Here is an 81,708-nt window from a genome sequence, read left to right as displayed (position 1 = left end):
GGCCGAGGCCTTCGCCGCGGCGCTGGAGCGCTGGCCACAGACCGGCGTGCCCGACAAGCCGGAAGCATGGCTGCTGGCCGTGGCGCGCCGGCGGCGCGTCGACGCGGTGCGCCGTCGGCTGACCAGCGAGGCGAGCCGCGACCATCTCAAGCTGATGGCCGAGGAGATGGAGGCGAGCATGGAAGACGAAGACCTTCCCGACGAACGTCTCAGGCTGATGTTTGCCTGTGCGCATCCGGCGATCGAAGCCAGCGTGCGGGCGCCGCTGATCCTGCAGACCATTCTGGGTTTCGACGCGGCGACGATCGCCTCGGCCTTCCTGGTTTCGCCGGCGACGATGGGCCAGCGTCTGGTGCGCGCCAAGAGCCGCATCCGCGAGATCGGCATTCCGTTCCGCGTGCCGGATCGCGCCGAACTCGGCGAGCGGCTGGGAACGGTGCTGGAAGCGATCTACGCGGCTTTCGCCGAAGGCTGGACCGACCCGGCAGGGACCGAGACGAGAGCGCGCAATCTGGCGACCGAAGGCATCTGGCTCGGGCGGCTGGTGGCATCGCTGATGCCGGACGAACCGGAAGCGCTCGGCCTGCTGGCGCTGATGCTGTTTGCCGAGGCGCGCCGCCCGGCGCGGCGCGATGCGGCTGGAGATTATGTGCCGCTCGCCGGCCAGGATTGCCGTCTTTGGGATCACGCGCTGATCGACGAAGCCGAGGCGCTGCTGGGCCACGCCGCCACCATGGGCGTCATCGGCCGCTACCAGCTCGAAGCGGCGGTACAATCGGTGCATGCGACGCGGCGACGGACCGGCCAAACCGATTGGGCGGCGATCCGTAACTTCTACGATGCGCTGTCGGCGATATCAGGCTCGCCGGTGATTTCGATCAACCGCGCCGTGGCGATTGCCGAGGCCGAAGGGGCGGCGGCAGGACTGGCGGCGCTCTACGTGCTGGGCGACGACAAGCGGCTCAACGACTATCAGCCCTATTGGGCCGCTCGCGCCGGCCTGCTGGCCAGGCTCGGCAATGCGGCGCAAGCGGTCGAAGCCTATGACCGGGCGATCGGCCTTGAACGCGACCCCGCCGTGCGCCGCTTCCTGCAGGCGAAACGGGCGATCCTGCGAAATTGAAGCGTCCGTTCAGGCCGGCCACATTTCATGCGTGGTGTTGAGCCGTTTCATCAGCGGATGCGCGCGCAGCGCCGACCATAAGCGTTCGATGTTCGGCCAGTCGGCTCGCGCCTTGTCCATATCGGGGTGCCAGGCCACCAGCATGACGAGGTAGATGTCGGCCAGCGACATCGCGTCGCCGACCAGCCAGCCGCGCCCCTCGAGGGCTGCATCGACAATGGCGAAGCCGCGGTCCATCTCGGCAATGGCTGCCTGCTTGACGGCTTTCTTGCCGTCGGCATCGGTGGTGTAGCGATGGGCATAGTAGAGGCGCAGGATGGCGGGGTAGAGCACCGATGACATGAACGCCATCCAGCGCAGGAAACCGGCGCGATCCGGCGATCCGGCGGCCGGCGCCAGACCCGCCTCCGGATGGCGCTCGGCAAGCAGGATGCAGATCGCCGCCGATTCGGTTATCGATTGACCGTTGGGCAAGGTCAGCACCGGAACCTGGTTCAACGGGCTGATGTCGAGGAAAGCCGGGTCCGGCGGATCCTTCTTCGGCACATCGATCTGGTCGAATTGCGCGTTTGCCAGCGCCAATGCGGCCTCGACGACAAAACCGCCGCTGCCTGGGCGCGTGTAAAGCTTGTACATGTGATTCTCCCCCTGCCCGCGCGAAGCAGGCCGGGGCGATTTGACCCTGAAGCCGCCTCCCGCTCAAGCCGGTGGCGGACGCCACGGCCGGGTTTTCTGCGGTCCAGCCATGAGACTTCCGATGTCGGAGGGACAGCACCCCCGATGCCCGGCAGGGCAGAGGGGGGTGCGAAGGATCGCCGCCTATCCAGTTAAGACGTTAAGCCCCCAGCCCGTCGAACAGGATCGTCGACAGATAGCGCTCGGCGAAGGACGGGATGATCACCACCAGGTTCTTGCCCTTGTTCTCCGGCCGCGACCCGACGGCGATGGCGGCCTGCAGGGCAGCGCCCGACGAGATGCCGACCGGCACGCCTTCAAGGCGGGCGACGAGGCGGGCGTTGGCGACCGAATCCTCGTTGGAGACCTTGACGATCTCGTCATAGATCGAGGTGTCGAGGATCTTGGGCGCAAAGCCGGCGCCGATGCCTTGGATCTTGTGCGGGCCGGGCTGGCCGCCCGACAGCACCGGCGAGGCCTCCGGCTCGACGGCGACGACATGCACCGAGGGCTTGCGTTGCTTCAGCACCTGGCCGACGCCGGTGATCGTGCCGCCGGTACCGATGCCGGCGACGAAGATGTCGACCCCGCCATCGGTGTCGTTCCAGATCTCCTCGGCGGTGGTGCGGCGGTGGATCTCCGGGTTGGCCGGGTTTTCGAACTGCTGCGGGATGACGGCGTCAGGCAGGGTGGCGGCCAATTCGTCGGCCTTGGCGATGGCGCCCTTCATGCCTTTCGGCCCTTCCGTCAGCACCAGTTCGGCGCCGAGCAGCGCCAGCATCTTGCGGCGCTCCACCGACATGGTTTCGGGCATGGTCAGGATCAGCTTGTAGCCCTTGGCGGCGGCGGCGAAGGCGAGCGCGATGCCGGTATTCCCCGAGGTCGGCTCGATCAGCGTCGTCTTGCCGGGTTTGATCCGGCCCGACGCTTCCAGCGCCTCGATCATGGAAACGCCGATGCGGTCCTTGACCGAGGCGATCGGATTGAAGAATTCGAGCTTGGCAAGAAGGTTGGCAACGACGCCCTTCTCCTTGGCGAACTTGTCGAGCCGCACCAGCGGCGTGTCGCCGATCGTCTCGGTGATCGAGTTGTAGACACGGCCGCGGCCGGGCACGCGCGCGGAAGGCTTGTTCATTGGTTTCGCTCCCAAATCAGATCAGGCAATTGGCGTCGGCGGACAGAATAGGGCTTTCGCCCGCGCAAGATAGGCTGCCGGCCGAAAATATCGAGTGGGCCGCTTGCTGAAAACGCTTGTCCCCTCAAGCCGCATTTTCCGGATGGACCGATCGGCGGAATGGATGGGCCTGAACCGATCTACTGACGTGCGGCAATGGCAGCGGCCGCGCCCACCATGAAGCCGGCGGCGGTGCGGTTCAGCGCCTTCAGCGCGCGTGGCGATTTCAGGAACCAGCGCGCCTTGGCGGCCAGCGCAAGATATGGCACCAGCACCACGAAGAGCACAATGACGGTGAGCGCGACCAGGATGCCGTAGTCGGCGAGCGTGATGGTCTTCAGGTCGACGATGGTCGGCGTGATGGCGAGGTAGAAGATCATCGTTTTCGGGTTGCCCAGCGTGACGGCGAGGCCGGCAAGGAAGCTCGATACCAGGCCGCCCTTGCCTTTCCTGGCCTCGACAGTCTCGGGCGTGATCCCGGCCGTCCAGAAACGCCAGCCGAGGAAGGCGAGATAGGAGACGCCCAGCCATTTGATGGCGAGAAACACCATGCCGAAGCTTTGCGCGACAAAGGCAAGGCCGAGCACCACCGCGGTGAGATAAATGAGGTCGCCGAGCATCAGGCCGAACGACATCGCCAGCGATGAGCGGAAGCCGGATCCGAGCGCCCGCGCCACAAGCGCGGTGACGCCGGGCCCGGGAATGGCGGCGGCGATGCCCAGCGCAGCACTATAGGCAAGGAAGCCGGCGAGGGTCATGACGGTCGCACCTCGTGAAACGACTCTGATGCCATGAAAGCCTGCAACGGCAAAACGGATTCGATTGCGCCAAGCAGGGCATGAAAGCCGGTCATCCTCGCCTGAAAGCGAGAGATGGTTCACTTACGCCCCGAAGGCGGTCGGCTATCTCGCATGGCTCCGAACGGCAGGAGCACCCATGTTAGCCAAAAGACTTCACATCCAGCTCATGAAGTGGATGCCCAACAACTATTCCGAAGCACGCGGTCACGTCCACGAGCTGGAATGGTATCTGTGGTTCGAGGGGCGTCAGGCTTTCAGCCTGTTCGACAAGGGCGATAGCGATGTCGTTCCGCAGACTGGATATTTTACCGACAGCCGGAACCCTGGCGCCTACCCCGTTCGTCCGATGATCTATCCGCTGGTCGTCAACAACCGCTTCAAGGTGCGGCTGGTGGCGATCGAGCGTGACGGACCGCAAAAGATAGACCCCGACGACACCGCCAAAGGCGAATTCTACATCGACCTCGACACCAAATATCCGCCGGTCTCGGACTGGCGCATCATTGCTGCCGATCCGCGCAATACCGACCTCAACGTGGAAGCATCGTTCCAGCTGCAATGGCTGGACTATGTCGATACCGCCGAGATTGCCGAGGATGGCCCGCCACGCATCATCGACAAGTCCAACTATCCCTATCCCTGGGGCGCCAATGTGATGGTGTTCGAGCACTGGCTCGGGCTTGGCCGCAAGGCGCCGCTCAAACTCATCGACCCGAACCGCGCATCGCGCCGCGAATACTGGATGATCAATGGCAATGCGGCCCGGCGCATGGTGCAGGACCTCTATCGCTTCAACGTCAACCAGCTTGGCGTCGCCAACGACACCATCAGCAGTGTTTACGTGCCGAAGCTCAATGCCGGCCACGTCACGGTGACGCTTTACGAACACGATTTCAGCGACGGCCGCTTCGCGCAAGGGGCGAAGAAGTCCTTCGGCTCGGTCGGCCTCTTCAATCTCAGGGATACCGGTTTCGATGACCGCGTCTCATCGGCCGAGGTGATCCATACCTATCCCAAGGTGATCCATCGGGACGTGCATTAGGGCCGGATTGCGCTGTTCGCCGGCTCAGGATGGGCCATCGACATGGGTGATGCGCCAGATGGTGCCGTTGCCATCCTCGGTGACGATAAGCGCGCCGTCCCTGGCCACCGCGACGCCGACCGGCCGGCCCCAGACGGCGTCGTCGGAGAGGACGAAGCCGGTGATGAAATCCTGGTACTCGCCGGTCGGCTTGCCGTGGCTGAATCTCAGCCGCACCACCTTGTAGCCGGTCCTCATACCACGGTTCCAGGAGCCGTGCAGGGCGACGAAGGCGTCACCCTTGTACTCTGCCGGGAAATTGCCGCCGCCATAGAAGGCGATGTTGAGCGGCGCCGAATGCGCCTGCATCAGCACGTCGGGCACGGTGACCGAGCCGGCGAGGTCTGGGCGCGCGCCCTCGTGACGCGGGTCCTCGTTGGCGCCGATATAATACCAGGGCCAGCCATAGAAGGCGCCGTCCTTGACTGAGGTGGCATATTCGAACGGCACATCGTCGCCGAGACCGTCGCGCTCGTTGACGACACACCACAGCGCGCCGGTGGCCGGTTGCACGGTCATGCCCGAACAATTGCGCAGGCCGGTGGCGAGGATGCGGCCATTCTTGCCGTCGGGGCCGAAGGCCAGCACGTCGGCACGGCCATCCTCGGAACCCCAGGTGGCGCCGAGTGGCTGTGATTTTGCCCAGGCGTCAAGGCCGCTATTCGGTGCCTTCCCCATGCCCTCCGCGACGTTAGAACCGGAGCCGACCGAGAGATACAGCGTCTTCCCGTCCGGCGAGAAGGCGATATCGCGGGTCCAGTGGCCGCCGGTAGGGATGTCGGAGACAATCGTCTCCGGTTCGCCGGAGGCTTTAAGGTCGCCGTCGCGATAGGCGTAGCGGACCACGCTGTCGTTGTTGGCGACGTAGACCCATTGCGGCTTGTCGCCAGGCGGGTAGAAGGCGATGCCATAGGGCTGGTTGAGATTGTCGGCAAAAATGCCCTCTTCGGCCGGCTTCGCGCTACCCTTGGCCAGCCGATAGACGCGTATCTGGTTGGCGTCGCTGTCGGCGACGAACAGGTCGCCGTTCGGCGCCACGCGCACGACCCGCGGATTGGAAATGCCGGAAGCAACCAGTTCGGCCGAAAACCCAGGCGGCAGGACGGGCTTCGCGCCCTCGGGCCGATCGCCAAGGCCAGCGCTGTTGGAGGCGGATTCGGTGATGTTGGGCTTTTGCAGATCATCCGGCTTGATCAGCCGGCGCACACCTGGCTTGTCGGCCTTCCAGTCGCCGAAAGCGTCCTTGCCGGTCAGCAGCGGTTGATCGGCCTCCTGGGCGAAGGTGCTGGTGGCCAGAAGCAGGGCAAGGCCTGCCAAGCCGGCAATCCGGATCATGCTGTTCTCCTCGAACTCGCGCCGGTCGGCGCGTCATGCACAAGGGAGATATTGTGCAGCCGCCGCAAAAGAGAAGCGTGCGCGCGCGCAGATTCGACGAGAGAACCGCTCAACTTTCCTCTTCGACGTCCAGATCGTCGTCGAGACGCTTTTCCAATGCGACGAGATCTTCCGGCAGCGGCAAGCCCATGGCGCGCATTTCGCGCAGTTTTTCGCGCAGCTGCTCCTGGATTTCGTGCTCGTCCTCCGGCTGGTTGACCATTTCTTCGAGCAGCATGCTGATCTGGGCCTTGAACGATTCAAGCGCCATTCTGCGCCCTCCTTTACGGTGATCCCGGCTTCGGAATTATCTTAACATCCGGGTAATCAATTGGGCCGTGTAGTCGACCATCGGCACGATGCGGGCATAATTCAGCCTGGTCGGGCCGATGACGCCGAGCGCGCCGACGACGCGGGCGTCCTTGTCGCGGTAAGGCGCCACGACCAGCGACGAGCCGGAGAGCGAGAACAGCTTGTTTTCCGAGCCGATGAAGATCCGCACGCCGGGGCCGTCCTCGGCGAGGTCGAGCAGCTGGATCAGCCCGTCCTGCGTCTCCAGATCCTCGAACAGGTGGCGCAGCAATTCGATATCGGCCTGGGCGGTGACGTTTTCGAGCAAATTGGCGCGGCCTCGCACGATAAGGCGCGCCGGCAGGCCGCTATCGGCGCCGGCCCACACCGCCAGGCCTTTCTCGACCAGATCCTGCGACAGCGTGTCCAGCGCTGCCCTGGTCTCGTCCTTGATGCGGGCGATCTCGATGCGCGCCTCGGCGAGCGTGCGGCCCCTGATATGGGCGTTGAGGAAGTTGGAGGCCTCGTGCAGCTGCGAGACGGTGATGCCGGCCGGCAGGTCGACGACGCGGTTCTCGACATCGCCATTCTGCGACACCATCACCGCCAGCGCCTTGGTCGGCTCGAGCTGGATGAACTCGATGTGCTTCAGCGCCACCTCGTTCTTGGTGGCGAGCACCAGGCCGGCGCCGCGCGACATGCCCGACAGCATCTGGCTGGCCTCGGTCAGCATGTGTTCCAGCGTCGCGCCCGAGCCGGAGGCGCGCACCTGCGCCTCGATGACCCGGCGTTCCTCGTCGGAGAGATCGCCAAGCTCCATGAAGGCATCGACGAAGAAGCGCAGGCCGGTCTGGGTCGGCAGGCGCCCGGCCGAGATGTGCGGGGCATAGATCAGGCCGAGATGCTCGAGGTCGCTCATCACGTTGCGGATGGTCGCCGGCGACAGCGACGACGGCAGGATGCGCGACAGGCTGCGCGATCCCACAGGCTCACCGTCCTTCAGATAGGATTCGACGATGCGCCGGAAAATGTCGCGCGAACGCATGTCGAGCGATTGCAGCGCGGGCGCCAGCAGACTGGGTTCGGTGACTGCCTTGGTCATTCGAGCCAAAAACCTCCGGCTCAAGGATATAGACTTCCATCGCCCCCGCGCAACCCGGCGTCTGTGCCAGATCGCCCGGCCTTTTCCTTTGCGCCATGGGCTGCATGCGTCTACAAGCCGCCGACGCAACCGTAAAAGAACAGAAAGAGGCCTCGATGCGCCCTTCCAAACGCCAAGCCGACGAAATGCGCGCCATCTCCTTCGAGCGCGGCGTCTCCAAACACGCGGAAGGCTCGTGCCTGGTGAAATTCGGCGACACGCATGTGTTGTGCACGGCGAGCCTGGAGGAAAAGGTGCCGGGCTGGATGCGCAATTCCGGCAAGGGCTGGGTGACGGCCGAATACGGCATGCTGCCGCGTTCGACCGGCGAGCGCATGCGCCGTGAAGCCTCGGCCGGCAAGCAAGGCGGCCGCACGCTGGAAATCCAGCGGCTGATCGGCCGCTCCTTGCGCGCCGTTGTCGACCTGCAGGCGCTGGGCGAACAGCAGATCACCGTCGACTGCGACGTCATCCAGGCCGATGGCGGCACCCGCACGGCCTCGATCACCGGCGGCTGGGTGGCGCTTTACGATTGCCTGCGCTGGATGGAAGCGCGGCAGATGGCCAGCGTTGCCAAGGTGCTGAAAGACCATGTCGCGGCAATTTCCTGCGGCATCCATGACGGCCAGCCGGTCATCGACCTCGACTACATCGAGGATTCATCTGCCGGCACCGACGCCAATTTCGTCATGACCGGCAAGGGCGGCATCGTCGAGATCCAGGGCACCGCCGAGGGCGAGCCGTTCTCGGAAGGGCAGTTCGCGGAGCTGATGGGCCTGGCAAAGAAGGGCATTCAGCGGCTGGTGAGCTTGCAGCAGATGGCTGTGGCCTGATTGAATTTAACGTGATGACGTCGGCGATCCTTCACACCCCCCTCTGGCCTGCCGGCCATCTCCCCCGCAAGGGGGGAGATCAGAGGTCGCTACCGTTTTCGCCAACCATCAACGTTGAGACGCCGCCAGCGGAACTGCCAATCTCCCCCCTTGCGGGGGAGATGCCCGGCAGGGCAGAGGGGGGCGCCTGATGCAACCCTCCGCTATTCTTGAGTCAGCGCTTTACGTCACGGATCTCGCCGCTGCCGAAGCCTTCTACTCCAACGTCCTCGGCCTCCCTCTCCTCGGCAAGGTCGACGGCCGCCATCTCTTCTTCCGCTGCGGCCCGGGCGTACTGCTCATCTTCAACGCCGAAGCCACCAAAATCCCGCCGGCACCGGATGCGCGGCTGAAAGTGCCGCCGCATGGCACGGTCGGCGAGGGCCATCTCTGCTTTGCCGCAAGTGCGGATGAACTCGCACAGAGGAAGGCGCAACTTGAGGCGAAAAACATCGCCATCGAAAGCGAATTCGAATGGCCGCAGGGCGGGCGTTCGATCTACATACGCGACCCCTCGGGCAATTCGATCGAATTCGCCGAGCCAAGGATCTGGGGCCTTTGATGCATTCTCTCGATGAAAAGAAGATCGTCGTTGCCAGCCACAATGAAGGCAAGCTGCGCGAATTCGCCGATTTGATGGGTCCGTTCGGCTTCGAGGCGAAGTCGGCCAAGGACTACGGCCTGCCGGAACCGGAGGAGACCGGCACCACCTTCGAGGAAAACGCCTACATCAAGGCCTTCGCCGCGGCTAAGGCGACCGGCCTGCCGGCGCTGTCGGACGATTCGGGCCTGTGCGTCGACGCGCTCGACGGCGCCCCCGGCGTCTACACCGCCAATTGGGCCGAAGCTCCCGATGGCAGCCGCGACTTCGGGATGGCCATGCAGCGCACCGAAGTGGCCTTGCAGGAGGTCGGCGCCGCCAAGCCAGCGCAGCGCAAGGGGCGGTTCGTCGCCGTCATCTGCCTGGCCTTCCCCAATGGCGAGGCTGAATATTATCGCGGCGAAGCTGAGGGAACGCTGGTGTGGCCGCCGCGCGGCGAACTGGGCTTCGGCTACGACCCGGTGTTTTTGCCCGACGGTTTCGACAAGACGTTCGGCGAGATGAGCGCTGAGGAAAAACACGGCTGGAAGCCCGGTCAGCCGACGGCGCTGTCGCACCGCGCCCGCGCCTTCCAGAAATTCGCCCGCGCCAGGTTAGGCTCAGCTTAATGTCGCTGGACCGCAGCCCGGGCTTCGGGGTCTACATCCATTGGCCGTTCTGCGCGGCCAAATGCCCGTATTGCGACTTCAACAGCCATGTCCGTCACCAGCCGGTCGACCAGGAGCGCTTTGCCCGCGCCTTCGAGAACGAGCTGAAGACCATGAGCGAGCGGACCGGGCCGCGCGAAGTGACCAGTATCTTTCTCGGCGGCGGCACACCGTCGCTGATGCAGCCGCAGACGGTGGCGGCGGTGCTGGACGCCGTGGCGAAGAACTGGACGGTGCCCGACGGCATCGAGGTGACGCTGGAAGCCAATCCGTCCTCGGTCGAGGCCGAGCGATTTCGCGGCTACCGCGCCGCCGGCGTCAACCGTGTGTCGCTCGGCGTGCAGGCGCTGAACGACAAGGATCTGCGCTTCCTCGGCCGGCTGCACAATGTCGACGAGGCGCTGCATGCAATTGGCCTGGCACGGGACATATTCCCAAGACTTTCCTTCGACCTGATCTACGCCCGCCCCGGCCAGACGCTGGACGACTGGCAGGCGGAGCTCGAACAGGCGATCGGCCATGCCGCCGACCATCTGTCGCTCTACCAGCTGACCATCGAAGAAGGCACGCCGTTCCATGCCCTTCATGCGGCGAACAAATTCATCATCCCCGATAATGACCGGGCCGCCGATCTCTATGCGCTGACGCAGGAGATCACCGCAGCGCATGGCCTGCCGGCCTATGAGATTTCCAACCACGCCAGGCCGGGCGCCGAGAGCCGGCACAATCTGACCTATTGGCGCTATGGCGAATATGTCGGCGTCGGACCGGGCGCGCATGGCCGCTTTATCGAGAACGGCCACCGCACCGTGACGATCGCCGAGCGGATGCCGGAGACCTGGGCCAATCTGGTGGAGGCCAGGGGCCATGGCGTCACCGGCGGCGAGATCCTGACGCGCTCCGAAGAGGCCGACGAGTTCCTGCTGATGGGGCTGAGGTTGGCCGAAGGCATCGACCTTTCCCGCTACGAGGCGTTTTCCGGGCGCGGCCTGTCGAGCGCCCGGCTGACCGTGCTGCAGGATGAGGGGCTGGTGGCGCCGATCGGCAATGCCAGGCTACGCGCCACGCCAGCCGGCATGATCGTGCTCGATGCCGTGGTGGCGGATTTGGCGCGGTGAGCCCACAGGGCAAATGGCCGGGCTGTTGGACGATTTATCGGCTTGAGCAAGGATGTTAGAAAGTCGACTTGTTGAACCGCTGGCGTGCCAGCGCCGCATCCGAGGTGACTCCTGCGATGACGTTCCTGATCCACGAGACCTTGATGACATTGAACACGGATGATGTGTTCGAGTTTGGATTGACCGAAATCTTGAGATCTCCAGAGCAAGACGACCTCTTTGAGGCTCAGGCGATTTTCATCAGGAACGCAACGGTCACATCGAAACTAAAATTGACCCACTTGAGCGAATTCAGCGTTGTCCTCAGTTTCATAACATATATTGGAAATAAGCTTCGCGGAATCGCCAAGGATGAGTTGCTCGAGTTTGATCTGAATGGACTCACATTTGATCAGTACATCCCTCTCAGCAAAAATCTGCGTAAGATCTGGGATGAGTAGTCGGTGAAGAACGTCCTGTTCGTCTGCAGCCAGAACCGCTTGCGCAGCCCGACCGCCGAGCAGGTGTTCTCCAAACGTAGGGATATCGAGGTCGAGTCGGCCGGCACCAATCACGATGCAGACACGCCGCTGACGCATGAGCTGGTCGCCTGGGCCGACATCGTCTTCGTGATGGAAAAGGCGCACCGCACCAAGCTGCAGAAGAAATTCAAGGAGAGCCTGAAGAAGGCCCGCGTCATCTGCCTCGACATCCCGGATGATTACGGATTCATGGATCCGGAGTTGGTGCGATTGCTGGAGGTGAGGGTGACGCGATACCTGGGCTGACTGATGTGGTTGGGGCGTTCCACGCCCGCGTTCGCCATCCTCGGACTTCACCCGAGGATTCATGCCGCGAGGTTAAGGCGATGCAGCGGTTCAGAATTCTGCGCCGCTGCATCCTTCGGCAGAGGTCACGGAATGGATCATAGGGTCTGCGCCGCGTCACTTCGCTCCTTGCTTCGCCCTAGGATGACGATGTTGCACCGATCGACAAACTAAGCGTCGTGCTTGAAGCGGCGCTTGCCGCGGTGTTTCTCGGCATGCGCCTCTCCGGTCCGGGCCGGCTTGGCGTCGCTCTTGTCCCGGCGGACGCTGTTCTGGTCGTTCATCGGATGCGGCGGCGCGCCTTCGCGGGCGCTCTTCGTTTCAAGACGGGTGATGAAGATATCGAAACGATTGGGCATCGTACGGTCAGTGCTCCGTCGTGCTGTCCGGTTTGTTGTCCGAAAGCCTGACATTCGTCGGCAAGGCGGTGGCCGCCCGACTGGCCAGGCCGGTGTCGCTTTCGGCGAGCGCACGCTTGCCCTTTCGCGCAGTGAAGCGCTTGCGCTCGGCATAATAGGGCTCGAAAACGTCCTGCAATTCCAGGCTGTCCATCCTGTCCTCCTCCTCAAGAGACTCAGGTATTCAATCCGCCAGCCACGCTTTCGTTCCCCACTGTGGCAAAGACATGGCCGCCGGGTTACATCGGCGTCAGGTTTGGCTCGACGTTCGGGAGTTTTGCAACCCGGCGCGCGCCGTGCCAAACAGGGCGAAATGGAGAGACCCCGGTGACCGGCGAGAAGCGCAGCTATGTGATCGGGCAGACCGAGATCGCGGTCCGGTCGCTGGCGCCGGCGCTGTATCTGGTGGCGACGCCGATCGGCAACCTCTCCGACATCACGCTGCGCGCCTTGGAAACGCTGGCTGCCGCCGACATAGTCGCCTGCGAGGACACCCGCGTCTCACGCGTGCTGCTCGACCGATACGGCATCCGCAGGCGCACAACCGCCTATCACGAACACAATGCCGGCGAGGCGGGACCGAAGCTGATCGCAGCACTCGAGGCCGGGCAGAGCGTGGCGCTGATTTCGGATGCCGGCACGCCGCTGATCTCCGACCCAGGCTACCGGCTGGTCGGCGAAGCGCTGGAGCGCGGCCTGCGCGTGGTGCCGATCCCCGGCCCATCGGCGCCGCTGGCGGCGCTGACGGCGTCGGGCCTGCCGTCCGACGCCTTCCTGTTTGCCGGGTTTCTGCCGGTGAAATCTGGGCAGCGGCTGACAAAGCTCGAAACGTTCAGGGCGGTGCCGGCAACGCTGATCTTCTTCGAGTCGCCGCGTCGGCTGGCCGAAACGCTGGTCGCCATGGTCGAGGCGTTGGGCGGCGCGCGCAAGGCCGCCATCGGCCGCGAGCTGACCAAGACTTTCGAAGAGATGCGGACGGGAACGCTGCAGGCGCTGGCCGACCACTATGCGGCGGCCGATACGCCGAAGGGCGAGATCGTCATCTGCGTCGGGCCCGCCGAGATCAAGCCCGACCAACCCGCCGACATCGACAGGCTGCTGCTGTCGCTGGCCGCCGAAATGCCGGCGTCCAAGGCGGCGGCGGAGGCGGCGAAGATGACCGGCGGGCAGAAGCAGGCGCTTTACCGGCGGCTGCTGGAACTCAGGAATGCGGGTGGAGAAGGCGAAGGTGGCTGAGCGCCCGGCCGCCAGCCGCCAAAAAGCCTATCGGCGCGGCCATCGCGGCGAGTGGCTGGCGGCGGCGGCGCTGATGCTGAAAGGTTATCGCATCCTCGCCCGCCGGCATCGCACCCGCTTCGGCGAGATCGACCTGATCGCCAGGCGCGGCGACCTGGTGCTGTTCGTCGAGGTCAAGGCGCGGCGCACGCTGATGGAAGCGATGGAGGCGATCGGCCACGAATCGGAGCGCCGCATCGAGGGCGCGGCCGACATCTGGCTGTCGCGCCAACCGGACTACGGCAGATTGTCGATGCGCTTCGACATGATCGCGGTGCTGCCCTGGCGCTGGCCGGTGCATGTCGAGAACGCGTTTTTTGGGAGGAGTTAGCGGCCTTTACCCTCCCCCTTGCGGGGAGGGTCGGTGAGCAAGCGACGCGACGCGTCGTTGGCGAAACGGGGCGGGGGTGTGGCGCCCCCACCCCGATCCGCTTTGCGGATCGACCCTCCCCACCACAAGGGGGAGGGTAAAGCTCACCCCCAAATGAAAAGCGCCACCAACCCAACCGCTCCCACCACCAGGCGCCACCAGCCGAACAGCGAATAGCCGTTGCGCGAGACGTAATCGAGCAGGAAGCGCACGACGATCAGCGCGGTAACAAAGGCGGCGACGAAGCCGATGGCGATGATCGGCAGGTCGGCGCTGCTCAGCACGTTGCGGTTCTTGAACAGATCGAAGGCGAAGGCGCCGACCATGGTCGGGATGGCGAGGAAGAAGGAGAATTCCGCCGCCGCGCGCTTGTCGACGCCCAGCAGCAGCGCGCCGACGATGGTCGAACCGGAGCGCGACGTCCCGGGGATCAGCGACAGGCACTGGAACAGGCCGATCTGCAGGTAAAGCCTTGTCGGGAAGCGCTCGACATCGCGGTAGACCGGCTGCAGCTTCATGCGGTCGACGACCAAGAGCACGACGCCGCCGACGATCAGCATGATGCAGATCAGCCTTGGCGATTCGAACAGCACCGTCTTGATGAAATCATGCGCCAGCGCGCCGATGATGGCGGCCGGCAGGAAGGCAATCAGGATGCCGAGGACGAAATGCCGCGTCAGCCGGTCATGCGGCAGGTCGAGCAGCATCTGCCACAGACGGCGGAAATAGACGCTGAGGATCGCCAGGATGGCGCCGAGCTGAATCAGGATCTCAAAAGCCTTGCCGGTGGAATGGAAGCCGAGGAAATGGCCGGCGAGCAGGATATGGCCGGTCGAGGAGACCGGGATGAACTCGGTCAGCCCCTCCAGCAGGCCGAGCAGCAGGGCTTCGACGATGGTGTGGCTATCCATGGCAACCTCGGCATTCAAGGGACGGAAGGAAACGGCTGGCAAAAGGGCTTGCTTGTCACGGCGCGGAAGTCCCCCTATAGGTCGCAGCACCGTGACGGCCGCATGACGGGCCGCCAAGACTTACCGGTGCGGACGGCGATTCGCCAGTGCGCCTTAATATCGCGGAATCATGCTGACGCTTTTCCATCACCCGATGTTCGCCACCTGCCGCTTCGTGCGCCTCGCCTTCGGCGAGTATGGCGAGGAGCTGGCGCTGATCGAGGAAAAACCGTGGACGCGGCGCAAGGAGTTTTTGGCGCTGAACCCGGCCGGCACCTTGCCTATCCTGCTGGCCGAAGGCGACGTGCCGATCGTCGGCGCCATGGTGATCGCTGAATATCTCGACGAAACACGTGGTGTCCTGAAGCGCGACAAGCGCCTGTTTGCGGAAGACCCGATGCAGCGCGCCGAAATCCGCCGCCTGACCGACTGGTATCTCAACAAGGCCGAGAGCGAAGTGACCCGGCATCTGGTGCGCGAGCGCGTGCTGAAGCCGGTGATGCCGGAAACGGCGGGCGGCGGTTCCCCCGATTCGGCGGCGATCCGCGCGGCGCGCGCCAACATTCGCCAGCACATGAAGTACACCAACTGGCTGGCCGGCACCCGTCATTGGCTGGCCGGCAGCAAGGTCACCTATGCCGACCTGGCGGCGGCCGCGACGCTGTCGGTGCTGGATTATCTCGGCGAGATCGATTGGCGCGAGCATGCCGCGGCGCGCGAATGGTACACGCGGGTGAAATCGCGGCCGTCGTTCCGGCCGCTGCTCACCGACCGAGTGCGCGGCCTGTCGCCGGTGTCGCATTATGCGGACCTCGACTTCTAGAAGCCAAACCCTGCGCGCGCTGATCGACGCCGAGGCGCGGCGCGCCGGCTTCGATGCGGTTGCCGTCACCACGCCCGATGCGATCCCGCTGGCGCCGGCCAGATTGGCCGAATTCATCGCCGATGGTTTTCACGGTTCGATGGCGTGGATTGCGGAGACGCTCCAACGCCGCAGCGAGCCTTCGACGCTGTGGCCCGAGGTGCGCTCGATCATCGTGCTGGCAATGAATTACGGCCCCGACCACGATCCGCGTGCGCTGCAGGCAAGGCGCGATCTCGGCGCGATCTCGGTCTATGCGCAAAACCGCGACTATCACGAGGTGATGAAGGGCCGGCTGAAGGAGATCGCCGGCAAGATCGTCGCGCGGGCCGGCGGCGACGTGAAGGTTTTCGTCGATACGGCGCCCGTGATGGAAAAGCCGCTGGCTGAGGCCGCCGGGCTCGGCTGGCAAGGCAAGCACACCAATCTGGTCAGCCGCGAGCACGGCTCCTGGCTGTTTCTCGGCACCATCTTCACCACGGCGGAGCTCACGCCCGATGCGACCGAGGTAGACCATTGCGGTTCCTGCCGCGCCTGTCTCGACGCCTGCCCGACCGATGCCTTTCCGGCGCCCTATCGGCTCGATGCCAGGCGCTGCATCTCCTACCTGACCATCGAGAACAAGGGGCCGATCCCGCAAGAATTCCGCGAAAAGATCGGCAACCGCATCTATGGCTGCGACGATTGTCTCGCCGCCTGCCCGTGGAACAAGTTCGCCCGCGCCGCCTCGGAGGCCAAGCTCGCCGCGCGCGATGAACTGCGCGAACCGCCGCTGGCGGAACTGTTGCAGCTGGACGACACGGCGTTCCGGACCTTTTTCTCCGGCTCGCCGATCAAGCGCATCGGCCGCGACCGCTTTGTCCGCAACGTGCTGACCGCCGCCGGCAATTCCGGCGATGTTTCGCTGGCCGGCCCGGTGCGCGATCTGCTTGGCGATGCCTCGCCGCTGGTGCGCGGCGCGGCGATCTGGGCGCTGGCGCGGCTGGTGACGGCCGCCGAATTCAACGGGCAGGCGGCGGTCTACTTGAAAACCGAAACCGACACTACAGTGCAGGACGAATGGCTGTCCGCATTGCCAATCGAGGCGCATGCATGAGCGAAAAACAGGTTTTTATCTTCGGCGCCGGCTATTCGGGCAAAGCCTTTGCACGGGCCAATGCGGAGGCGATTACGATCTTCGGCACCACGCGCTCATCGGAAAAATTCGACGCGCTGCGGCAGGTCGGCATCGCGCCGCTGCTGTTCGACGGCGCCCTGACCCCTGAAATCGGCGATGCGCTGGAAAAGACCACCCATCTCGTCGTCTCGGTGGCACCGGAGGAGGCCGGCGACCCTGTGCTTCTCGCCGCGCGCAAGGCGATCGAGGCGATGCCGGCGCTTCGCTGGATCGGCTATCTCTCGACCGTCGGCGTCTATGGCAATTATGACGGTGCCTGGGTCGATGAAACGGCCGAATGCCGGCCGGTGTCGAAACGCTCGTCGATGCGAGTGGCGGCCGAGCGGGGCTGGCTGCAGCTTGGACTCGAGACCGGCAAGCCGGTGGCCATCCTGCGGCTTTCCGGCATTTACGGGCCGGGTCGCAACGCGCTGGTCAATCTGGAAAACGGCACGGCCAGGCGGCTGGTCAAGCCCGACCAGGTGTTCAACCGCATCCATTGCGACGACATCGCCGGCGCGCTCTGGCACCTCATCGGTGGCAATAGAGGCGGCATTTTCAACATCACCGATGACGAGCCGGCGCCGCCGCAGGATGTCGTCACCTATGCCGCTTCGCTGATGGGCGTCGAGCCGCCGCCGGAGATTCCTTTCGAGACCGCCCAACTTTCGCCCATGGCGCGGTCCTTCTATGGCGAGAACAAGCGCGTCGCCAACGCCGCGATCAAGGCAGCGGGCTACCGGTTCCGCTATCCGGACTACCGCCAGGCGTTCGATCGGATGTGGGCCGACGGCAGCTGGCGCGACGGCGAGCCGCGCAGCCCGATGAAGGTAGATAATCGAAACGCGAGCCCGAGGGTGATATGATTCGATTGTGTTGCGGACTTTTGCAGTGGGGTTCATGACGATTTCGATGCGATCCTTGACCGGCAGACGGCCGTTCCTGACGGCGGCGCTGGCGATCGTGGCGCTGGCCGGGCTGGTGGCGGGCGCAATCACGGCCGAGCCACGGGCAAAAGACCTGTTCGGCGCCAAGAAGCTGCCGGCGGTGGCTGCGGCGCAATCCTTCGGCTTCTATTCAAAGGGCTGCTTCACCGGCGGCGTCGCCATTCCGATGGACGGCCAGAACTGGGAGGTGATGCGTCCCTCGCGCAACCGGCGCTGGGGTCATCCAACGATGATTGCGCTGATCGAGAAGCTGTCGCGCGATGCCGCCGCCGACGGCTGGCCGGGGCTTCTGATCGGCGACATTTCGCAGCCGCGCGGCGGCCCGATGCTGACCGGGCACGCCTCGCACCAGATCGGCCTCGACGCCGACATCTGGCTGACGCCGATGCCCGACCGCAAGCTTACGACCCAGGAGCGCGAAAACATCAGCGCCACGCTGATGGTCGACGACAAGACGCATCTGGTGAAGGACAGGCTGTGGAAGCCGATACATACCAAGCTGTTGAAGCGCGCCGCGAGCTATCCGGAAGTCGAGCGCATCCTGGTCAATCCAGGCATCAAGAAGAAGCTGTGCGACACCGTCACCGGCGACCGTACCTGGCTGAGAAAAATCCGGCCGTTCTGGGGCCATGACTATCATTTCCACATCCGCATCGGCTGCCAGCCGGGTTCGCCCAACTGCAAGGGACAGGAAGCGACGCCCGACGATGACGGCTGCGGCAAGCCGCTGGCCTGGTGGTTTACCGAGGAGCCGTGGCGCCCCAACAAGAACCCGGACGCGCCCAAGGCGCGCGACCTGATGACGATGGCGAACCTGCCGAAACAATGCCAGTTCGTGCTCGACCAGCCCGACGCGGACTCGGCGGAAGCCGTCACCTATCGCGGCGGCGGCGTGCCGATCGCCGCCAGGGCGCCGGAACCCGACGCGCCTCCGCCTATTGCGGGCAATGCGGGCGGCTTGCCTGGCGCAGCCAACGCCTTCACCGCCACGCCGGAGATCGGCATTCCCCTGCCGAGGCGACGGCCGCCGGCAAACGTCGGACAGTGATGGCGAACTGACGCTTTCCCTTTCCGGGGCCATGCGCTAGTCAATCGATTGAACACCGGGCGATTGAACACCGGGCGATTGAACACCGGGCGATTGAAAAACCGGGCGATTGAAACGGTCGCAACGGCGCCGCAAAGGGGACGAGCAAGAGCATGTCAGGCGACGACGACACCGCGTTGCGGTTTCCAGTGCTGATCGGCGACGTCGGCGGCACCAATGCGCGCTTTTCGATCGTGCTCGACGCAAATTCGGAAGCCGGTGAGCCGCATATCGTGCAAACCGCCAATTTCGCCACCATAGACGAGGCGATCCAGGCGGCGGTGCTCGACCGGTCGTCCATCCGGCCGAATTCGGCAGTGCTGGCGATCGCCGGACCAGTCGATGGCGACGAGATCCCGCTTACCAACTGTCCCTGGGTGGTGAAGCCGAAGCAGATGTTTGCCAATCTGGGCCTGGGCGACATCGTCGTGCTCAACGATTTCGAGGCGCAGGCGCTGGCCGTCGTGGCGCTCGGCGAAGAGCATATGGAAAAGATCGGCGGCGGCACGCCGGAGGAGAATGCCGGACGCGTCGTGCTCGGCCCCGGCACCGGCCTCGGCGTCGCCGGGTTGGTTCATGCCCTCCACCACTGGATCCCGGTGCCTGGCGAAGGCGGCCATATGGATATCGGTCCGCGGACGCCGCGCGATTTCGAGGTGTTCCCGCATATCGAAAAGCTGGACGGCCGCATTTCGGGCGAGCAGATCCTGTGCGGGCGCGGTCTGGTCAATGTCTACCGGGCGGTCGCCAAGGCCGACGGCAAGCCGGCGCCGTTCACCACGCCGGCCGAAATCACCGGGGCGGCGCTGGCCAAGACCGACCCGGTTGCCGAGGAAGCGCTGGCGCTGTTCGTCACCTGCCTCGGCCGCACCGCCGGCGACCTCGCGCTGGTGTTCATGAGCCGCGGCGGCGTGTTTTTGACCGGCGGCATCGCGCAAAAGATCGTTCCGGCACTGAAGGAAGGCAGTTTCCGTGCCGCCTTCGAGGACAAAGCGCCGCACAGCGCGCTGATGGCCTCGATGCCGGTCTATGTCATCACCCACCCGCTGGCAGCGCTTCTGGGCCTTGCCGCCTATGCCCGCAACCCGTCGCTGTTCGGCGTCCAGACCGCGGGGCGGCGCTGGCGCACGTAATCCATTTCGTCCCGAACATGGGTCTGTTCCTGGAAATGGCTGCCGCTTTCGTGACCCTGACCTCGAGCCGCGACGAAGTTTCGCCATAGGCAAGCCGTAGCCGGGGCGCTAAGAGGGGGCCGAATTCCAGCCTGGCATCCCTAGATGCCGGTTGATTTCAGATCGAATCGACCTGAAATCATCCGGCTCTAAATCAAAGAGATAGAGCATGATGTCGTCCGAAAACCGCTTCACACTTCTCGGCATCATGCTCTAGCAAACCACGAAGCGCCCGCGATTTGACCGCTCAAAGTCCACTCAAACTGAAAGTCCAGCCAGCTGAGGTCACTGCGGTGCTGCGCCGCATCCTGGCCGAAAACGGTAGTGAATATCGCTGGACCTATGTCGTTGCCGTCGGCTGCCTGCTGATTGTTTCCGCCACCACCGCCTTCACGGCGTGGATCATGGCCCCGATGATCAACGAGATCTTCTACGAACGACGCGGCGACATGATCGTCTGGATCTGCGCCGGGTTCATGGCCGCCTCCGTGCTGCGCGGCTTCGCCGGTTACGGCCAGGCGGTCGCGTTGGCCAAGATCGGCAACAATCTGGTCGCCCGCTACCAGAAGCGCAGCTTCGACCATCTGATGAAGCTCGGCGTCGACTTCTTCAACGATACGCGTTCCGGTCGGCTGGCGGCACAGGTCAACGAGAATGTCGGCGGCGTTCGCGATCTGCTGTCGCTGACGCTGACCTCCATCAGCCGCGACGCAGTCTCGCTGATCGCCCTCGTCGGCGTCATGATCTACCAGGATCCGGTGTTGTCGCTCAGCTCGCTGCTGATCGGGCCGCCGCTGATCTGGGCCGTCGTCTACATCACCCGCCGATTGCGGCGCATCAACCGGGAATCGGTGCTGATCAACTCGCGGCTGAACGGGTCCGTACAGGAGGCCACGCAAGGCATCGCCATCGTCAAGGCCTTCACCCTGGAAGCCGAGCTGGCGCGCCGGATCGGCATCATGGCCGATACGGCCGAGCAGCGTAACAACAAGATCGCCCGGGTCGCGGAGCGGCTGTCGCCGATTTCCGAGATTTTGGGCGGTCTCGCCATTACCTCCGTCCTTGCCTATTCCGGCTACCGGGCGCTGGTGCTCGGACAACCACCAGGCGCTGTGTTTTCCTTCATCACCGCGCTGATCATGGCCTACGATCCGGCACGGCGCCTGGCTCGTACGCAGGTCGGTATGGAACGTGCCCTGGTCAACGCCCGGATGATTTACGAGCTGCTCGACCTGGAGCCTAAACAGGGCGATGCGCCCGACGCGGTCGAAGCCAGGATCACCACCGGCGAGGTTCGCTTCGACAATGTGACGTTCGGCTACAGCGCCGACATGCCGGTGATCAGGAACCTGAGTTTCACCGCCGCGGCCGGCAAGGTTACGGCGGTGGTCGGGGCCTCGGGTGCCGGCAAGACGACGCTCGTGGCGCTGCTGCAGCGCTTCTACGATGTCGACAAGGGTTCGATCGAGATCGATGGCCAGGACATTTCCAAAGTCACCAAGCACTCGCTGCGCGGCTCGATCGCCTATGTCTCGCAGGCGCCCTATCTGTTCGAAGGCAGCATACGCGACAACATCCGTTTTGGCCGACTTTCGGCGACCGACGCCGAGATCGAGCGGGCGGCGGTGCTGGCGGCGGCCGACGAGTTCATCCGTCAGCAGCCGCAGGGCTACGACACGCCCGTCGGCGAGGGCGGCTCGACCCTTTCCGGCGGCCAGCGCCAGCGCGTCTCGATTGCGCGGGCGATCGTGCGCAACGCGCCGATCCTTTTGCTCGACGAAGCGACCTCGGCGCTCGACAACGAGGCCGAGGCGCGCGTCCAGGAGGCCCTGACCCACGTGATGGAAGGGCGCACCACCATCGTGATAGCGCATCGCCTGTCGACGGTCGTCAACGCCGACCACATTATCGTGCTTGAAGAGGGGCGCCTGGTCGAGGAAGGCACCCATGCCGCACTGATGGCCGATCCAAACAGTGTCTACGCCCGCTTCCACCGCATTCAAGGCAAGAACGGACTGGGGCTTGTCGACGACTCGAAGCCCGTCCAAACTCCGGTCCGGCGCAGCCGCGCCAAGAAGGCGGTGGGGAGAACAGCATGAGCGAATCCAGCGAAATGGGCCTGGTGGTGGTGGGGGCGGCCGGCCGCATGGGCCAGACGCTGATCCGCGCCATCCATTCGATCCCCGGCGCCCGCGTCGTCGGCGCGGTCGAACGAACCGGATCGCCCTATCTCGGCAGGGATGCGGGCGAGCTTGCCGGCATCGGCATCATCAATGTGACGATCGGCGACGATCCGCTGCCGGTGTTCGCCAAGGCCGACGGCGTGCTCGATTTCACCATGCCGGCAGCCACCGTCGAATTCGCAGGCTATGCCGCGCAGGCACGCATTGCCCATGTCATCGGCACCACCGGCTGCTCGGCGGAAGACGACGCCAGGATCGAGGCCGCGGCGCGCCACGCGACGATCGTCAAATCCGGCAATATGAGCCTCGGCGTCAATCTTCTGGCGGTGCTGGTCGGGCAGGCCGCGCGCGCGCTCGGTCCAGAGGATTTCGACATCGAGATCCTCGAAATGCATCACAAGCACAAGGTCGACGCGCCCTCGGGCACCGCCTTGCTGCTCGGCGAAGCGGCGGCGGCGGGACGCGGCATTTCCCTTGCCGGCAACGATGTGCGGTCACGCGACGGCCATACCGGCGTGCGCAAGCCAGGAACGATCGGCTTTGCCAGCTTGCGCGGTGGCTCGGTGGTCGGCGACCACAGCGTCATCCTGGCCGGGACCGGCGAGCGCATCACGCTGTCGCACCATGCCGAGGACCGCGCCATCTTTGCCCGCGGCGCGGTCAAGGCCGCGCTCTGGGCGCGCGGTAAAAAGCCCGGACTTTATTCCATGCGGGACGTGCTCGGCTTGAGCTAAACCATCCATAATTTTGAAGGAGCAAACATGTCGGGAACTCTCGTGCTCGTGCGCCACGGCCAGAGCGAATGGAACCTGAAGAACCTGTTCACCGGCTGGCGCGATGTCGACCTTACCGAGCAGGGCCACAAGGAGGCCAAGGAAGCCGGCCAGAAGCTCAAGGCACGCGGCTTGAAATTCGACATTGCCTTCACCTCGGCGCTGATCCGGGCGCAGAAGACCTGCCAGCACATTCTCGACGCGGTCGGCCAGAGCGATTTGAAGACGATCCGCGACCAGGCGCTGAACGAGCGCGACTATGGCGATCTCTCCGGCCTCAACAAGGACGACGCGCGCCAGAAGTGGGGCGAGGAGCAGGTGCACATCTGGCGCCGCTCCTACGACGTGCCGCCGCCCGGCGGCGAAAGCCTGAAGGACACCGGCGCCCGCGTCTGGCCCTATTACCTGCACGACATGCAGTCGCATGTTCTGAAAGGCGGCACCGTGCTGGTCGCCGCGCATGGCAATTCGCTGCGCGCGCTGATCATGGCGCTGGACGGCAAGAGCGGCGAGGAGATCGTCAAGCTCGAGCTCGGCACCGGCGTGCCGGTGATCTACAAGCTCAACGCCGATTCCACCGTGGCGTCGAAGGACGTGCTGGAGGGGTGAGGTTTTCGGCCAGCGCATTCGCCAAGTCGGCGCTGCCCCTCATTGCCCTGCCGGGCAGTTCTCCCGGTATAGTGACGGGGAGAAAGGGCTGGCCGCAGCCTCGGCGCTCTTCTTGTGACGCAGGTGACCGGCGAAAATCATCGATGAGAGCGCCCCTCTCCCCGTCACTGTACGGGGAGAGGATGCCGGCAGGCAGGTGAGGGGCGGCGCTGACCCCCGGGAAACTAAGCCGGCAGGCAGAGGCCCTCGAAAAAGCGCGTTGACACATATCGTTTGCCCGCTTACATGAGCCCGCACCAGCCCAGATGGCGGAATTGGTAGACGCGCACGGTTCAGGTCCGTGTTCCGCAAGGAGTGGAGGTTCGAGTCCTCTTCTGGGCACCAAATTCCCGTTTCGGATAAGTCCGAAATGATTTAGACGCGAAGCAAAAAAGCCCGGTTCCCGGGCTTTTTTGCTGATGGATGACAGATTGTCCAGCGGAGGGTCAATGCGGCGGGCGAACCGCTTTCATTGCTTCTTCTTCGAGTGTCTGGAGCTTCTCCCGAATCTCCTCCGGCTCGGCATGCTCCAAGCCGACGACATCGTTTCTGGTCTCATTCAGCGAAACGATAATCTCATCAAGCTTGGCGTGAATGGCGGCCGTGTCGCGGTAACCCTGGATCAGCACAACGCCGGTGATCACGATGGCCGCTACCGACAATGCGTAGGTGACCACATTCGTCAGGCCGAATGGCACCAACGCAGTACAGAGCAGCATGGCTACAAGAAGGACATAGAAGCCCGGTGGCCGGGATAGAAAGTCGCCCATCACAAAGAGAAAGCGGTTCATATCCAGGCCGCGGTCAAAAATGCCACGAGTGCGGTGACGGCTACGCAAATTGGAATTGCCGCGAGTAAGGCAGCTTCCAGGACCCAAGTTTCCTTGTCGCTAAACATCAGACATCCTCCCGTTCAGAAAACGGCCGCCCATAGAGCCTTCACAGCGCAGCCAAAGAACTGGATGATCATCTTGCCGTCGTCGGCGCCATAGGCTTCNCCTGATCGGAGCGGCGGGCTCGCGCGTTACTCGATGATCTGCACGACCTTGCGCGTGTCGGGATCGACGAGAACCGCGTGATCTCCGACAACCGTATACTTGTAGCGGACATCCGGAACGTCGATTGCGTGGAGCTCGACAGTGTCGGGAAGTGCCGTGCCGACGTTGAGTTCGACGCCGAGCAAACTGACTGAGGCCAGCTTCTGCTTATGGATATATTCGCGAACGACCGTCTGTTGTTCGGGCTTGAGAACAATAACATCCTCGGCAAACGAGGTGCCGATGCCCGCCATAAGGACGAGGGCGCCGGCGGCGCTGACGAAATACCTGGTCATGGGAATTTCCTTTTCATAGGTCAGTTTGAAGGCGTGGATACGAGCAGATCAGCCGCCACTCGCAGGGGCTGGGGCAGGTGCCGCAGGCTTTGCAGGTGCAGCCGGAGCTTCCACCTTTGGCGCTTCAACCTTGACGTTGATATCCTTGCCGCCGTCGCCGCGGATGTTGATGACGCCGGTAAAAATAAGCAACACTACGACCGCAATAAGTGCAAGAACAACAGCAATCGCAGTGCCGCCGCCACCCCCAGAATTAACAACAGTTGGGCCGTCTGCCATGTGTTCCTCTCCTGTTTTATTTAGTTGCATTTGGGAAACGCCTGCCCCGCTTGAACGTTCCGCCTCGGGACTTGGGTCTTAGCTGATATCCGACTTTGGTCTGGTTCGCCGCGGACTGAAGTCACAGGAACAATCTGGCTGATCTCAAGTTCGGTCCCTCGGCGAACAGGCGTGGTGCCGTCGCCGGATTACGCGAGGAGAAAACCATGAAAATCCACTTTGCAAGTGCCGCTGCAGGCTTGTTGCTTTTGGCTGGGGTCGGCGCCGCCGCAGCTCAGGATGTCGTCATCACACCGGAGCAGGATACGGTCGTCCGCGAATACGTGAAAAAGCAGCCGCTGGCTTCGGTGAAGATCCCGGGCGTGGAGCTGAACGTCGGCAGTGCCTTGCCTGATACGGTCGAGCTGCACGAAGTTCCCAACGTCAAATACCGCTACGTCGTGGTCGACAACCGCACCGTCCTGGTCGATCCCAGCACCCGGAAAATTGTGAAGGTCTACGACTGATCGAATAGCTGCCGCCCGCCGCCGGCCATGGCGGCGGGCAGCGGATTTCACATTGCGCTCCAGGATGATCGAAGATGATCGATGACGTCGAGACATCGCCAGCCCTTGATACCCGCTTGGGTTCTCTCAGGGCGAGAATGCGCGATGCGCGCATAACAGAGGCCGACATGAAGACCTTTCAGAAAGTCGCATCCATCATGGTTGGCGGCAGTGGCCGCATCAGTGGCGATGACCTGATTGCAGCGTCGTTCGTCCTCGAGGACCAGCCGGAAGGCTTGTGAGGCGGAGTACTCACGTGTGCAGGCTCCCGCAACGCTGATCCCAAGTGTTCTGGTGCTGAACACATTCCTGCTACGGGCCGGCGTCGAAGGCGTGCCCGCTGGCGAGGTCGCGTCGTGCTCAAGCATCGTCCAGAACACCATGTCGCCGCATGTGACGATACTCGGCCATGCTAGCCGATGCGGGCGCCATAGAAAATCACCGCGGCCGGCAGAACCGGGCAGGCCGGTCCAGAGCGTCGCCACGCCTATGGTCAGAAATGTCACCGAGGCCAGTTTGGTGCAGATCGGATGATGGTAGCGAGCGATCGCCATATCGACCGTACGGGCGCCGGCCTGGGAAGGACCCACCAGCGCGCCGAGGCCGACCGCCGCGCCCAGCGTGGTCGGCGCGCTGTTTGCCCTGCAACGCAGGGCTATGGGCGTGCTCGCACAAGTTAGCTCCAGCTTGAGGCACGGCGTGAAGTCTCGGTCTTTGCCCGCGATGGCGAGGTACGAAGTCAAAAGCGGTCAATGTGATTAGCGATCTACAGTCGATTTCAGCCGCCTTCGGATGATAGCGCCGCAATCACGAGATTTGTCGATAATAATCGATATTAGGCTGTATTCGCGACTATTCGATCGCTCTTCCATAGTGGGCGATAGATAAAATTGGAAATGACATCCCAGATCTGAGGAGATCAAGGCCTTGGGGCCGGCATCAGCATGATTGAACCGCAGCCACCGCAAGTTGACAGTGATCATCAGGCGGATCTGGTTTGGTAGGAAGTCTTAATATGTCTCGCCTAAGGTCCAACTTTGACTTGGGAGCGTGACGTTCGACAGACATATCTCCGCAGGTTACATTTCCCAGTCAGACAGCGCTCCGCACTCGAATGGATGTCTCTGAATGCCGGGCCTCACGCCTTCACGACCGCACCCGAGAACCTTGGGATGGATGGGCACGACAGCGCTCGCCATGGGTGGCAGCAATCAAAGCCTGTTTCTGATTGCCGCCCTTTTTGTCGGCCAGGGGAATATTCCCGGGCAAGGAAGCGCCGCGGTTCCTTTGCTCGTTGTTGGTCTGCTTCTAAGCTGGGCCGCCGCACCGGCGTGGACCGAATTGGTTCTCATGTGGCCAAACCGCGTCGGCGGTATCTCCGCAGCGTGCGCCGAAGCCTTCCGACCTTACAGTCCCGTTCTCTCGGCTCTGACGGGCACCTGCTATTGGTGGGGTTGGGTGCCGACCTGCGGACTGACAGCGGTTCTTTCAGCGTCTGCAATCCAGCAATGGTACCTGCCGGGCCTCCCCGTGGAGGCGGTCGCCTGCGGGCTTATCGCATTCTTTACGGCGGTCAACCTGTGTGGAATCAAGTGGGTGGTCCAACTGGCGATCCCGATCGCCACGGCCTCCGCGACGCTTGCGTTTCTCTCATCCCTCGTCCCGGTCATCAGTGGCTCGGTCGACTGGCGGCAGGCGACGGATTTTGCCCTGACCAGCCCGTTTACCGGCCTGTTCGGCGACATCACGTCGGTGATGGCGGGACTGTACCTGATCGGGTTTGCCGCACCGGCATTTGAGGCTGCAGCCTGCCATGTTGGCGAAACCATCGATCCCAACCGCAACATTCCTCTGGCGATGTGGGCCAGCGCCGCAATGGCCGGCGTCTATTTCCTGGTCCTGCCGGTTGTCTGGCTGGGTGTGCTCGGGCCGGAGCCGCTCGGCACCGACCTCGCCATAGCTCTTGGGCCTACCTTTGCGCCCTTGTTGGGGAGTTTCGGCAAGGCGGCCGCCATCTGGCTCATCATGCTGAACATGTTCCATGGAACGTTGCAGCCATTGGCAGGCGCCGCGCGGACCCTTGCGCAGCTGAGCGAAGACGGCCTGCTGCCGAGCTTCCTGGCCAGGCGCACCTCAACAGATTGTCCCTGGGCGGCAACGCTGCTCACAGCTGCCGCGGCAATCGGCTTCATGCTGTGCGGGTATCCGCTCTGGATGATCGCCGCGGCCAATTTCACGTACCTGATCAGCATCTGCATGCCAAACATCGCAGTCTGGCTCTTGCGCCGTGACAGTCCCGAAGCCGAGCGACCCTTCCGGGCTCCCAGGGGAACGATCATCCTTGGCGTAGGCGCGGCTGCAATATGGCTGTTGACTGCCATACTGGGATTTCAGCAATTTGGCCTTCCTACCGTCCTGTTCGGTCTGGCTTTGGCATATTCGGGTGCTGCGCTCTACGCCTGGCGCACGATGGAGGATCGATACGCACTCGGTCTACCCTTGCTGCCACATACGCTTCACCTGAAGCTTACCGGAGCCATGCTTTTTGTGCTCGTGCTTGACGGTGCCGGCTATTTCCTGGCGATCGGCAGCGTTCCCCAAGGCGACACTTCATTGGTCGCCGCGCTGGAGGACATTTTTGTCGTTGTCGCGCTGCTGACCATCAGCGTTGGCCTGATCTTGCCGGGAATGATCACCCATTCGGCAACCGAGGTGAGCAACGCGGCAAAGCGTCTGACATCCGGAACGCTGAAGGATTTCTCTCTTGCCATGGTCGCCCTGGGGCGGGGAGACCTCGCTGCGGCGCACGCCTCCGTGAACATCATGCCGGTTACCGTAAACTCTCGTGACGAACTTGGAGAGATGGCCGAAAGCTTCAACCTGCTCCAGGACAAGGTGAGGGAAGCCGCCCACGGCCTGGACGACGCGCGCGAGAACATGAACGTAGCGCGCAGCGAACTGATGGCACGGCACGAGGAAATCGCGCATCTCGCGCACCACGATCCGCTTACCGGCCTGGCGAACCGAGCCGCGCTTGCAGCACACCTGGCCACGACGCTCGAGCGTGCAAAAGCAACGCACGCCAGCTTTGCCGTCTTCAGCATCGACCTTGACCATTTTAAAGAGGCGAACGACGTTTTCGGGCACGCCGCCGGCGACGATCTGCTTTGCACCATCTCCCGGCGTCTCCAAACTGCGGCGCCTGAGGCCTTTATCGCGCGCATGGGCGGCGACGAATTCACGGTTGTCCTGGCCATGGATGACCGGTCCGCGAGTGCCAAGGACGTTGCGGACCGTCTGTTCGAATCGGCGGCAGGCAAATTCGAGATCCGGGGCCAGCACATTTCGATCGGGGTGAGCATCGGGGCGGCGATCTATCCGAAAGACGGAGAGAATGCAGCGGCGCTGATGGCAAATGCCGACGCAGCGCTCTACCGGGCCAAGGCGGACGGCCGTCGAATGGTGCAATTCTTCGATCCTGAGATGGATAAGCGGCTAAGAGAGCGCTACGCCTTGCAGCGAGATTTGCGCTCTGCGGTCGGCCATGGCGAACTTGTGCTTCATTACCAGCCGCAAGCCAGGATAGACGGCGAAATCTTCGGTTTCGAGGCACTCGCCCGATGGCACCATCCAAAACATGGGCTCATCTCCCCAAACGCGTTTGTCTCGCTTGCCGAACAGGATGGCACGATCGTTGAGATAGGTGAATGGACGCTCAGGCAGGCGTGCAGAGACGCGGCCTCCTGGCCCTCACCGCTGCAGATCGCCGTCAACCTCTCTCCCGTGCAGTTCCGTTTCGGGGACCTGGTAGGCCTCGTTCATTCTATCCTCTACGAGACCGGCCTTGCTCCGGGGCGGCTGGAACTGGAAATCACGGAAGGGGTTCTCATCCGCGACCGGGCAACCGCCTTGTCGGTTTTGCGGAGGTTGAAGGCGTTGGGCGTCAGGGTCTCGATGGATGATTTTGGCACCGGGTATGCCTCGCTGTCCTCGCTGCAGGCGTTTCCATTCGACAAGATCAAGATCGATCGCAGTTTTGTTTCGGGTGTCGGTTCGAATGTCCAATCGGCCGCCATCGTGCGCACGATACTCAGCCTGGGGAATGCGCTGGCCTTGCCTGTCATCGCGGAGGGTGTCGAAACAGAGGACGAGCGTGCCTTCCTGATGAGGGAAGGATGTCCCGAAATCCAAGGATATCTGGTGGGGCGCCCGCATCCGATAGCGCTCTACAAAGATGTGACGAATGGGCTTTCGCCGGGATCTGCCTTCGGGGAGCCCGAGGATACCACCGCACCCCAGGCGCTTGGCGTAACGCGATAGCCGCGGCGCCGTTCGTCGGCGCGCTGCTCCTGCAACACACCGGTGAGCGAGGACTGCCGACGGTACTGCTCGGGCTCGCCCTTACAAAGGTCGCACTGGTCGGCGCGCTGTTTGCCTTGCAGCGCGGGGCCATGCGAAGCATCCGAACCAGATGGCGCGGGAGCCACCTCCCCTTCCGGCCAGTCCTCCAACAAACCACTTCAAACCCGGCCGTCTCGGCGCTACGTTCTATCTATGGCCCCACCCACCCAGCCGATCACCGTCACCCGCCGCGACCAGATGTTTCCTATCCTGGGCGACGCCGATATCGAGCGCACGCGCCGGTTCGGCGAGGCGAGTTCCTATGCCGCCGGCGAGCATATCGTCACCGCCGGCACCGTGGCGCCGGGGCTGATCGTCATCCTGTCGGGCACGGTCGATATCACCCAGGATGTCAGGCCCGGCCGGCGCGAGACCATCGTCACTCATGGTCCCGGCAATTTCATCGGCGAGCTGGCGCAGCTTTCCAGCCGGCCGTCGCTGGTCAATGCGGAGGCGGCCGAGCCGGTCGAGGCCTTCGTCATCCCCTCGCAGCGGCTGCGCGACCTGATGGTGCAGGAGGCAAGCCTTGGCGAGCGGATCATGCGGGCGCTGATCCTGCGCCGCGTCGGGCTTCTGGAAAGCGGCTCGAGCGGGCCGGTCGTCATCGGCCCGGCCGGCAATGGCGACACGCTGCGGCTGCAGGGATTTCTGCGCCGCAGCGGCCAGCCGCACCGCGCGCTCGATTCCGACAGCGACCCGTGCGCCAAGACGCTGATTGAGCATTTTCATGTCGACCCGCACCATCTGCCGATCGTGCTCTGCCCCAACGGCAAGCTGATGCACAATCCCGGCGAAACCGAACTTGCCCGCTGCATCGGCCTGCTGCGGCCGATCGATCCCGACATGGTCTATGACGTCGCCATTGTCGGCGCCGGACCGGCGGGGCTGGCGGCCGCGGTCTATGCGGCATCCGAAGGGCTGTCGACCATCGTGCTCGATTGCCGCGCCTTCGGCGGCCAGGCCGGCGCCTCCGCGCGCATAGAGAACTATCTGGGTTTCCCCACCGGCATTTCCGGCATGGCGCTGATGGCGCGCGCCTACAACCAGGCGCAGAAATTCGGCGTCGAAATAGTCATCCCCGACGAGGCCAAGCTGCTCGGTGCAGCAGGCGAGGGCTACACGCTTACCGTCGGCGACGGTGAAAGCCTGCGCGCACGCACGGTGGTGATCGCCAGCGGCGCGCGCTACCGCCGCCTCGACGTCGCCAAGCTGGCCGAGTTCGAGGGCACGTCGGTGCATTACTGGGCCTCGCCGATCGAGGCGCGGCTATGCACAGGGCAAGAAGTGGCACTGGTCGGCGCCGGCAATTCGGCGGGGCAGGCGGCGGTCTATCTCGCCAGCCAGGTTCGCAAGGTGACGATGCTGGCGCGCCGCGGCGGCCTCAGGGAAACCATGTCGCGCTATCTGGTCGAGCGTATCGAGGCGCAACCCAACATCGAGGTGCTTGGCGAGACCGAGATCGAGGCGCTGGAAGGCGAAGGCGGCAATCTCACCCAGTTGCGCTGGCGCAACCCCGGCGGCGTCGAGATGCGGCCGATCCAGCATCTCTTCCTGTTCATCGGCGCCGACCCCAACACCGATTGGCTGGCTGGGTGCGATATCGCGCTCGACGCCAGGGGTTTCGTGCGCACCGGCGCCGACATAGGGGCGGGCCAGATGGAGACCAGCCGCAGCGGCGTGTTCGCCATCGGCGACGTGCGCTCCGGCTCGGTCAAGCGGGTCGCCGCCGCCGTCGGCGAAGGCGCCCAGGTGGTGGCTGCCTTGCACGCCTATCTCGCGCGACCCAACGCAGCAGCGCCCGAACTGGCCAGGAGAGCATAATGGATGAATGCAAACACACGCGCGACATCAAGACGGTGACGCCGAGCGCGCTCGGCTGCGAGGAGTGCCTGAAGAGCGGCTCCATGTGGGTGCATCTCAGGCTCTGCCGTACCTGCGGCCATGTCGGCTGCTGCGACGACTCGCCCAACCGCCACGCCACCAAGCATTTCCACGCCACCAAGCATCCGGTCATCGAAGGCTACGACCCGCCGGAAGGCTGGGCCTGGTGCTTTGTCGACGAGGCGTTCATCGACCTGGAAGGCGACGTGACGCCGCAGAACGGCCCGATCCCGAAGTTTTTCTGAGGCGGCCGTTCCCGGGCAGGCAAGCCGACGGCCGTGCCGCTATTTCACCGAGCCCGTAACCGTGCGGTCGAGGGCGTCGGAACTGTGGTCGTTGCCGGCAAGAGCGGCAATGATCAGAAGGCTGGCGACGACCGGGACAAACAGGATGGCCACGCGGGCCTGCACATAAAAAATGGCGCGCCATTCGCTGCGCTTTTCCGGGTTGTTGTCCATCACACTCACTCTCGCCATGCCTCCCCGGGGCGGGACATAGCGGCGAAGAGTTAAGCAAAAGCTGCTGAATGTGTTAACGCGCGGCGGATTGGGATTTAATCTCGACGGTCAGCGCCGCCCCTCATTGTCATCGGTACGCATCCGGTACGCCTACCCCCGCAACGCCTGCTCCAGATCGGCGATCAGATCATCGCCATCCTCTATCCCCGCCGACAACCGCACCAGCGAATCCGAAATGCCGATCGCGGCGCGCTTTTCGGCCGGGATCGAGCCGTGCGTCATCAGCGCCGGGTGTTCGATCAGGCTTTCGACGCCGCCAAGGCTTTCAGCCAGCGTGAACAGTTGCGTCCGTTCGAGGAAGCGTTTGGTGCCGGCGAGGTCGCGGTCGAGGTCCACCGAGATCATGCCGCCGAAGGCATGCATCTGCTGGACGGCGATGGCGTGCTGCGGATGGCTGGCCAGGCCGGGATGGACGACGCGGCGCACATCTTTTCGCGCCTCCAGCCACTGCGCAATCTTCAGGCCGTTCGTGGAATGCCGCTCCATCCTGAGCGCCAGTGTCTTGATGCCGCGCAGCGCGAGAAAACTGTCGAAGGGACCGGAGATGGCGCCGATGGCGTTCTGCAGGAATTTCAGCTGGGCCGTCAAATCCTTGTTGTCGCCGACGATGGCGACGCCGCCGACCATGTCGGAATGGCCGTTGAGATATTTCGTCGTCGAATGGACGACGATGTCGATGCCGAGTTCAAGCGGCCGCTGGATGTAGGGGCTGCAGAACGTGTTGTCGGCGACCGTCAATACGCCCTTGCGCCTGGCGAGTGCCGCAACGCCTTCGAGGTCGACGATACGCAGCAGCGGATTGGTCGGAGTTTCGACCCAGAGCAGTTTTGTCTCCGGGCGAATCGCTGCTTCCACCGCCGCCAGATCGGTGAAGTCCACAAAACTCACCTGCAGATTGGCCGAGCGCTTGCGCACCCGCTCCATCAGCCGGAACGAGCCGCCATAGATGTCGTCGGTTGCAACGATATGGGCGCCGCTGTCGAGCAGCTCGAGCACGGTCGAGATCGCCGCCAGGCCGGACGCGAATGCAAAGGCGGCCGAGCCGCTTTCGAGATCGGCCACCGCGCGCTCGAAGGCGAAGCGGGTCGGGTTCTGGCTGCGGGCGTACTCAAACCCCTTGTGTACGCCGGGCGACTGCTGGCCATAGGTCGAGGTCGCGTAGATCGGCACCATCACCGCGCCGGTCAGCGGGTCATGGCTCTGGCCGCCATGGATGGTGCGCGTGGAAAAAGCCAGGCGGTTCTTGCCCGATGGGGATGTTTCAGCAGTCATCGTGCGCGCCTCAAATGGTTGATCAGGTCGATACGGGTTATCAGGCCAACGAACTCGTCGCCATCGAAGATGATGGCGACCTCGTTGCGGTCGAACACCGGCAGCAGCGCATCCAGCGTCTGGCTGGCCTGCAGCGTGTGCAGATTGGAGGTCATGGCGGTGCGCACCGGGGCGTTGAAGCGGTCCCAGCGGCCGTCATAGGGGCCGTCGACCTTGGCCAATATATCGCCCTCATCGATAATGCCGACCAGCTTGCCATTGTCCAGCACCGGCAGCTGCGAGACATCGGAGCGGCGCATGCGGCCATAGGCGTTGAGCAGGCTTTCGTCGGGGCCGACATAAACGGTGTCGCCGGTGCGGTGCGAGCGCATGACGAGGTCGCGCAGATCGCCATGCTGTTCCTGTTCGGCCAGCCCCTGCTCGGCCAGCCAGAAATCGTCGAACACCTTGGACAGATATTTGTTGCCGCTGTCGCAGACGAAGGTGACGACGCGTTTTGCTGTCGTCTGCTCGCGGCAATAGCGAAGCGCGGCCGACAGCAGCGTGCCGGAAGACGAGCCGGCGAGAATGCCTTCCTTCGAAAGCAGGTCCCGCACGGCCAGCATGCTCTGCTTGTCGGGGATGGAATAGGCTTTCCTGACCAGCGACAGATCGGCATTGGGCGGCACGAAATCCTCGCCGATGCCTTCGACGGTCCAGCTGCCGGCCTCTTCCATCTTGCCGGTCTTGATCAGCGGCGCCAGCACCGATCCGACGGGATCGGCCAGCACCATTTCGGTCTTCGGCGATGTTCTGGCGAAATAGCGGCCAAGCCCGGTCAGCGTGCCGCCGGAGCCGACGCCGACGACCACGGCGTCGAGGTCGCCATCGAGCTGGGCAAGGATTTCCGGTCCGGTGGTGGTCTCATGCGCCTCGGGGTTGGCCGGGTTGGCGAACTGGTTGGCGTAGAAGGCGCCGGGCGTTTCCGATGCGATCTTCTCGGCCATGTCCTGGTAATATTCGGCATGGCCCTTGCCGACATCGGAGCGCGTCATGCGCACTTCGGCGCCGAGCGCGCGCAGATGCTGGATCTTTTCGCGCGACATCTTGTCGGGCACGACGAGGATGATGCGGTAGCCCTTGGGGATGCCGACCTGGGCGAGGCCGAGACCGGTATTCCCGGCGGTCGCCTCGACGATGGTGCCGCCGCGCTTCAGCTTGCCTTCCTTCTCGGCCGCGGCAATCATCGACAGCGCAATGCGGTCCTTGATCGAGCCGCCGGGATTCTGGCTTTCGAGCTTGATGAACAGCCGGCACTTGCCGGTGTCGAATTTGGTCAGTTCGACCACCGGCGTCTGGCCGATGAGGTCGAGCACCGAGGCGTAGGGCGGACGCAGGCGGGATAACGCGCAGTCCGAACTGCCTGGCGCAGCTTTTCCGTGCTCGCTCATATCGATGTGCTCCCTTGAACAAGCGACCGCCTCGGGGGCAGAGCGGCAGCGTAGCTTCTTTTCCGGCCGTTTGCAGTCGGAAAGAAGGTAGATCGTGCCAATCAACCGGCGAGAGAGGGAATGGAATTCCAGTTTGAGGCCGGCTTTGGACTCAAGCCCAACACCCTCCGTAGCGATCCTTCCCACTCCCTCTGAGGGGGGTGCTATCCCGCCGACGTCAACAGCTTTACCCCAGCAGCTGCTTGCTCAGCCGCGCGCACTGGACTCGGATATCGGGGATGGCGTCGATCTCGAAGAAGGTGCCGCGGGTCAGCGGCCCGACGGCGAGGATCTTGGCCGATGCGGTGCCGTCGCCGGCGATGATTTCGCATTTGGCTGTGACATCGAGACCAAGCCGCAGCGGGTCGGGCCGCGCCAGGCCGCGGTCGACCAGCGAGCGCACGACGCTGTTCGACGTCGTCGAGATATCGCGGGCGATGCCGGTGCAATCATAGATGCGCGCGACCTGCAGCGTTTCCAGCGCCTTTGTGTGGCGAGACTGGATGCCGACGGTGAATCCATCGCCGGCCTCGATGCCGACGACACGGCCGGCGACCGGGCGGATGCGGCCGGTGCGCACCGCTTCGGTGACGCGGGCATGCACCTCGGGCGCCAGCCGATGGCGATGGATGTCCCACCAGGCCTTGGTGTGCTCGACGAAGCGGCGTTTGGCCGAGGACGGCCAGTTCTGCCAGATCTTCTGATTGAAGGGTCGCAGCCCATCGACGACGTCGCGCCAGTCGATGCCGGCCTTCTGGTTTTCGCGGATCAGATCGCGGAACCACCCGACGAAATAGGAGAGCTGCGTGCCGAGCGGAATGTCGGCGACGTCGAGCTTGATCGGGTTGCCCTTGCGGTGCGGCGACGGCAGCAGCCCGCGCCGCGATACGGCGACGATCTCGCCGCGATGGCCGCGCTGCTCGAGCGACAGGAAGGCATCGACCATGCTGAGCCCGGTGCCCAGCACCAGCACGCGGGCTTCAGGATCGAGCGCGGTGTCGGCCTCGGTGCCCATGCGGATGGCGTGCCCCTGGCCGGCGCCGGGCTGCTCGTCATGGCCGGTGGCAAGCACCGCCAGATGCGCGACGACGCTGGTGCCGTTGGCCAGCACCACTTCGACGCCGGACGATGTCGGCGAGATCGACAGGCTTTCCTCGCGAATCAGCCTGAGACGGCCGGTTTCCTTTTCGCGCGCTTCGAGCTCGTCGAGCACTTCCTTGAGGTAGCGGGCATAGACGCTGCGGGGTGCATAGAACGGTGTCTGCGGCGTCTGTTCCTGGCTTATCAGGCCGCGCCCCTGCAACCAGCGCCAGAAATTCAGGGGATCGTCGGCATAGGCGCTCATCCCCGCGGCGCTGACATTCAGCACGTGCGCCGATAAGAGCGTCGAATAGGCGATGCCCTGGCCGAAATGCGGACGCTTTTCGATCAGCGTGACGCGAAGGTCCGGGTTGGGCGACTTCAGCAGATGCGCGGCAAGCACGACGCCGCTGGCGCCGCCGCCGACGATGATGATGGAGCTGGGGATGATCGAATTGGCGCGCGCGACGCTCATGCGAGCACGCTCAGGATCAGGCGGGGACCTTTTGCGCCGGCGCAAGCTCGTCCCCTGCGACCGGAAGGTCGTCGAGGACGATGTCGCGCATCTCGGCCAGCGTGCGCTGGTCGAGCACCTCGGCGATCGCCTGCCGGACCTCGAGCATCAGATGTCGGACTTGGCATGTCGCCTCATTGCAGTCTTCACAGCGCTGATACTGGGTGCGGCTGGCGCAGGGGATGGGCGCCAGCGGTCCGTCGAGCACGCGCACGACATGGCCGACCTTGATCTCGTCGGCCGGGCGCGCCAGGCGATAGCCGCCATCCTTGCCCTTGCGGCTCTGAACGAAACCGGCATTGCGCAATTCGCCCAGAATGGCGTCGAGGAATTTCTTCGGAATGTTGTTGCCGCTGGCGATGTCGCCGACAAAGGCGAGCTGTCCCACCGGCAGTTGCGCCAGATGGACCAGCGCCTTGAGGCCGTACTTGCCTTTTTTGGTGAGCATAGACCGAATGTTTCTCTGTCAGGCGATGGCCCAGAACCATCGGTTGCGAAACGCCTGACGTGCCTCCCCGCCGCGTGCAAGCTGCTTCGACACATAAATTCTACTGACATGATATACAAGCCGAGAAACCTTGATTTTGCTTCGTTTTCACGCCGCAGGGGCCACTTTAGCAAGGCTTTGTGCCGTTACGGTCACAGCCAGCCGCGAGCGATTGCAGCGATGAACGGCGGCTCCTGCTCCCAATGTCGATAAGATTACTATACTTACCCTCGAACACGCGGAACGTGTTTTCAAATCAACCGTCTTTTACAGCATGGATTTGCGCCATTTGGGGCTTTGCCGGGAATTTTGGGTCGCAGCCCGCGGATCGGCGAACATGACTCCCGACAACTCGGGCGCCGCCCTGCGCCCGATATCAGGACGCCGCCTTGCCGCTCTGAGACCGGGCGGCCTTGGCGGCCACCGGCACGCCGCTTGACCGCAGCATCCAGCGGTGGCCGTCGCTGCGGAAGTCGGTGAGGCTCAACGGCTCGACATCGATCCTGCGGCAGGCCGCAAGCGGCGCGCCGAGCACCAAATCAGGCCTCTTCCGTAGCGAGGGTTGGCAGGACCACCAACTCTTCAGCACCTTTGGGGCGCCGTTTGCGTTTGTGCACGGTCCGACACGGGCCGGTCACCGCGCCCGCATCAGCCGTTGGTTTTTTTCTAACAAGTGCTTTTTGCTTGGAACGATTTAACTCTACAAGAATGATAGAATTAGCTGACTATGAACAGGCATCCGGTTTTTCTCATTTTTCATGGAGCCTTTCATGTCCAGCATTTCGCGACGCATTGTCCTCCTGTCGTCGGCAGCTTTGGCGGGTGCGGCCTTCCTCGGCCCGGCCCAGGCGCAGGACCTCAACATCACCATTGGCTACCAAACGGTGGTCGAACCTTCGAAAGTAGCACAGGCCGACGGCGCCTATGAAAAGGCGACCAAGGCAACGATCGACTGGCGTAAGTTCGATTCCGGTGCCGATGTCATCGCCGCCGTCGCATCCGGTTCGGTCGATATCGGCTATGTCGGCTCGAGTCCGCTGGCCGCGGCCGCCAGCCGCGAACTGCCGATCCAGACCATCTTTGTCGTCGGCCTGATCGGCCAGTCCGAAGCGCTGGTCGCCCGCAATGGATCCGGCATCGAGAAGATCGCCGACCTCGCCGGCAAGAAGGTGGCGGTGCCGTTCGTGTCGACCACGCATTACAGCCTGCTTGCCGCGCTGAAGCACGAAAACGTCGACCCGAAGTCGGTCGAAATCCTTAATCTCAGGCCACCGGAAATAGCCGCCGCCTTCGCTCGCGGCGACATAGACGCGGCCTATGTCTGGGATCCGGCGCTCGGCCAGATCAAGACGACAGGCAAGGTGGTGCTGGATTCCTCGCAGGTTGCCGCCTGGGGCGCGCCGACCTTCGACGCCTGGATCGTGCGCACCGACTTCGCCGAAAAGAACCCGGACGCCGTGCGCGATTTCGTCAAGGTGACCGGCGAATCCTATGCCCAGTTCCTGGCCAAGCCCGAGGCATGGTCGGTTTCGTCGCCGGAAGCGGCCAAGATCGCCAAGATCACCGGTGCCAAACTGGAAGAGGTGCCGCAGCTCCTCAAGGGTTACGTCTTCCCGACATTGGAAGAGCAGGCTTCCGACAAATTCCTCGGCGGCGGCACGGTCAAGGCGATCGAGGCAGCTTCGGCCTTCCTCAAGGAGCAGGGCAAGATCGACGCCGTGCTGCCCGACTATTCGAAATACGTGTCGTCGAAATACGTGACCGAGGCTCTGGCCTCGAACTGATCTTCAGTTTTACGCAATTCCGGACGGAAAACCGCTTTACACTTTTCCTGGAATTGCCCTGAACACGCGCGGTTTCTTCTTCCCTGACGCCGCGTGCTGCCTGTCCCGGATCCGCTTAACGAGGGCCGGGGCAGGCTGATTTTCTTCCGGAGCCCCTTTTCATGCCGCATCTCGTACTCGACCCGCATCTCGTACTCGACAAGGTCTCGGTTCACTATGACGGCCAGGCAGCGCCGGCGGTCGACCGGGTTTCCATCGATGTCGCCAAGGGCGATTTCGTCGTGCTGGTCGGCCGCTCCGGCTGCGGCAAGACTTCGCTGCTCAATGTCGCCGCCGGCCTGGTCGAGCCCGCGCGCGGGGTCGCCACGATCGGCGGCCGGCCGATCACCGGCCCAGGCTCCGACCGGGCGGTCGTGTTCCAGAACGATGCGCTGTTTCCCTGGCTGACGGCCCGTGAAAACGTCGCCTTTGCGCTCAGGCTGCGCGGCGTGCCGCAAGCCGAGCGGGCGCGCCGCGCCGACCAGTTGCTGGCGCTGGTCAAGCTTAACGGCGTCGGCGACAAACGCATCTGGGAATTGTCCGGCGGCATGCGCCAGCGCGTCGGCCTCGCCCGAGCGCTCGCGGCCGAGCCTGAATTCCTGCTGCTCGACGAACCGCTCGGCGCACTCGATGCGCTGACGCGCGAGCGCATGCAGACGACGCTGCTCGACCTGTGGACCGCAAGCCGGGTCGGCGTGCTGATGGTCACGCACGGCATCGAGGAGGCGCTGGTGCTGGCCACAAGCATCGTCGTTTTGGCGCCCGGACCGGGCCGCGTGGTGCGGACATTCGAGACCAGTTTCAGCCGGCGCTATGCCGCAGGCGAGCCGATCCGCGCCATCAAGACCGATCCGGCCTTTGCCGCGGCGCGCGGCGAGCTGACCGATGCGATCTTCGAAGGAGAGGCGGCATGAGCGTCACCTCCTACAGCGAGCGGCCGGCCGCCGGGACCGGTGAGGCCGATGCCATTTCGGTGCCGTGGTCGCGGCCGGTGCGGAAGCGGCGCGGGGTTTCCTCGCGGGCGATCAGCGCCGTCACCATCCTGGCCGTGCTGGCGGCATGGGCGCTGTCTGCGCGCCTGCAACTGGTGTCGCCGGTGTTCCTGCCGTCGCCCGCCGCCGTGTGGACCAAGTTCATTCTCGTCGCGGGCGAAGGCTTCGTCGACGCCACGCTGCTTCAGCATATCGTCGCCAGCCTCGGCCGCGTGTTCGCGGCGCTGCTCGCGGCCATCGTCATCGGCGTTCCGGTTGGGCTGGCTATCGGCATTTCGACGGTCGGGCGCGGCATCTTCGATCCCTTGCTCGAATTTTTGCGGCCCATCCCGCCGCTCGCCTATCTGCCGCTGGTCATCATCTGGTTCGGCATCGGCGAGCCGTCAAAGATCCTGGTGATTGCCATTGCCATGCTGGCGCCGGTGGCGCTGTCGACGGCCTCGGGCGTGCGCGGTGTCTCAAAGGAGCGCATCGATGCGGCCCGTTCGCTTGGTGCGACGCAGCGCCAAGTGGTGCGCCATGTCATCCTGCCCAGCGCGCTGCCGTCGATCCTCACCGGCCTGCGCATCGCGCTCGGCGCCGGCTGGTCGACGCTGGTTGCAGCCGAGCTGGTGGCGGCAACGCGCGGCCTCGGCTTCATGATCCAGTCGGCCGCCCAGTTCCTGGTCACCGATGTCGTGGTGATGGGAATAGTGGTGATCGCGACAATAGCCTTCGTGCTGGAATTCATCATCCGCCGGATCGAGCGTCAGCTGGTTCCGTGGGCGGGAAAGGAATGACAACAAGTTTCTGCCGGTTTGACCGGCTGCTTCCCTTCGCAGCACGGCGACCGCCGATCCGGAACAGAAGGAGTGATGTCATGACCCCGTCCACCGCGGTGCTGTTCGCCCATCTCGACAACTGGCTGCTCGCCTGGCGAAAGAACTCGTCGTCACAGCCGCAACCGAAATCGCCGGCCCCGGTGCAACTCGACGCCGAACGCGACCGCCTGCCGCCACGCGACGAGGGATTTTACTGGGCCTGGCAGTATTGGTCGCAGTGAGGGTGATGGTGATTAGCGCCAGCCTTCGCGATTTCGTCATCCTAGGGCGAAGCAAGGAGCGAAGCGACGCGGCGCAGACCCTAGGATCCATGCCGAGACGCTGATGCTACGCTCCAGGGGAGCAACAAACCGGGCGCCTACCACCCGGTTCCGCGAAACAGCTCAAACCACTCCGGATTGGCCTTCTCTATCAGTTCGATCTTCCACTGTCTCGGCCATCGCTTCAGCGACTTCTCGCGTTGAATGGCATCGGTGATGTCGAAGAATTCCTCATACCAGACCAGCCGTTGAACACCGTAGCGGCTGGTGAAGCCTGCGCCCTGGCCGGATTTGTGTTCAGGCATGCGGCGGGCGAGATCGTTGGTGACGCCGATGTAGATCGTGCCGCGTTTTTGGCTTGCAGTCATGTAGACGTAGCCGGTCATGGTTTCAGGGTATCGAGCCTCGGTCCGCGCACAAGCGACATTCTGATCCGTTCCACTCTACGGCAAACGCCACGGCATGGATCCTAGGGTCTGCGCCGCGTCGCTTCGCTCCTTGCTTCGCCCTAGGATGACGAGCGCTGGTTCTGAAGAAAATATTTCCACGTCAAGCAGCCAACTCGCAAAATCGTTTCTCTACTAAATTTATAGACCTACCTAGCCTTGTCTCTCATCCACGGCAGGGAGCCCTTCCCGGCGCCGGTTCGCAGCGAAGGAAGAGGGATCATGTTCAGCCTGACCAGACGCGTTTTCGGCCTTGGCCTTTTGGCGGCGGGCATTGCTGCCTCGCTCAGTGCCTCGGCGCAGGAGTTGAAGCAGCTCAACATCGGCTATCAGAAGACCGGCCTGCCGGTCATCGCCCGGCAGCAGCAGGTGATCGAGAAGGCGCTGAGCGACAAGGGTGTCGCGGTGAAATGGGTCGAATTCACCGCCGGCCCGCCGCTGGTCGAGGCGCTCAATGTCGGCGCCATCGATGTCGGCTGGACCGGCGACGCACCGCCAATCTTCGGCCAGTCGGCCGGCGCCAACATCGTCTATGCGGCGGCACTGCCGGCCAATGGCGACGGCGAAGCGATCTTCGTCAAGCCGGCATCGCCGATCCAGTCGCTCGCCGACCTCAAGGGAAAGCGCATCGGCGTGGGCAAAGGCACCAGCGCGCACAATCTGCTGGTCGCGGCACTCGAAAAAGCAAACATCCCCTTCGACCAGATCACCCCGGTCTATCTCAGCCCGGCCGATGCTGCGGCGGCTTTCGCCAGCGACCAGATCGATGCCTGGGCGGTCTGGGATCCGTTCTACGCCATCGCCGAGACACGCTACCAGCCGCGCGTGCTGGCGCGCTCCAGCGAGGTGCTGAAGGTGAACACCTATTTCCTCGCCAACAAGGATTTCGCCAAGGCGCATCCGGAGACGATCGCCACGACGATATCGGCGCTCGGCGTGGCGGCGAAATGGGCGGACGCGAACCGCGACAAGGTTGCCGCGGCGCTGCATGAGGTGACCGGCGTGCCGCTCGATGCACAGACGATCGCGGCCAACCGCACCAAATTCGGCATCTTCCCGATCACCGACGAGATCATCGCCGGCCAGCAGGCGACAGCCGATCGCTTCTACAAGCTCAAGCTGATCCCGAACGCGGTGCGCATCTCCGACGCCGTGTGGACCGCACCGGGCAATTGAACTTTCTTGTGTGGCGCCGGGCGGAAAACGCCCGGCGCCTTTGCCGTTTCAAGCTTCAGGGATTTCGCCATGACCGCTTCATCAAGCCCGCAAGCCGGCCCGCTCGATTTCTTCTGGTTCATCCCGACGCATGGCGACGGCTCCTATCTCGGCTCCGAACAGCAGCAGCGGCCGCCGGAGTTCGCTTACTTCAAGGAGATCGCACAGGCCGTCGACCGGCTCGGCTTTCCCGGCGTGCTTTTGCCGACCGGGCAGAATTGCGAGGATTCCTGGATCACCGCCTCCGGCCTTGCAGCGCTGACGGAAAAGCTCAAATTCCTGGTGGCGCTACGGCCCGGCGTGACGTTGCCCACCTTCGCGGCGCGCCAGACGGCGGCGCTCGACCGGCTGAGCAATGGCCGCCTGCTGCTCAATGTCGTGGTCGGCGGCAACCCGACCGAGCTTGCCGGCGATGGCGTGTTCCTGCCGCATGACGAGCGCTATGCGCAGGCGCAAGAGTTCCTGACCATCTGGCGCGCCCTGGTGTCGGGCGAGAGCGTCAACTTCAACGGCAAATATTACCGCGTCGACAATGGCCGCCTTGACCTTCTGCCGCAACAGGAGCGGCCGCCGCTCTATTTCGGCGGCTCGTCCGATGCCGGCCAGGAGCTCGCCGCCGATCTCGTCGATATGTACCTGACCTGGGGCGAGCCGCCGGCGCAGGTGGCGGAAAAACTCAGCGCGGCGCGCAAAAAGGCTGAACGGCGCGGCCGCAAACTGCGTTTCGGCATCAGGCTTCATTTCATCGTGCGCGAGACCGAGGAAGAGGCCTGGCGCGCCGCCGACCGGCTGATCAGCCACGTCACCGATGCCCAGATCGAAAATGCCCAGGCCCGCTTCACCAGGGAGATGGACTCTGTGGGACAGCGGCGCATGGCCGAACTGCATGGCGGCCGCCGCGACAGGCTGGTGGTTTCGCCCAATCTGTGGGCCGGCGTCGGCCTGGTGCGCGGCGGCGCCGGCACAGCTTTGGTCGGCTCGCCCGAGCAGATCGTCGAGCGCATCCGCGAGTATCAGGCGATCGGCATCGACACCATCATCGGCTCCGGCTACCCGCATCTCGAGGAAGCCTACCGCGTCGCCGAGCTTCTGTTCCCGCGTCTCGGCCTGGGCACCAGGCGGGCACGGGCGCATGAGAACATCGCCAATGAATTCGCCGTCGGCTTCCACGGCGCCAACCGCCTTCAGGCGTCGTCATGAGCCTGGCTCAACGGGTCAAACAGAACGGCATCGGCTGGCTGCTGCCGGCGTTGGTCATAATTGGCTGGGAAGCCGCCAGCCGCGCCGGCGTGATGCCCGCCAATGTGCTGCCGGCGCCGAGCGCGGTGGCCGAGGCCTTCTGGCGGCTGACGCTGTCGGGCGAGCTGATACAGAACATCGGCGTCAGCACGCTGCGCGCGCTGGCCGGCTTTGCCATCGGCGGCTCGATCGGCTTTGCACTCGGCCTTGCCAACGGGCTGTCGGCGCTCAGCCGCGGCCTGACCGACACGACGCTGCAGATGATCCGCAACATCCCGCATCTGGCGCTGATCCCGCTGGTCATCCTGTGGTTCGGCATCGACGAGGAAGCAAAACTGTTCCTGGTGGCGCTCGGCGTGTTCTTCCCGATCTACGTCAACACGCTGCTCGGCATCCAGAGCGTCGACCCGCATCTGGTCGAGATGGGCCGGGTCTACGGCATGGACCGCCGCGCGTTGTTTTTTCAGGTGATCCTGCCCGGCGCGCTGCCGGCGATCTTCGTCGGCCTACGCTATGCCTTAGGCATCATGTGGCTGACGCTGATCGTTGCCGAAACCATCTCGGCCAGTTCCGGCCTCGGCTACATGGCCATGCAGGCACGCGAATTCCTGCTGATCGATGTGGTCGTGCTGTCGATCCTGATCTATGCGCTGCTCGGCAAGCTTGCCGACAGCTTCGCCCGCCTGCTCGAGCGGCTGTCGCTCGGCTGGCATCCCGCCTTCCAGAACGCCTGAGGGTTCGATGCCAACCGCCAGCCTGACCGCCATCCGTTCCTTCGTCGCCGCGCCGGAACCGTCACGGCCGGAGGAGGCCGTCGAAAGGCAGCGCGCCTTTGCCTTCAAGGGCGTGGAAAAGCGCTTTGGCGACAAGGTCGTGCTCGACGGCATCGATCTCGATGTGCCCGTCGGACAGTTTGTGGCCGTCATCGGCAAGAGCGGCTGCGGCAAGAGTACGCTGTTGCGGCTGCTGGCCGGGCTCGATCGGCCAACCGCTGGATCCCTTACATTCGGGCCGGAGGCGAAGGCCGGCGCCGGGGAAGAGAGCCGCTTCATGTTCCAGGAGCCGCGGCTGTTGCCCTGGGCCAGCGTGGTGAAAAACGTCGAGGTCGGGCTGACCGGGCTTGCCACCGGTGCGGAAGCCAGGCGGCGCGCGCTCGCCATCCTGGGTGAAGTCGGCCTCGCCGACCGCGCCGACGAATGGCCCTCGGTGCTGTCGGGCGGCCAGAAGCAGCGCGTGGCGCTGGCGCGTGCACTGATCGGACAGCCAAAGATTCTGGCGCTCGACGAGCCGCTCGGCGCACTCGATGCGCTGACCCGCATCGAAATGCAGCAGCTTCTGGAACGCATCTGGCTGGAGCAAAAATTCACCGCCGTGCTGGTCACGCATGACGTCGCCGAGGCGGTTGCGCTCGCCGACCGGGTGGTGGTGATCGACGAGGGCCGCATCGCGCTCGATCTCGACGTGTCGGTGGCGCGGCCGCGCCGGCGCGGTTCGGTCGAGCTTGCCAGGCTGGAGGGCAGGATTCTGGATCAGCTGTTCGGGTAGAGCCTATCGCGGGCAGGGCATTCTATCCGAACCGGATAGATAGGTAACAGAATGGACCGGCAATATGGGGTGGCTGTTTTCTTGCTCGCCGGGTTGGCCCTGTTTGCGACTGCGGGTTTGACCAGCGCCTACCCCCACTCCGTCACCGCTTCGCGGCGCCACCTCTCCCCCCTCCGGAGGGAGAGGAAGGGAGCCAGGCCGCATAAGTTCGCGCCCCTGCAAGGCTCGCGCCTTTCCTCTCCCCCGTCGATCGGGGGAGAGGTGTCGAGCGAAGCTCGACGGAGTGGGGGNAGGCTCGCGCCTTTCCTCTCCCCCGTCGATCGGGGGAGAGGTGTCGAGCGAAGCTCGACGGAGTGGGGGTCGATCTGTGTGGGTCGATTTTTCGTCGCAACTCACCCCCGCGAACGGCTCGCCCATACCAGCCCGGCGAAACCGACCAGCATGGTCACGATGCCGATATAGAGCCATTGCGACTGGCCGGTCATGAAACTGCCGCCGACCACGCCAATGCCCTGCAGCGACCACAGCGCGCCAATGGCGAGCACGATCAGCGCCAGCAGATATCTGAACAGTCTCATCGCCAAGATTCCTTTCCGAAGTCGATCGTCAACTGCGCCATGACCGTGATGACAGAGTGAAAGGACGGCGCCCAATCGCGCTCTCTTCTACTTGTACTATAACGTCCTGCCTTGCTCACGGAATCTGTGAAACAGCTCGCAATATCGCCGGCGATACGGCCGCGCCACACGAAAGATGCCTGACAAACTGTTTCCCAGCGACTCCAAACGTGTGCCGGTGCCACGGAACTGCCCGATGCTTGCCGCATTTCCTGCCTTATTCCACACTTAACGGCTGGGGTCTGTCGAAAACGGAGCCAATCCCCCCAACATGAAGAAAACAAACCAGACCGCGCTTGTCGCGGCAACGATCGCGGCTGGCCTAATGGTCGGTGCATCCGCCTCCTCCGCCGCTGGCCAGTGCGGCCGCGCCTCCTGGTACGCACTGCATTCCAGGACCGCCAATGGCGAACGCATGAACCCGTCGGCGCTGACCGCCGCGCACCGCAGCCTGCCTTTCGGCACCAAGTTGAAAGTGACCAACCAGAATAATGGCCGCAGCGTCATCGTGCGCATCAACGACCGCGGCCCGTTCATCAAAGGGCGCGTGCTCGATCTGTCCAAGGGCGCCGCCGGCCAGCTCGGCTTCATCGGCTCCGGCCATACCTCGGTGTGCATGGCGCGCGTCTAGATCTGTCCAAGTCCGGCCCGATCGGGCCGGACACATCCTGCCCCGTTGTCCAACAGCCTTGCATTTTGCAGTGCACATTGAGCCGGCTGCACCCGCCCAACGCGGTTTCTCAATGCCTTGGACGAAAGATTGGCATATGTCACGCCACGTGACGTATTGCATCGCAGCAATATCTTGTTAACCTCCGCGCGAGACATTCAAGGCTCGGCGCTGTCCGTCGTCCCTTCGGTCACGGCAGCTGCGGAGTACCTGATGTTCTACCAGCTCTACGAAATGAACCATGCCGCCCTGCAGCCCGCGCGGCTTTATGCCGATGCAGTGCGGCTGTTCTACACCAACCCGCTCAATCCGTTTTCGCATACGCCGTGGGGCCGCTCGGTCGCTGCCACCGCCGAACTGTTCGAGCGCACAACGCGCCGCTACAGCAAGCCGCATTTCGGCCTGAGCAAGACCGTGGTCGACTGGAAGAGCGTCGAGGTCAGCGAAAAGACCGTGTGGTCGCGGCCGTTCTGCAATCTCACCCGCTTCGAGCGGTCGGTGCCCGCCGGGCGCAAGGCCGACCCCAAGCTTCTCATCGTGGCGCCGATGTCGGGCCATTATGCGACGCTGCTGCGCGGCACGGTCGAGGCGATGCTGCCCTATGCCGACGTGCACATCACCGACTGGGTCGATGCCCGCATGGTGCCGGTGACCGACGGCCATTTCGACCTCGACGATTATATCGACTACATCATCGACATGCTGCATGCGCTGGGGCCGGACACCCATGTGATGGCGGTGTGCCAGCCTTCGGTGCCGGTGCTGGCGGCGGTGGCGCTGATGGAAAAGCGCGGCGATCCCTTCGTGCCCTCGACCATGACTTTGATGGGCGGGCCGATCGACACCCGCCGCAATCCGACCGCGGTCAATCTGCTGGCCAAGGAAAAGGGCATCGACTGGTTCCGCGACAACGTCATCATGCACGCGCCCTGGCCGGTTCCGGGCTTCGGCCGCGAAGTCTATCCGGGCTTCCTGCAGTTGTCGGGCTTCATGAGCATGAACCTCGACCGGCACATCACCGCGCACAAGGACTTCTTCATGCACCTGGTCAAGCATGACGGCGACAATGCCGAGAAGCACCGCGATTTCTACGACGAATATCTGGCGGTGATGGACCTGACGGCGGAATTCTATCTGCAGACCGTCGACACGGTGTTCGTGCGCCATGCGCTGCCCAAGGGCGAGATGACGCATCGCGGCGAGGTGGTCGACACCAAGGCGATCCGCAATGTCGCGCTGTTCACGGTCGAAGGCGAGAACGACGACATTTCCGGCCTCGGCCAGACCCAGGCCGCGCATGATCTCTGCCCCAACATCCCGGCTGACCGGCACGCGCATTACATGCAGCCGGCCGTCGGCCATTACGGCGTCTTCAATGGTTCGCGATTCCGCTCGGAAATCGTGCCGCGCATCGTCGATTTCATCACCAGCTACGGCCGCCAAACACGCGTAGCGGTGAAACCCAAGCTGGTCCGCTCCGCCAAAGGCTGAGGCTCGATCCGGCTGCAGCGTGCATTGCCCGCAAAAGCGGGGCGATTTTGCGCGCCACAGGCGTTCTGTTGCACAATAGACGCTGTTGGGCGGGCGCGGGTAACCATGCCGAAGAATCTGGCTCCCCCCATAATTGACACGGAGTGTAAATCCCCTTTAACCTTTCGTTAAGAACAAGGGCGAACGGGGACAATGACTTCCTCACCGATAGCACGGACGCTGCGCTTGTGGGCGGCAGCAGGGCTGGCGATCTCTGCGTGCTGGGGAGTGCCGGCACTTGCAGGCGGCGCCATGGCGACGGGCGGCATGACCTCGCAGCCGATCGGCCACTATGATTTCTGTAAAACCCAGCCCGGCGAATGCTCGATCCGGCCGAGCAACCTCAACCCCGCCGCGATGACCGACGCCTTCATGCGCAAGCTGATCAATGTGACGTCAATGGTCAATGCCGCCGTCAAGCCGATGAGCGACTACGACATCTATGGCAAGGACGAGGTCTGGGCCTATCCCGACAAGGGCGTCGGCGATTGCGAAGACTATGTGCTGGAAAAGCGCCGCCAGCTCTCGCGCTCTGGCGTGTCGCTGGCCGATCTCTTGATCACCGTCGTGCGCAAGCCGGACGGCGAAGGCCATGCCGTGCTGACGGTGCGCACCGACAAGGGCGACTACGTCCTCGACAATCTGACCGACAAGGTGAAAATCTGGGACGCCACCGGCTATCGCTTCCTCAAGCGGCAGGCCATCGACAACACCGGCCGCTGGGTCTCGATCCGCGGCGGCCAGCAGGTGCTGGTCGGCGCGGTTCAGTAAGGACACGACGCTTTCGAACGAGCGGGATATCGGCCCGCGCGCCATCTTCAGGATGAGTCAGCGCCGCCCCTCATCAACGCTGCGGAATAGGTGCCGGCGCAGCGGCTATCTCCCTTCCCCCGTCACTACGGGGAGAAGGTGCCGGCAGGCGGATGAGGGCAGCGCTGCCCTCGAAATCTTATCTCTCGAAACGCCTCCTCAAAAAATTTCGCTACCTGCGTGAACCAAACCGTCTCCAGCGGCGACACACAGCCGTAAACAGAAACCCAACCATGGAGACTTCAAATGACTGCTTTCCTGCGTAATGCTTTCCTCGCCGCCATCGCGGTATCGTCCCTGGCCGGATCCGCTATGGCCGACCAGACCGGCTGCGCCAAGAACAACCAGTGGGGCAATCGCTGTTGCGATCTCACCTCGGACTGCCTGGGCGGCGGTCGCGGCGGCGATCATGACAGCACTGGCGGCCGTGGCGGCCAGGCCGGCGCGAAGTAATCTCGCTATATGCCCGCTGGCTAACGGCCGGCGGGCATCGCCTTCAGGATGAAATGCCGGCGCTATTGATGAGCATTCGTGGCCTTGGCGCCGCCCTACTTACGCCGCTCCAGTGCCGCCCGGATCGAGCCGGTGATGCGGGCAAGCTCGGCTTCGTCCAGCTTCTCGATGTTTTCGGCCAAGAGATTGGCCAACTCGGTGGCGGCAGGACTGAGGCCGGACGTATCGAGTCTCACCCGCGGATGTGAGGCCTCGGCCAGACGCGCCAGCTCTTCGGCATCGTCCCAGATGACGTTGAAATAGCCGATGATCTTCTGGATCAGCGTCCAGGTCGGCGCGCCGCGGCGGCCATGTTCCAGCGCCGACAAATAGGCGGCGCTGACTCCGATCGCCTGCGCCATGTCCTTCTGGAGCAAGCCGCGCTCGGCTCGAAGCGCCCGCAGTTTTTCGCCGAACGGCGTCATCAGCGGGTTCGCCTGAGTCGAACATAGAGCGCGCCCGAACCGCCGTGGTTGCGGGCGGCGTGATCGTGGCTGGAGACCAGCGGCCGGAAGGCAGGCGTCGACAGCCAGGCAGGCACGGCGCGCCGCAAGACGCCGTCGCCGCCCGACGACGACCCTTTTCCCGTAATGACGAGGACATAGCGGATGCCGCCGGCATGGGCCCGGTGCAGGAACGAAAACAGCAGCGAATAGGCCTCGTCCTGAGTCATGCCATGCAGATCGACGCGGCCTTCGATCGGCAGCCGGCCCTTCTTCAGCTTGTCCAATGTCGGCTCGTCCAGCGCGTGCGATACATGTTGCGCCTTCGGCTTGGCGGCGAGGACCGGACCGACAGCGACCGGCGTCTGTGCCGGCCTAGGGTCGACGACGATGTCGGGAAACTCGACCGCGGTCCGGCCCTTCAGCGGTCGGGCGGTGCGCGCCACCAGGTTCCACAGCACCCGATCGTCTTCGTTGAGTTTATCGGGGCGCTTGCTCATCGATTCGATTCCGAAACGAGAGCGCGTGGAACCAAGGCATAGAAATCGGCCGCATTGCGAACGACGCCGGCGATCTCGCCGGCCGCATCGCCGGAGCCGGCGAACAGATCGCCCCGCGCCGGTCCGGTGATGGCCGAGCCGGTGTCCTGCGCAATCATCAGCCGCCGGAACGGTTTTCCGTCGAAGGCGGTCAGCGACGGAGCGTCGATGTAGAAGGGGGTACCGAATGTGTGCAGCAGCCGGTCGACCGCGAGCGAACGGCCCGGCGTCAACGGCACCTTGGCGGCGGCGATAGGACCGAGTGCGGCATCGTCGACATCGGCTTCGCGAAAGAAGATGTAGGAGCGGTTCTGCCAGAGGATCTCGTCGACGCGATCCGGATGCGCCCTGAACCAGGCGCGGATAGACTGCATCGTCACTTTTTCCAGTGGGATTTCGCCGAGTTCGGCGAGAATCTTCCCCGGACCGCTGAAACGTTGGCCGGATTTGGCGGCGTAGGTGACGCGGCAAAGCCGGCCGTCGGTCATCTTCAGCCTGGCCGCACCTTGCACATGGATGAAGAAGACGTCGACCTTGTCGGCAAGCCAGGCGATTTCCAGGCCTTGGCCGGCCAGCGCGCCTCTCTCGATCTCACTGCGGTCGAAATACTCCACCAGGCCCTGCGGCGTATCGCGGGCGAAGGCGAGATAGTCGTCCATCCCTCGAGGACGGTTGGCATCATCGATGTCGACGAGATCGGAAGGCCGCGCCAGCAGCGGCACCGTGAATTCATCCGTGCGCACTGGTGAGGCCTCGACCTCCGGCTCGTAGAAGCCGGTGACCAGGCCGGGGTTTTCGGATCGAATCTGGACTGGGGCGAAATGGCGCTCGAAAAAAGCCTTGGCCGCCGACCGATTCGCCGGCGAAACGGTGCGCGCCTCGTCATAAGCGGCGGCAAACGCGTCGAACCGGACGCCCAACGAACCGGTGCGGTAGGGCTTGCTCAGGACATGAAAGGCCGAACGGCGGAAGGCTTCGAAAGCCGGCAGATGGTCATCGGAATTCCAACCGGGAAGATCATCGAAGGACTTTTCCACAAAACGCGGCGAGAGCGACACCTCAGCCTCGCCACTGCCCATGTTTGCCTGCATGTCGCTATCCCAAAAAAGCTGCCCGCACGGGGCGACATGCATAGGCTCAGTCTTCTTCCTCGGTGGCGACCAGCTTCCAGTTCGGATCGCGCGAGCGTGTGTCGCGGGCGAAGGTCCAGACATCCTTGACCTCGGCCACCGTCTCGGGATCGCCGTCGATGACGGCACCCGCCTTGTCGCGGGTCGCCGAAATCAGTTCGCTCACGATGCGCAGCGTGATGTGGGCCTCGCCGCCTTTCATCTCGGCCGAGACGATGTCGGCCTTGTCGATGCCGACGAAGGAGGACTGGATCTTTTCGGCTTTCGCCTCGCGGTCGCCAATCGCGGCAACGAAGCCGTCAAAAACCTCGCGCGACAACAGGTTTTTCAGCGTTTTTCGGTCGCCATCGGCATAGGCCATGACGATCATCTCATAAGCCATCTTGGCGCCGTCGACGAAGACTTTGGGGTCGAAGGAGGGATCATTGTCCTTGATCGCGCGCAGGCCCTTGTTGAGGTCGGTGTCGGGCTTGGCGAAGGCATCGATGGCCGCATAGGTCTCGGCAGCCGTCTCGCCCGGCATGCGCTTGCGTGGCAGCGAAACCACATTTTCGGGCTTCTGGGTCGCGTCCTTCTCGGTGCGGCTGGCCGTGTACGGATCGAAGGGCGGGCGCTCGCTGCCCGTGCGGCGGCCAAGCACGTTGCGCAGCTGGAAAAAGATCACCACCGCCGCAATCAGAAAGAAAATGGTGCCGAAGTCGAAGAATCCCATATCTTTCGCCAATCAATCCCTGACCTGGCCGGGACCGCCAGCCAATCGGGCGGCGGTCGCATGGCGTTAAACATGCAAAGCATATAGAACGCATGGCGCAATCATTCAAATCAAAGGCAGGCATACCTATCTAACGGCCTCAGTGCCAGCGGCGATTATGCGCCGCCCGGCAAACATGGAAACGATCGGTCAAGACTTGCGCATTTCCTTCCTTCCTCTGTTCCTGCTTGCGCTGCCGCTGCTGGAAATCGCCGGTTTCGTCATTGTCGGCCGCGAGGTCGGCGCGCTGGCGACGGTCGGCCTGGTGCTGGCTTCAAGCATTGCCGGCGTGCTTCTGCTCCGGCACCAGGGTTTTGGCGTCATGGCGCGGGTCCGCGCCGAGATGGCCGGCGGCGGCGACCCCAGCCGCCAGCTCGCGCATGGCGCCATGATCGTGGTCGCCGCGATCCTGTTGATCATCCCCGGCTTCATTACCGATATTATCGGCCTGCTGCTGTTCCTGCCGCCGGTGCGCGACCTTGCCTGGCGCAGGCTCAAGGGCCGCATCGTCGTCGCGACCGATTTCACCGCCGGCGGTTTTCGCCGCAGGTCGCGCGACAAGGTCATCGACCTCGACGACGGCGACTATTCGCGCGAGGACGATTTCAAGCGCGGTCCCGACCATAACTCGCCGTGGCGCCGCCTGAAGGACGACTGAACGTCACCTTGCCAACGACTGACTATTGACCCCTTCCGGCCTGAAGGCGGCAAACCTTGTCTTGTCTTGCCGACCATGCTAGCCAACGCCCGATTTCAATTCGGTCAGCGCTGCTGTCCAGGCAAAAGGAACAAGGCTCATGGCCAGCAAAGATGACGCGCCGGTCGGCGCCGCCAACGGCAACGGCGAAACGGCGCAGCCGTCGCTCAACGTGCTTGCCCAGTATGTGAAGGACCTGTCCTTCGAAAGCCCCGGCGCGCCGAACTCGCTGCGCGGCCGCGACAAGGCCCCAGGCATTGCGATCAACGTCAATGTCAATGCCAACCCGCTCTCCGACAAGCAGTTCGACGTCAATCTGACCTTGAACGCCAAGGCGTCCTTCGACCAGGAAGTGCTGTTCAATGTCGAACTGGTCTATGGCGGCGTCTTCGCCATCGCCGGCTTCCCGCAGGAGCACATGCTGCCGATCCTGTTCATCGAATGCCCGCGGCTTTTGTTCCCGTTCGCCCGCCAGATCATCGCCGAAGCCACCCGCAATGGCGGCTTCCCGCCGTTGATGCTCGACCCGATCGATTTTGCCCAGATGTTCCAGCAGAAGCTGGCCGAGGACCAGGCGGCATCGAAGGTCAAGGTGAGCTGAAGGCAAGCGTCACGCGCATGAGTTGAAAGCCCGGCTTCGTGCCGGGCTTTTAGTATACTGAGATGCTGGCGGGACAGCACCCCCTCTGCCTTGCCAGGCATCTCCCCCTCAAGGGGGGAGATTGGCCGTCATCGCGACCTTCGCCAAATTTAGACGTTGCAGGAATGGGCTGGAGCGGCGAAGCTGCTGATCTCCCCCCTTGAGGGGGAGATGGCCGGCAGGCCAGAGAGGGGTGTGACGGAACGCTACCTCCGCGATCCGTTCACCCCGCCGCCACCTTCAGCCACAGCGCCTTTTCACCGAGCGTCGCCACCAGCCCCGCATGCGCCGCTCGCTCGCCCTCGGTCAGGCGCGGCGGCAGGGCGATTGGCCTGGCGGCGATCGAGATGTCGATATCGGCAACGTCGCCATTGCTGTTGAGCTGCACCACGACGGCGTCGAGGACAAGTGCGGCCTGCTTGCCGCCGATGAGTTCGATGTAGACTTCGGCCAGGAGCTCGGAATCGAGCAGCGCGCCGTGCTTGGTGCGGTGGCCGTTGTCGATGCCGTAGCGGCGGCAGAGCGCGTCGAGCGAATTAGGGCCCATCGGATGCTTGCGCCGCGCCAGCGCCAGCGTGTCGACGACGCGCCCGGTGTCTATGGCCGGCTGGCCGAGCCGCCCGAATTCCGTGTTGAGGAAGCCGATGTCGAAACTGGCGTTGTGGGCGACGAGCTTGGCGCCGTCGGTGAAGGCGAGCCATTCCTCGGCGATTTCGGCAAAGGTCGGCTTGCCGACGAGGTCGGCGGCGCTGATGCCGTGCACGGCTTGCGCCTCGACATGGACGGCGCGCCCCTGCGGATTGATGAATTTGTGGAAGGTGCGGCCGGTCGGGAAGCGGTTGACCAGCTCGACGCCGCCAAGCTCGATGATGCGGTCGTCGCGCATGTCGAGTCCGGTGGTTTCGGTATCGAAAATGATCTCACGCATAGAATCAACCTACTCCTGGAGGAGTAGAATCATGGAGCGGAACAAAATGGCAATGGGTAATGCCGACAGCCTGCCGTCAGGGGCCTGATGGGCGCGACTTATCCCCCAGGAGTTAGCAGGCGAGCTCAGCGTCCTGAGAGCTCGGCAATGATCGCGCCGACCGCGGTGCGGGCGGCGTCCATGCCTTCACCGGTGTCGATGACGAAATCGGCCTGCCGGCGCTTTTCGGCGTCGGGCACCTGCTTGGCCAGGATTGCCGCCAGCTTTTCCTCACTCATGTCAGGACGCGCCAGCACGCGGGCGCGCTGGATATCGGCCGGCGCGGTGACGACGACGACCTTGTCGACACGGTTGCGGCCGCCGGTTTCGAACAGCAGCGGAATGTCGAGCACGACGAGCGGCGCGCCGGCGGCGCGGTGCCTTGCCAGAAAGGCATCGGCATCGGCCCGCACCAGCGGATGGACGATCGCCTCCAATGTCTTCAGCGCAGCAGCGTTGCCGAGCACGCGGCGCGCCAACTCGGTGCGGTCGACCGAACCGGCAATCACGGTGCCGGGAAAGGCCGCCTCGACGAGAGGTGCTGCCTTGCCGGCATAGAGGCGATGCACGGTCTCGTCGGAGTCATGCACCGGCACGCCGGCGTCGACGAACATTTTCGCCGTCGTCGACTTGCCCATGCCGATCGATCCGGTGAGGCCGAGCACGGTCATCATTTGGCGCCCATCATTTGCGACCCATCATTTGGCGAGGATGTCGGCGACGATCATCTGTCGCAACTCAGGCGTGACCTGCGGCATCTTGCCGAACCAGCGTTCGAAACCGGGCACAGCCTGGTGCAACAGCATGCCGAGCCCGTCGACCGTCTTCAAATTTCTCGCGCGGGCAGCGGCAAGCAGCGGTGTTTCCAGCGGCACATAGACGATGTCTGCGACAATGGCGTGAGCTGGCAGGCCGGCCGGATCGGCGGCCAGCGTCGCATCGCCATGCATGCCAAGTGCCGTCGTGTTGATCAGCAAGCCGGCATCGCCAAGCAAGTCGCCGACCGCGCCATGCGCCGAGACGCCGGCCCCGAAGCGGTCGGCGAGTTCCTGCGCCCGCGCCAGTGTGCGGTTTACGATGCGGATATCGTTGATGCCGCGCACTTTAAGCGCGTGGATGACCGCGCGCGACGCGCCGCCGGCGCCGAGCACCACGGCCGGAGCGTTTCTCTCCCAGCCCGGGGCATGCTCGTCGAGATTGCCGGCAAAGCCGATCCAGTCCGAATTGCCGCCCCACAGCACGCCGTCGTCCAGCCACAGCATGTTGACCGCGCCGATCATCTCCGCCGCTTCGTCGCGGCGCTCGACCCGGGCGAAGGCGACTTCCTTGTGTGGAATGGTGACGTTGCCGCCCTGATAGCCATTGGCCTCGAGCGACGAGAGGAACTCGGGAAAATCGGCCGGCGCGACATCGATCGCATAATAGCTGCCGTCGATGCCGTATGTGTTCAGCCAATAGCCGTGGATCTTCGGCGAGCGCGAATGCGCGATCGGATGGCCGGTGACGAAAGCTTTTTTCTCAACCATCAATGGCTCCGAGCGCACGCAATTCCGCCAGCACCGGTAACAGCGGCAGGCCGACAATGGTGAAATAATCGCCTTCGATCTTTTCGAACAGCTGGATGCCTTCGCCCTCGATCTGGTAGGCGCCGACGCTCGACAACGCCTTGGCGCCGACGCGGGCCAGGTGCCGGCCGACGAAGGCCGGATCGAGCTTGCGCATGGTAAGGCTGGCGATGCCGACATGGCGCCACAGCACCTTGCCGTTGCGGCAGAGCACGGCGGCGCTGTTCAGCTGATGCGTCTTGCCTGACAGCGCCAACAGATGGCGGCGGGCGCCTTCCATGTCGGCCGGCTTGTGGAACACTTCATCTCCCAGTGACAAAGTCTGGTCGCAGCCGAGCACCAAGGCGCCCGATCTGCGTTCGCTGACCTCGGTCGCCTTGGCTTCGGCGAGTATCAGGGCGACATCTTCCGGCGACACACCGCTGTCCTGCAACGGCGCCTCGAGCGCACGCTCGTCGACATCGGCAGGCACCGCTTCGATGCCGAGCCCGGCATTGATGAGCATTGCTTTGCGGAACGGGCTGCCGGAGGCGAGGATGATTTTTTCGGTCATGGGTTCTGGGCCTGGTCGATAGTGGTTGATTGGGGCAGGAGGTCGCGTTGCCATCCCATCATCTATTCTTCCCCCGCAGGGCAACAATGGCTGCCGCGGTCTCTTCGATCGAGCGGCGGCTGACGTCTATCATCGGCCAATTGTGGCGGGTGCAGATCTGGCGGGCATAGGCGAGCTCTTCGGCGATCGAGGCACGGTCGACATAATCGGTCGCTTCGTAGGTGCTGCTGTTGCCGAGCACGCGGTTCTGCCGGACATGCGAGATGCGTTCGGCGGTGGCGATCAGCCCGACGATCAGCGGCTTGGTGGCAGCGACCAGGCTTTCGGGCACCGGCACGCCGAGCACGATCGGGATGTTGGCGGTCTTGATGCCGCGGTTGGCGAGATAGATGCTGGTCGGCGTCTTCGATGTCCTGGAAATGCCGATCAGCACCACATCCGCGTCGTCCATATTGAGCGGCAGCTGGCCGTCATCATGCTCCATGGTGAAATTGAGTGCGTCGATACGGTGGAAATAATCGGCGTCGAGCACATGCTGGGCGCCGACGCGGCGGCCGGCCGGCGTGCCAAGATAGGACTGGAAGACGGTGAGGACCGGCTCCAGCACCGAAACACAGGGCAGCCCCATGGTGGCGCAGCGCTCGTCAATGCCGCGCGCCAGCTTCTGGTCGACGACGGTGTAGAGGATGATGCCCGGTTCCTCCTCTATGTCCTCGAAGACTTTCGCCACCTGCTTTTCGGTGCGGATGAGCGGATAGATATGCTCGATGGCTCGCGCATCCTTATATTGCGCCGAGGCGGCTCGGCCGGCCGCCAGCAGCGTCTCGCCGGTGGCGTCGGAAATCAGGTGCAGATGAAAGAAGCTCTGGGGTTTGTTCACAGGGGGCGCCTCAGGCTGTGGGCTTGTGTGGATAAATAGGGACCGCAAAGGCGACCGGCTGGAGGCGACTGTATCAGAAGGCCAGTTGTCCACAATTCGATGCGCTGTCAGCTCCACGGTGCGGCTGGGGACAAATCTGGGGACGGGCGTTTTTGCCAGCGCTTCATCCACAGAGGCGGTTTTTCAGCTGCTACGCCAAACCATTGACTCCAGTGATGGAATCCTGGTCATCCACACTCTTTGCCAATCCCGCGGAAGAAACACGCGACAAAATGCTGGCTGGCCTTTTCCAGGGCAAAGCGGGACAGGTGACAACCACCGATACCAACAGACTCTTAGAATCAGAAGATTCTAGAAATAGACTATTTAATTATAGAGAAGGCAGGGAAGAGAGCGCTCAATGCCCGAGAACCGCATCGTGCTGGACGTGCTGAGAGGCGAGGCAGTGTTTCCGCCGCCGCTCTGGATGATGCGCCAGGCCGGGCGCTATCTGCCGGAGTACCGCGAGACCAGAAAGCGCGCCGGGTCCTTCCTCGATCTTTGCTACAATCCTGATCTGGCCGTTGAGGTGACGCTGCAGCCGATCGAGCGCTTTGGCTTCGATGCCTCGATCCTGTTCTCGGACATTCTGGTCGTGCCGCATGCGCTGGGGCGCGATGTCCGCTTCGAGGAGGGCCGCGGGCCGCTGCTGACGCCAATCACTGCAGCTGAGATTTCGGCTCTCAACGGCGAAACGTTTCACGTGAATCTCGAACCGGTCTACGAGACGGTTCGCCGGCTGCGGGCAAGATTGCCTGACGAGACCACGCTGATCGGCTTCTGCGGCGCGCCGTGGACGGTGGCGACCTACATGATCGCCGGCCACGGCACACCCGACCAGGCGCCGGCGCGGCTGTTTGCCTATCGCGAACCGACGGCCTTCAAGCATCTCCTGAAAGTGCTCGCCGATCACTCCGCGGCCTATTTGATCCGCCAGATCGAAGCCGGTGCCGACGTGGTGCAGATTTTCGATTCCTGGTCCGGCGTGCTTGATGATGCGTCTTTCGAGCAGTTCTGCGTGCAACCGGTGGCGGAGATCGTCAGGCAAGTTCGTGCGGTTCATCGCGATGTTCCGATCATAGGCTTTCCCAAGGGCGCCGGCGCCCGCTACGAGACCTATCGTGAGAAGACCGGGGTGACGGGGCTGGGGATCGACTGGACCGTGCCCCTGTCGGCTGCGAACGAACTGCAGCATTCAGGTGCGGTCCAGGGCAATCTCGATCCCTTGCGGCTTGTGGCTGGCGGCAAAGCCCTGTCGGACGGCGTCGATGCGATCCTCAAGGCGCTGGGCGACGGACCGCTGATCTTCAATCTCGGCCATGGCATTACGCCGGAGACGCCGGTGGCGCATGTCGAGGCGATGGTGAAGCAGGTGCGGAGCGCGACACGCTGATGGCTCAATCGGATAATACGGGCGGCAACAGCACTCGTGGGGCGATGATGCGCATGACCATCGGCATCGGAGTGCTGGTTGTTCTCACCGCACTTTTGTTTTTCTTTGCGCCTGAGGGTTTCTATCCCTGGGCGAAGGCAATCCATATCCTGGCCGTCATCTCCTGGATGGCCGGCATGCTCTATCTGCCGCGATTGCTGGTCTACCACGCCGACGCAGAGAAGGGGTCCGTCCAGTCGGAGACCTTCAAGGTGATGGAGCGGCGTCTGCTGCGCGGCATCATCAATCCGGCGATGATTGTCACCTGGGTGTTCGGGCTTTGGCTTGCCTGGAAAGTGTTTGGCTTTCACGGCGGCTGGCTGCACGCCAAGATGGGCTTGGTGCTGTTGCTGTCGGGTGTGCATGGCTATCTGGCCGGTGCTGTCAGGAAATTCGCCGAGGACCGCAATGAAAAACCGGCGCGGCACTGGCGAATCGTCAACGAGATCCCCACATTGCTGATGATCGCCATCGTCATCCTGGTTGTCGTCAAGCCGTTCTAGGCCCATTTCGGTCGACAAAACGCAGCTTGCTCTTTCCCCCGACCGACGATAAAAGACGGGTCTTCCTTCCCGTCATGCGCCGCCCTTGATGCTTTCGGCCGCGCCCGGCATTTATCGCATCCAGCCGATATATTTTCCCCAAAGCAGATTCAGAGTCCGTCTATGCAAGAAATGAAACTCGCAGAGTTCAAGAACAAGAAGCCGCCAGAGCTGATCGCCTATGCCGAATCGCTCGAAGTGGAAAACGCCAGCGTCATGCGCAAGCAGGAACTGATGTTTGCCATCCTGAAGAAACTGGCCGCCCAGGACGTCGAGATCATCGGCGATGGTGTGGTCGAGTTGCTGCAGGACGGTTTCGGCTTCCTGCGCTCAGCCAACGCCAATTATCTGCCGGGTCCCGACGATATCTACATCTCGCCCTCGCAGATCCGCCGCTTCTCCTTGAAGACCGGCGATACCGTCGAAGGGCCGATCCGCAGCCCAAAAGAGGGCGAGCGCTATTTCGCTCTTCTCAAGGTCAACACGATCAATTTCGACGATCCCGAAAAGATCCGTCACAAGATCCATTTCGACAATCTGACGCCGCTCTATCCGACCAAGCGGCTGAAGATGGAGATCGACAATCCGACCGGCAAGGACATCTCGTCGCGGGTGATCGACCTGGTGGCGCCGATCGGCAAGGGACAGCGCGCGCTCATCAACGCGCAGCCGCGTACCGGTAAAACGGTGCTGATGCAGAATATCGCCCACTCGATCACGGCCAATCATCCGGAATGCTATCTGATCGTACTTCTGATCGACGAACGGCCAGAAGAAGTGACCGACATGCAGCGTTCGGTGAAGGGCGAGGTCGTGTCCTCGACCTTTGACGAACCGGCGGTGCGCCACGTCCAGGTCGCCGAAATGGTCATCGAAAAGGCCAAGCGCCTGGTCGAGCATGGCCGCGACGTCGTTATTCTGCTCGATTCGATCACCCGCCTCGGCCGTGCCTACAACACTGTTGTGCCGTCCTCCGGCAAGGTGCTGACCGGCGGTGTCGACGCCAACGCGCTGCAGCGGCCGAAGCGCTTCTTCGGCGCGGCCCGCAACATCGAGGAAGGCGGCTCGCTGACCATCATCGCCACCGCGCTGATCGACACCGGCAGCCGCATGGACGAAGTCATCTTCGAAGAGTTCAAGGGCACCGGCAACTGCGAAATCCAGCTCGACCGCAAGGTCGCCGACAAGCGCATCTACCCGGCCATGGACATTTTGAAGTCCGGCACCCGCAAGGAAGACCTGCTGGTCTCCAAGCAGGATCTGCAGAAGATCTTCGTCCTGCGCCGCATCCTGGCGCCGATGGGAACCACGGATGCGATCGAGTTCCTGATCGACAAGCTGAAGCAGACCAAGACCAACGCCGATTTCTTCGATTCGATGAACACGTAAGCTTCTCGTCGGCCATCGTTTCGCATTGAAGCCCCGTTCCGGGAACGGGGGCAAACAGGTCGCATTTCCGACAGGGCGTGGCCTTGGGCGGCAATTTCCATAGCTGTCGTCATGCGAGTAATCGCGTCTCGAAGATCGGAAGCCGCATGGAGAAAACAATCCCGACCCTGATCGGCTTCTCGGCCATCCTGACATGGTCCTTCCTGGCGCTGCTTTCGACGGCGGCGGGACCGATTCCGCCCTTTCAGCTGGCGGCGATGACGTTTCTGCTTGGCGGGTTGGCCGGCGCGTCGAGCTGGCTTGTCCGTCCGGCGGCGACCAAGTCGCTGCGCCAGCCGTGGCAGGTCTGGGCGCTCGGCACAGCGGGGCTGTGCATCTATCACTGCGCCTATTTCTTCGCCATCCAGTCGGCGCCGCCGGTCGAGGTCAGCCTGATCGCCTATCTCTGGCCGTTGCTGATCGTCGTCTTTGCCGCCTTCCTGCCTGGAGAAAAGCTTAGGGCCCATCACGTCGCCGGCGTCGTGCTCGGCCTTGCCGGCGCCATTGTGGTGATCACCAAGGGCGGCACGATCGGACTGGCCAATGGTGTGATGAAGGGGCATGTCATCGCGCTGTTCTGCGCTTTCATCTGGGCCGGCTATTCGGTTTTATCGCGCCGCTTTGGCAAGGTGCCGACCGATGTCGTCGCCGGTTACTGCTTCATCACGGCTGCGGTCGCCTTGGTGCTGCACCTGACGCTTGGGGCTACCGTCTGGCCACAGACGGCGACGCAGTGGAGCGCCATCGTCATCTTGGGCGTAATACCGCTAGGCGCCGGCTTTTACGCCTGGGACTATGGCTGCAAGCACGGCGACATCATGATCCTCGGCGCCCTCTCCTACGCGGCGCCCCTCTTCTCGGTCATCGTGCTTCTGCTGGCAGGCTTTGGTGTGTTTCACTGGTCGGTGGCTGTTGCTTGCATCCTGATCACGGTCGGAGCGGTGGTCGCGGCCAAGGATTTGCTGTTCGCGCCGCGGCCGCTATCCATTGATGCGACGCCGCTTCCTTCGGCGTTGGACGGAAACACCGGTTGACCTGCCGGCGTCGCAGCAGCGGCTCGGTTCCTACGGATCCGGCCCCACGGGCAGGATAGCCGGTACATAGCTCCGGTCTGCCGGTCTGCGGCCGGATGCCACTGGCCAATGTTAAGTCGATTCGCATCCGTTCCGATCGCGGAGGCGATCGGCGTGACGCGGGTCGGGATTTCCGATTCGCAACCGGAACGAGGCTTGCCTCATGGGGAGATGGGCTCCAGCTTCACGGTTCCGGGCCAGGAACAGGCATTAACGATGCCGGCCAGCCGTAGGGCTTGCTGGCCCGCCCAGAACTGCTTGGCGTCGGGATTAGGACCCGCCTGCTCGCACATGGATGACGAGGCGGCTATACAGATTTGGTAATCCGGTCGCTCTCGCGATCGACCTTGATATTGACGGACAGCCGGTTCATGACGGCCGCGACACTGTGGGATTGTTGACACCTAGGCGACCGGTGAGAACGGGCAAATGATTTCGGGCGATTCGATCGTTGCGCTTTCCAGCGGGCGCCTGCCCGCCGGCATCGCTGTCATCCGCATTTCCGGACCGAGGACTCGATTCGTTGTCGAAACGGTGGCCGGTGGCACGGTCAAGGACCGGGTTGCGACCCTGCGCAAGCTCCGAACGGTGGGCGGATCGCTTATCGACAACGGCCTGGTGCTGTTTTTTCCCGGGCCGAACAGTTTTACCGGCGAGGACGTCGCCGAGTTCCACGTCCATGGCGGCCGCGCCGTCGCCGGCAAGATGCTGGAGATCGTCGCCGGCTTTGACGGCCTGCGTCATGCGGAGCCTGGGGAATTTACGCGCCGGGCTCTTCTCAACGGCAAGCTGGATCTGGTCGAGACGGAGGCGTTGGCCGATCTGGTCAATGCCGAAACCGAAGCGCAGCGGCGCTTTGCCGTGCAGAATGCCGAAGGAGTGCAAAGCGAACTCTATCTTGGCTGGCGCCGTCGGCTGATCCATGCACGGGCGATGATCGAGGCGGAAATCGACTTCGCCGACGAAGACGACGTGCCCGGTTCCGTTTCGGATACGGTTTGGTCCGATGTGCGCGCGATGGTGGGGGAGATCGGCCGGCATGTCGATGGCTTCCATGCCGCCGAGATCATCCGTGACGGGTTCGAGGTTGTCATCCTCGGTGCACCGAACGCCGGAAAATCCAGCCTGTTCAATGTGCTAGCCAGGCGTGAGGCGGCGATTGTTACCGACGAGCCCGGCACGACGCGGGATTTGCTCGAAGTGGTGCTGGATCTCCACGGAGTGCGGGTCAGGGTAACCGACACCGCGGGCCTGCGCGAGGGGCCCGGCAAGATCGAAGCGATCGGTATCGAAAAGGCGCGGGCCAAGGCGCACACGGCTGACCTGGTGCTGTTGCTGGAAGATCTGGCGGACCCGACTGCGATCGGCAACATGCCTGTCGACGCCCCGGTTTTGAGAATCGGCACCAAGGTCGATCTCTTGAAAGGTTCGCCGCGATTGGAGGCCTATGATGCGTTGATCTCGACGGTGGACGGCACTGGGTTGGCTGAACTCCTGGCCGAGATCGGCAGGCGCGCCGCAGCTGCTATCGGCGATGCCGGTGACATCCTGCCGTCTCGGTTGCGGCATGTGGAGCTGCTCAATGAGACCAGGCGCTTTCTGATCTCGGCTTTGTCGGGGCAAGAGCGCGGCCAGGAGCTGCGGGCGGAGGAGCTGCGTCTTGCGGCGGACCGGCTTGGCCGGATTGTCGGCGCGGTGGATGTCGAGGACCTGCTGGACGTGATCTTTTCGCAGTTTTGCATTGGAAAGTGACTCACGTGAAACAGGGGGGGCGTGTGAGTGACTCACGTGAAACACAGGGGGCCGCCCAAGTGCGTGTTTCACGTGAAATGAGGAGTTTGGCAAAAACGCCAAGTGCCGAAGGGCGGCCTCGCCCCTCATTGTCCTCCCGGGCATTTCTCACCGTACAGTGACGGGGAGAAAGGTACTGTTATCCGGGATTTCGCCAACCACCGAAGCGCGCCAGCGCTTGAGCTCTACCCTTCTCCCCGTCACCGGGAGAAGATGCCGGCAGGCAGATGAGGGGCAGCGCCAGCCGAGGTAATTGTCGCCGCTTCCCGACTCACGTGAAACACCTCTGCGGCTTTCAGCACTCCGTTCCCCGTGAACGAATCAACCTGCAATCCTTGACAGCGTCCTCTCGTGGGGACATGTGTCGCGAAATCTCGGAATCTGGAAGGGACAATGATCGATCACTATGATGTGGTTGTGGTGGGCGGTGGCCATGCCGGGTGCGAGGCTGCGAGCGCTGCCGCGCGCGCTGGCGCCAGGACCGCGCTGGTCACGCTGCGCTTCGACACGATCGGTGTCATGTCCTGCAATCCGGCGATCGGCGGCCTCGGGAAGGGCCATCTGGTGCGTGAGATCGACGCCATGGACGGGCTGATGGGCCGCATAGCCGATGCTGCCGGCATCCAATTCCGCCTGCTCAATCGCCGCAAAGGCCCTGCCGTGCGCGGGCCGCGCACGCAGGCCGACCGCAAGCTGTATCGGCTGGCCATGCAGGAAGCGATTCGGCAACAGAACGGACTCGACGTCGTCGAAGGCGAGGTTCTGGACTTCGACATCGTGGATGGACGCATCGCCGCTGTGCTCCTGGCCGACGGGCGCCGGTTGGCGTGCGGCGCCGTGGTGCTGACCACCGGCACTTTTCTGCGCGGTCTTATTCACATTGGCGACAAGAAGATTGTCGCGGGGCGGATGAACGAGCAAGCGAGCCTTGGCCTGTCGGCGACGATGAGCCGCGCCGGTTTCGCGCTTGGACGGCTGAAGACCGGGACGCCGCCGCGGCTCGATGGCCGCACCATCGACTGGGCGTCGCTGGAAAGCCAGGCGGCCGACGAACATCCAGTGCCGTTCTCGCTGCTCACCGACACAATCAAGAATCCGCAAATCCATTGCGGCATCACGCGTACGACGCCGGCGACGCACGCGCTGATCCGCGCCAATCTCGGCCGCTCCGCCATGTATTCCGGCTCGATCGAAGGCGTAGGTCCACGTTACTGCCCGTCGATCGAAGACAAGATCGTCAAGTTCGGCGATCGAGAAGGTCATCAGATATTCCTCGAGCCGGAAGGGCTGGACGATGACACCGTCTACCCCAATGGCATCTCGACCTCCCTGCCCGAGGATGTGCAACTCGACATTCTCAAAACTATACCCGGGCTAGAGCGGGCGACCATGCTGCAGCCCGGCTACGCTATCGAATACGACCATGTCGATCCGCGCGAGTTGGAGCCGACGCTTGAGACCAAACGTATTGCGGGGCTTTTCCTAGCCGGTCAGATCAACGGCACCACCGGTTATGAAGAAGCCGGAGCGCAGGGCCTGCTCGCCGGGCTCAACGCCGCGCGCAAGGTGGCGGCCGACGACCAAATCGTGCTCAGCCGCACCGAAGCCTATATCGGTGTGATGGTCGACGACCTCACCAGCCGCGGCATTGCCGAGCCCTACCGCATGTTCACTTCGCGGGCGGAGTTTCGCCTATCGCTGCGCGCCGACAATGCCGATGAAAGGCTTACGCCTCTGGCAAATCGGCTTGGTATCGTGTCGCCGGAGCGGACGCAGCGGTTCAATCAAGTCACACAGGATCTTGATAGGGCGCGCGAACTCGCAGCTGCGACGACGATGACGCCCAACGAAGCAGCGCGGCATGGGCTGGATATCAACAGGGACGGCGTGCGCCGCTCCGCCTACGAATTGCTCGCTCATCCCGGCGTCGATATCGCCTGGCTGGCCCGTGTTGCGCCGGCCTTTGGCGCAATCGACCCCAAAACCGCCGAGCGGCTCGAAACGGAAGCGAAATATTCGGTTTACCTTGATCGCCAGCAGGCAGATGTCGCACAGATCCGCCACGAGGAGAGCCGGTTGATCCCGGCGTCGGTGGATTTCGCCGATGTTCCCGGCCTGTCCAATGAGCTGAAGCAGAAGATGCTAACGCGTCAGCCCCGGTCGATCGCTGACGCGCAGCGTATGGAAGGCATGACGCCGGCGGCGCTGGCCATCATCGTCGCGCACGTCCGCAACGCCGAATCGGCCGCCCAAAGGACCGTTGCGTGAGCGCTGCCTCATGGGCGAGCCTGCAAGAGGCCGCGGGACCGGTTTCACGTGAAACATTCGATCGGTTGGTGACGTTCGAACAGTTGTTCCTGAAATGGAACCGCAGCATCAATCTGGCCGCGCCGTCGACGCTGGACGATGTCTGGGGCCGCCATATTCTGGATAGCGCGCAGCTGGCGCGAATCGCACCGCAGGCCAAACGCTGGGCCGATCTCGGTTCGGGCGGCGGTTTTCCGGGCTTGGTAATGGCCTTCCTGCTGGTCGAACGCGATGGCGCGTCGATCGATCTGGTCGAGAGCAACCGCAAGAAAGCATCGTTTTTACAGGCGGTCATTGGCCAGTTCGGTTTGCCTGCACGGGTCGTCGCCCGGCGCATCGACGACAGCTATGCGCTTGTTTCCGCACCGGAAATCATCACGGCGCGGGCGCTGGCCGCGCTGCCGGCGCTGCTCGATCTGTCGGCGCCGTGGCTGACCAAGGGATCGCGGGCGCTGTTCCACAAAGGCCGGGATTACCGCTCCGAGGTGGAAGAAAGCACTCACCGCTGGGCTTTCGATCTGGTAGAACATCCGAGCATGACCGACGCCCATGGCGTCATCCTCGAAGTGACCGATCTGCGGACAGCGTAAGCTCCCCTTCGCAACCTTGGCGACGCAATGAATACCTGGCCCACATGAATACCTGGCACAGACCCATGAAAACCGGACCTCGCACCATCACCGTCGCCAACCAGAAGGGCGGCGTCGGCAAGACAACCACCGCCATCAATCTGGCCACGGCGCTGGCCGCGATCGGCGAAAAGGTGCTGATCGTCGATCTCGACCCGCAAGGCAATGCCTCGACGGGTCTCGGTATCGACCGCAAGGACCGCACCGTCTCCTCCTACGATGTGCTGACCGGCGAACTGGGCCTGGAAGAGGCGGCCATTCCAACGGCGGTGCCCGGCCTGTCGATCGTGCCGTCGACGCTCGATCTGCTCGGCATCGAGATGGAAATCGCCTCGGCGCCGGATCGCGTGCTTAAGCTGCGCAACGCGCTGCGCGCCGCCACCGAGCGCGGTGCGCCGTTCGGCTATGTGCTGATCGACTGCCCGCCCTCGCTCAACCTTTTGACGTTGAATTCAATGGCGGCAGCCGATTCTGTTCTTGTGCCGCTGCAGTGCGAGTTCTTCGCGCTGGAAGGGCTAAGCCAACTCCTGGAAACGGTGGAGCAGGTGCGCCGTTCGATCAATCCGGACTTGATCATCCAGGGCATCGTGCTGACCATGTATGACGGCCGCAACAACCTCGCCAACCAGGTGGTGCAGGACGTGCGGGCACATATGGGCGACAAGGTCTACGAGACCATCATTCCTAGGAATGTGCGGGTGTCCGAGGCGCCCTCCTATGGCAAGCCGGCGATCCTCTATGACCTGAAATGCTCCGGCAGCCAGGCCTATCTGCAATTGGCATCCGAAGTGATCCGCCGCGAGCGAAAATTGCGCGCTGCATGATTAGGCAGGGTCGATAAACAAAGCGATCCGGCACCGAAACGATCAAGAATCTGGAATTGAGATGAGCGAAGACCTTTCGAGAAAGAGACTGGGGCGTGGACTGGCGGCGCTGATCGGGGAGATCGACCGCCCGGTGGCAGCGGCCGAAAAGCCAGGCCTGAATGCCGACGGCAAGGTGCCGATCGAGTTTCTGAGCCCGAACCCGAAAAACCCGCGCCGGCATTTCGGCGACGCCGATCTGACGGATCTCGCGCAATCGATCCGCGAACATGGCGTCGTGCAGCCGGTAGTGGCGCGGCCTTCGCCGACGCAGGCCGGGCGCTACGAGATCATCGCCGGCGAGCGCCGCTGGCGGGCGGCGCAGCGCGCCGGGCTGACCGAGATCCCGATCATCGTGCGCGACGTCAACGACCGCACAGCGCTGGAACTGGCGATCATAGAAAACGTCCAGCGCACCGATCTCAACCCGGTCGAGGAGGCGCTCGGCTACCAGCAGTTGATCGACGACCACGGCTACACACAGGCCGACCTCGGCAATGTCATCGGCAAGAGCCGCAGCCACGTCGCCAACACGCTCAGGCTGTTGAAGCTGCCCGACGTAATCCGCGACATGCTGGTCGACGGCGTGCTGTCGGCCGGCCATGCCCGGACGCTGGTGACGGCGCAGGATCCCGCCGGGCTAGCCAAGCAGATCGTCGAAGAAGGGCTTTCGGTGCGCCAGGCTGAGGCGCTGGCGCAGATGCCGGCGGGCGGCACGCCGCCCAAGGCAAAACCAGCACACGGCGCATCGGGCAAGGATGCCGACACGCTGGCGCTGGAAAGGCTGATGACCAACACGATCGGCATGATCGTGACCATCGAGCACAAGGGCAAAGGCGGCGCGATCCGCGTGGACTACCGCAGTCTGGAGCAGCTCGACGAGCTATGCCGGCGGTTGAAGGATGAGCGGTAGAGGGTTGGGGCTGCGCCATATTTAGCCGGCGAATGAAGTTCTGGCTTAGGATGAAGAAAGGGCTTGGCGGTTGCCGGCCCTTCTTTTTTATTGGCGATTGCCGAAGGGATCGAACTGCTGATCTCCCCCCTTGAGGGGGAGATGGCCGGCAGGCCAGAAGGGGTCGTCTCCCATCAAGCGCCGACCTCGTTTGTCGTTGCGAAAGGCGCCAGCGCTCCACGCGCCGCGACCCCCTCTGTCGCCTTTGGCGACATCTCCCCCTCAAGGGGGGAGATCACCGCTGCGCCAGCCTCGCGCTCTCCACCGCAATGCCGAGCAGCGCCTGCCGCGCCAGCGCTTCCGACAAATCCGGCCTGCGCCTGGTCTGCAGCACGGCCGATTGCAGCCGGTTCAGCGCGCGGCTGAGCGCCTCGACGTTCCAGCGCTCCAGCGCCTTCTCCACCAGCTTGCGCCGCGAGAAAAACACCGGCGGACGGGCGCCGGCCACGGCCGAGGCGGCGTTGCGGCCGGCGGTGTCCATCTGGCCGCGCATGACCTGAAGCTGCTGCAGCTGCCGCATCGCCGAGGACAGCACCAGGAAAGGATGGCCGCCGGACAGGCAGTGGCGGGTGAAGGCGGTGTCGAAGTCACCGATCTTGCCTTCCAGCACAGCATCGACCGCGTCGTCGAAGGAGGCGCCGGAGACGTCGCCGGACATCGCCCTGACGTGGTCGAGGCTGATGTCCTTCTGGCCGTGGGCATAAAGCACCAGCTTTTCGATCTCGCCGCGTGAGGCCAACCGGTCGCCGCCGAGATTGCGGCGCAGCGCCTGGCGTGCGTCGAGCGCCATCGACATGCCGGCCTTGCGCAACTCGTCGTCGATGACGCTGTCGATGTCGCGGGCTTCATCGGCGTAGCAAGGCAGCGCCATGGCGGTGTCGGCGGCCTCGACGATCGCGCGCAGTCCGACGCCCTTTTTCAGGTCGCCAGCCTCGATGAGAATGATGGCGTCGCGCGCGGGCTCCGCGGTCAGCGCCTTGACGTCGTCGGCCAGCGCCTTCTGGCCGCTGGCATTTCGCACCCACAGAAGCCGCCGGTCGGAGAACATCGGCACGGTGCGGGCTTCGTCGAGCAGCCGGCCCTGGTCGCGATCGACCTCCGCGCCATCGAGCCGGACGACTGAGAACGGATCGTCGAGCGGCAGGCCGGTTTTCGCGGCAAAGGTTTTGGCCCGCTCGGCGACCAAGCCGCGGTCGGGTCCGTAAAGCAGGACGATCGATATGCGCGCGTCAGGCTTCGCCAGCCACGAATCGACCTCGTATCCTTTTTTCTGCGCCATGGAGGGTGGTTAGCATGATGCGGTCGCTGAGTGAACGTTCTCCAAAGCGTTCGAGACCTTGGCGCCCTTCCTCTCCCTCCGGAGGGGGGAGAGGTGGCTCGGCGAAGCCGAGACGGAGTGGGGGAGCCACGTGGCAATCGCCGCGAACGGACAAAGGAAGGGCTATCTCAAGCATTGCCTAGCGCCCAAGGGTCGACCCCCACTCCGTCGAGCTTCGCTCGACNACGGACATTGAACAGGGACAAGGCGCAAGAATCCTGCCGTACCGCGCTAAGGGTCGACCCCCACTCCGTCGAGCTTCGCTCGACACCTCTCCCCCGAACACGGGGAGAGGAAAGCGCCAGTTCGCCGACCTTGATGCGTTCATCTCTCCCGGAGGCCGTGAAGTGACTATCTGCTGGAAATCCTGCAAAACTTTGCGCCTAATTGCGCGCCGCTCCCCAACATCGACAAGAAATTTCGCCGACATATCTGCATCTTGCGGTCGCCTGCCGGCCGTGACGCCGGATGGGTTGCGGCGCCCCATGAATTGGCGCTGTGCCGGGCGCGCGGATGTGCAAATATCGACGCCAGGCAAATGGGAGGACCATGGTCATGACCGATGCTGGGATGTTGCGGTTTCATGTGCCGGAGCCGGAAGTGCGGCCGGGCGGAACGCCCGACTTCTCCAACGTGCCGATCCCCAAGGCCGGCTCGGTGCCGCGACCGGACATCGATGTCGATCCGCGCACCATCCGCGACATGGCGTTTTCGATCATCCGTGTGCTCAACCGCACCGGTGAGGCGGTCGGGCCGTGGGCCGGGCTGCTCACCGACGAGGAGCTGCTCGAGGGGTTGCGCCACATGATGACGCTGCGCAGCTTCGATGCGCGCATGCAGATGGCGCAGCGCCAGGGCAAGACCTCGTTCTACATGCAGCATCTGGGCGAAGAGGCGGTGAGCTGCGCTTTCCGCAAGGCGCTGGCGCCAGGCGACATGAATTTCCCGACCTATCGGCAAGCCGGCCTGCTCATCGCCGACGGCTATCCGATGGTCACGATGATGAACCAGATCTATTCCAACGAGGCCGATCCGCTCAAAGGGCGGCAGCTGCCGATCATGTATTCGTCGAAGGAGCATGGCTTCTTCTCGATCTCCGGCAATCTGGCGACGCAATACATCCAGGCGGTCGGCTGGGCGATGGCTTCCGCTATCAGCAACGATTCGAAAATCGCGGCGGCGTGGATCGGCGACGGCTCGACGGCCGAATCCGATTTCCATTCCGCACTGGTGTTCGCCTCGACGTACAAGGCGCCGGTCATCCTCAACGTCGTCAACAACCAGTGGGCGATCTCGACGTTTCAAGGCATTGCGCGTGGCGGCTCCGGCACCTTTGCCGCGCGCGGCCTCGGCTTCGGCATTCCGGCGCTGCGCGTCGACGGCAATGATTATCTCGCCGTGCATGCCGTGGCCAAATGGGCGGCGGAGCGGGCGCGGCAGAATCTCGGGCCGACGCTGATCGAATATGTCACCTACCGTGCCGGCGCGCATTCGAGCTCGGACGATCCGTCGGCCTATCGGCCGAAGACGGAATCCGACGCCTGGCCGCTCGGCGATCCGGTGATGCGGCTGAAGAACCATCTGATCCAACGCGGCGTCTGGTCGGACGAGCGTCACGCCCAGGCCGAAGCGGAAATCCTCGAGACGGTGATCGCGGCGCAGAAGGAAGCTGAAGGCCACGGCACGCTGCATGCGGGCGGCAAGCCGTCGACGCGCGAGATGTTCGAGGGCGTGTTTGCCGAGATGCCGCCGCATCTCAGGCGCCAGCGCCAGCAGGCGGGAGTCTGACCATGCCGAGACGGACCATGATCGAGGCGATCCGCGACGCCATGGACGTGTCGATGGCGCGCGACGAACGCGTCATCGTCTATGGCGAGGATGTCGGCTTCTTCGGGGGTGTCTTCCGCTGCACGGCAGGCCTGCAAGCGAAGTACGGCAAGACCCGCTGCTTCGATGCGCCGATCAACGAATCCGGCATTGTCGGCTCCGCCATCGGCATGGCCGCCTATGGGCTGAAGCCATGCGTGGAAATTCAGTTTGCCGACTACATGTACCCGGCTTACGACCAGCTGACGCAGGAAGCAGCACGCCTGCGCTACCGCTCGAACGGCGATTTCACCTGTCCGATCGTGGTCCGCATGCCGACCGGCGGCGGCATCTTTGGCGGCCAGACGCACAGCCAGAGCCCGGAAGCGCTGTTCACCCATGTGTCGGGGCTGAAGACGGTGGTGCCGTCCAATCCTCATGATGCCAAGGGGCTGCTGATCGCGGCGATCGAGGATCCCGATCCGGTGATTTTTCTGGAGCCGAAGCGGCTCTATAACGGACCGTTCGATGGCCATCACGACCGGCCGGTGACGCCATGGTCGAAGCATGAACTGGGCGAGGTCGCCGACGGCCATTACACGGTGCCGCTCGGCAAGGCGGCGATCCGCCGGGCGGGCTCGGCCGTCACCGTGCTCGCCTACGGCACCATGGTCTATGTCGCGCAGGCGGCGGTGGAAGAAACCGGCATCGATGCCGAGATCATCGATTTGCGGACCCTGCTGCCGCTCGATCTCGACGCGATAGTCGCTTCGGTGAAGAAGACCGGACGCTGCGTCGTCGTGCACGAGGCGACACTGACCTCCGGCTTCGGCGCCGAGCTGTCGGCGCTGGTGCAGGAAAATTGTTTCTACCATCTGGAAGCGCCGGTGGCGCGCGTCACCGGTTGGGACACGCCCTACCCGCATGCGCAGGAATGGGATTATTTCCCGGGGCCGGCCCGTGTCGGCCGCGCGCTTCTCGAAACCATGGGAGCCTAGGGATGGGCGAACACATCATCAAGCTGCCGGATGTCGGTGAAGGCGTCGCCGAGGCCGAACTTGTGGAGTGGCACGTCAAGGTCGGCGACCTCGTGCGCGAGGACTCGGTGCTTGCCGCCGTGATGACCGACAAGGCGACGGTGGAAATACCTTCGCCGGTCGATGGCGAGATCCTGTGGCTGGGCGCCGAGATCGGCGACACGGTGGCGATCGGCTCGCCGATCGTGCGGCTGAAAGTGGCGGGGGAGGGCAATGTCGCCGAAGGCTCGAAATCGTCAGAGGTCACGGCGGCACCGACCCCCACCCCTGCCGGGGCGAGCCACGGGTTTCGCCCGTCCTCCGGACCCCCACAAGAGGGAGGCGTTTCGGCCACGAAATCCGACGCCAAGTCGCCACCACCTGCACCAGCAGCCAAAAGCGCACGGGCAGCTGAGACTGAATCCCCCTCCCCCTTGTGGGGAGGGGCCAGGGGTGGGGGTGCTGCGCCGACATCTAAAGGTGCGGCACCCTCCGGCGCGCCGCGCCCGGAGGGCGAAAAGCCCCTGGCGNGGGGGGGGGGGGGGGGGGGGGGGGGGGGGGGGGGGGGGGGGGGGGGGGGGGGGGGGGGGGGGGGGGGGGGGGTGCTGCGCCGACATCTAAAGGTGCGGCACCCTCCGGCGCGCCGCGCCCGGAGGGCGAAAAGCCCCTGGCGTCGCCCGCCATCCGGCTCAGGGCGAAGGAGGCGGGGATCGATCTGCGCCAGGTGTCGGGTACCGGCCCTGCCGGCCGCATCAGCCACGAAGATATCGAGGCATTCCTGGCACGCGGACCGCAGGTAGCGAAGGCGTCGGGTCTGGCGCGCAATGACAGCGTCGAGGATATCAAGGTCATCGGACTGCGGCGCAAGATCGCCGAAAAAATGTCGCTGGCGAAGTCACGCATCCCGCACATCACCTATGTCGAGGAGATCGACGTCACAGCACTTGAGGAGTTGCGCGCGGCGCTCAACAAGGAAAAGCGCAAGGGTGTGGAGAGGCCGAAGCTGACGCTGCTGCCGTTCCTGATGCGGGCGATGGCCAAGGCGATTGCCGACCAGCCCAACATCAACGCGCTGTTCGACGACGAGGCCGGCATCATCCATCAGCATGGCGGCGTCCATATCGGCATTGCCGCGCAGACGCCGTCGGGCCTGGTGGTGCCGGTGGTCAAGCACGCCGAGGCGCGCGACCTCTGGGATTGCGCGGCCGAGCTCAACCGCCTGGCCGAAGCGGCGAAGTCCGGCACGGCCAGCCGCGACGAGCTGTCGGGATCGACCATCACCATCACCTCGCTCGGCGCCATGGGCGGCGTGGCGACGACGCCGGTCATCAATCATCCTGAAGTGGCGATCGTCGGCGTCAACAAGATGATGGTGCGGCCGGTCTGGGACGGCACCCAGTTCATCCCGCGCAAGATGATGAACCTGTCGTCGAGCTTTGACCACCGGGTGGTCGACGGCTGGGATGCGGCGGTCTTTGTGCAGCGCATCAAGGCGCTGATTGAGACGCCGGCGCTGATATTTGTGGATTGAGGGGCGGAACAAGCGAGATGACGGCGGGACAGCGCGCCCCTCTGCCTTACCCGGCATCTCCCCCACAAGGGGGGAGATGGGACGTCACGCAGGGTTTCGCCAATCTCCATCGTTGCAGGAATGAGCGAAGCGAAGAAGCTGCTGATCTCCCCCCTCGTGGGGGAGATGTCCGGCAGGACAGAGGGGGGCGCGAAGGATCGCGACGGAACATTCCCTCGCATCAAAGGGTCACGCCATGAAAGAAATCTCCTGCAAGCTGCTGGTCATCGGCGCCGGGCCCGGCGGCTACGTCTGCGCTATCCGTGCCGGCCAGCTCGGCATCGATACGGTGATCGTTGAAGCCGGCAAACCGGGCGGCACCTGTCTCAATGTCGGCTGCATCCCGTCCAAGGCGATGATCCATGCGGCGGAAGAGTTCGAGAAGGTCGCGCATATGGCCGGCGGCAGCAGTCCGCTCGGCATCTCGGTAGCAGCGCCCGTGCTCGATCTCGGCAAGACGGTTGCGTGGAAGGACGGCATTGTTAGCCGGCTGACCGGGGGCGTTGCCGGGCTACTGAAGAAGGCCAAGGTCAAGACCGTCTATGGCTGGGCGACGTTCCGCGACGGCAAGACCGTCGCGGTCGAGACCGAGACCGGCACCCAGATCATCCGCGCCGAAACGGTTGTGATCGCCACCGGCTCGGCGACGGTGGAACTGCCGTTCCTGCCGTTCGGCGGCCCGGTGATTTCATCCACAGAAGCGCTGGCTCTCGGCGAGGTGCCGAAAAAGCTCGCCGTGGTCGGCGGCGGCTATATCGGGCTGGAACTCGGCATGGCGTTCGCCAAAATGGGCGCCGCGGTGACCGTGGTCGAGGCCTTGCCGCGCGTGCTGGCGCAGTATGATGCGGAACTGACCCGGCCGGTGGTGAAACGGCTGGCCCAGCTCGGCGTCGAGGTCATGACAGGCGCCAAGGCCAAGGAGGTCAAGGGCGACGCGCTGCTGGTCGAGACCGCAGACGGCAAGAGCGCCAGAATTGCCGCCGACAAGATCCTGGTCACGGCCGGCCGCAAGCCGGTGACGGAGGGCTGGGGCCTCGATCAGATCGATCTCGACATGGCCGGCAAGTTCATCAAGATCGACGACCAGTGCCGCACCTCGATGCGCGGCATCTATGCCATTGGCGACGTCACCGGCGAGCCGATGCTGGCGCACCGGGCAATGGCGCAAGGCGAAATGGTGGCCGAGATGGTCGCCGGCCACAAGCGCAGCTGGGACAAGCGCTCGATCCCGGCCGTCTGCTTCACCGATCCGGAACTGGTTACCGCCGGGCTGACGCCGGAAGAGGCGAAGGCGCTGGGCGAAATCAAGATCGGTCAGTTTCCGTTTGCCGCCAACGGTCGCGCGATGACCAAGCTCGGCGAGGACGGGTTCGTCCGGGTGGTCGCCCGCGCGGACAACCATCTGGTGCTGGGCATCCAGGCGGTCGGGCAAGGCGTGTCGGAACTGGCGGCGGCATTCGGACTGGCGCTGGAAATGGGCGCGCGGCTGGAGGATATCGCCGGCACCATCCATGCCCATCCGACGCAGGGTGAGGGTTTCCAGGAAGCCGCGCTGAAGGCCCTGGGCCACGCGCTGCATGTTTGAAGTGCGCTTACACTGCCCTCGTGGGGAGGGTCGATCCGCGAAGCGGAGCGGGATGGGGGTCCTCGTAGGGCGCACCCCCACCCCGTCTCGCCATCTCCGCTTCGCTCCGACCGCGAGCCGACCCTCGCCACAAGGGGGAGGGTGGCCGCTCAGCCGTCGGTTGTCGCAGATCAGCGGAATGTACTAAGTGTCGGTCCATGGACACCGGCCTGAAGAAATACATCGCCATACGCTACAACATCGCCGCTGGCTTCAAGCCAAGCCAGTGGGACGGAAAGGGCCGCGCCAATCTCGACCCGGTCTGGCTGGTCGAGCGCCTGGCGTTGTTCGACACCTATTGCGCGTCGTCGCTCGAAGGCCAGTCGCTGAAGGATTTTACCGTCCTTCTGGCGTTCGATGCCGATACGCACGAGAATTATATTCGCACCGTGTGCAGCTGCGTGGCCGGTGTCGACGTCAGGCCGATCCTTGTCGAGGCCGGCGAGGATTACAATGATCGCTTCAATGCCTTCGTCCAGGCCGATACCGATGCCGACTATGTTTCGCTCACGCGGCTCGACAGCGACGACGCGCTGGCGCCGACCTTCATGGAGCGCGTCGAGCACTACGCGCGCCGGGAGATCGAAAAGCGTGTGGTGGACCTGCAGCCGCTCTACATTGCCTTTCCGGACGGCCAGAATTTCGACACGGCAAGCGGACGCTACACGCACCACGACTATGTCACGTCGGCGTTCGGCACGCTGGTCGAAAGGAGATCGCCGGAGATGAGCGGCGTCTACAGCGAGCACCACGCAAAAATGGCGACGCGCTTCAACACCGTCGTGGCGGCATCGAAGGGCGCGCAATGGTGCATCGTCATCCATGACAACAACGCCGCCAACGTGTTGAGGGGGAAGCCGGTCTCGGGGCCCTCCTTTACGGTGGGCCGACCGGGTGTCGAACCCGAGGTGCCAGCGCGAAGGCAAAGCGCGCCACGACAGGCAACGCAGCCCCGCATGGCGCCGCGAACCGCGGGCAACTTCATCCGGTTTCTGCTCGGACGACCGATGGCTCTGCGGAAGTAGCGGGCGCTTCACCCTCCCCCTTGTGGGGAGGGTCGATCGCGGAGCGGAGCGGGGTGGGGGTCCTCGCCAACCGTCGGCGCTCACCCCCCCCCCCCCCCCCCCCCCCCCCNCCCCCTTGTGGGGAGGGTCGATCGCGGAGCGGAGCGGGGTGGGGGTCCTCGCCAACCGTCGGCGCTCACCCCCACCCCGTCTCGCCATCTCCGCTTCGCTCCGATTGCGCGCCGACCCTCCCCACAAGGGGGAGGGTGAAGTAGCTCAGCTTGCCAGCCGGCTTACCATCTCGTGCTGCGCATAAGCGCGCCCAAAACGATTGGCGAGAAACGCATCCAGCGCGATGTTTTCCTGCTTGACGAAGCCGGTCGCCGGCAAGGTGCCGTCGGCCAGCATGTCGAGCACGGCGCAGATGCCGGAGGCGGTGGTGATCTGGATTGCGCTGCGCACCTGGTTGCCGATGCGCTGCGAATAGATCTTGTTGGCGTAGGTTTCCTGCAGCAGGCGGCCATTGCGGCGGCCCGAGACGGTGACGAAGACGATGACCACATCCTGCAGCGTTGCCGGCAGGGCGCTCTCGAAGATATCCTTCAGCACGTCGCGGCGGTGGCGCAGGCCGAGATCGTTGAGCAGCGCCTTCATGATCGCCGCGTGGCCGGGATAGCGGATGGTGCGGTAGTTCAGCGTGCGCACCTTGCCCTTCAGCGTCTCGGCCAGCGTGCCGAGACCGCCGGAGGTGTTGAAGGCCTCATAGGTGACGCCGTCGAGCGAGAACTCTTCGCGCTCCTCCAGCGGCGGCACCTCGATCAGCTCGCCCTCGACGATCGCCTCGCAGGGTTCGCAATATTCGTTGATGACGCCGTCGGTGCTCCAGGTCAGATTGTAGTTCAGCGCATTGGACGGGTATTGCGGCAGCGCGCCGACGCGCATGCGAACGCTTTCCAGCGTGTCGAAGCGGCTGGCGAGATCATTGGCGACGATCGAGATGAAGCCCGGCGCCAGGCCGCATTGCGGAATGAAGGCGCTGTTGCCCGACTTGGCCAGCTCCTTGACGCGGCGGGTCGAGACGACATCCTCGGTCAAATCGAGATAGTGCACGCCGGTGGCGGCGGCCGCTTCGGCGATGCGCGTGGTCAAATGGAAGGGGGCGGCGCTCAGCACGGCGAAGGCGCCGGCAAGCGCGGCCTCGAGTGCGCCCGGCGCTGCGATATCGAGCTCCAGCCCCTCGACGCCGGCGGGAAGTTCGGCCGCGGCAAACTGCGCCGCCGCGCGGTCGACAACGGTGACGTGGTAGTCGCCGCTGTCGGCGAGCATGCCTGCAATGGTGGAGCCGATCTTGCCGGCGCCGACGACGATGATTTTCTTCATGACCTTGCCCCTCGTGAAAACTCTTTGGCCCAGACCGCCGCGCGGTGGACGCGATGCCTTCAAGAATCGCAGCTTGCCTGTCGAAAGGAAGCGTGGGATCGTTTGAAATGAACCCTGCACTTGAACGATACGCCGACGAGGTTCGTCGAAATGCTCAGTGACGCCGAACAAAAACTGCTTTCCCTGCTGCGCGCCAATGCCCGCGCGTCGACCACTGAGCTGGCGCGCCAGCTCGGCGTTTCGCGCACGACAGTGCAGAGCCGGATCGAGCGGCTGGAACAGCGCGGCATCATCACCGGCTATGGCGTGCGGATGGCGCCGGACTACGAGCAGGGGCTTGTGCGGGCGCATGTGCTGCTCACCGTCACGCCCAAGCTCGCCGACAAGGTGGTGCGGGCGCTGCAGGCGCTGCCGCCGGTACGGACGCTGCACTCGGTGAGCGGCAATTTCGACATGATCGTCATCGTCGACGCGCCGTCGATCAGGGATCTGGATGCGTTGCTGGACGAGATCGGGGCGATGGACGGGGTCGAGCGGACGTCGTCGTCGATTATTTTGTCGACACGGATCGATCGGTAGGTGGAACGCATGAGCTGCTAATCTCCCCCCTTGCGGGGGAGATGGCCGGCAGGCCAGAGGGGGTCGTTCGACTGGGCTCGGCCTACCTGCCGCTGCAGAAGGAGGTTAGCGCTCCACGCGAGGCGACCCCCTCTGTCGCCTTCGGCGACATCTCCCCCTCAAGGGGGGAGATTAGCTGCTAAGCCCGCCGCCTTTCCGGCCCGCTATCCAGCCACGCCACATCCGCCGCCGACAGCTTGATATCCAGCGCCTTCAAACTGTCCTCCAACTCGTCCAGCGTGCGCGGGCCGATCAACGGCACCGACGGAAAAGGCTGCGCCAGCACATAGGCGAGCGCGATGTGGATCGGACTTTTGTCCAGGCGCTGCGCCAACTCGATGGCGCGGTCGCGGCGGCCGAAATTTTTCTCGGAATACCAGACCCGCACCAGCTCCTCATTGTCCTGCTTGTCGCGGCCGGCGCGGTCGGTGAAGAAGCCGCGGCCCTGGCTCGACCAGGCGAAGTTCGGCATCTGCCTTTTCGTCAGCCAGGATTTCCAGTCGTCGGTCGACGAGGTGATGCAGCCGGCCCAGATCGGCTCCAGCATCTCGGCCAGCGAGAAATTGTTGGAGAGCGCGCCGGGCTTCTGCTTGCCGGTGCGCTCGGCATAGGCAATCGCCTCGTCCATGCGCGCCATCGTCCAGTTCGAGCCGCCGAACGGGCCGCGGATGCGGCCTGCCTTGGCCTCGGCGTCCATCGCATCGACGAATTCGCCGACCGGCACATCCGGGTTGTCGCGGTGCATGAAATAGAGGTCGACATGGTCGGTCTGCAGCCGGTCCAACGACTGGGCGAGCTGCTTGCCGATGACATCGGGATAGCAGAGCGGCGAGTGCGCGCCCTTGGCGATGATCACCGACTGCTCGCGCACGCCGCGATTCCTGAGCCACTGGCCAAGCAGCGTTTCGGTGTAGCCGGCGCCGTAGACATAGCCGGTATCGAACAGATTGCCGCCGGTCTCGAAGAAGGCGTCGAGCAGGATTGCGCCCGACGAGAAGGTGCGGAAATCCTCGAAGCCGAGCGCCACCACGGAGGCCGGCTTCGACAGGCCCGGAATCTTGCGCTTGCCAATGGCCGTGCCGCCGGTGCGCAGCGGCCGGCCCGAAATGGTGTTGGTTCGCTTAGCCGGCTTTTCGATCTCATATTCGAGCCCGACGGCGGCGCGCCATCTGTCGAGGACGCGCAGCGTGCCGAGGCTGTCGGCCCAGCTCATGCCCGGCCAGGCGAACTCCTGTTTGCCGGCCAGGATCGCCTCGCCGGCGGCGCCGACCTCGAAGGAATAGAGATGGCGGGTTTCGTTGACGCTGATGGTATCGCGCGTGTCGTCGGCGAGGATTACATCGATCCGGCCAGGGCCGCCATCGCGGTTGCCGCCGCCGGCGAACCAGAAATCCGGCACTTCGATGCGGCCCTTGGTGCCGAGGATGCGCAGCACATTGTCCTGTTTGAGGGAGATGCTGCAGGATACCTCGGCGACGATGCCACCGGGAAAATGCAGCAGCGCCGAGGCCCATTCGTCGACGCCGGACTTGCCGAGATGGGCGGTGCCGACAACCTTGTCCGGCTCGGCGAAGGGTTTTCCAGTCGCAGCCCCGGCAATCAGCCGCACCATCGAGACGGGATAGCCGCCGACATCGAGGATGCCGCCGCCGGCGAGATCGTTGGCGTAGAGCCGGTGCTCGGGCATGAAGCCCGGCATGGCGAAGCCGAAGCTCGACTTCATCAGCCTGACATCGCCGATGACGCCCGACTTGATGAGTTCCACCAGCTTCGCCGTCTGCGGGTGAAGCCGGTACATGAACGCTTCGCCGAGGAAGGTGCCAGCCTTGCGCGCGGCATGGATCATGGCGTCGGCCTCGAAGGCGGTCAGCGCCAGCGGCTTTTCGCACAGCACATGCTTGCCGGCTTCCGCCGCCTTGATTGCCCATTCGGCATGGCCGGGATGCGGGATGGCGATATAGACGGCATCGACCTCGGGGTCGGCGAGCAGCGCGTCGTAACCGTCGAGGATGCGGGCGCCGGGAAACGTCTCGGCCAAGCCTGCCTTGCCGGGATTGCGGGCGCCGAGCGCCACGATCGTGCCGGTGCGCGAGCCTGCCACGCCGCGGGCGAACGCTTTGGCGATGTCGCCGGGCCCGAGTATCCCCCAGCGGATGGGCGCGGTTGCAGTCATGGTCATTTCTCCTTGCAAGGCTGGAAGGGCTCAGCGCAGCCGCTGGCCGTTTTCATCGAACAGATAGGATTTGCGGATGGACACGGTGATCTCCTGGGTGTCGGGGACCTTTGCCGCGTCGCGCTGGATCACCAGGTCTTCGCCATGGGCGGTCCTGGCATAGATGAAGCTGGTGCCGCCGAGATGCTCGACCACGTCGATGCCGACGGTGAGGT

At 63.9% G+C, this 81,708-nt stretch carries 83 protein-coding genes, 1 tRNA gene and 3 pseudogenes (1 of these 87 running past the window's edge); 54 read left to right on the top strand and 33 right to left on the bottom strand.

Annotated elements, in window-relative coordinates:
- The coding region (locus X750_RS151295) for a DUF6596 domain-containing protein (RefSeq protein WP_023745877.1) at positions 1–1,123 on the top strand (1,123 nt) is incomplete at its 5' end.
- A 9-nt stretch (positions 1,124–1,132) separates the two neighbouring features.
- Here the strand turns inward: X750_RS151295 and X750_RS151300 are convergent.
- From X750_RS151300 to X750_RS151310, 3 genes are all read right to left on the bottom strand, one after another.
- The gene (locus X750_RS151300; RefSeq protein WP_023706962.1) at positions 1,133–1,759 is read right to left on the bottom strand and encodes a glutathione S-transferase family protein; all 627 of its coding nucleotides are present in this window, start codon (positions 1,757–1,759) and stop codon (positions 1,133–1,135) included.
- Positions 1,760–1,958: 199 nt separating this feature from the next.
- Positions 1,959–2,933, bottom strand: a complete 975-nt coding sequence (gene cysK, locus X750_RS151305) for a cysteine synthase A (RefSeq protein WP_023672045.1) — start codon at positions 2,931–2,933, stop codon at positions 1,959–1,961.
- A gap of 179 nt (positions 2,934–3,112) precedes the next feature.
- Entirely contained in the window at positions 3,113–3,730 is a 618-nt protein-coding gene (locus tag X750_RS151310) for a LysE family translocator (RefSeq protein WP_023706961.1), read from the bottom strand.
- A 178-nt stretch (positions 3,731–3,908) separates the two neighbouring features.
- On the opposite strand from X750_RS151310, the gene X750_RS151315 reads away from it, so the two are divergent.
- Positions 3,909–4,814: a hypothetical protein gene (locus X750_RS151315; protein WP_023708796.1), complete on the top strand. Its 906-nt coding sequence runs from the start codon at positions 3,909–3,911 to the stop codon at positions 4,812–4,814.
- A 24-nt stretch (positions 4,815–4,838) separates the two neighbouring features.
- On the opposite strand, the gene X750_RS151320 is transcribed toward X750_RS151315, so the two are convergent.
- The 3 genes from X750_RS151320 to hrcA form a co-directional block, all read right to left on the bottom strand.
- Positions 4,839–6,188, bottom strand: a complete 1,350-nt coding sequence (locus X750_RS151320; RefSeq protein WP_023747449.1) for a sorbosone dehydrogenase family protein — start codon at positions 6,186–6,188, stop codon at positions 4,839–4,841.
- 109 nt (positions 6,189–6,297) lie between these two features.
- Complete coding sequence (locus X750_RS151325) at positions 6,298–6,498, bottom strand: hypothetical protein (protein WP_023672050.1); 201 nt, start codon at positions 6,496–6,498, stop codon at positions 6,298–6,300.
- Positions 6,499–6,534: 36 nt separating this feature from the next.
- Complete coding sequence (hrcA, locus tag X750_RS151330; protein WP_023681233.1) at positions 6,535–7,620, bottom strand: heat-inducible transcriptional repressor HrcA; 1,086 nt, start codon at positions 7,618–7,620, stop codon at positions 6,535–6,537.
- 155 nt (positions 7,621–7,775) lie between these two features.
- Here hrcA and rph point away from each other — a divergent pair, with 155 nt between their 5' ends.
- From rph to X750_RS1000000166865, 7 genes and pseudogenes are all read left to right on the top strand, one after another.
- Entirely contained in the window at positions 7,776–8,492 is a 717-nt protein-coding gene (rph, locus tag X750_RS151335; protein ID WP_023672052.1) for a ribonuclease PH, read from the top strand.
- A 190-nt stretch (positions 8,493–8,682) separates the two neighbouring features.
- Positions 8,683–9,093, top strand: a complete 411-nt coding sequence (locus X750_RS151340) for a VOC family protein (RefSeq protein WP_023672054.1) — start codon at positions 8,683–8,685, stop codon at positions 9,091–9,093.
- Positions 9,093–9,740 (top strand): RdgB/HAM1 family non-canonical purine NTP pyrophosphatase, encoded by a 648-nt coding sequence (rdgB, locus tag X750_RS151345; RefSeq protein ID WP_023747448.1) that lies wholly within the window; start codon positions 9,093–9,095, stop codon positions 9,738–9,740. The genes X750_RS151340 and rdgB overlap by 1 nt, the downstream gene beginning before the upstream one ends.
- On the top strand, positions 9,740–10,897 hold the full coding sequence (gene hemW, locus X750_RS151350; protein ID WP_023681230.1) for a radical SAM family heme chaperone HemW: 1,158 nt from the start codon (positions 9,740–9,742) through the stop codon (positions 10,895–10,897). Before rdgB ends, hemW begins: the two co-directional genes overlap by 1 nt.
- Before the next feature lie 71 nt (positions 10,898–10,968).
- On the top strand, positions 10,969–11,337 hold the full coding sequence (locus tag X750_RS151355) for a hypothetical protein (protein WP_155923877.1): 369 nt from the start codon (positions 10,969–10,971) through the stop codon (positions 11,335–11,337).
- A 3-nt stretch (positions 11,338–11,340) separates the two neighbouring features.
- Positions 11,341–11,664 carry a low molecular weight protein tyrosine phosphatase family protein gene (locus X750_RS151360; protein WP_023698066.1) on the top strand — a complete coding sequence of 108 codons (324 nt, stop codon included), beginning with the start codon at positions 11,341–11,343 and terminating at the stop codon, positions 11,662–11,664.
- Between the two features lie 191 nt (positions 11,665–11,855).
- A pseudogene (locus X750_RS1000000166865) lies at positions 11,856–11,990 on the top strand (transporter); the annotation flags it as partial.
- A gap of 79 nt (positions 11,991–12,069) precedes the next feature.
- Here X750_RS1000000166865 and X750_RS151370 read toward each other — a convergent pair.
- The gene (locus X750_RS151370; RefSeq protein ID WP_023687558.1) at positions 12,070–12,255 is read right to left on the bottom strand and encodes a hypothetical protein; all 186 of its coding nucleotides are present in this window, start codon (positions 12,253–12,255) and stop codon (positions 12,070–12,072) included.
- A gap of 173 nt (positions 12,256–12,428) precedes the next feature.
- On the opposite strand from X750_RS151370, the gene rsmI reads away from it, so the two are divergent.
- Together rsmI and X750_RS151380 are read left to right on the top strand one after the other, a co-directional pair.
- Entirely contained in the window at positions 12,429–13,337 is a 909-nt protein-coding gene (rsmI, locus tag X750_RS151375) for a 16S rRNA (cytidine(1402)-2'-O)-methyltransferase (protein WP_023747447.1), read from the top strand.
- On the top strand, positions 13,330–13,707 hold the full coding sequence (locus tag X750_RS151380; protein WP_023698068.1) for a YraN family protein: 378 nt from the start codon (positions 13,330–13,332) through the stop codon (positions 13,705–13,707). The genes rsmI and X750_RS151380 overlap by 8 nt, the downstream gene beginning before the upstream one ends.
- A gap of 143 nt (positions 13,708–13,850) precedes the next feature.
- Here X750_RS151380 and X750_RS151385 read toward each other — a convergent pair whose 3' ends face one another.
- Entirely contained in the window at positions 13,851–14,657 is an 807-nt protein-coding gene (locus X750_RS151385; RefSeq protein WP_023747446.1) for an undecaprenyl-diphosphate phosphatase, read from the bottom strand.
- A gap of 169 nt (positions 14,658–14,826) precedes the next feature.
- On the opposite strand from X750_RS151385, the gene X750_RS151390 reads away from it, so the two are divergent.
- From X750_RS151390 to X750_RS151430, 9 genes are all read left to right on the top strand, one after another.
- Positions 14,827–15,519, top strand: coding sequence for a glutathione S-transferase family protein (locus X750_RS151390; RefSeq protein WP_023681225.1), 693 nt, complete (start codon positions 14,827–14,829; stop codon positions 15,517–15,519).
- Positions 15,500–16,654 carry a tRNA epoxyqueuosine(34) reductase QueG gene (queG, locus tag X750_RS151395; RefSeq protein WP_023747445.1) on the top strand — a complete coding sequence of 385 codons (1,155 nt, stop codon included), beginning with the start codon at positions 15,500–15,502 and terminating at the stop codon, positions 16,652–16,654. The genes X750_RS151390 and queG overlap by 20 nt, the downstream gene beginning before the upstream one ends.
- Positions 16,651–17,580 (top strand): SDR family oxidoreductase, encoded by a 930-nt coding sequence (locus tag X750_RS151400; protein ID WP_023687563.1) that lies wholly within the window; start codon positions 16,651–16,653, stop codon positions 17,578–17,580. Before queG ends, X750_RS151400 begins: the two co-directional genes overlap by 4 nt.
- 34 nt (positions 17,581–17,614) lie before the next feature.
- Positions 17,615–18,709 carry a penicillin-insensitive murein endopeptidase gene (gene mepA / locus X750_RS151405; protein WP_023747444.1) on the top strand — a complete coding sequence of 365 codons (1,095 nt, stop codon included), beginning with the start codon at positions 17,615–17,617 and terminating at the stop codon, positions 18,707–18,709.
- A gap of 152 nt (positions 18,710–18,861) precedes the next feature.
- Positions 18,862–19,881 (top strand): glucokinase, encoded by a 1,020-nt coding sequence (locus X750_RS151410; protein WP_023747443.1) that lies wholly within the window; start codon positions 18,862–18,864, stop codon positions 19,879–19,881.
- A 278-nt stretch (positions 19,882–20,159) separates the two neighbouring features.
- Positions 20,160–22,019, top strand: a complete 1,860-nt coding sequence (locus X750_RS151415) for an ABC transporter ATP-binding protein (protein ID WP_023681221.1) — start codon at positions 20,160–20,162, stop codon at positions 22,017–22,019.
- The gene (gene dapB / locus X750_RS151420) at positions 22,016–22,837 is read left to right on the top strand and encodes a 4-hydroxy-tetrahydrodipicolinate reductase (RefSeq protein ID WP_023747442.1); all 822 of its coding nucleotides are present in this window, start codon (positions 22,016–22,018) and stop codon (positions 22,835–22,837) included. Before X750_RS151415 ends, dapB begins: the two co-directional genes overlap by 4 nt.
- 27 nt (positions 22,838–22,864) lie before the next feature.
- Positions 22,865–23,485 carry a 2,3-bisphosphoglycerate-dependent phosphoglycerate mutase gene (locus tag X750_RS151425; RefSeq protein WP_023672068.1) on the top strand — a complete coding sequence of 207 codons (621 nt, stop codon included), beginning with the start codon at positions 22,865–22,867 and terminating at the stop codon, positions 23,483–23,485.
- Positions 23,486–23,784: 299 nt separating this feature from the next.
- A tRNA-Leu gene (locus X750_RS151430) sits at positions 23,785–23,869 on the top strand.
- A gap of 101 nt (positions 23,870–23,970) precedes the next feature.
- On the opposite strand, the gene X750_RS151435 is transcribed toward X750_RS151430, so the two are convergent.
- The 3 genes from X750_RS151435 to X750_RS1000000164425 all read right to left on the bottom strand — a co-directional run bounded on the left by X750_RS151435 (position 23,971) and on the right by X750_RS1000000164425 (position 25,166).
- The gene (locus X750_RS151435) at positions 23,971–24,315 is read right to left on the bottom strand and encodes a low affinity iron permease family protein (RefSeq protein WP_023672069.1); all 345 of its coding nucleotides are present in this window, start codon (positions 24,313–24,315) and stop codon (positions 23,971–23,973) included.
- Positions 24,316–24,548: 233 nt separating this feature from the next.
- On the bottom strand, positions 24,549–24,857 hold the full coding sequence (locus tag X750_RS151440) for a DUF1236 domain-containing protein (RefSeq protein WP_023672071.1): 309 nt from the start codon (positions 24,855–24,857) through the stop codon (positions 24,549–24,551).
- 48 nt (positions 24,858–24,905) lie between these two features.
- A complete protein-coding gene (locus tag X750_RS1000000164425; protein WP_245262541.1) occupies positions 24,906–25,166 on the bottom strand; it encodes a hypothetical protein in 261 nt (86 codons plus the stop codon).
- 176 nt (positions 25,167–25,342) lie between these two features.
- Between X750_RS1000000164425 and X750_RS151445 the strand changes: the two genes are divergently transcribed.
- Positions 25,343–25,642 carry a DUF1236 domain-containing protein gene (locus X750_RS151445; RefSeq protein WP_023681215.1) on the top strand — a complete coding sequence of 100 codons (300 nt, stop codon included), beginning with the start codon at positions 25,343–25,345 and terminating at the stop codon, positions 25,640–25,642.
- Between the two features lie 47 nt (positions 25,643–25,689).
- Here the strand turns inward: X750_RS151445 and X750_RS1000000167540 are convergent, their stop codons facing one another.
- Positions 25,690–26,424, bottom strand: a complete 735-nt coding sequence (locus X750_RS1000000167540; RefSeq protein ID WP_196814851.1) for a hypothetical protein — start codon at positions 26,422–26,424, stop codon at positions 25,690–25,692.
- Positions 26,425–26,809: 385 nt separating this feature from the next.
- On the opposite strand from X750_RS1000000167540, the gene X750_RS1000000166380 reads away from it, so the two are divergent.
- The 3 genes from X750_RS1000000166380 to X750_RS151465 all read left to right on the top strand — a co-directional run bounded on the left by X750_RS1000000166380 (position 26,810) and on the right by X750_RS151465 (position 32,208).
- Positions 26,810–30,001 carry an amino acid permease gene (locus X750_RS1000000166380; protein ID WP_084567135.1) on the top strand — a complete coding sequence of 1,064 codons (3,192 nt, stop codon included), beginning with the start codon at positions 26,810–26,812 and terminating at the stop codon, positions 29,999–30,001.
- Positions 30,002–30,235: 234 nt separating this feature from the next.
- A complete protein-coding gene (locus X750_RS151460) occupies positions 30,236–31,903 on the top strand; it encodes an FAD-dependent oxidoreductase (RefSeq protein ID WP_023747441.1) in 1,668 nt (555 codons plus the stop codon).
- The gene (locus X750_RS151465) at positions 31,903–32,208 is read left to right on the top strand and encodes a UBP-type zinc finger domain-containing protein (RefSeq protein WP_023698083.1); all 306 of its coding nucleotides are present in this window, start codon (positions 31,903–31,905) and stop codon (positions 32,206–32,208) included. The genes X750_RS151460 and X750_RS151465 overlap by 1 nt, the downstream gene beginning before the upstream one ends.
- A gap of 39 nt (positions 32,209–32,247) precedes the next feature.
- Here the strand turns inward: X750_RS151465 and X750_RS1000000164415 are convergent, their stop codons facing one another.
- The 6 genes from X750_RS1000000164415 to X750_RS1000000165760 all read right to left on the bottom strand — a co-directional run bounded on the left by X750_RS1000000164415 (position 32,248) and on the right by X750_RS1000000165760 (position 37,841).
- The gene (locus tag X750_RS1000000164415) at positions 32,248–32,439 is read right to left on the bottom strand and encodes a hypothetical protein (RefSeq protein ID WP_196814852.1); all 192 of its coding nucleotides are present in this window, start codon (positions 32,437–32,439) and stop codon (positions 32,248–32,250) included.
- Between the two features lie 132 nt (positions 32,440–32,571).
- Complete coding sequence (locus X750_RS151470; protein ID WP_023747440.1) at positions 32,572–33,753, bottom strand: PLP-dependent aspartate aminotransferase family protein; 1,182 nt, start codon at positions 33,751–33,753, stop codon at positions 32,572–32,574.
- Complete coding sequence (locus tag X750_RS151475; protein WP_023747439.1) at positions 33,750–35,183, bottom strand: pyridoxal-phosphate dependent enzyme; 1,434 nt, start codon at positions 35,181–35,183, stop codon at positions 33,750–33,752. The genes X750_RS151470 and X750_RS151475 overlap by 4 nt, the downstream gene beginning before the upstream one ends.
- A gap of 226 nt (positions 35,184–35,409) precedes the next feature.
- Positions 35,410–36,777 (bottom strand): FAD/NAD(P)-binding protein, encoded by a 1,368-nt coding sequence (locus X750_RS151480; RefSeq protein WP_023692935.1) that lies wholly within the window; start codon positions 36,775–36,777, stop codon positions 35,410–35,412.
- Between the two features lie 16 nt (positions 36,778–36,793).
- Positions 36,794–37,264, bottom strand: a complete 471-nt coding sequence (locus tag X750_RS151485; RefSeq protein ID WP_023747438.1) for an Rrf2 family transcriptional regulator — start codon at positions 37,262–37,264, stop codon at positions 36,794–36,796.
- Between the two features lie 415 nt (positions 37,265–37,679).
- Positions 37,680–37,841, bottom strand: a complete 162-nt coding sequence (locus tag X750_RS1000000165760; protein ID WP_023706948.1) for a hypothetical protein — start codon at positions 37,839–37,841, stop codon at positions 37,680–37,682.
- Positions 37,842–38,073: 232 nt separating this feature from the next.
- On the opposite strand from X750_RS1000000165760, the gene tauA reads away from it, so the two are divergent.
- The 4 genes from tauA to X750_RS151505 all read left to right on the top strand — a co-directional run bounded on the left by tauA (position 38,074) and on the right by X750_RS151505 (position 41,160).
- Positions 38,074–39,087 (top strand): taurine ABC transporter substrate-binding protein, encoded by a 1,014-nt coding sequence (gene tauA / locus X750_RS151490; RefSeq protein ID WP_023710332.1) that lies wholly within the window; start codon positions 38,074–38,076, stop codon positions 39,085–39,087.
- Between the two features lie 161 nt (positions 39,088–39,248).
- The gene (locus X750_RS151495; RefSeq protein ID WP_023747437.1) at positions 39,249–40,040 is read left to right on the top strand and encodes a taurine ABC transporter ATP-binding protein; all 792 of its coding nucleotides are present in this window, start codon (positions 39,249–39,251) and stop codon (positions 40,038–40,040) included.
- Positions 40,037–40,897, top strand: coding sequence for an ABC transporter permease subunit (locus tag X750_RS151500; protein ID WP_023747436.1), 861 nt, complete (start codon positions 40,037–40,039; stop codon positions 40,895–40,897). Before X750_RS151495 ends, X750_RS151500 begins: the two co-directional genes overlap by 4 nt.
- A gap of 80 nt (positions 40,898–40,977) precedes the next feature.
- Positions 40,978–41,160 (top strand): hypothetical protein, encoded by a 183-nt coding sequence (locus X750_RS151505; RefSeq protein ID WP_023747435.1) that lies wholly within the window; start codon positions 40,978–40,980, stop codon positions 41,158–41,160.
- 137 nt (positions 41,161–41,297) lie between these two features.
- On the opposite strand, the gene X750_RS151510 is transcribed toward X750_RS151505, so the two are convergent.
- Positions 41,298–41,585, bottom strand: a complete 288-nt coding sequence (locus X750_RS151510; protein WP_023710330.1) for a GIY-YIG nuclease family protein — start codon at positions 41,583–41,585, stop codon at positions 41,298–41,300.
- 282 nt (positions 41,586–41,867) lie between these two features.
- Between X750_RS151510 and X750_RS151515 the strand changes: the two genes are divergently transcribed.
- The 4 genes from X750_RS151515 to X750_RS151530 all read left to right on the top strand — a co-directional run bounded on the left by X750_RS151515 (position 41,868) and on the right by X750_RS151530 (position 45,644).
- Positions 41,868–42,821, top strand: a complete 954-nt coding sequence (locus tag X750_RS151515; protein ID WP_023687582.1) for a sulfonate ABC transporter substrate-binding protein — start codon at positions 41,868–41,870, stop codon at positions 42,819–42,821.
- Between the two features lie 69 nt (positions 42,822–42,890).
- The gene (gene ssuD / locus X750_RS151520) at positions 42,891–44,060 is read left to right on the top strand and encodes an FMNH2-dependent alkanesulfonate monooxygenase (RefSeq protein WP_023702435.1); all 1,170 of its coding nucleotides are present in this window, start codon (positions 42,891–42,893) and stop codon (positions 44,058–44,060) included.
- The gene (locus X750_RS151525; protein ID WP_023706945.1) at positions 44,057–44,833 is read left to right on the top strand and encodes an ABC transporter permease subunit; all 777 of its coding nucleotides are present in this window, start codon (positions 44,057–44,059) and stop codon (positions 44,831–44,833) included. The genes ssuD and X750_RS151525 overlap by 4 nt, the downstream gene beginning before the upstream one ends.
- 7 nt (positions 44,834–44,840) lie before the next feature.
- Positions 44,841–45,644, top strand: a complete 804-nt coding sequence (locus X750_RS151530) for an ATP-binding cassette domain-containing protein (RefSeq protein ID WP_023742008.1) — start codon at positions 44,841–44,843, stop codon at positions 45,642–45,644.
- A 392-nt stretch (positions 45,645–46,036) separates the two neighbouring features.
- On the opposite strand, the gene X750_RS1000000166375 is transcribed toward X750_RS151530, so the two are convergent.
- Positions 46,037–46,222 carry a hypothetical protein gene (locus tag X750_RS1000000166375; RefSeq protein WP_023710328.1) on the bottom strand — a complete coding sequence of 62 codons (186 nt, stop codon included), beginning with the start codon at positions 46,220–46,222 and terminating at the stop codon, positions 46,037–46,039.
- 310 nt (positions 46,223–46,532) lie between these two features.
- On the opposite strand from X750_RS1000000166375, the gene X750_RS151540 reads away from it, so the two are divergent.
- The 4 genes from X750_RS151540 (at position 46,533) to X750_RS151555 (ending at position 49,724) form a co-directional block, all read left to right on the top strand.
- Positions 46,533–46,892 carry a septal ring lytic transglycosylase RlpA family protein gene (locus tag X750_RS151540; RefSeq protein ID WP_023742010.1) on the top strand — a complete coding sequence of 120 codons (360 nt, stop codon included), beginning with the start codon at positions 46,533–46,535 and terminating at the stop codon, positions 46,890–46,892.
- Between the two features lie 252 nt (positions 46,893–47,144).
- Entirely contained in the window at positions 47,145–48,422 is a 1,278-nt protein-coding gene (locus tag X750_RS151545; protein ID WP_023687587.1) for a polyhydroxyalkanoate depolymerase, read from the top strand.
- 192 nt (positions 48,423–48,614) lie between these two features.
- Entirely contained in the window at positions 48,615–49,232 is a 618-nt protein-coding gene (locus X750_RS151550; protein ID WP_023747434.1) for a transglutaminase-like cysteine peptidase, read from the top strand.
- Between the two features lie 285 nt (positions 49,233–49,517).
- A complete protein-coding gene (locus X750_RS151555) occupies positions 49,518–49,724 on the top strand; it encodes a hypothetical protein (protein WP_023672099.1) in 207 nt (68 codons plus the stop codon).
- 95 nt (positions 49,725–49,819) lie between these two features.
- Here X750_RS151555 and X750_RS151560 read toward each other — a convergent pair whose 3' ends face one another.
- The 4 genes from X750_RS151560 to X750_RS151575 all read right to left on the bottom strand — a co-directional run bounded on the left by X750_RS151560 (position 49,820) and on the right by X750_RS151575 (position 52,587).
- On the bottom strand, positions 49,820–50,188 hold the full coding sequence (locus X750_RS151560) for a helix-turn-helix transcriptional regulator (protein ID WP_023742012.1): 369 nt from the start codon (positions 50,186–50,188) through the stop codon (positions 49,820–49,822).
- On the bottom strand, positions 50,188–50,706 hold the full coding sequence (locus tag X750_RS151565; RefSeq protein WP_023742013.1) for a Smr/MutS family protein: 519 nt from the start codon (positions 50,704–50,706) through the stop codon (positions 50,188–50,190). The genes X750_RS151560 and X750_RS151565 overlap by 1 nt, the downstream gene beginning before the upstream one ends.
- The gene (locus X750_RS151570) at positions 50,703–51,803 is read right to left on the bottom strand and encodes a murein transglycosylase A (protein WP_023747433.1); all 1,101 of its coding nucleotides are present in this window, start codon (positions 51,801–51,803) and stop codon (positions 50,703–50,705) included. The genes X750_RS151565 and X750_RS151570 overlap by 4 nt, the downstream gene beginning before the upstream one ends.
- 79 nt (positions 51,804–51,882) lie before the next feature.
- Positions 51,883–52,587, bottom strand: coding sequence for a Tim44/TimA family putative adaptor protein (locus X750_RS151575; RefSeq protein WP_023672103.1), 705 nt, complete (start codon positions 52,585–52,587; stop codon positions 51,883–51,885).
- Positions 52,588–52,783: 196 nt separating this feature from the next.
- Between X750_RS151575 and X750_RS151580 the strand changes: the two genes are divergently transcribed.
- Both X750_RS151580 and secB read left to right on the top strand, forming a co-directional pair.
- Positions 52,784–53,284, top strand: a complete 501-nt coding sequence (locus X750_RS151580) for an FxsA family protein (RefSeq protein WP_023747432.1) — start codon at positions 52,784–52,786, stop codon at positions 53,282–53,284.
- Between the two features lie 139 nt (positions 53,285–53,423).
- A complete protein-coding gene (gene secB, locus X750_RS151585) occupies positions 53,424–53,924 on the top strand; it encodes a protein-export chaperone SecB (RefSeq protein WP_023672105.1) in 501 nt (166 codons plus the stop codon).
- A 262-nt stretch (positions 53,925–54,186) separates the two neighbouring features.
- On the opposite strand, the gene dnaQ is transcribed toward secB, so the two are convergent.
- From dnaQ to X750_RS151610, 5 genes are all read right to left on the bottom strand, one after another.
- A complete protein-coding gene (gene dnaQ / locus X750_RS151590) occupies positions 54,187–54,891 on the bottom strand; it encodes a DNA polymerase III subunit epsilon (RefSeq protein ID WP_023698097.1) in 705 nt (234 codons plus the stop codon).
- A 125-nt stretch (positions 54,892–55,016) separates the two neighbouring features.
- Entirely contained in the window at positions 55,017–55,601 is a 585-nt protein-coding gene (gene coaE, locus X750_RS151595; RefSeq protein ID WP_023698098.1) for a dephospho-CoA kinase, read from the bottom strand.
- A 27-nt stretch (positions 55,602–55,628) separates the two neighbouring features.
- Positions 55,629–56,456: a shikimate dehydrogenase gene (locus X750_RS151600; protein ID WP_023698099.1), complete on the bottom strand. Its 828-nt coding sequence runs from the start codon at positions 56,454–56,456 to the stop codon at positions 55,629–55,631.
- Positions 56,449–57,048: a Maf-like protein gene (locus X750_RS151605; RefSeq protein ID WP_023698100.1), complete on the bottom strand. Its 600-nt coding sequence runs from the start codon at positions 57,046–57,048 to the stop codon at positions 56,449–56,451. The genes X750_RS151600 and X750_RS151605 overlap by 8 nt, the downstream gene beginning before the upstream one ends.
- A 58-nt stretch (positions 57,049–57,106) precedes the next feature.
- Positions 57,107–57,928, bottom strand: a complete 822-nt coding sequence (locus X750_RS151610; RefSeq protein WP_023672110.1) for a pyruvate, water dikinase regulatory protein — start codon at positions 57,926–57,928, stop codon at positions 57,107–57,109.
- A 400-nt stretch (positions 57,929–58,328) separates the two neighbouring features.
- On the opposite strand from X750_RS151610, the gene hemE reads away from it, so the two are divergent.
- The 9 genes from hemE (at position 58,329) to X750_RS151655 (ending at position 68,945) form a co-directional block, all read left to right on the top strand.
- Positions 58,329–59,360 carry a uroporphyrinogen decarboxylase gene (gene hemE, locus X750_RS151615; protein ID WP_023687594.1) on the top strand — a complete coding sequence of 344 codons (1,032 nt, stop codon included), beginning with the start codon at positions 58,329–58,331 and terminating at the stop codon, positions 59,358–59,360.
- Complete coding sequence (gene hemJ, locus X750_RS151620) at positions 59,360–59,902, top strand: protoporphyrinogen oxidase HemJ (RefSeq protein ID WP_023692917.1); 543 nt, start codon at positions 59,360–59,362, stop codon at positions 59,900–59,902. Before hemE ends, hemJ begins: the two co-directional genes overlap by 1 nt.
- Positions 59,903–60,064: 162 nt before the next feature.
- Complete coding sequence (gene rho / locus X750_RS151625) at positions 60,065–61,330, top strand: transcription termination factor Rho (RefSeq protein ID WP_023672113.1); 1,266 nt, start codon at positions 60,065–60,067, stop codon at positions 61,328–61,330.
- A gap of 146 nt (positions 61,331–61,476) precedes the next feature.
- Positions 61,477–62,403 carry an EamA family transporter gene (locus X750_RS151630; RefSeq protein WP_023747431.1) on the top strand — a complete coding sequence of 309 codons (927 nt, stop codon included), beginning with the start codon at positions 61,477–61,479 and terminating at the stop codon, positions 62,401–62,403.
- Between the two features lie 468 nt (positions 62,404–62,871).
- A complete protein-coding gene (gene mnmE, locus X750_RS151635) occupies positions 62,872–64,194 on the top strand; it encodes a tRNA uridine-5-carboxymethylaminomethyl(34) synthesis GTPase MnmE (RefSeq protein ID WP_023747430.1) in 1,323 nt (440 codons plus the stop codon).
- 432 nt (positions 64,195–64,626) lie between these two features.
- Entirely contained in the window at positions 64,627–66,501 is a 1,875-nt protein-coding gene (gene mnmG, locus X750_RS151640) for a tRNA uridine-5-carboxymethylaminomethyl(34) synthesis enzyme MnmG (RefSeq protein WP_023747429.1), read from the top strand.
- Complete coding sequence (gene rsmG, locus X750_RS151645) at positions 66,498–67,130, top strand: 16S rRNA (guanine(527)-N(7))-methyltransferase RsmG (RefSeq protein ID WP_023747428.1); 633 nt, start codon at positions 66,498–66,500, stop codon at positions 67,128–67,130. Before mnmG ends, rsmG begins: the two co-directional genes overlap by 4 nt.
- Before the next feature lie 65 nt (positions 67,131–67,195).
- Entirely contained in the window at positions 67,196–67,993 is a 798-nt protein-coding gene (locus X750_RS151650; protein ID WP_023692913.1) for a ParA family protein, read from the top strand.
- A gap of 61 nt (positions 67,994–68,054) precedes the next feature.
- A complete protein-coding gene (locus X750_RS151655) occupies positions 68,055–68,945 on the top strand; it encodes a ParB/RepB/Spo0J family partition protein (RefSeq protein WP_023692912.1) in 891 nt (296 codons plus the stop codon).
- A 274-nt stretch (positions 68,946–69,219) separates the two neighbouring features.
- Here the strand turns inward: X750_RS151655 and holA are convergent, their stop codons facing one another.
- Positions 69,220–70,263, bottom strand: a complete 1,044-nt coding sequence (gene holA, locus X750_RS151660; RefSeq protein WP_023747427.1) for a DNA polymerase III subunit delta — start codon at positions 70,261–70,263, stop codon at positions 69,220–69,222.
- Between the two features lie 594 nt (positions 70,264–70,857).
- Here holA and X750_RS151665 point away from each other — a divergent pair.
- The 6 genes and pseudogenes from X750_RS151665 (at position 70,858) to X750_RS151680 (ending at position 77,343) form a co-directional block, all read left to right on the top strand.
- Positions 70,858–72,090 (top strand): 3-methyl-2-oxobutanoate dehydrogenase (2-methylpropanoyl-transferring) subunit alpha, encoded by a 1,233-nt coding sequence (locus X750_RS151665; protein WP_023687602.1) that lies wholly within the window; start codon positions 70,858–70,860, stop codon positions 72,088–72,090.
- 2 nt (positions 72,091–72,092) lie between these two features.
- Positions 72,093–73,106 carry an alpha-ketoacid dehydrogenase subunit beta gene (locus tag X750_RS151670; protein WP_023672171.1) on the top strand — a complete coding sequence of 338 codons (1,014 nt, stop codon included), beginning with the start codon at positions 72,093–72,095 and terminating at the stop codon, positions 73,104–73,106.
- 2 nt (positions 73,107–73,108) lie between these two features.
- Positions 73,109–73,654: pseudogene (locus X750_RS1000000167365) on the top strand (biotin/lipoyl-containing protein); the annotation flags it as partial.
- A 104-nt stretch (positions 73,655–73,758) separates the two neighbouring features.
- Positions 73,759–74,655, top strand: a pseudogene (locus tag X750_RS0132660) (dihydrolipoamide acetyltransferase family protein); the annotation flags it as partial.
- Positions 74,656–74,890: 235 nt separating this feature from the next.
- On the top strand, positions 74,891–76,279 hold the full coding sequence (lpdA, locus tag X750_RS151675; protein WP_023747426.1) for a dihydrolipoyl dehydrogenase: 1,389 nt from the start codon (positions 74,891–74,893) through the stop codon (positions 76,277–76,279).
- Positions 76,280–76,476: 197 nt separating this feature from the next.
- Complete coding sequence (locus X750_RS151680; protein ID WP_023747425.1) at positions 76,477–77,343, top strand: glycosyltransferase; 867 nt, start codon at positions 76,477–76,479, stop codon at positions 77,341–77,343.
- A 255-nt stretch (positions 77,344–77,598) separates the two neighbouring features.
- Here X750_RS151680 and X750_RS151685 read toward each other — a convergent pair whose 3' ends face one another.
- Complete coding sequence (locus X750_RS151685) at positions 77,599–78,702, bottom strand: saccharopine dehydrogenase family protein (protein ID WP_023747424.1); 1,104 nt, start codon at positions 78,700–78,702, stop codon at positions 77,599–77,601.
- Positions 78,703–78,852: 150 nt separating this feature from the next.
- Here X750_RS151685 and X750_RS151690 point away from each other — a divergent pair, with 150 nt between their 5' ends.
- Positions 78,853–79,281, top strand: coding sequence for an Lrp/AsnC family transcriptional regulator (locus X750_RS151690; protein ID WP_023672167.1), 429 nt, complete (start codon positions 78,853–78,855; stop codon positions 79,279–79,281).
- Positions 79,282–79,459: 178 nt separating this feature from the next.
- Here X750_RS151690 and X750_RS151695 read toward each other — a convergent pair whose 3' ends face one another.
- Entirely contained in the window at positions 79,460–81,493 is a 2,034-nt protein-coding gene (locus X750_RS151695) for an aldo/keto reductase (RefSeq protein ID WP_023747423.1), read from the bottom strand.
- Positions 81,494–81,523: 30 nt separating this feature from the next.
- On the bottom strand, positions 81,524–81,708 hold the 3' portion of the coding sequence (gene ugpC, locus X750_RS151700) for a sn-glycerol-3-phosphate ABC transporter ATP-binding protein UgpC (protein WP_023726711.1). It continues 895 nt past the right edge of the window; the window shows 185 of its 1,080 coding nt (coding positions 896–1,080); the start codon falls outside the window, past its right edge; it ends in the stop codon at positions 81,524–81,526.

Source organism: Mesorhizobium sp. LNJC391B00, assembly GCF_000502535.1.
Taxonomy (GTDB): Bacteria; Pseudomonadota; Alphaproteobacteria; order Rhizobiales; family Rhizobiaceae; genus Mesorhizobium.
The sequence above is the reverse complement of the archived record's forward strand: the minus strand, read 5'-3'. Positions and strand labels throughout refer to the sequence as shown.

Coding starts and splice junctions, on each gene's coding strand:
- X750_RS1000000164415 (WP_196814852.1), bottom strand. CDS start 32,439: ATGGCGAGAGTGAGTGTGATGGACAACAACCCGGAAAAGCGCAGCGAA.
- lpdA (WP_023747426.1), top strand. CDS start 74,891: ATGAAAGAAATCTCCTGCAAGCTGCTGGTCATCGGCGCCGGGCCCGGC.
- X750_RS151480 (WP_023692935.1), bottom strand. CDS start 36,777: ATGAGCGTCGCGCGCGCCAATTCGATCATCCCCAGCTCCATCATCATC.
- queG (WP_023747445.1), top strand. CDS start 15,500: ATGCGGACCTCGACTTCTAGAAGCCAAACCCTGCGCGCGCTGATCGAC.
- X750_RS151680 (WP_023747425.1), top strand. CDS start 76,477: ATGGACACCGGCCTGAAGAAATACATCGCCATACGCTACAACATCGCC.
- X750_RS151445 (WP_023681215.1), top strand. CDS start 25,343: ATGAAAATCCACTTTGCAAGTGCCGCTGCAGGCTTGTTGCTTTTGGCT.
- X750_RS151605 (WP_023698100.1), bottom strand. CDS start 57,048: ATGACCGAAAAAATCATCCTCGCCTCCGGCAGCCCGTTCCGCAAAGCA.
- X750_RS151550 (WP_023747434.1), top strand. CDS start 48,615: ATGACTTCCTCACCGATAGCACGGACGCTGCGCTTGTGGGCGGCAGCA.
- X750_RS151525 (WP_023706945.1), top strand. CDS start 44,057: ATGAGCCTGGCTCAACGGGTCAAACAGAACGGCATCGGCTGGCTGCTG.
- hemW (WP_023681230.1), top strand. CDS start 9,740: ATGTCGCTGGACCGCAGCCCGGGCTTCGGGGTCTACATCCATTGGCCG.
- X750_RS151470 (WP_023747440.1), bottom strand. CDS start 33,753: ATGACTGCTGAAACATCCCCATCGGGCAAGAACCGCCTGGCTTTTTCC.
- rdgB (WP_023747448.1), top strand. CDS start 9,093: ATGCATTCTCTCGATGAAAAGAAGATCGTCGTTGCCAGCCACAATGAA.
- hemJ (WP_023692917.1), top strand. CDS start 59,360: ATGGCTCAATCGGATAATACGGGCGGCAACAGCACTCGTGGGGCGATG.
- secB (WP_023672105.1), top strand. CDS start 53,424: ATGGCCAGCAAAGATGACGCGCCGGTCGGCGCCGCCAACGGCAACGGC.
- tauA (WP_023710332.1), top strand. CDS start 38,074: ATGTCCAGCATTTCGCGACGCATTGTCCTCCTGTCGTCGGCAGCTTTG.
- hrcA (WP_023681233.1), bottom strand. CDS start 7,620: ATGACCAAGGCAGTCACCGAACCCAGTCTGCTGGCGCCCGCGCTGCAA.
- X750_RS151545 (WP_023687587.1), top strand. CDS start 47,145: ATGTTCTACCAGCTCTACGAAATGAACCATGCCGCCCTGCAGCCCGCG.
- dnaQ (WP_023698097.1), bottom strand. CDS start 54,891: ATGCGTGAGATCATTTTCGATACCGAAACCACCGGACTCGACATGCGC.
- hemE (WP_023687594.1), top strand. CDS start 58,329: ATGCCCGAGAACCGCATCGTGCTGGACGTGCTGAGAGGCGAGGCAGTG.
- rph (WP_023672052.1), top strand. CDS start 7,776: ATGCGCCCTTCCAAACGCCAAGCCGACGAAATGCGCGCCATCTCCTTC.
- X750_RS151325 (WP_023672050.1), bottom strand. CDS start 6,498: ATGGCGCTTGAATCGTTCAAGGCCCAGATCAGCATGCTGCTCGAAGAA.
- X750_RS151690 (WP_023672167.1), top strand. CDS start 78,853: ATGCTCAGTGACGCCGAACAAAAACTGCTTTCCCTGCTGCGCGCCAAT.
- X750_RS151515 (WP_023687582.1), top strand. CDS start 41,868: ATGTTCAGCCTGACCAGACGCGTTTTCGGCCTTGGCCTTTTGGCGGCG.
- X750_RS151300 (WP_023706962.1), bottom strand. CDS start 1,759: ATGTACAAGCTTTACACGCGCCCAGGCAGCGGCGGTTTTGTCGTCGAG.
- X750_RS151385 (WP_023747446.1), bottom strand. CDS start 14,657: ATGGATAGCCACACCATCGTCGAAGCCCTGCTGCTCGGCCTGCTGGAG.
- X750_RS151340 (WP_023672054.1), top strand. CDS start 8,683: ATGCAACCCTCCGCTATTCTTGAGTCAGCGCTTTACGTCACGGATCTC.
- X750_RS151475 (WP_023747439.1), bottom strand. CDS start 35,183: ATGAGCGAGCACGGAAAAGCTGCGCCAGGCAGTTCGGACTGCGCGTTA.
- X750_RS151655 (WP_023692912.1), top strand. CDS start 68,055: ATGAGCGAAGACCTTTCGAGAAAGAGACTGGGGCGTGGACTGGCGGCG.
- X750_RS151575 (WP_023672103.1), bottom strand. CDS start 52,587: ATGGGATTCTTCGACTTCGGCACCATTTTCTTTCTGATTGCGGCGGTG.
- X750_RS151540 (WP_023742010.1), top strand. CDS start 46,533: ATGAAGAAAACAAACCAGACCGCGCTTGTCGCGGCAACGATCGCGGCT.
- mepA (WP_023747444.1), top strand. CDS start 17,615: ATGACGATTTCGATGCGATCCTTGACCGGCAGACGGCCGTTCCTGACG.
- X750_RS151505 (WP_023747435.1), top strand. CDS start 40,978: ATGACCCCGTCCACCGCGGTGCTGTTCGCCCATCTCGACAACTGGCTG.
- coaE (WP_023698098.1), bottom strand. CDS start 55,601: ATGACCGTGCTCGGCCTCACCGGATCGATCGGCATGGGCAAGTCGACG.
- X750_RS151390 (WP_023681225.1), top strand. CDS start 14,827: ATGCTGACGCTTTTCCATCACCCGATGTTCGCCACCTGCCGCTTCGTG.
- X750_RS151400 (WP_023687563.1), top strand. CDS start 16,651: ATGAGCGAAAAACAGGTTTTTATCTTCGGCGCCGGCTATTCGGGCAAA.
- X750_RS151665 (WP_023687602.1), top strand. CDS start 70,858: ATGACCGATGCTGGGATGTTGCGGTTTCATGTGCCGGAGCCGGAAGTG.
- X750_RS151485 (WP_023747438.1), bottom strand. CDS start 37,264: ATGCTCACCAAAAAAGGCAAGTACGGCCTCAAGGCGCTGGTCCATCTG.
- X750_RS151630 (WP_023747431.1), top strand. CDS start 61,477: ATGGAGAAAACAATCCCGACCCTGATCGGCTTCTCGGCCATCCTGACA.
- X750_RS151500 (WP_023747436.1), top strand. CDS start 40,037: ATGAGCGTCACCTCCTACAGCGAGCGGCCGGCCGCCGGGACCGGTGAG.
- X750_RS151370 (WP_023687558.1), bottom strand. CDS start 12,255: ATGGACAGCCTGGAATTGCAGGACGTTTTCGAGCCCTATTATGCCGAG.
- X750_RS151600 (WP_023698099.1), bottom strand. CDS start 56,456: ATGGTTGAGAAAAAAGCTTTCGTCACCGGCCATCCGATCGCGCATTCG.
- X750_RS151555 (WP_023672099.1), top strand. CDS start 49,518: ATGACTGCTTTCCTGCGTAATGCTTTCCTCGCCGCCATCGCGGTATCG.
- mnmG (WP_023747429.1), top strand. CDS start 64,627: ATGATCGATCACTATGATGTGGTTGTGGTGGGCGGTGGCCATGCCGGG.
- X750_RS151685 (WP_023747424.1), bottom strand. CDS start 78,702: ATGAAGAAAATCATCGTCGTCGGCGCCGGCAAGATCGGCTCCACCATT.
- dapB (WP_023747442.1), top strand. CDS start 22,016: ATGAGCGAATCCAGCGAAATGGGCCTGGTGGTGGTGGGGGCGGCCGGC.
- X750_RS151440 (WP_023672071.1), bottom strand. CDS start 24,857: ATGACCAGGTATTTCGTCAGCGCCGCCGGCGCCCTCGTCCTTATGGCG.
- X750_RS151425 (WP_023672068.1), top strand. CDS start 22,865: ATGTCGGGAACTCTCGTGCTCGTGCGCCACGGCCAGAGCGAATGGAAC.
- mnmE (WP_023747430.1), top strand. CDS start 62,872: ATGATTTCGGGCGATTCGATCGTTGCGCTTTCCAGCGGGCGCCTGCCC.
- X750_RS151670 (WP_023672171.1), top strand. CDS start 72,093: ATGCCGAGACGGACCATGATCGAGGCGATCCGCGACGCCATGGACGTG.
- rho (WP_023672113.1), top strand. CDS start 60,065: ATGCAAGAAATGAAACTCGCAGAGTTCAAGAACAAGAAGCCGCCAGAG.
- X750_RS151695 (WP_023747423.1), bottom strand. CDS start 81,493: ATGACTGCAACCGCGCCCATCCGCTGGGGGATACTCGGGCCCGGCGAC.
- cysK (WP_023672045.1), bottom strand. CDS start 2,933: ATGAACAAGCCTTCCGCGCGCGTGCCCGGCCGCGGCCGTGTCTACAAC.
- X750_RS151410 (WP_023747443.1), top strand. CDS start 18,862: ATGTCAGGCGACGACGACACCGCGTTGCGGTTTCCAGTGCTGATCGGC.
- X750_RS1000000166375 (WP_023710328.1), bottom strand. CDS start 46,222: ATGAGACTGTTCAGATATCTGCTGGCGCTGATCGTGCTCGCCATTGGC.
- X750_RS1000000166380 (WP_084567135.1), top strand. CDS start 26,810: ATGCCGGGCCTCACGCCTTCACGACCGCACCCGAGAACCTTGGGATGG.
- X750_RS151315 (WP_023708796.1), top strand. CDS start 3,909: ATGTTAGCCAAAAGACTTCACATCCAGCTCATGAAGTGGATGCCCAAC.
- X750_RS151435 (WP_023672069.1), bottom strand. CDS start 24,315: ATGAACCGCTTTCTCTTTGTGATGGGCGACTTTCTATCCCGGCCACCG.
- X750_RS151530 (WP_023742008.1), top strand. CDS start 44,841: ATGCCAACCGCCAGCCTGACCGCCATCCGTTCCTTCGTCGCCGCGCCG.
- X750_RS151310 (WP_023706961.1), bottom strand. CDS start 3,730: ATGACCCTCGCCGGCTTCCTTGCCTATAGTGCTGCGCTGGGCATCGCC.
- X750_RS151465 (WP_023698083.1), top strand. CDS start 31,903: ATGGATGAATGCAAACACACGCGCGACATCAAGACGGTGACGCCGAGC.
- holA (WP_023747427.1), bottom strand. CDS start 70,263: ATGGCGCAGAAAAAAGGATACGAGGTCGATTCGTGGCTGGCGAAGCCT.
- X750_RS151460 (WP_023747441.1), top strand. CDS start 30,236: ATGGCCCCACCCACCCAGCCGATCACCGTCACCCGCCGCGACCAGATG.
- X750_RS151565 (WP_023742013.1), bottom strand. CDS start 50,706: ATGAGCAAGCGCCCCGATAAACTCAACGAAGACGATCGGGTGCTGTGG.
- X750_RS151510 (WP_023710330.1), bottom strand. CDS start 41,585: ATGACCGGCTACGTCTACATGACTGCAAGCCAAAAACGCGGCACGATC.
- X750_RS1000000164425 (WP_245262541.1), bottom strand. CDS start 25,166: ATGCAACTAAATAAAACAGGAGAGGAACACATGGCAGACGGCCCAACT.
- X750_RS151650 (WP_023692913.1), top strand. CDS start 67,196: ATGAAAACCGGACCTCGCACCATCACCGTCGCCAACCAGAAGGGCGGC.
- ssuD (WP_023702435.1), top strand. CDS start 42,891: ATGACCGCTTCATCAAGCCCGCAAGCCGGCCCGCTCGATTTCTTCTGG.
- X750_RS151320 (WP_023747449.1), bottom strand. CDS start 6,188: ATGATCCGGATTGCCGGCTTGGCAGGCCTTGCCCTGCTTCTGGCCACC.
- X750_RS151495 (WP_023747437.1), top strand. CDS start 39,249: ATGCCGCATCTCGTACTCGACCCGCATCTCGTACTCGACAAGGTCTCG.
- X750_RS151560 (WP_023742012.1), bottom strand. CDS start 50,188: ATGACGCCGTTCGGCGAAAAACTGCGGGCGCTTCGAGCCGAGCGCGGC.